Consider the following 115,343-nt stretch of genomic DNA (forward strand, 5'->3'; position numbering starts at 1 on the left):
TTCATTTTATGAGCGGTGATAGGGTTAAGAGACTTATTGAATAAGGCTTAATCGCTAATGGCCGCTCTTTTTTGGGACAAGGTAAAAGTAAGCGTGTTGTCCTAAACTAACCGTCAGATTGTTTCTCTGGCATATTGGAGTAATTTGTGAAATTTCAACTAAAGAAAACGGACGGCAAAGCTCGTCGTGGTCAATTGGAGTTTGAACGCGGTTCGGTTCAAACCCCAGCATTTATGCCTGTAGGTACTTACGGTACTGTTAAAGGCATGACTCCGGAAGAAGTAAAAGGAACAGGCGCAGAAATCCTGTTGGGTAATACCTTTCACTTGTGGCTAAGACCGGGTCAAGAAGTCATGAAACTGCATGGCGACCTACACGACTTTATGAACTGGCAAGGTCCTATTCTTACTGACTCAGGCGGTTTTCAGGTATTTAGCTTAGGCGACTTACGTAAAATCACTGAAAAAGGTGTGCATTTTCGCAACCCAGTGAATGGCGACAAAATCTTTATGGATGCTGAAAAGTCTATGGAGATCCAAAAAGATCTCGGCTCTGACATCGTAATGATTTTTGACGAATGTACGCCATATCCTGCGACTCATAACGAAGCGAAAAAATCGATGGAAATGTCACTACGCTGGGCACAACGCTCTCGTGACCATTTCAACAAACTAGAAAACCCAAATGCGCTATTTGGTATTGTGCAAGGTGGCGTGTACGAAGATTTACGTGATGTATCCGTTGAAGGTCTGACTAAAATTGACTTTGACGGTTACGCGGTTGGCGGCCTAGCAGTCGGTGAACCTAAAGAAGATATGCACCGCATTCTTGAGCATACTTGCCCACAATTGCCAACAGATAAGCCACGTTACCTAATGGGCGTGGGTAAACCAGAAGACCTAGTAGAAGGTGTTCGTCGTGGTATTGATATGTTCGATTGCGTAATGCCTACTCGAAATGCCCGTAATGGCCACCTATTTGTGACCGGCGGTGTGATCAAGATCCGAAACGCGAAACATAAAATAGATACAACACCTCTAGATCCTGAGTGTGACTGTTACACTTGTCGCAACTATTCTAAATCGTATTTGCATCATCTAGATCGTTGTAATGAAATCTTAGGCGCTCGCCTAAATACCATTCATAACCTTCGTTACTATCAACGTTTAATGGAAAGCATTCGCAAGGCCATTGATGAAGATAGATTCGACGCTTTCGTAGAAGAGTTTTACGCTCGTCGTGATAGAGACGTGCCGCCGATGCTAAAAGCTGACGCACAATAATAAATAATTACAAAAGTCATGTAATAATACAAATTACAACGACCAACATGCGGCTTTGTCGTTCAACCCTTGAAAAAGGGACGATGAGGCCACATTTAGTGTTATAACTTAAATTAACGAATATTTTTAAAGAGGATTTTTAATGAGTTTATTTATTTCTCAAGCTCACGCAGCGACTGAAGGTGCTGCTCAAGGCGGTGGTTTCGAAATGCTGATCATGCTTGGTATGTTTGCAGTTATTTTCTACTTCATGATTTACCGTCCACAGTCTAAGCGTGCAAAAGAGCATAAAAACCTCCTTGCTTCTATGAGTAAAGGCGACGAAGTTCTTACTAGTGGTGGTTTAGTAGGTAAGATCTCTTCTGTTTCAGAAGATAACGATTTTATCTCTATCGAACTAAATGCTAACAATGTAGTTGTTATCAAGAAAGACTTCGTTACTGCAGTGTTGCCTAAAGGTACGCTGAAATCTCTTTAAAAACAGCTAGAGGATCCTCGCTGTGTTAAACCGTTATCCGTTATGGAAGTACTTGATGGTCTTAATGGCCATTCTAGTAGCGGCACTGTATGCCCTTCCGAATCTTTACGGTGAAGATCCAGCCATACAAATCACAGGAGCACGTGGTGCTTCTGTTGATATGGCAACCATGGATACTATCACCAATGCTCTTGATAAAGAGAATCTATCTCACAAGTCTGTTTCGTTAGAAAATGGCTCAATTCTAGTTCGCTTTAATGACACTGACACCCAAATTGGTGCTCGTGATGTTATTTCTGAAGCACTAGGTTCAGATGCAATTGTTGCACTTAACCTTGCCGCTTCAACTCCTGGCTGGTTAGAAAGTATTGGCGCTGCGCCGATGAAGCTTGGTCTTGACTTGCGCGGTGGTGTGCACTTCTTAATGGAAGTGGACATGGACTCTGCAATGAACAAGCTTATCTCACAGCAGGAAGAAGCCTTCCGTAGTGAGCTACGTGAAGAGAAAATTCGTTACCGCGCTATTCATGCAGGTAAAGACTCTGTAGAAATTACACTGCGTAATGCTGAGCAACTGTCTCAAGCAGAAAGCCTTCTAAAATCAAAACACCCTGATATGTTGTTTGTTGATTCAGACAGCAATGGTCGTTTTGTAGTAAGTGCTACTTTCACTGATGCCCGTCTTACTGAAATTCGCAACTACGCCGTTGAGCAAAATATTACGATTTTGCGTAACCGTGTAAACGAACTGGGTGTTGCTGAACCTTTGGTTCAACGTCAAGGTGCAAGCCGCATCGTGGTTGAATTGCCAGGTGTTCAAGACACAGCTCGCGCTAAAGAAATTTTAGGTGCTACTGCAACTCTAGAATTCCGTGAAGTTGATATGCAGGCTGATTTGTCTGCTGCGGCAAACGGTCGTGTTCCTGCGGGCAGTGAAGTTAAGTTTGATCGTGATGGTCGCCCTGCGGTACTGAAAAAACGCGTTATTCTTGGCGGTTCAAGCATCACTGATGCAAGTTCTAGTGCCGATGAATATGGTCGTCCTCAGGTTAACATCTCGCTAGATAGCGAAGGTGGTAGCAAGATGGCTGCTTTCTCTCGCCAAAACATTGGCAAGCTGATGGCAACCGTATTTGCTGAGTACAAAGACAGCGGTAAGCGTACTCCAGAAGGCAAAGTGATTCTTGATAAACACGAAGAAGTGATCAACCAAGCGACCATTCAGTCTGCACTAGGTCGTAGCTTCCGTATTACCGGTATTGACTCTGCTGCTGAAGCTCATAACTTAGCCTTGCTACTTCGTGCTGGTGCCTTGATTGCGCCAATCTCGATTGTAGAAGAACGTACAATTGGTCCATCAATGGGTCAACAGAACATCGATAAAGGTGTTCAAGCTTGTATGTGGGGCATGTTAGCGGTAATGCTATTTACTTTGGTTTACTACCGTAAATTTGGTTTTATTGCCAACATGGCACTAATGGCAAACCTTGTGTTGATCATTGGTATTATGTCGATGATTCCAGGTGCGACAATGACGCTGCCGGGTATTGCCGGTATTGTATTGACCGTTGGTATGGCCGTTGATGCGAACGTACTGATCTTTGAGCGTATACGTGAAGAGCTAAGAGAAGGACGCAGTCCTCAACAAGCGATTCACCAAGGTTACGCCAATGCCTTTAGTACGATTGCGGATGCTAACATCACAACTCTATTAACAGCGATTATTTTGTTTGCTGTGGGTACAGGTGCGATTAAAGGCTTTGCTGTAACACTGTCTATCGGTATTTTAACTTCAATGTTTACTGCGATTATTGGTACACGTTGTGTAGTTAACCTGCTGTATGGCGGTAAACGTGTTACTAAACTGTCGATCTAATTGAAGGTATTTCCATGTTTCAAATATTGAAAAGTGAAGGAACGATCGACTTTATGCGCTGGTCAAAAGGCGCGGTTGTTTTTTCATTACTAATGATTGCAGCTTCAATCTACACCATTTCAACTAACTGGTTGAACTGGGGTCTAGATTTTACCGGCGGTACGCTGATTGAAGTGGGTTTTGAGAACCCTGCCAACCTAGAAGAAATTCGTACTTCATTGAGCGATAGAGGTTTTGGCGATGCAACGGTACAGAACTTTGGTTCTGCCCGTGATGTTATGGTTCGTCTACGTCCTCATGAAGGTCTACAAGGTGAAAAACTAGGCCTACAAATCATCCAAGCATTGGAAGAAGGGACTGGTGAATCTGTAGAGATGCGTCGTGTTGAGTTTGTTGGTCCTAACGTTGGGGATGAACTTGCAGAGGCAGGTGGTCTAGCGATCATCGTATCTCTGATTTGTATCTTGTTGTATGTTTCTATGCGTTTTGAATGGCGTCTAGCAGCGGGTGCGGTACTGGCACTTGCGCACGATGTTATCATTACCATCGGCATCTTCTCTATCATGCAAATCGAGGTAGACTTGACTATCGTAGCGGCATTGCTAACGGTTGTCGGTTACTCGCTCAACGATACCATCGTTGTATTTGACCGGATTCGTGAAAACTTCCGTCGAGTACGTAAAGGTGGCGCAGTTGAGATTATCAATGGCGCGATCACTCAAACTTTGAGCCGTACCTTGATTACTTCTGGTACAACTTTATTCGTAGTTATTGCCCTATTTACTAAGGGTGGTGCAAATATCCACGGCTTCGCAACTGCCTTGCTATTGGGTATCACAGTAGGTACATATTCATCTATCTACGTAGCATCAAACTTAGCATTGAAACTGGGTGTATCTCGTGAGCACTTGATGCCACCTAAAGTTGAGAAGGAAGGCGCAGAATTTGACGAAATGCCTTAAGCCTTTGTCTTATTTCTAGTAGTCTTTTTAAACGGCCAACGATGTGTTGGCCGTTTTTGTTTTTGACTTAAAGTTGTAAGGAAACACTATGTCAGTAATTACAAAAGACAGTGCAGTCACCATGCATTTCGCAATCAAACTTGAAGATGGTTCGGTAGCAGACAGTACCTATCAAATGGGCAAACCAGCAAAACTGGTGATTGGTGACGGTAGCTTGAGTGACAGCTTTGAAGCTTGTTTACTCGGGCTAAAAGCCGGAGACAAAAATAGCGTAGAGCTGAAAGCGATAGATGCCTTTGGTCTGCCCAATCCAGATAATATTCATCATATGGATCGCGCTAAATTTGTCGGTGAAGCTCAAGTTGAAGTGGGCACTATTATGGCATTTAACGGGCCTGATGGCGTCGAAATACCCGGTATTATTACCGAGATTGCAGGGGATTCAGTTACTGTTGACTTCAATCATCCCTTAGCTGGGCGTGATGTTACCTTTGATGTTGAAATAGTTTCAATTGACTGATCTTAAATCGTTTTCTCGAATTTACGGCTTATCTTATTAATAACCATGCATTATTTATGGTCATTACTGTCTTGAGCTTTCGTCAATAATGTCGGTACAATGAGCGCGATTTGAGGTTGCTCATTGACTGAGTAACAAGGCCTTCACTAATGAAAGATATGACAATGGAAATTCTATTAGCTAACCCGCGTGGTTTTTGTGCCGGTGTTGACCGAGCTATCAGCATCGTTGAACGAGCGCTTGAGATGTACCAGCCTCCTATCTATGTTCGACATGAAGTTGTGCATAACCGTTTTGTGGTTGAAGGGCTGAAAGCTCGTGGCGCAATTTTTGTTGAAGAACTGAATGAAGTGCCTGATGACAACATTGTTATCTTTTCCGCGCACGGCGTATCACAAGCGGTGCGTAAAGAAGCCAAGCAGCGTGATTTGACCGTATTTGATGCGACTTGTCCATTGGTGACCAAAGTGCATATGGAAGTGGCTCGTGCAAGCCGCAGACATATCGAAGTTGTATTGATAGGGCATACAGGTCATCCTGAAGTTGAAGGCACTATGGGGCAGTATGCAAGCAGCGAAGGCGGCATGTATTTGGTTGAGAAAGCTGAAGACGTTGACGCATTGCTACCTATCATCAAAGACCCATCAAATTTGCATTATGTGAGCCAAACTACTTTGTCGGTGGATGAAACCGCGGATGTAATCGACCGTCTGCGTCAGGTTTTCCCGAGCATCCAAGGCCCACGTAAAGACGATATTTGCTACGCCACTCAGAACCGCCAAGATGCGGTGCGAACTATGGCAAATGAAGTGGACGTAATGATAGTGGTTGGTTCTAAAAACTCATCTAACTCAACACGATTAAAAGAGTTGGCCGAGAAGTTAGGCACTCCTGCATACTTAACCGATTGTCCAGAAGATCTGAATGCTGATTGGTTTAAGAGCAAGAATAAGGTTGGCATGACCGCTGGCGCATCCGCTCCAGAAGAGTTGGTAAACACTATCTTAGAAAAAATAAAAACCTTGTCTGATTGTAATCAAGTTACTGAACTCTCTGGTCGTGAAGAGAATATGTTCTTTGAAGTGCCAAAAGAGCTGCAGGTTAAAAATCTATAATTTTTATGCTTTACAGTATAAAAAAACGGGCTGCCAATGTATTGGCAGCCCGTTTTTTAGTGGGGGATTCTAAGCAATATGTTATGCGTGTTTAGTTTCCACTTTAGGTTTTTCTTCATCTAGCAAATCGTTTTCACCTTTGCCTTTTGAAATTTTAATGACAGTTGCTGTGATACCTAGCATCGCGATAACACCGATGATGGTAGAGATTTGCATATCTAAACCAAAGCCCAGTTTTGAGTTATTTAGGATGAAAGTAATACAAACCGTAGTCATAAACATCGCTGGAATAGTAGTGATCCAGTGGAATTTGTTGTAACGAAGTAGGTAAGCAGAAGCTGTCCAAAGCATCATTACTGCAGTGGTTTGGTTAGCAAAACCGAAGTAGCGCCAAATCACACCGAAGTCTACTTGAGTTAAGATACCGCCGACAATAAATAGTGGTACAGCCATCAATAAACGGTTACGCATAGTACGTTGTTCTAGATTAAAGTACTCAGCTAAGATCAAACGGCTTGAACGGAATGCGGTATCACCAGAGGTAATTGGCAGAATAACCACACCAAGGAATGCAAGCACACCACCAAAGACACCAAGTAGACCAAATGATGCGTCATAAACCACTTTACCCGGACCGCCGTTAGCCACTACGTCAGATAAAGAGTCAACAGAACCAAAGAATGACAAGGCTAAAGCACACCAGATAAGCGCGATAATACCTTCACCAATCATTGCTCCATAAAATACGAAGCGACCGTTTTTCTCATTTTCAATACAACGAGCCATCAAAGGTGATTGTGTAGCATGGAAACCAGAGATAGCACCACAAGCGATGGTAATAAATAGAGCCGGCCATAGAGGTAAGTCATGTGGGTTCATGTTAGAGAACATATCGCTGACTTGGAAGTTACCCAAAACAGAATAGTCACTTGAAACTGCCACTGCGCCAATTAAGCCCACAGACATGAAGATTAGCAGTGCGCCAAATAGAGGGTAGAAACGACCAATGATTTTATCGACAGGTACGATAGTCGCAATGATGTAGTAAATGAAGATGATAACAACCATAGTTGTCATGCTGACATCTAAACTTGTTTTGTCATTGATTAGGTTAGTGATCATGCCAGCTGGAGCTGAAACAAATACCACACCAACTAGAAGCAATAGGACAATGGCAAAAATGTTCATAAAGTGCTTGGCGCCAGTGCCTAGGTAACGTCCCGTCAATGTTGGTACAGATGCGCCGCCGTTACGTACCGATAGCATTCCTGAGAAGTAATCGTGAACAGCACCTGCAAATACACAACCCAATACAATCCACAGCATAGCCGCAGGACCGTATAGAGCACCCATGATAGGACCAAAGATTGGACCCACACCAGCGATATTTAAAAGCTGTACTAAGTACACTTTTTTCGTTGGCATCGGAACAAAGTCCACGCCATCCGGTTTAGTTATTGCTGGGGTTTGACGATTTTCATTAATACCAAAAATTTTTTCAACTATGGAACCATAGATGAAGTAGCCAGCAACCAGTGCCACTACGCAGGTAAGAAACCACATCATATCTGTATTCTCTTCTATTAAAGGATAATTTATTAAATTTTCTATTTACATAATATTAAATCCTTTTAGCAACAACATTAGGTACGCCGGTCAGTGGTCGAATAGCAAGTTAAGTGGTGAAATACCCAGTTGAATGGTTTGCTGTTTTTTAGGGTTTTCGAAAATGTGATCTAGGTGTGCTAAGCTCATAAAAAACAATATGTTAAGTAGGTCACAATGCAAAGATTTAAGTGGGCTCTGCCTTTGATTATTCCGTTGTTATTTGCCTGTGCTAGTGGTGATGAGGCATTAGTGGCGAAAGGGGATTGGAAAGGTGTGGGATATTCCGATGGTATCAAAGGGAAAACCCAGCGCTCGTACACAGCACTGAGTGAATTGGGTGCTGCTAATATGGGCGCCTATGAAGAGGGATATAGCTTAGGTGTTAAAGAATATTGTAACCCTAACTTTGCCTATCAGATTGGTTTGTCAGGTCAGTATTATGAAGGTGTTTGTGAAGGCACCGAAGATGCGCAGATGTTTCGCATGGAATGGCAACGCGGTTGGGATGAGCAAAAGTAATGTTTTGCTATATAATACCAATCGCACTAAATAACTGGTCATTCTAGCTTGTTAAAATACTCGATAACGGTGTTAGAATTTTTGATTGTAGAATAACTACTTATCAAAAAATCCTACCTTGTTCTCGAGCATTTTTCCTGCGCTATTTCTGATCACTTACTTAGTGTGATTGGTATAACAAATATAAAGTGACTAATAAAAACGGGCAGTTCAAAGAACTGCCCGTTTGCTATCACTTAAAATACAGCTTCTGATTTAGAAGGTGTTAAAGCCAAAGTATTCTACTTGGATACTATTTGCATTACCCCAAGTTAACTTAGGATTACCTAAGTCACTCTTACTGTTTGCATGACATTCGCTATCACCACATAGTGCAGTTAGGTCTTTGTTGTAACCCATGATGAACTGAATGTAGTAAGGGATGTTATTGGGTTTAAGCATAGTTTCATTCACTGGGTCATGAGCATAACCCCAAGTGTGGCTAAATTCATGCGCAACCAATGGTACTTGACCAAAACCAGCATGCAGTAATGTATCTTCTTCAACGGTCATAACTACTTTTTGTTGCGAGCCTTTCGCCGCTGCCATACCGTAGTCAAAACCAGATTTGCTGCCTGATAGCACTACTTTCAGTTTGTGATTTTCAGTGGTTGCTAGAGAATCTGCTTTTAATTGCGCGTAGTTGCCCGGCATTGAAGTGTTAAATGGACCTGGCTGACCTTGCGTCGCTTTATCAAGCATTGCCATGTTATTCCCATTATCAAACTCAGTAGCAAACTCAGGTGTGTTGTATAAGAACATCACTTCACCAAAGATGCGTGTAAAGCGTGCTTTTAGCTCTGGTGTCCAGTTAGCTTGAACATACCCTGGAGTATTGTTTGTCGCAGGAGAAACAAATTCAAATTCAGCAGGGTTCGTGCCGTGGAAGATAAGATCTGTGTCTGCTTTAGCTAGCATGGTTTGAATGTTAGCGGCAATTTTAGGATCTTTGCTGGCTTTCTCAACCACCAGTTTTGCATCTTGTTCATCTAGGTAGAATTTAGCTTCTAGCTGAGATTTTAGATCCGTTGCGGTAACGGTTTTCGTTGTAGCTGCGCCATTGGTCGCGGTTTGCGGAATTGGCGGAATAGCCGATACAGAAGCGTTGATATCGCCAGTGTAATAGTCTTGTAGGTTCTCACGAATGGTTTTCTTAGTACCATTGTCAGAGGTAATCTTAGTATCAAGGTGAGCATTCAGATAGTGAATTTGAACGGCCAATTCATTCCAGTCGTAAGTACCGCCATTTAAGTTTTTGGTGTACGGGAAGTCTGCACCTAATGTAAATACAGAAGTGCCTTTAGCGCTGCTTAGCTCTTGCATGAAATCTTTAACAGAGTTCAGTGTTTCATTGTATTCAGGCCAACCCATAGCGTGTTGAATTGAAGACAGTTCAGCTTGCAATGCAAACGGAATAAGACCTGCAGTAGAACCAGGGAATGCTTTTGCAATATCAGCATGTTGCTCTTGTTCTGCTTTTTCTAAGATATCTTGAGTAGCTTGTGGATCTTTTGCGTAGGCGGATGCCATAGCCGCGTCTAGGCCTGCAATTAACATTAAATCTTGCTTACGAGCAGTCTCTTCTTTATTTAGAGATAGGCTGGCTAGCTCACCATCTTCAGGAGCTTTGACTGATGTTGCTTCGTGATGTTTAGAATCATGACAGCCACTAAGTGCAATAGCACTTGCCACTAATGTTGCCAAAGCCAGTTTTGATGTATTGAATTGCATAGAACCTCTTCAATTTGCTAATTAAATGGCGTCTATTTCAATAATTAAAGTGAGTGCAGCAATGTGCGCTTTTTAATATGAAAAGTCATTCGCCATTGGTATTTGCTTGTTGTGTTGAAGTCTATTTTTGTGAACTAGATCAAGCAATAATTAAAATTGAGAAGTTATTTTTCTTCGCGAATTTACATAATATTAATCTATCCTGACATTAGCGGAACATAGCAGGATAGTTAATCATGTATTCTTTATGGTTCTTTTAGCCGTTATTTAGCGAATAAAGCCTTTTTGTTTGTTCAGTAGTGCTTCAGCTTGCGCTTTCTCTTGCCCTGTCAGTTGCATCATAATAGCTAGCTTTACATTCATTTGCGCTTCTTTTAATACTTCTTCAGCACGACTCTCACTGCATTCCGTTGCCTGCATGACTATGCGAATAGCTCTAGCAACCAACTTTTTATTGGTGGGTTTTACATCCACCATTAGGTTTTGATAAGCCTTGCCGATTTTGACCATGCTGGCAGTGGAGAGCATATTGAGCACCAACTTCTGCGCCGTTCCAGCTTTTAAGCGGGTAGAACCGGTTAATATTTCAGGGCCAACAATCGGTGAGATGGCAATTTGTGCATTTGCTGCGATTTCCGAGTCAGGATTACATGAAACCGATACGCTGGTGGCGTGTATCGCATTGGCATACTGTAAACAGCCGATGACATACGGCGTACGGCCACTTGCCGCAATTCCGACCACCACATCTTGCGCGGTTAGGTTTAGCTCAGTTAAATCTTGCTCTCCTAAAGTGAAGCTATCTTCGGCGCCTTCTTGAGCTTCAAACATCGCTTCTTTGCCACCGGCAATGACCCCGACAACCATTTCTTTATCTACGCTAAAGGTAGGAGGGCATTCAGAAGCATCCAATACGCCAAGTCGCCCACTGGTGCCGGCACCCACATAAATTAAGCGCCCACCTTGGGCAAAGGCTTGGCAAATGGCGTCTACCGCTTTGGCTATTTGAGGCAGTTCTTTTTGTATTGCTACCGGCACTTCAGCATCGGCTTGATTCATTTTTTCGATGATTTCAAGGGTTGTGAGAGTATCCAAATCCATGGTATTCGGATTTCGATTTTCTGAAACCAATTTAGCAAGAGTATCGATTAATGTGCTTTGTGACATGCTGATGCCTATTCTGCGTGGTAGATGATGCCCAGTGACGTTGCTTTGCTTGCCCCTGTGACTTTAGGTAAATTGCTTGGCAGGTTGTGGATACGTCGATAGGCGAGCCATGCAAAAGCCAAAGCTTCCATGTAGTCGCCACTAATACCTTGTGAGTCAGTCGTATTCACTTGCCAGTTAGGTAGCAGGGCTTGTAATCGCTCAAGCAGTGCCTGATTGTGCGCCCCTCCACCACAGACTAATAATTGATCTTGGTGTGAGCTTTGATATAAGTGACACTGTTGGGCAATAGATCGCGCGGTAAATTCCAATAAGCTTGCTTGTATATCTGCTGCGGGTATTGAGTTATCGATTTGCTCGAGTATCTGCTCAAGCCAAGCCAAATTATAATGTTCTCTACCTGTGCTTTTAGGTGGCGCCGCCATTAGATATGGATCTTGCATAAATAGCGCCAGTAGAGCGCTATTTATGTGCCCGCTTTTTGCAAATTGACCATTATGATCAAAAGGCAAATCACAGTTCTTTTTCACCCAAGTATCCATCAACATATTGCCCGGACCGGTATCATAGCCAAGCACTTCACCATTTGCTTGAAGCACGGAAATATTGGCTATTCCTCCAATATTGAGCACTATTTTGCAACAGTTAGAAGCCGGGAACAGTGTTTGATGATAAGCGGGAACCAGTGGCGCACCTTGACCACCAAGTGCCATATCTTTGCGTCTAAAATCGGCAACAGTCGTGATTCCCGTTTTTACTGCGATAAGATTGGCATCGCCGATTTGAGTGGTGAACGGAGTATCACCGGTTGGCTGATGGTAGACCGTTTGCCCATGACAACCTATGGCTTTGATATCCTTGGCTTGAAGATTTAAATGGGCTAAGAAAGCGTTACTGGCTTCGGCATACAGAGTGGCAAATTGATGATCGAGTTCACCGAGCGTTTGCAAAGTAGTGAGTTGTCCCTGACACACTTGCAGGGTTTGTTGTTTAAGTTCATCAGGTAAGGGATATTCAAACGTTTCGAGACAGTGAGTCACCCCTTGCTCAAAGTGGGCTAGGGCAAGATCGACACCATCTAAGCTCGTCCCCGACATAATGCCAATATAGAGTTCTTTTTTGTCCATATTTGAGATGTTTGATCCGTTCTTTGATTGTCAAAATACAATAAACTGAATACTCTGTGAAAGCCACATTAGATATGAGAATAAGGATGAAAAATGGGTCCGTTATGGCTAGATGTTAAAAGCTATGAAATTGATGCCGAAGAAAGAGAAATCCTACAACACCCTACGGTAGGGGGGGTCATTCTATTTACTAGAAACTACCACGATAATCAACAATTGCAGGCACTTACCGATTCAATTCGTGCGGCTGCAAAGCGTCCTATTTTGATTGGTGTTGACCAAGAAGGTGGGAGAGTTCAGCGATTCAAAGAAGGGTTTACGCGTATCCCTGCAGCGCAATCGTTTGCTTCTAAAGCGAACGGTGATGAGTTAGCAAAACAAGCGGGATGGTTGATGGCAGCCGAGGTCATGGCTCACGGAATTGATCTTAGTTTTGCCCCTGTACTCGATCAGGGTCATCAATGCTTGGCAATAGGCTCTAGAGCATTTGGTGAAGATAAAGCCACGATACTTAAGCACAGCTCAGCTTTTATGTTGGGTATGAAGCAAGCGGGTATGGCAACTACAGGGAAGCACTTCCCTGGACATGGCGGTGTGATTGCAGATTCTCACAAAGAGACGCCAATTGATGGAAGAAGCACTATCTTTGATACCGACATGGCTATATTCCGTGCTCAGATTGAAGCGGGTCTTTTAGACGCCATGATGCCTGCGCATGTGGTGTATCCAGAATACGATGATAAGCCTGCCAGTGGATCTCAATATTGGCTGAAAAAGGTATTGCGTGAACAGTTGGCTTTCAAAGGCTTGGTATTTTCCGATGATTTAAACATGGAAGGTGCTGGGATTATGGGCGGGCCAGTAGAGAAAGCGATGCAAAGCTTAAGAGCGGGGTGTGACATGGTATTAATGTGTAATAACCGCAATAGTGCCGTTGAAATTATCGATACATTGCCGATTACACAAGTACTAAATGCGACTCAACTGGTTAAGAAAAATTCATTTAGTTTAGATGAGTTGCATTCGAGTAGAGAGTGGAAAGAGGCAACGGAAGCATTAGCCAAAGCCGAGCTTCTCCTTTAATACTTTTAAATATCGGCGGCTAACAGGAGCGTGATAGCCGCTAATGGTAATAATCTCAGCTAAGCCTTGTTCTAAGAGTTTAATTTCCCTGATGGCTCTTGGGCTAACGAGATATTGACGATGACAGCGCATAAGAGGGGTTTTCTCTTCTAGCACTTTTAGCGTCAATTGGCTGTTAGTGGTGTGTTCAGTTGTTTGAATGTTCACACCGCTAAAGTCACTATAGGCTACTTCAATATTGTCTGTGGGTACCAACATAATACGGTTGTGCCCACAACAAGGTACCTGATCAAGAGAGCAAGGAGTGATATTGGAGTAATCCATTGGCGCTTGCTTGTTTTTGAATCGCTTGTTAAGACGACAAATCGTTTTATTGAGCCTTGCGGGATCGATGGGTTTTAATAGGTAGTCAAAGGCATTCTCTTCAAATGCTTTTAGTGCGTATTGATCATAAGCCGTCACAAACACCACCGCCGGCATCGTCTCGGGATCCAGCATGCTAAGCAATTCTATCCCTGATATTTGTGGCATGTGGATGTCTAAAAAGACGATATCAGGTTTAAGCGTATTGATTTTTTGTAGCCCTTGAATCGCATTTCCCGCCTGACCAATCACTTCGATCTGCTGAGTTTGCTCGATAAGTTCGATGAGATCTTCTCTAGCAAATAGTTCATCATCAATTACAAGGGCTTTAAGCATGGTCGTTCTCATTATAGTTCGGAATTATAAAGCTCATCCGCGTGTAATTTTGCGGATCGCATTCAATTTCCAGTTGATACTGCTCGCCAAAATAATTGGTGAGTCGTTTACCAGCAATATGCATTCCTAGACCAGTTTGATCTTTGCTATCAGGCTTGTAACGACCCGCATTATCTTCCACTGTAATTTTATAACCTTTGCTATCTTCACTGCTATAGATGCGGACAACGCCACCATCTAAAAGATTCGATACGCCATGCTTGATGGCATTTTCAACTAAGGGTTGTAGGGTAAAGCTGGGGACCATTTGTTCTAGTAGGTGCTCTGCAATATCGATATCAACTTCTAAGCGATCAACAAAACGCGATTTTTCAATCGTAAGGTAAGAATTTACGTGTGCGAGTTCTTCTCGGAGAGTAACAAATTCAGTATTTCGCTTCAGATTGCCACGGAAAAACTGTGACAGATGTTGGATTAACTCACGTGCTTTGTCAGGATTGCGACGAGTAATTGCACTGATGGTATTCAATGCATTGAATAGAAAGTGAGGGTTCACTTGTGCATGCAGTAATTTTATCTCAGCTTGAGATAACAGCATTTTTTTCTGTTGATATTCACTATAAAGGATCTGACTAGACAGTAATTCAGCGATACCTTTCGCCATCGTGGTATTGATGGAAGAAAACAGTTTTACGCGCGGTTCATACAGTTTGATGGTGCCAATCACCTTATCGGCGGCAATCAAAGGAATAACTAACGCTGAGCCCAATTTGCAATCTGTAGACAGCGAGCATTGATAAGGCGTTTTTCTGCCATCAAGATAGATGATGCGTTGTTCTTTGATTGAAGTAAGGGTGTATTCAGAGGAAATAGGCGTATTTGGCTTATGATGATCCGATCCCATACCTTCAAAAGCGAGTATCTTTTCTTTGTCTGTTATCGCCACCGCACCAACTTTGGTTTCATCTTGAATGATGTACGCAATTTTTTGCGCACTCACGGCATTGAGTCCTTCAGATAACACACCGACACAGCGCTCGGCAATATTTAAAGCTCGTCGCGAATAGCTAGAGGAGTATTTTTCTAAAATGGCTCGTCTATCTTGCAAAATACTAATAAAGAAAGCCGCGCCTAAGGAGTTCGCCAGAATCATAGGTATCGCGATGGACTCCACTAAAGCCACTGCTTGCGAAGTGGGGGTCGCAACCAAAATAATAATGACCATCTGCGTAATTTCAGCGACTAGGGTGACATTAAAGATGATGGTGGCGTTAAATAGACGGTCACTCTTGCCTCGGCGCAACATATACATACGCACGATTCCGCCAATTAACCCTTCGGTAGTGGTAGAGATGGCGCAAGCAAGGTCGGTAAATCCGCCCATCGAATAACGATGTAACCCCCCGGTTAAACCAACCGCCAAGCCGACAATAGGGCCGCCAAATATTCCACCAAGCACCGCACCAATGGCTCGTGTATTGGCTATCGCATCGCCAATTTGTAATCCAAAGTAGGTGCCAAGAATACAAAATAGGGAAAACATGACATAACAAATGAGTTTATGGCTAAACCTTTCCGAAATATTGAGCAGAGGGATAACCAGAGGTGTTTTACTCAAGGTATAGGCAACCATAAGGTAAACGCACATCTGTTGTAATAAAGAGAGGATAAGTTCCATAGCGGGAGTTATGTCAAAGTATTAATGGGCTAAGTTTATACTGAATTTTATTTAATAATTTGATTACGGTTGTGAAAACTAGCTTTAGGGTCGTTGCTAAGCAGCATACTTAGTTTTTAAAATAGAGACACTCGCATAGTGGTGTAAAATTAAGTTTACATTAAGTGTAATAAATAACGTACAAAAATCTTGCTTTAATCTTATCTTCGGGTATTGTTGAAACATATCTTAAAAATTACGTACAAAATTATTTACGGTGACACTATGCAACGCAGCGAACTTAGCAACGTCAATATCAGCCAAGAGCAGATTCTAATTACTCCGGACGAGTTAAAAGCAAAGATCCCTTTGAGTGAGACTGCTCGTCAGTTTATTCAACAATCTCGTGAAACTATCGCCAATATCGTTGATAAAAAAGATCACCGTCTATTAGTGGTGTGTGGTCCTTGTTCTATCCATGATGTAGAAGCGGCTAAAGAATACGCTAAGCGTTTAAAAGCATTGTCTGAAGTTGTTGGTGACCAAATCCAATTGGTTATGCGTGTTTACTTTGAAAAACCTCGCACAACCGTTGGTTGGAAAGGGCTTATCAATGACCCACATTTGGATGGCTCTTTTGATATCGAACATGGTCTGCACATTGCACGTAAACTATTAGTTGAATTAGCCGATATGGGTATTCCATTGGCTACTGAAGCGCTTGATCCAATCAGCCCTCAGTACCTAGCCGATACCTTTAGCTGGTCTGCAATTGGTGCTCGTACTACTGAATCTCAAACTCACCGTGAAATGGCCAGTGGTCTTTCAATGCCAGTTGGTTTTAAAAACGGTACTGACGGTAGCCTTTCAACTGCAATTAATGCAATGCAAGCGGCGTCTTCTAGCCACCGTTTCATCGGTATTAACCGCGCAGGACAAGTTGCGCTACTGACAACGAAAGGTAACCCTGATGGACACGTAATCTTACGTGGTGGTAAGCAAACTAACTACGATTCAGTGTCTGTTCGTGAGTGTGAAGAAGAACTAGCAAAAGCCGGTCTTGATGCTGCACTAATGATTGATTGTAGCCACGCAAACTCACGCAAAGACTACCGCCGCCAACCTCTTGTTGCTGCTGACGCTATTCAACAAATTCGTGAAGGCAACAAATCGATTATTGGTTTGATGATTGAAAGTAACATCAATGAAGGCAACCAAGGCACTGATATTCCGTTAGATCAACTGCAGTACGGTGTGTCTATTACTGATGCATGTATCAATTGGGACTCAACTGAGGCACTATTGCTGAAAGCTCGCGAAGAGCTAATCCCAATTTTAAAAGATAGAATCAAGTAAGTAGTAGAGAAAAACATGGCAAAGGCACTACAGGGTTTAAGAGATAAGATTGATTTAGTAGACAAGCAAATGCTTGATCTACTTGAGCAACGACTAAAATTGGTCGAAGAAGTTGGCGAGGTCAAGAGTGAACATGGCCTGCCTATCTACGTGCCAGACAGAGAAGCCGCAATGCTGGCATCTCGTCGAGAAGAAGCTCAAAAACGCGGTATACCGCCTCAACTTATTGAAGATATCCTACGCAGAGTGATGCGTGAGTCCTACGCTAGCGAAAAAGACTCAGGGTTTAAATGCTTAAACCCTGACTTAGGCGATGTGGTCATTATCGGTGGTAATGGCCAACTCGGTAGCTTGTTCAGAAAGATGTTTGATCTTTCTGGCTATAGCGTCAAAGTGTTAGGCAGTAAAAATTGGCATGAAGCGGATGAGCTGTTTAAAAACGCTGGCCTTGTGATTGTTACTGTACCAATCAATAAAACAGAAGCGGTGATTGGCAAGTTAAGTAACTTACCACCAGACTGTATTTTGTGTGATTTCACCTCCATCAAAGCAAAACCATTGCAGGCGATGCTAGATGTACATGCCGGGCCAGTGGTTGGTCTGCACCCAATGTTTGGCCCAGACGTACCAAGTTTGGCAAAACAGGTGATTGTACATTGTGATGGGCGAGGCGAAGAGCACTACCTATGGTTGCTGCAGCAGTTTGCTATTTGGGGCGCAAGTTTATGTCCTATGGAAGCTGAGCATCACGATCATGGTATGACGTTGATTCAAGCACTGCGTCACTTTACCTCGTTTGCTTACGGTCTGCATTTGAGCAAAGAAAATCCTAATATTGATACTTTGCTTAAACTGAGCTCGCCTATCTACCGCTTAGAATTGGCGATGGTCGGTCGATTGTTTGCCCAAGACCCAGATCTATACGGTGATATCATTTTGTCTTCCGAAGAAAACATCGAGATGATAAAGCGTTTCCACTCTCGATTTGGTGAAGCACTGACTCTACTCGATAAACACGATAAAACGGCATTTATTGATCAGTTTAATTCGGTATCGGATTGGTTTGGTGATTACTCTCAGCAATTTATGAGTGAGAGTCAAAAGTTGCTTAAACAAGCGAATGATTCCATCCAAAGAGATAGCTAAGCTATTGTTTAGATAAGAAAAAAGTTTAGATATTAAAAAAGGTCGCTTCACAATCAATGTGAAGCGACCTTTTTAGTTTTCTGCGATACGAATTACTTCGCTACGCGCTTGTACTTAATACGATGTGGTTCAGCAGCTTCAGGACCAAGAGTCTTCTTCAACCATTCCATGTATTCGTTGTAGTTACCTTCGTAGAAGTTAACTTGCCCTTCATCACGGTAATCAATGATGTGAGTGGCGATACGGTCAAGGAACCAACGGTCATGCGAGATAACCATGGCACAGCCAGGGAACTCAAGTAGCGCCTCTTCTAGTGCACGCAAGGTTTCAACGTCAAGGTCATTGGTCGGCTCATCGAGAAGCAATACGTTGCCGCCCGTTTTAAGAAGCTTAGCAAGGTGCACACGGTTACGTTCACCACCAGAAAGCTCACCAATAACTTTTTGCTGATCTGAGCCTTTGAAGTTAAAGCGTGAGCAGTAAGCACGTGCTGGAATTTCGAAGTTGTTGATCTTGATGATATCAGCGCCTTCAGAGATCTCTTGGAAGACGGTTTTCTTGTCATCCATGCTGTCACGGAACTGATCAACAGAGGCCAGTTTAACGGTATCACCCATTTCAACAGTACCTGAATCAGGCTGTTCTGTGCCGCTTAGCATCTTAAATAGGGTTGATTTACCCGCGCCGTTAGCACCGATAATACCGACGATTGCACCCTTAGGCATGCTAAATGACAAGTCATCGATAAGCACACGCCCATCAAATGATTTAGTTAGGTTCTTAACCTCGATAACTTTATCACCTAGGCGCTCACCTGGTGGGATGAACAATTCGTTAGTTTCGTTACGTTTTTGACGATCGCCACTTTGCAGTTCTTCAAAGCGAGCCATACGCGCTTTAGATTTAGATTGACGACCTTTAGGGTTTTGACGAACCCATTCCAGCTCTTTCTCGATGGTTTTTTGACGAGCACTTTCTTGAGATGCTTCTTGTTGTAGACGCGCATCTTTTTGCTCAAGCCAAGAAGTGTAGTTGCCTTCCCATGGAATACCTTCACCACGGTCAAGTTCTAGAATCCAGCCAGCAGCGTTATCTAGGAAATAACGGTCGTGGGTAATCGCCACAACAGTTCCCGTATAATCTACTAGGAAGCGCTCAAGCCATGCTACAGATTCTGCATCCAAGTGGTTGGTTGGTTCATCAAGAAGCAACATGTCCGGTTTTTCTAGAAGCAGACGACAAATGGCTACGCGGCGACGTTCACCACCAGAAAGGTGTTCAATTTTTTGGTCCCACTCTGGTAGACGCAATGCATCAGCAGCACGCTCTAGAGAGTTTTCAAGGTTGTGACCGTCTTTGGCTTGAATAAGTGCTTCCAAATCGCCTTGCTCTTTTGCAAGCGCGTCAAAATCAGCGTCAGGTTCAGCATAGGCTGCGTACACTTCATCCAAACGTTTCATAGCACCTGCAACGTCAGAAACGGCTTCTTCAACCACTTCACGTACGGTTTTAGACTCATCTAGTTTTGGTTCCTGTGGCAGGTAACCTACATTCAATCCCGGTTGTGGACGCGCTTCACCGTCGATATCAGTATCGATACCAGCCATGATGCGTAATAGAGTCGATTTACCTGCACCGTTTAAACCCAGTACGCCGATTTTTGCGCCAGGGAAAAAGCTTAGGGAAATATCTTTGAGGATTTGACGTTTTGGTGGCACGACTTTGCTCACCCGAGACATGGTATAGACGTATTCAGCCATTACCTAGAGATCCTTTATTGTATGGGTCTACAGACCGTAGAGACAAAGCGTTATTTTATACTATGCAAACCGTTTTTGTTACCGTGTGGAGCGCAAAATCTTCACTTGTTGAAACCCTAAATAGTTATTTACCTGATTCTTACAAATATCATGATTTGTTGCGTATTATGAATATAAGCAAATAAACCATAAGCATCGCCACAAAGAGAGACGTATGTCAGTATTTATTAAATGGTTAGGAGTTGGAGCTGGAATAGTATCAATCTCTGTTTCAGCAATGACATTAGAGCAACAACGAGAAGCCTACGAGCAGGCTCAAACTCTCATCACTAATAAGGATATTCCTGAATATCAGGTATTAAGAGAGCAACTGAACGATTACCCACTGACACCTTATCTCGATTATCGTATGTATATGCTCGACTTAGACAAACGCACCCCAGTCGAAGTAGAGCAATACATAAAAGAACATCATCAATACCCATTTTCTCAGTCAATCCGAGGCTCATATCTAGATGCCTTAGTTAAAGCTGAAGACTGGAAGGGCTTTTACCGCTTTCAACCACAAAAGCCACGTATGCAGAGCTACCAATGCAGCTATTATTTTGCTCAATATCAAATGGGCAAAACAGTGGATGCCTTTAAAGGGGCTTCTCAGATATGGATGACAGGCTCTAGCATTGCTAAAGAGTGTAATGAGCTATTTAAAGCTTGGGATGAAGCCGGTCTGCGTAAAGATACGGTGATTTTGCAACGTATGGGACTGGCTTTTGTCAGTCGCAATGCACGTTTACTTAATTATTTACAAGATTTACCTGAATCTGATTCCGCTAAGGAAAATGCGCAAGCCATTAACCAATTGTATAAAGACACTTCGCAAATAGAAGCATTTGCCACTTCTCAAGCACAATCTGAGCTGAACAAGAAAGTGACCTTAGCTACCTTAAAGCGCATCACCTATCAACAAGCCAACCCGCAACTGGCGATTAAAGTGATAGATAAGGTCGCCAAAGCACAGAAGTTTACCGATAAAGAGTATCAAGATAGTGCCGATTATATCGCTTATAGCCTGATCAATACCGATGATGCAGAGCTGGCAAAGTGGCGTGATGACACACTACTAAAAAGCACTAATCCAAAATGGTTGCAGCGCAGAGCGCGTTTAGCCATTCAACATCAAGACTGGCATGGACTCAATATTTGGATAGACAAAATGCCAACTAAAGAGAAAGAGTCTAAGCGTTGGCAGTATTGGAAGGCGCGTGCACTGCTTGCTCAAGGTGAGGTCAAAGAGGGCAAAACTCGCATGCAACAATTGCTTGGCTATCGAAGCTTTTATAGCATTGCGGCAGCAGATTACTTAAAACAACCCATTCAATACAACACTTTAATGCCGACTAAATCGGAGGCTTCTATTGAGCCGTTTTCGGAGTCGTTAGCTCGCGTGAAAGAGCTTATCGCGGTAGATAAAATTAGCACGGCTAAACGCGAGTGGCGCTGGCTATTAGCTCGTTCAACTTCCGCACAAAAGAAATTATTAGCGCAATATGCGGCTAAGCATCACTGGAATCATCTTTCGGTGATTGCGACCATTGAAGCAAAAATGTGGGACCATATCAGCCTACGTTTCCCTATTGCCCATCAATGGTGGTTTAACTTTTATGCGAAAAAGCACGATTTAGATCCCATTACTTTAATGGCGTTAGCTCGACAAGAAAGTGGTTTAGATATTGATGCTCAATCGCCAGTAGGCGCACGCGGCTTAATGCAAATTATGCCCAAAACGGCCGCCGCTACTGCCAAGCATTACAACATTGAATACAGCGGTGCTGATGAATTGTTTGATGTGAGTAAAAATATTGAGATTGGCAGTCAGTACTTAGCGGGCTTACTAGACGATTACAATGGCAACCGAGTGCTCGCATTTGGCGCTTATAACGCTGGCCCAAATAGAGTGGAGTTATGGCGAGAAAGAACCGGCGGCAAAGTTGATGTCTATTCCTATATAGAGTCAATTCCGTTTGCTGAAACTCGTGGATACATTAAAAATATTCTGATGTTTGAGGTCTACTATCGCGATATCTTAAATAAAAAGGGGCCATTTTTATCTGACTTAGAGTCTGAAATGAAGTATTAATAAGAGAGTGTTAGAAGACAAGCAGATACGTTATGAACCCAGTAGAGCAAGAGTGGCAAAAGCTACTCGTTACCATAGCTAAAGCGGCAGAGCAGGGTGAGCATCAGGTATTATTATCCATGATGCTTACTCCTGACGAGAAAGAAGCATTAGTCACTAGAGCGAAGATACTGCACAAATTGTTGAACGAAAGTTGTTCACAGCGACAGATCAGTCAAGATCTAGGGGTAGGGATTGCAACGGTAACGCGGGGTTCTAACGAATTAAAAGGGCGTTCAGAGGAGGAGCAACAACTTGTTTCTCGTCTTCTGAAACCCTTTGTCGAATAAAATGCAGACGTTAACTTAAAAAGCGTCTGCATTGTTAAACGGAATAAGAGCCAAGATAAGTGCTTGGTGATAAACACTACTGCGACTCAAACGGTTATTGGTCAGTATTCCAATAGCGCCGCCTTTTTGTTTGATATTGATGGTGCTATACACTTCATCCATCGCATCCCCAAGCTCTTTACCTTGCGTGATCAAATCCAATACCTTGCTAGGTAGCATTAGGCTCGATGAGCGTGATTCACCGTGCTTTTGCTCGGATTCAATAATCATCCACGCAAACGTGGCGTTATCTTCAATGCCCGCTTCTAAGCCTACATAAAATTGCGCATCGCTAATAGCTTGTTTGGCATTATCAACCCGAGTTTGTGCGCCGCGTTTTGTCTCTGCATTGGACATAGGTTGATCGCTAACACCGCTATCCACACTGACGCCGACAAAACTGAATGCTTGCTCAGGAAACACTTCGCTAAAGGCACTTTCTACTGCTTTAATCTTGGCCGGATTTAAAGAGGCCACTACAACCTTGCTGATACCGCTGTTCATCTAAGGCACTTTAACCTGAGTTGGCTTGATATTTTCGCTTGGGTAACAGCCTAGCACTTTCAAGTAACGGGTGATCGTAACCAATTCATTAATGGCCGATTGCGCCGCATGCGAATCTAAGTGCGTTTCAAGATCCATATAGAACATCTCTTCCCATGGATTGCCCATGATAGGACGAGACTCTAGCTTCTTAATATTGATGTTGTGGCGTTGCAGTACCAATAAGGTTTCTACCAAAGAGCCCGCCTCTTGCGAGGTAGACATAATCAAGGTGGTTTTGGCTGGAATTTGATCGGAAACGCTGAACGCCTTACGCGCAACCACAATAAAGCGAGTATGGTTTTCGGTTTGGTTAGCAATATTTCCCTGCACGTTTTGCAAGCCGTATAGCTTACCACTGAGTGCATTACCGATAGCCACGGCGTCAGGGCGATTAAGCTCTTTCACTTTTAACATTGCATCGGCGGTGCTCGCGCAAGTTTCTAATGTAGTGCCTTTTAGGCGGCCTAAGAAGTCACTGCATTGCTGATGAGGCTGAGGGTGAGAATAGATAGTCTTGATGTCTTCTAATCGCACTTCTTCTGGCGAGAGCAAACAATGCTCAATCGGCTGAGAGAGCTCACCGACGATATATAGGGTGGTGTGCTGCAATAGGTCATACACTTCGTTGATAGAGCCAGAGCTGGTGTTCTCGATGGGCAATACGCCATAGTCAGCATGCCCAGACTCAACAGTTTTGGTCACCTCTTTAAAAGACTCACAATTGAGTTCAATAAGGTCAGTGTTACGACGGCTAAAGTAGTCTTGGCTAGCCAAGTGCGAGTATGAACCTTTAGCCCCAAGAAAAGCGACACGCGCTAGAGGCTTACGTTGCAGAGCAGGGTTCACCAAGTTTTGTAGGTAGGCTTGCTGTAGTAATACCGAGTCTTCAATGATGGTGTAGAACACTTTAGTGATGTATTCCGCATCCAGTTGGTATTTCTCTTTGCCGTTATTGATTAGTTTGACCAACAATTGTTGTTCTCTATCCGCATCTCTGACGGGTTTAGAGGTCTCCACTTTGCTTTTCGCGACTTCTAAGCTCAAATTACGGCGTTCGGAGAGCAAACTTAGCAGTTTATCATCAAGAGCATTGAGGCGATTGCGAATATCGTCGAGAGAAAGTGGTGTTTCAGCCATTTCTAATTCCTTTAAATGGTGATTGCGAAAGAGAGTTATAGATCACAATAAGCTATGGCGGGAATTAGGGTCAAGCAAAAACAGCGCCGAAAGGGCGCTGTTTTTATAAGTTAGTTTATAGATTGATCTTAATTAAACTTCTTCAATCGCAGGTTCTTCTGGTTCAAGTGGCGCATCGGAATGGCTTGCGCGTCGTGCGTCAGGTTTGTGACGAAGTTTATTCAGTTGTCGTTCAAGTTTTTGTTCAACTTCATTCACTGCGATATATAAATCGGCATGAACGGCAGAAGCAACTAATTGTCCTTTTGGTACGCTGATGACTGCTTCAAATCGTTTGTTCTTATTTGGCTCTTCTTGGAAGCTCGCATTACAACCAATAATGTCGACTTGCCATTTTTCTAGTTTTTTAAATTTCTCTTCAATATGAGAGCGAATTGCAGAGGTGATTTCAATGTTTTTGCCAGTAATGTTCATTTTCATATAGGTCGTTTCCTCTGTGTCTAACATCTTCCGTTAGGTTCAGATTACGACTTTGATAAAAAATATATGTGATCTAGATCACATTGATAGCCAATCAAAAATGGAGACATAATGTTTGTGATTATTTGCATATGTTTGCAAGAAAACCCTTGCCGAGACTGATATTTAGTGTCAAATTTGAATGGATAAAGGCGCAGTGAGTTTAGGACTTACTGTGCCTTTTTTAGTGAGTAATCACTCTATTTTAATCACTAATGACTCGTTGGCTTAACTTAGTACAGTATTAGCACTGCATGATTTTGTTTAATCTGAGACATCAAAGATCAATTGCACCGGGCTAATCTGTTTATTCAAATCATTATTCAGTTCTTCACGCTCACTTTGGATCTCGCCAAGCTGCTTATAAATAGTGTAATAACGATTAATATTGGCAACATACTGCACAGGCTCACGACCTATGTTTCGTCTTGCCACGATTTCGACATTATTAAACCAGATGTTGTGATCGTATCCCTGCTTTAGCGCTAAGGCTCTCATTCTGCGGATCTTGGCAGGGCCTGCATTGTATGACGCTAAACTAAAGTAAACTTTATTACTTTCATCGATATCAGGGTCACTAAAATACCTGTCGTGGATAAACCTCAGATACTTGGTTCCGGCATGAATATTATTTTCGACCGGCTTAATGTTAGGAATATTGATATACGGGTCTTTAGCGGTAGCGGGCAGTACCTGCATAATGCCCACCGCACCTCGGTGCGAGACTTTACTATTGTCTAGCCCTGACTCTTGAAAGGCTTGCGCCGACAGCATCACCCAATCAATTTGATATTCTTGTCCATAATGCTCAAATAGATTGGATAAGCTCTCAAGTTTAGCCATTTTTTTCGGGTTTAAGGCGCGAGTTAACCAACGCGTATCTTGCAGATACTTCTTATAGATAACATTGCCCAGTAACGTCCCTTGTTTGGCTGTTTTTAAATAACTATTGATGACTTGTTTGAATTCAGGGTTGTTGTGACGCAAAGCCCAAGCAATTTGTGCATTACTGCGCACCGGGAACTCTTCGTGAATTTGAATGTTCTTCATTACGTTTAGCCACAAACTGGCTTTGTGACTATCTATAATGGTGGCAGGTATCAAGCCTTGATTAACCAATTCCACTAATTCCAGATCTTGCAGGCTTTCCTGAACAAAATTCACTCGTACTGGAATATGCCCGCTACTAGACAATTGCTTGTTGAGCGCTTGGATACTTTCAAAGTAGCTAGAACTTGCTCTGATCCACACTTCCATTCCACTGACTTGCTCAGCAGAAGTTATGGGTTCTTTGGAGTTATGGGTAAGGAACAGTTCATTGACCCCGGTAAGGATAGGGGTGCTGAAGTCGACTTCTTGTTTGCGGCGCTCAGTAATGGTGAGATTGGCAATCGCCACATCACCTTGACCATCATTTAGTGCATCAAACAGCGCATCTCGGGTAACAGGGATAATTTTAATCCGCATGTAGGGGTGTTTTTTCTTCAAGCTAAGCTCAAAGTGATGCAATTGTTCGGCGATAATGCCTTTTGGTCTGCCACCTTCTACATAGTAAAAACCAAGATCAGCGGCTACTAAGGCGCGAACCACGCCTTTTTCTTTAATGAGTTTATAGTCACCAATATAGGTATTCTTTTGTATCGGAGAGAGTTCAAGTGCCTGTGCCGGTAAGGACAGCAGGACAGAGGCAAGTAGCCCCAGTATAAGATTTTTCATACAACATTCCGTGTTGGTTTATGAAAAAGTGGCGTGTGTGCCACAGCGAGATGTTAAAAATTTAACATCTCGCCTCTTAAATTTAACACTTAAAGTGGATTTAGCTCAATGAGTTTTTCAGTTCGAGCAACGGCATCATCTAATTTAAGTTCTTGATAGGCGATAAGTTGTAAGCGTAAAGACTTACGAGCCGCTTCAGTATCAGGGTAGCTACGTTGCAATTCTTGACAGCGATTGATGGCTGCAATCCATGCTTTACGACGAATGTAAAAATCTGCAGAAGCATAGTCATAGTCAGCCAGACGCTTTTTCAACGCAATCATGCGTTGTTCTGCATCTTCTGCATATGCGCTGGTTGGGTAACGTTGCAATAAACGTTTGAAGTCAGAAAAAGCTTGTTTGACGGGTTCAGGATCTCGATCTGAACGATCGATGTTAAACACATCATGCAAAAAGTTTCTGTCTTGCGCCATATGCGTTAAACCGCGCATATATAAAATCCAATCAGATCTCTCATGCGTTGGGTTTAAGCGAGTAAAACGTTCGATAGTAGCAAGGGCTAATGGAAGCTCATCATTTTTGTAATACGCATACACAAGATCAAGTTGCACTTGTTCTGAATACGGACCAAATGGATAGCGAGAATCTAAAGCTTCTAGCTTTTCTACAGCAGACGACCAAGAGCCAGCTCGGAGTGAAGTCTGAGCATCTGCATACAATTGTGAAGGTGGTACGTCGGGTACAATTTCATCGCTACTGCTGCATCCGAAAAGCAACATAGCAGACAAAAGGCCGACTAGAGTTTGATGTTTCATATTAAAACGCGAAGCCATGCTCAATTAAATTATTTCCTAGGTTGCCGTTACAATCGGCGAGTAAGCAGATACAATAACGGAAACGCTTATTTTTTCATATAAACAAGCATTAGTCCCACTCTTTTTAAAAAAGTTAGATATGGCCCAGCAGATAGAATTAAAAAGTACCGTAAAAGAGAGTCAACTAGGTCAACGCCTAGATCAGGCCATCGCCGAATTGTTCGATGAGTTCTCCCGTTCCCGTTTAAAAGAATGGTTACTCGCTGGCAAAGTCAGCGTTGATGGTACCGTTGTCACTAAAGCTCGCGTTAGGGTAATGGGCGGTGAGGACATTGTTGTTGTAGCTGAAATCGAAGATGAAGAACGATGGGAAGCTCAAGACATACCTTTAGACATTGTTTATGAAGACGAAGATCTATTAGTGATCAATAAGCCAAGAGGTTTAGTAGTTCACCCAGGAGCAGGTACTCCAGATGGCACGGTATTGAATGCACTATTGCATCATTACCCTCAGATTGCCGAAGTCCCGCGAGCCGGTATTGTGCACCGTCTTGATAAAGACACCACAGGTTTGATGGTAGTGGCAAAAAATGTCCCTACGCAAACTCGCTTAGTGCGTACCTTGCAAAAACGCCGTATTACTCGTGAATACGAAGCGATTGCGATTGGTAAAATGACTGCTGGTGGCGTGATTGATAAAGCTATCGGACGTCACTCAACCAAACGCATCTTAATGGCAGTCAGTGAATTTGGTAAGCCAGCAATCACTCACTATCGTGTTGCTGAGCGTTTCCGTGAGCACACACGTATTCGACTACGCCTAGAAACAGGCCGTACTCACCAAATTCGTGTGCACATGTCTTACTTACAACATCCACTGCTAGGTGATATCGCCTATGGTGGTCGTGCACGTATTCCAAAAGGCGCAACTGAAGAATTGACCACAATGATCCGCAGTTTTGATCGTCAGGCTCTGCACGCAGTTATGTTGAAGTTTGTGCATCCAACAACAGGTGAAGAAATGCAATTTCACGCTCCTGTTCCTGATGACATGATTGAGATGGCTGAAGCGCTGCGCCAAGATATGCGCGACAACTACGAAGACGAATATTAATCATGAGTTACTTGCATCCCAATTGGAACGTAGCAGATTGCGTAAAGTCCATTAGCTCCACTCGCAAAGGTGGTTTTTCTGTGGGCGATTTTGCCAGTCTCAATTTAGGGATGCATGTTAATGATGATCCGGTTACGGTGCAGAAAAACCGCGATCATCTCGCTCAATTAAGCAATATGCCGTTAGCTCCTGTATGGATGAATCAAACTCACTCTACTACAGTAGTTGAGCTAACCGAGCCAACGACCGAAACTATCGAAGCTGACGCACTCGTGACTTCAGTGCCGGGCGTAGTGTGTAGCGTTATGACTGCGGATTGTCTGCCAGTATTGTTTGCCAGTGCTGATGGAACAAAAGTAGCCAGTGCACATGCTGGTTGGCGCGGCTTAGTGGGAGGGATTTTAGAAAATACCTTGAGTCACTTTACAGGTCCCGTAGTGGCTTGGATTGGCCCTGCCATTAGTTTGCATGCTTTTGAAGTGGGCGATGAAGTCCGAGAGCAGTTTATCCAAGTAAATAGCGATGATGCGCTCGCGTTTCATCAACACAAACCGGGTAAGTGGATGGCTGATCTGCCTTTACTGGCTAAACTACGATTACAAAGAGCAGGTTGTGAGCAAGTTTCACTATCTGGCTTATGTACTTATCAAGATCAAGAACGTTTCTTTTCCTATCGCAGACAAGCCTCAACAGGTCGTCAATCTAGCTTTATTTGGATTGAATAGTTTCCCGCATAATTCCTGTAGCACTTGAAATTAGCCTTACAAGCACCCATATAACTAGTATACCAATCACAAAGCGATACGGTTGGTACTCTAGTCATCAATTGCTCTCAGGAGGCCAATATGCGTTATGATCGACTAACCGGCAAATTTCAAGCCGCCCTCTCAGATGCCCAATCCTTGGCTGTAGGTCGAGATCATCAATATATAGAACCTAGCCACCTTTTATTCTCTTTGCTCGATCAAGAGGGTGGTAGTGTAAGACCGCTTCTGACTATGCTAAAAGTTGACCTTGTTCAACTGCGCGCTCAACTTTCCGATAAATTAAATAGTTTTCCCAAAGTCAGTGGTATGGCCGCTGATGTACAGGTTTCTGCCACATTAACTAAATTACTTAACCTGTGTGATAAATTTGCGCAAAAACGCAATGATAGTTACATCTCTTCAGAGCTATTTTTACAAGCCGCAATTAACGATGGCAGTCAACTTGGACCAATGCTGAAAGCGCAAGGGGTTACCGAGAAAAAAATCATCGATGCCATCGAAAAGATCACTGGTGGTCAAAAGGTCGATGATCCTAATGCAGAAGATCAAAGACAAGCACTCAGCAAATACACCATTGATCTGACTGAACGTGCCGAGCAAGGCAAACTCGACCCTGTTATTGGTCGTGATGATGAAATCCGTCGCACCATTCAAGTATTGCAGCGCAGAACCAAAAACAACCCAGTGCTTATTGGTGAACCCGGTGTGGGTAAAACCGCTATCGTTGAAGGTTTAGCACAACGAATTATCAATGACGAAGTCCCTGAAGGACTAAAAGGACGTCGAGTTCTTTCTTTAGATATGGGGGCACTAATTGCAGGTGCTAAATATCGCGGTGAATTTGAAGAACGTTTAAAAGCAGTGCTTAACGAACTAGCCCAAGAAAATGGCAATATCATTTTGTTCATTGATGAAATGCACACCGTAGTGGGCGCAGGTAAAGGCGACGGCGCAATGGATGCCGGTAATATGCTAAAACCAGCTCTAGCGCGTGGTGATTTACACTGCGTGGGCGCAACAACACTGGATGAACATAGACAATACATCGAAAAAGATCCGGCACTGGAACGTCGTTTCCAAAAAGTGCTGGTGGATGAGCCTAGCGTTGAAGATACCATTGCCATTTTACGTGGTTTAAAAGAGAAGTATGAACTTCACCACCATGTTGATATTACCGATCCGGCTATCGTAGCAGCGGCTACCTTGTCACATCGTTATGTGTCTGATCGTCAGCTTCCTGATAAAGCCATCGATTTGATTGATGAAGCGGCGTCTTCTATTCGTATGCAGATCGATTCAAAACCGGAAGCGATGGATAAACTTGATCGGAAAATCATCCAATTGAAAATGGAGCAACAAGCTCTCAATAAAGAAGATGATGATGCCAGTCGTAAACGGGTTGCCTTGATCAACGAAGAGTTGTCAGACAAAGAGCGCCAATATGCTGAGCTAGATGAAGTATGGACAGCAGAAAAAGCCTCACTATCGGGCACGCAAGATATCAAAGCTGAATTAGAGCAAGCTCGTTTAGATATTGAATTTGCGCGTCGAGCAGGCGATCTGAACCGCATGTCTGAATTGCAATACGGTCGTATTCCGGATTTGGAAAAACAGTTGCAGTTAGCTTCTGATGCAGAGCAAAAAGAACTGACCTTACTGAAAAACAAAGTAGGGGATGCTGAAATTGCCGAAGTGCTATCCAAACAAACGGGTATTCCGGTCGCTAAAATGTTGGAAGCAGAAAAATCCAAACTTTTGCGTATGGAAGAAGATCTACACCAAAAAGTGATTGGTCAAAACGAAGCAGTAAGTGCGGTGGCCGATGCCATTCGCCGTAGCCGAGCGGGATTATCCGATCCAAACAAACCGATTGGTTCTTTCTTATTCTTAGGTCCAACAGGGGTAGGTAAAACCGAACTGTGTAAAACATTGGCTCACTTCCTATTTGATAGTGAAGAGGCAATGGTGCGCATTGATATGTCAGAGTTCATGGAAAAACATTCTGTGGCTCGATTAGTGGGCGCACCTCCGGGTTATGTTGGTTATGAAGAAGGCGGTTACCTTACTGAGGCGGTCAGACGTCGTCCATATTCTGTTATCTTGCTTGATGAAGTAGAGAAAGCGCATCCAGATGTATTCAATATTTTATTACAAGTATTGGATGATGGACGCTTAACCGATGGGCAAGGTCGTACTGTTGATTTCAGAAACACCGTATTGATCATGACGTCTAACCTAGGCTCAACAGAAATCCATGCAGGATTTGGTGAAAGCTCATACGCTCAGATGAAAGAACAAGTGATGGACGTGGTGAAAAATCATTTCCGCCCTGAGTTTCTAAACCGAGTGGATGAAAGTGTGGTATTCCATCCATTAGCACAGAAACACATTCGCAATATTGCGTCTATTCAGTTGCAAGCATTGGTAGAACGTTTGGAAGCGAAAGATTACCAAATGTCTATTAGTGATGAAGCATTGGATAAAATTGCGCAAATTGGTTTTGATCCTGTTTATGGGGCAAGACCATTAAAACGTGCAATCCAACAGTATGTTGAAAATCCATTAGCTAAATCACTACTTTCTGGAAAATTTGTACCAGGACAAGTGATTGAGTTAAGTGTTGAAGACGATGCTATCGTAGCGAAACAAAGCTAATAGCGATGATTATTCGCTAATAAAACCTACGAAACCGGTTGCTTTGTCTGAAAAATAAGCAACCAAACGGTTTTATTAAAAAAACTGCATTTTAGGGGTTGTCAGGGGGCGTTTTATTCTTATAATGCGCCTCCGTTGTCACGATAAACTTCGCTGACAACAAGTGGTGCTAAAAAGATGAAATGATTAATAAAAAAGTGGTTGACACTGATAATTATCTCATTAGAATACACCACTCGCTCAAAGGGGTAACCCTTGAAAGCAACGCTCTTTAACAATTTAAACCTATCAATCTGTGTGGGCACTCGTTGATGATAATCGAAAAGATTTATCAATGAACTGAGTGACCAAAATCAAATTGGGATTCAGCCTTGAGCTGTTTTGTTTTACTTTTTTAAAAGTGAAAACCAATAAGAGCACAGTCAATTCATTATCATTCTGTTGGAATGATAATAGCTTTAAAATTACTTCTTTATTTATAAAGAAAGAGTTTTGAAGTCAGTATTCATTGAGCCGTTCTTAGGAACACAAAAACTTTAATTGAAGAGTTTGATCATGGCTCAGATTGAACGCTGGCGGCAGGCCTAACACATGCAAGTCGAGCGGAAACGAGTTGTCTGAACCTTCGGGGAACGATAACGGCGTCGAGCGGCGGACGGGTGAGTAATGCCTGGGAAATTGCCCTGATGTGGGGGATAACTATTGGAAACGATAGCTAATACCGCATAACGTCTACGGACCAAAGAGGGGGACCTTCGGGCCTCTCGCTTCAGGATATGCCCAGGTGGGATTAGCTAGTTGGTGAGGTAATGGCTCACCAAGGCGACGATCCCTAGCTGGTCTGAGAGGATGATCAGCCACACTGGAACTGAGACACGGTCCAGACTCCTACGGGAGGCAGCAGTGGGGAATATTGCACAATGGGCGCAAGCCTGATGCAGCCATGCCGCGTGTATGAAGAAGGCCTTCGGGTTGTAAAGTACTTTCAGTCGTGAGGAAGGCAATATAGTTAATAGCTATATTGTTTGACGTTAGCGACAGAAGAAGCACCGGCTAACTCCGTGCCAGCAGCCGCGGTAATACGGAGGGTGCGAGCGTTAATCGGAATTACTGGGCGTAAAGCGCATGCAGGTGGTTTGTTAAGTCAGATGTGAAAGCCCGGGGCTCAACCTCGGAACCGCATTTGAAACTGGCAGGCTAGAGTACTGTAGAGGGGGGTAGAATTTCAGGTGTAGCGGTGAAATGCGTAGAGATCTGAAGGAATACCAGTGGCGAAGGCGGCCCCCTGGACAGATACTGACACTCAGATGCGAAAGCGTGGGGAGCAAACAGGATTAGATACCCTGGTAGTCCACGCCGTAAACGATGTCTACTTGGAGGTTGTGGCCTTGAGCCGTGGCTTTCGGAGCTAACGCGTTAAGTAGACCGCCTGGGGAGTACGGTCGCAAGATTAAAACTCAAATGAATTGACGGGGGCCCGCACAAGCGGTGGAGCATGTGGTTTAATTCGATGCAACGCGAAGAACCTTACCTACTCTTGACATCCAGAGAACTTTTCAGAGATGAATTGGTGCCTTCGGGAACTCTGAGACAGGTGCTGCATGGCTGTCGTCAGCTCGTGTTGTGAAATGTTGGGTTAAGTCCCGCAACGAGCGCAACCCTTATCCTTGTTTGCCAGCACGTAATGGTGGGAACTCCAGGGAGACTGCCGGTGATAAACCGGAGGAAGGTGGGGACGACGTCAAGTCATCATGGCCCTTACGAGTAGGGCTACACACGTGCTACAATGGCGCATACAGAGGGCGGCCAACCAGCGATGGTGAGCGAATCCCAAAAAGTGCGTCGTAGTCCGGATTGGAGTCTGCAACTCGACTCCATGAAGTCGGAATCGCTAGTAATCGTAGATCAGAATGCTACGGTGAATACGTTCCCGGGCCTTGTACACACCGCCCGTCACACCATGGGAGTGGGCTGCAAAAGAAGTGGGTAGTTTAACCTTCGGGAGGACGCTCACCACTTTGTGGTTCATGACTGGGGTGAAGTCGTAACAAGGTAGCCCTAGGGGAACCTGGGGCTGGATCACCTCCTTATACGATGATTATTCACGATGAGTGTCCACACAGATTGATATGGTTTAGAAAGTAAAGAGATTCGAGATGTCCCCCAAGACATCTCAACAGTTTGTTTTCGCTTTTTAAAAGTGAAAGTAAACCTAGTGTCCCGTTCGTCTAGAGGCCTAGGACACCGCCCTTTCACGGCGGTAACAGGGGTTCGACTCCCCTACGGGATACCATTGGGTCGTTAGCTCAGCTGGTAGAGCAGTTGACTTTTAATCAATTGGTCGCAGGTTCGAATCCTGCACGACCCACCATTTTCTCCTTTTGGCAGAAAATGAATCTAAGATGGGGCTATAGCTCAGCTGGGAGAGCGCCTGCCTTGCACGCAGGAGGTCTGCGGTTCGATCCCGCATAGCTCCACCATTCTTAGAAATGTTCATACCACTGAACAATAAAATGTGGGCGATTAGCTCAGTTGGGAGAGCACCTCCCTTACAAGGAGGGGGTCACTGGTTCGAGCCCAGTATCGCCCACCATTCTCTAACTATTTTTGGAAAGTTATTCCAAACCAGAACAAGAAATTGATACTGGTTGGGATTTTTGTCGCCTTAGCGATTTACCGAAAGTGATTAGAAAATGGTTTTATAGCTGTATGGCTAAAAAATCTCGCTCTTTAACAATTTGGAAAGCTGACGATAAGTAATTGATTTATTACTTATCAAATTTAAAAGTTCTCAAATCCTATATCTTTAAGATGTAGGTACCAACACACATTCAAGTGTTCTTGGGAATAACATCATTGCCTGATGTTATTCAAATTTGAGTCCGGCAAAATCGATGTTTGCTTCTGCTTTTTAAAGCGGAAATGAACAATAGTTATCTCGCTCATAATAAAGAGATAACGCACCTTGGAAACGTCATACTACGTTGTAGCAAACGTATTGCGTTAAGCAAGACCCTTTGGGGTTGTATGGTTAAGTGACTAAGCGTACACGGTGGATGCCTTGGCAGTCAGAGGCGATGAAAGACGTAATAACTTGCGATAAGCCCAGATTAGGTAGTAATAACCATTTGAGTCTGGGATTTCTGAATGGGGAAACCCACGTGCATAAGCACGTATCATTAACTGAATACATAGGTTAATGAGGCAAACCCGGGGAACTGAAACATCTAAGTACCCGGAGGAAGAGAAATCAACCGAGATTCCGAAAGTAGCGGCGAGCGAAATTGGATTAGCCCTTAAGCTTTTAATGACACAGACGAAGGCTCTGGAAAGTGCCGCAATAAAGGGTGATAGCCCCGTAGTCGACATGTTGTTTTAAGTGAAATCGAGTAAGGCGGGACACGTGATATCCTGTTTGAACATGGGGGGACCATCCTCCAAGGCTAAATACTACTGACTGACCGATAGTGAACCAGTACCGTGAGGGAAAGGCGAAAAGAACCCCTGTGAGGGGAGTGAAATAGAACCTGAAACCGTGTACGTACAAGCAGTAGGAGCGCCTCGAAGCGTGACTGCGTACCTTTTGTATAATGGGTCAGCGACTTAATTTTAGTAGCAAGGTTAACCGAATAGGGGAGCCGTAGGGAAACCGAGTCTTAACTGGGCGTCGAGTTGCTAGAATTAGACCCGAAACCAGGTGATCTAGCCATGGGCAGGTTGAAGGTTGAGTAACATCAACTGGAGGACCGAACCGACTAATGTTGAAAAATTAGCGGATGACTTGTGGCTAGGGGTGAAAGGCCAATCAAACCTGGAGATAGCTGGTTCTCCCCGAAAGCTATTTAGGTAGCGCCTCGGACGAATACCAATGGGGGTAGAGCACTGTTAAGGCTAGGGGGTCATCCCGACTTACCAACCCTTTGCAAACTCCGAATACCATTGAGTACTATCCGGGAGACACACGGCGGGTGCTAACGTCCGTCGTGGAGAGGGAAACAACCCAGACCGCCAGCTAAGGTCCCAAAGTATAGCTAAGTGGGAAACGATGTGGGAAGGCTTAGACAGCCAGGATGTTGGCTTAGAAGCAGCCATCATTTAAAGAAAGCGTAATAGCTCACTGGTCGAGTCGGCCTGCGCGGAAGATGTAACGGGGCTAAGCTATACACCGAAGCTGCGGCTGCACACTTTGTGTGCGGGGTAGGGGAGCGTTCTGTAAGCCGTTGAAGGTGGTCTGTAAGGGCTGCTGGAGGTATCAGAAGTGCGAATGCTGACATGAGTAACGATAATGGGGGTGAAAAACCCCCACGCCGGAAGACCAAGGGTTCCTGTCCAACGTTAATCGGGGCAGGGTAAGTCGACCCCTAAGGCGAGGCCGAAAGGCGTAGTCGATGGGAAACGGGTTAATATTCCCGTACTTCTTATAATTGCGATGGGGGGACGGAGAAGGCTAGGTGGGCCTGGCGATGGTTGTCCAGGTTCAAGTATGTAGGCGGAAAGTTTAGGTAAATCCGGACTTTCATAACGCTGAGATACGATGTCGAGCTGCTACGTGCAGTGAAGTCATTGATGCCATGCTTCCAGGAAAAGCCTCTAAGCTTCAGATTATAAGGAATCGTACTCCAAACCGACACAGGTGGTCGGGTAGAGAATACCAAGGCGCTTGAGAGAACTCGGGTGAAGGAACTAGGCAAAATGGTACCGTAACTTCGGGAGAAGGTACGCTCTTGGCGGTGAAGTCCCTTGCGGATGGAGCTACTAGGAGTCGCAGATACCAGGTGGCTGCAACTGTTTATTAAAAACACAGCACTGTGCAAAATCGTAAGATGACGTATACGGTGTGACGCCTGCCCGGTGCCGGAAGGTTAATTGATGGGGTTAGACTTAGGTCGAAGCTCTTGATCGAAGCCCCGGTAAACGGCGGCCGTAACTATAACGGTCCTAAGGTAGCGAAATTCCTTGTCGGGTAAGTTCCGACCTGCACGAATGGCGTAATGATGGCCACGCTGTCTCCACCCGAGACTCAGTGAAATTGAAATCGCTGTGAAGATGCAGTGTACCCGCGGCTAGACGGAAAGACCCCGTGAACCTTTACTACAGCTTGGCACTGAACATTGACCCTACATGTGTAGGATAGGTGGGAGCCTTTGAAGCAAGCACGCCAGTGTTTGTGGAGGCAATCTTGAAATACCACCCTTGTATGCTTGATGTTCTAACGTTGGTCCCTAATCGGGATTGCGGACAGTGCCTGGTGGGTAGTTTGACTGGGGCGGTCTCCTCCCAAAGAGTAACGGAGGAGCACGAAGGTGGGCTAAACACGGTTGGACATCGTGTGGTTAGTGCAATGGCATAAGCCCGCTTGACTGCGAGAATGACAATTCGAGCAGGTGCGAAAGCAGGTCATAGTGATCCGGTGGTTCTGAATGGAAGGGCCATCGCTCAACGGATAAAAGGTACTCCGGGGATAACAGGCTGATACCGCCCAAGAGTTCATATCGACGGCGGTGTTTGGCACCTCGATGTCGGCTCATCACATCCTGGGGCTGAAGTCGGTCCCAAGGGTATGGCTGTTCGCCATTTAAAGTGGTACGCGAGCTGGGTTTAGAACGTCGTGAGACAGTTCGGTCCCTATCTGCCGTGGGCGTTGGAAGATTGAAGGGGGCTGCTCCTAGTACGAGAGGACCGGAGTGGACGAACCTCTGGTGTTCGGGTTGTCATGCCAATGGCATTGCCCGGTAGCTAAGTTCGGAATCGATAAGCGCTGAAAGCATCTAAGCGCGAAGCGAGCCCTGAGATGAGTCTTCCCTGGCACTTTAAGTGTCCTAAAGGGTTGTTCGAGACTAGAACGTTGATAGGCAGGGTGTGTAAGTGCTGTGAGGCATTGAGCTAACCTGTACTAATTGCCCGTGAGGCTTAACCATACAACACCCAAGGGGTTTTGTGGACTCAAAGTAAGAACTTTGAATGTGTAACAGAGACTTTTAAATACAGCTTTCTAGATTATTTTACCTTTAGCTTTTTTAAAAAGCTGAAAGTAAAGCAAAATTTTTCTCGATGACCATAGCATTGTGGACCCACCTGATTCCATGCCGAACTCAGAAGTGAAACATAATAGCGCCGATGGTAGTGTGGGGTTTCCCCATGTGAGAGTAGGACATTATCGGGATTTAATTACGTTTTTAGATTTTATATCTAGAGACAAAAACTGGATAAGGCATTTATAAGACCTTGTTTAGTAACAAATTGGTGCGGAGTGGTAGTTCAGTTGGTTAGAATACCGGCCTGTCACGCCGGGGGTCGCGGGTTCGAGTCCCGTCCACTCCGCCACTAATAAGAAGCCCTAGCAGAAATGCTAGGGCTTTTTTTCGTCTATAGCATTTCATTAATACCATTCTAGGTAATACCAATTCCGTTAATTAACTTATCAAGTTTAACCAGTCTCTAAAGCAGAGTGAGATGACTCTGCTTTTATCTTCACAAAACCGATTCCACGCTCTACATAGTGTCTCTACAATATCGTCATAATTTTCGAAGCACCTATTTGCTACTTCATTTTGATGCAGCCAACTCCATACCTGTTCTATAGGGTTAAGTTCGGGAGAATAGGGTGGGATATGAATGATGGTGAGGTTCTCAAACTCATCTGCAAGATAGCTCTGGTGCCAACTCGCTTGATCCATGATCACAACAGCATGCTTGCCTGCGGGTGTGGCTTGAGAAATTAATCTGAGTTGCTCTTTCATTGCTTCCATATTGCTCAGGGGAGCCACTATTGCTTCGGCTTCTCCTGTCGTGGCACATACTGCTCCGAAAAGGTATGCATACTCAAACTGCTGTTGTTGTACTACTCTAGGGCGCGTACCTTTCTCTGCCCATATTCGCGTTGTTGTATTGCGTTGACCAAATCTAGCTTCGTCTTGAAACCATATTTGAACATCTTTTAAGGCGACATGACCAGGGATCTTAAGGATCGTTTCGATTGGGAATTTTTTTAAAAGCTTCTTGAGCTTCAATTGACTGCTTAGGATGTTTGGAACGAGTAGTAATCCAACTCAAACCTATGTCATGTAATAACTGATAGAGCGCCGACTTTTTATATGATGTACTGAAATTGCTTTCTATATAGAGCCCAATGTCTTTTGCTTGAAGGCGACCGCCACTTTCATTTACGGCATGTTCTATAACATATTCTTTGAGTTGTGATTTTTGCTCGTCTGTTAGGCGGTGAGGTCTACCAGTGTGTGGTTTCTCTTGAAGTCCTTCAAGACCATTGTCGAGATATGCTTTGACCCATTTATTGACGCTTACTCTGCTAACTTTAAGGTACTTAGCTATTTGAGTGCGACTTTTACCGTCAACAAAATGAGAAACGGCTAAATAACGCATTCTAAGTCGAGCGTTGGATGTGGAATTAATCAGACTCGGAAAATCATGCTTCATAAGGACTCCTTTAAGAGCCCATTATTAGATCATAAAATTAAAGGAATTGGTATAAAGAGCAATTTCTTGATGTGACAAGTCGATGTCGGCTACGACTTGAGATGCGAGTTAATGGAGAGTGTGTTGTTGGTCCAAACAGCGAGCAGTGGCTTGAAGTTAAAGATACAGTTATAGGTTAATAGAGTTTAAATAGCCTAAACACTGCGTTGTATCAAAGCTGAGACTAAGCACTAAATCAGTACTTAGCCTCTATATTACTTACTCAGCCACACGCTTAATTCGAGAATGAATAAACAGCGCCAGCAGAATGATTGCGCCGCCTACCACTAAGCGGGTCATGTCTACATCACGGTTCCAGATGGTGACGTTAACGATGAGTCCGGCAGGGATTAGGGCGTTATTCATTATGGCTAGATAGCCGGGATCGACTTGGCTTGCGCCTCTGTTCCATAAGAAATAGCCTAAACCTGATGCGCCAATGCCTAGCCAAACTAATACGCCAATTTGTACTGGATCGGTCGGTAGCTCGGCTTTACCCCATAGTAGCCACGCGATACTAACAACCACCAATGCGCCAATATAGAACCAACCAAAAATGTCTTTTTGTGGCATGTCTTCGCGGCTTTCTTTGAAGTATTTGTAGGCGACCTGTCCAAAGGCAAAACAGAGGTTAGAGCACTGCACCACAAAGAAGCCGATCACGTAGTCTTCGGTTAGGTTATCAAAACGAATCACCAAGGCACCGAGTACCGCTACAAGGGCGCTTAAAAGGTATAGAGGGTTGAATTGCTTCTTTAATGCGTCATATATCAAGGTGACGTAAATCGGCGTAAATACGGTGAACACTAACACTTCGGGTACGGTGAGGAGCAAGAAAGATTGGTAGTAAAAAATGTACATTAAGCCAAGCTGTACACCGCCAATGCCCATTAGTTGTAGTGCTTCTTTTTTCTTAACCGCTTTAAGGCGAATAAAAGGTAAAAATACGATAGCGGCTAACGCAATACGTATCCATACCGATACATAAGCATCCACGTGTCCCGCTAAGTAAACGCCAATTAAGCTAAATGATAACGACCAGATGATCGTGGTAACGATTAGATATATCAAAACTACCTCGTATATCGATAATGTAAATTTTCTTGTTTGCGTGGGCCGGTGATGGTCCAACTAAATTCAACTGCGTCGTCTTGCCATTGCACTGTGCCACTATAAAGATCGTCAGCGCAGACGTGGGCGGCGTCACTGATCCATTGCTGGGTTTGTGCATGGTAGCTAAGGACAAACAGTTCAACCGCATTGTTACGACCAAAGCGGCTGTGGAGCAGTTTTATTTGATGTTCATTTAAGCGCTGCCAAATAAACTCATTTTGGGTATCGACGGTATAGCCATTTTGCTGAAGGGTAAATTGGCCTGCTTCTTTAAAATAGAGTGTTTGCTGATCTTCAAGCTCACAAGTTACATCACCATTACCTGCACCCGCCCAACCCATAACGGAATTAGCTCCCGGTTGTGATTGATAGTGATAGTGATTAATTTTTTGCAGCTCTTGCCAAAGATCAAACATCTTGATTACTCATAATTAAAATCAGTTGCTTACGTTCTATCTCAGTCTAAAAGAGATAACTCATAGATTGCGTTTGTTTTTGCTTCCCATAAATCGCTGTCCATAAAAAATCCGATAATCATGACTGAATATCGGATTTAAAGTAGGTCAACTATTAGGTCTAAGCGATACCTTGGATAATGACGAATTTCTCTAGTAATTCGTCTTCCGTTTCGACTCGTAGTGGGTCGGTAATTATACACTTAGTAATAGGGCAAACAGACTGACACGTGGGAGTATCATAATGACCTTTGCACTCAGTACATAGGTCAGGATCTATTTCATAGATTGAGTCGCCCATACTAATTGCGCTATTAGGGCACTCAGGCTCGCACATATCGCAATTAATGCATGTATCTTGTATCAGTAGTGCCATCGATTACTTACCTGATGGGTTACGAGTATCTTGACCTGGGTTTAGGTTACGCATCAATAGAGCGAACTCTAGATCCATATCTTCAGGAACAGGAATAAACACAAAGTGACCGTTACCTTTCGCATCATCGATAGTTTCTGATTTACGGTTTTCCATCACTTCTAGGTTAAATACGACGTTACCTTGTGGAGTCATTAGCTCTAGGCTGTCACCCACCATGAATTTGTTTTTCACTTCAACTTCAACAAGGTCGCCGCGGCGTTTTCCGGTGAATTCACCCACAAATTGCTGAGAATCAGAAACAGAGTAACCGTATTCGTAGTTTTGGTAAGCATCGTGAGTGTGACGACGTAGGAAACCTTCTGTGTAACCACGGTGAGCAAGACTCTCTAGAGTGCCTAGTAGGTTTGGATCAAATGGCTTGCCTTCTACTGCATCATCGATGGCTTTGCGGTAAACCTGAGCGGTACGTGCACAGTAATAGAAAGACTTAGTACGGCCTTCAATTTTCAGTGAATGTACACCCATTTTAGTGAGGCGTTCTACGTGTTGAACAGCACGTAAATCTTTAGAGTTCATGATGTAAGTACCATGCTCATCTTCAAACGCTGCCATTTTTTCTTCTGGGCGATGAGATTCGGATAGTAAGATCACTTCATCCGTTGGTTTACCAAGACCTAGCGTGTTGTCTGGACGCTCTTGGTTTTCGGTAGTTACCGCTTCTTGAATCTCTACGATTTGGCCAGCATCGTCTTCAGTGGCTTTTTCTGCTTTGTATTCCCAGCGACAAGCATTCGTACAAGTGCCTTGGTTAGGATCACGTTTATTCATGTAACCAGACAGTAAGCAGCGACCTGAGTACGCCATGCACAATGCGCCGTGAACAAAGATTTCGAGTTCAGTTTCTGGGCAGTGCTCGCGGATCTCTTCAATTTCTTCCAGTGAAAGCTCACGAGAAAGAATCACACGTTCAACGCCTTGAGTTGACCAGAATTTCACGGTCGCCCAGTTTACGGCGTTGGCTTGTACTGATAGGTGAATAGCAATATCAGGGAAAGCTTCGCGAACCATCATGATGAGACCAGGATCTGACATTATCAATGCGTCAGGGCCCATTTCTACAACCGGTTTAAGATCGCGAATAAAGGTTTTTAGTTTAGAGTTATGAGGTTGAATGTTACAAACCACATACAGTTTCTTGCCTTGGGCGTGAGCTTCGTTGATACCGATTTGCAGGTTTTCGTGGTTGAACTCGTTGTTACGAACACGAAGGCTGTAGCGTGGTTGGCCTGCGTAAACCGCATCTGCACCATAGGCAAAGGCGTAACGCATGTTTTTAAGGCTACCGGCAGGAGAAAGTAATTCTGGTTTGAACATGTTTTTATACTCTATTCTGATTTCAAGTCAGGATCTCGCCACCATGTGCCGAGATATAAGGAGGGCGAATTTTACGGGATTGCCGTAATAATCGCCACTAAAAAAGTATCTATGTCACAAATTGTAGTGCCAAAAGCACTTAATTTTTCTCTAAACCACCTAATTCGGTGTGCAGATTACCCACCAATGCTAATAATTCTCCGCTCATTAAAGAGAAATCCGCATCAAAACGAGCGGCTTTATCTTCGCGTGGAATATCTTCATTTTGGTCTTTTAGCTCTTCACCAAATTTTAAGCGTTTTAAGCTTGCATCATCAGCCAGTACAAATTCGATGCGCTCTTGCCAGTTTAGCGCCAGCTTAGTGACAAATTTATTAGCTTCGATGTGATTTAAAATCTCTTCGCTTTGCAAATCTTGTTGCTTACAACGGATGATGCCACCTTCTTCTAACGGCGATTTGAGTTCGGCTTCATCTAAGATTTCAAAGCCTGTCGGTTGGCTTTCACCTTTGATCCATTCCGTTAAGGTCTGCTCAACTGCTTTTTCTGGAAGTGCAGGAACAACAGGTAAACTACCGATAGTTTTTCTCAGTAGCGCTAATGCATCTTCGGCTTTTTTAGAGCTTGCGGAATCAACAATGATCACGCCATCTTCAATAGAAACAAGCAAATAGGTCAACTGACTACGAGTGAAAGCACGTGGCAGTAAGTCCATTAATACTTCATCTTTAATGGTATCGCGCTCGGTCTTTTTCAGGCGGCGATTTTCTTGTTGCTCAAGTAGATCCACTTTGTTGGCGACAGCGTCATTGATCACTGAGGCAGGCAGCAGCTTCTCTTCTTTTTTCGCACACAGCAAAATACGATTTTGCGCGACATGGCTCAGCAGTTGATCTTGGCCTGGCATTGCGAATGACCAACCAAACTTTTGCTTATCTTGACTACCACAAGGCTTGAATTGAAACTCTTGAAGTTGTTTTTCTAATGTTTCCGTTTCTATCTCTACTTCACGATTGAAGCGGTAGACTAGACAGTTCTTAAACCACATATTGTGTCCCTGAATTGCGATGGGGAAAATCTAATGATAAATGAAGCATTGCAATAGTGCATAGTACAAATTTCATGTTGTTCAATGAATTTATTATGATTTTTTGTTTTCAATCGCCACAAAACTGTCATAATTTAACTGGATAATATGCGGAGTTTACAAACAGTTGAGGTTATGAAACAAGATGTCTAGAAGAATCCTAGTAGTAGAGGATGAGGCTCCGATCCGTGAAATGCTTTGTTTTGTGCTGGAGCAAAAAGGTTATACGACAGTTGAAGCCGAAGACTATGACACCGCTGTCAGTATGCTTAAAGAACCTTTCCCAGATCTTATTCTTTTAGATTGGATGCTGCCTGGCGGTACTGGTATTAATTTCATCAAACATCTCAAACGTGATGAAATGACTCGCAATATACCAGTGGTTATGTTGACCGCTCGTGGTGAAGAAGAAGACAAAGTTAAAGGCCTTGAAGTAGGCGCTGATGATTACATTACTAAGCCGTTTTCACCGAAAGAGTTAATCGCTCGTCTTAAAGCTGTTATCCGTCGTGCATCTCCTACGTCAACGGAAGAAGCGATTGATGTACGTGGCTTACGCTTAGATCCTGTATCACACCGTGTTACCGCTAATGATCAACCCCTAGATATGGGGCCAACCGAATTTAAAATGTTGCACTTTTTCATGACTCACCAAGAGCGTGTGTACAGTCGTGAGCAGCTATTGAATCATGTTTGGGGTACAAACGTTTATGTAGAAGACAGAACAGTTGATGTTCATATTCGTCGCTTACGTAAAGCCCTAGAAGCAAGTGAGCATCATAAATTAGTCCAAACTGTACGTGGTGCAGGTTACCGATTCTCGACTAAAGCCTAACCAGCAGGCTTATCGAACTCTGGAGTTTGCCGTTAGATGGTAGAAAAACTGACATGGAGAAGGCTGGCTTTAGAGCTGGCTTTTTTTTATACCCCTTGGGTATTACTAGGATGGCTCGTAGGTTACATGCCATGGATGCTCTTGATTGCAACTTTGTTGCAGTTAGGATGGCACCTGCATAATCAGATCCGATTCTCACAATGGCTATGGAACGATAAACGTCTTTCGCCACCATCAAGCTCTGGTAATTGGGAGCCGTTGTTCAACGGTATGTACCGATTGCAACAGCGCCAACGTCGCAAGAGAAAAGAACTCACAGGTCTTATCCGCCGTTTTAGAAACGGTGCTGAATCACTGCCGGATGCGGTGGTGGTATTTCGTGATGAAGGCAATATTGTTTGGTGTAACCGATTAGCGCAGCAGTTGCTGGGTTTTCGCTGGCCTGAAGATAGTGAATTGCCAATCACTAACCTATTGCGCACTCCTGATTTTATAAAATATCTCAATAGAAATGACTTCTCCGAGCCGTTAGAAATCCGTTCACCGCTGAATGTGGAACGTATTTTAGAGCTGCGTATTGTGCCGTATACCGATGGTGAACACCTGATGGTAGTCCGTGATGTATCACAGCTTAAAACGCTAGAGGGCATGCGTCGTAACTTCTTTGCTAACGTTTCTCATGAGTTACGTACACCGATGACGGTGCTACAAGGCTACCTAGAAATGACGGCCGATCCCGATATGTTAATAGGACCAATGTGGCCTAAAGCGCATGGCGTGATGACAGAACAGCTTAACCGCATGAACAGCCTTGTTGATCAACTGCTGACTTTATCTAAGATTGAAGCGGCTCCTATGGGGGCAGGCGATGACATTGTTGATGTGCCGAAGATGCTGCAGATCTTAGAAAAAGAAGCGCAAGCATTAAGTGGTAAGAATGAGCATCAATTAACCTTTGATGTGGATACTTCACTGAAAATTACTGGCGATGAAGATCAAATGCGCAGTGCGATTTCTAACTTGGTTTATAACGCCGTGAAGTACACGCCAGCAGGTTCACATATAAATGTCACTTGGGCTGAGACGCCTCTGGGGGCGTCATTACAAGTTTCAGATACTGGTGATGGTATTGAGCCTCAACACCTACACAGACTGACTGAGCGCTTCTACCGCGTTGATAAAGCCCGCTCTAGAGAAACCGGTGGCAGTGGTTTAGGCCTAGCAATCGTTAAACACACTTTGAGTCACCATGATTCACAATTGGAGATCCAAAGTGAGGTCGGTAAAGGGAGTCGATTCTCCTTCGTGCTACCTAAGCGCCTTATCACTAGGGAGTTAATTGAGCAGTGAGAGCGTCACGACTAGTTGTACTTGCCATGCTTATGCTGTCATGGACAGCGCAAGCCGTTCAATTGCCAGACTATCGCCATGTACATGGCGATAGTCTGGCAACTTGTCTTCCGCGGGTTCAGATTCCCTTGCGGGCATAGTAACGGCGTGGGCGGAAGAGTTTTCGGCGTTATACCCAAGCGTAAATGTGCAAGTGCAAGCGTCGGGCAGTTCCACAGCAGTGCCAGCGTTGACCGAAGGCACGGCTCAGTTTGGGCCAATGAGTCGTGAAATGCAGCCAAGTGAAGTGGCTGCATTTGAACGTAACTATGGTTATTCACCGACTGAATTAGTGGTGGCTTTGGATGCGTTAGGCGTTTTTGTTCATCAAGATAACCCGATTCAAGGGCTTAACTTTGTTGAGCTGGATGCGATTTTCTCTGTGACCTATTTTTGCGGTACTAATCGACACATCGAAACGTGGAGTGACCTTGGTATTTTGCAGCCTTGGGGCAAGCTAAAGATTCAAAAATTTGGGCGTAATCCAGTTTCAGGAACGTATGGGGTATTTAAAAGCTCTGTATTGTGTGGTGGTGACTTTAATAGCTCAGTCAATGAATTATTAGGCGGCGCATCTGTAGTACAGGCGGTGGCATCGTCCGTGTCATCGATTGGCTATTCAGGTGTTGCTTCTAAAGCCATGGGCACTCGTTTAGTGCCTATCGCCAAGTATGATGAAAACTATGTACGACCAACATCAGAGAATATTATTTCAGGTAAATACCCTCTGAGTCGCAAGCTGTATGTGTATGTGAATAAGCAACCAAATAAACCGTTGCCGATTAGACAACGTGAATTTATACGATTTATTTATTCTAAGCAGGGACAAAATGCCGTTGCCCGTGAAGGCTACATTCCAATTTCAGCCAGATTTGCCAAGAAAGAGTTAGCTAAAGTCGGTTTAACTCTGGAATAGTGCTTGGATTGCTGTGTTTTTAATCACTTGTCGAGCGTCGATTAGGCTAAGTGCTTGGCTATTATTGCGGTAAGATTCAAAAGGTGTAGCATCTATCGTCGCTCAACTATCAAATGTGAATTTGATATTGGTATCATCAAGATAGCTGATACTTTAGCTACAGTCTCAAGATCAAAGAAGATCACATGAAATGAATAAGGCTACGTCATTGTTAAGAGAGACAAATAGAACTCGTCTACTCAAAGATAAATTGATTGCGGGATTAGTCAGAGCCAGTGGTTTAGGCATGTTGGTTGGTCTGCTCGGTATTCTTATCTATTTTTTCACCGAAACCATTCCAATCTTTAGTACCTCTAGTTACCAGCAAACAGAGTATCAACTGCCGATTGATGGCAGTTCTTTTATCGATACTAAAATCGATAACACGGGTAATAATGGCATTGCGATCAATGACAAAGGTGAGGTGATCTACTTCTCTTTAAAAGATCAGTTTGCGATTCTCAATCAAGCCTTAATCCAAAAAGATCCAGTGGCCATTGCCACTAATACGCCTCGTCCTTGGGTTGCCATGATTGATGCTGGTGGTGATATAGAGGTGGCGATGCCTGAATATATTATCTCGCACTCTAAGATGAGAACCATCTATACGCCTAATTTAAAAGTGAACCAAGAACTGTCGGCTTTAGAGTTTGCTGACTCGGGTTTCAAGACCAAGTATTTAGGCTTTACGGTAATACAAGAAGGGGCGGTAATTGCTAGAGCTAGCGACAGCAAAGTTGAAGTTCTGGATTATGTTATTGGGCCTGAAGAGTCAACGCATCAAATCAAGGAGTTGCCCGCAACCTTTGACCATATCTCAGGTGTGTTCGTAGCAAAAAATGGCTTATATATCGTGGTACTCGATGATGATGCCGTCTCTATCTTCTCCCGCAACATGCGCAGTGAACCTTTCACCTTATTCTCGCAAAATAAAGATAGGCTGAGAAATGGCTTTCATCGTGCATTTAGCTTCTTAAATGGTGACAAAGGGGCAATTGTCTCTAACTCACGTAATGAGCTTGAGTTTTGGTTTGTCACTTTCCAAAATGAGCGCCGCTTAAGATCGGCTCGAAAATACATTAGCAGTGGCGAGGTTGTGTCTGTTATCCCAGAGCATACTACTAAGGGTTTCTGGACGGTTGACAAACAAGGTATGTATAGCCTGTTCTACGCGACTAGACCAACAGCAATTTTAAAGATTGAAGGCCAATCACCGCCGTTATTAAGCTCCTTGTCGCGCGATGATAAACACTTAATCAACATCTATAAAGACAAGATCACTAAATTTGAAATTGAAGCAAGACACCCTGAAATATCACTCAAAGAACTGACCCAAAAGGTGCAGTATGAGGGCTATTCGACACCTGATTATGTTTGGCAAACCTCATCGACCGAAGAGGATGTAGAGCCTAAATTTAGCTTAATTCCATTAGTCTTTGGTACTTTAAAAGCCGCGCTGTATGCGATGTTCTTCTCTATCCCTATTGCGGTGTTAGGCGCGGTTTATACCGCCTACTTTATGTCTACTAGGATGCGCAACACCATCAAGCCTGCGATTGAGTTAATGGAAGCTTTACCGACATTGGTCATCGGTTTTCTTGCCGCTGTTTGGCTGGCGCCCATTATGGAAAGGAACTTACTCGCCTTTATGCTGAGTATTCTAGTCATTCCATTGACGGCATTGGGTTGTGGAGGCGCTTGGGCATTGTTGCCTAATCGAGTGAAGTCGCAAGTTCCTAAAGGGTTACACCTTATGACCTTGTTGCCTGTTATTATTTTGGTGTGGGCAGGCTTATTTTACTTTGCGCCTTACCTAGAAAAAATATTGTTTGAACATGGGCTTATTTACTTCCTTGCAGACAAAGGCTGGGATTATCAGCAGCGCAACACGTTAGTGGTGGGCATTGCGATGGGGTTTGCAGTTATCCCGACTATTTTCACCATCTCAGAAGATGCGATTTATTCGGTGCCGAAACACCTTTCCAACGGTGCCTTGGCATTAGGGGCGACTGAATGGCAAACCCTAACGCGAGTGGTGCTACTCACTGCCAGTCCGGGGATTATCTCTGCCATTATGTTGGGTTTAGGGCGAGCAATGGGCGAAACCATGATAGTGCTAACAGTAACAGGCAACACGCCGATTACTGACTGGAATGTCTTTGAAGGGTTACGCTCATTAACGGCCACCATTGCCACCGAATTGCCGGAATCTAAGGTTGGAAGTTCTCACTATCGCTTACTGTTTTTGTCAGCGTTAATTTTATTTTTGTTTACCTTTATTGTGAACAGTGTTGGCGAAAGTGTTCGCCAGCGACTTCGCGATAAGTATCGATCTTTATAGGCAGGAATAATCGAGTGATTAATTGGTTTAGATCGGGAAAGCCGTGGATTTGGCTAACATCAATGGCCGTAACGATCAGTATTTTATCTATGCTGGCGGTACTGCTGTTTATTGGTTGGAAAGGGATGGGGCATTTTTGGCCACACACTGTGTATGAGTGGAAGAATGAAACGGGCCAATCTTTAATTGGACAGGTGTATCAAAGGCAAGATGTGCCTTGGGAACAACTGTCGATTACTCAACGTCAAGCGATTCCAAGCAAATTACGCCAGCAGTTAGCGGAAGAAACCTTGCCTGAGCTTGAACGCTTAGTCATTAAAGTAGGCAATCGTGATGTGTATGGCCATGGGTTTGTTTCTCAGTTTACTCACGCATGGTCTAAACCTGTTGCTGAGCCAGATTTGTTGGTGATAGAAAGAAAACGCGGTGGGCAGTTTTTTGGGCGAGTTGTTGCCTCTGAAAGTGACGGGAAAACCGAAACGATTCAGTCATCACAAGATCTTAAGCAATTAATGAAACTCACCGAGTCCGAGCATGAAAAGATAGAGGCTCTGTTTGAGAATGCGGTTGAGCCTTTAACAAAAGGCATAAAAAGAAAAGAAATGGTGCTAGGTAGATTGTTGGAAGACGGGTCTAACGATCACCAGCGCATTGCCGAATTAGAAGCTATAGAAGAACAATTACGTGCCAATAGAACACAAGCAGAACTGCATATAGAGCAGATCCGTGAGCATATCGAACAGCGAACGCTACTAGTGAAAGATATGAATAACGATCTGCACCGCATTAGTTTTGGCACCATATTAGATGCTTGGTATCCCAACCAAATGTCGGTAACGGATAAGCTAGGGCATTGGTTTAAACAAGGGATTGATTTTCTGATTTCAGAGCCGAGAGAATCGAACTCTGAAGGTGGGGTTTTCCCTGCCATATTTGGCACTATCTTATTAGTGATTTTAATGTCGGTAGCGGTCATGCCTTTGGGTGTTCTGGCAGGCTTGTATTTACATGAGTATGCACATAAGCATTGGATAACACGTTTAATGCGTATTACGGTGCAAAACTTAGCTGGCGTGCCGTCTATTGTGTATGGGGTATTTGGTTTAGGTTTCTTTGTTTATACCTTAGGTGGCAGCATCGATGATATTTTTTATTCCGATAGCCTACCTGCACCTACCTTTGGTACGCCCGGTTTATTGTGGGCCTCTTTGACCTTAGCTATGTTGACGCTACCTGTAGTGGTAGTGACCATCGAAGATGGCTTATCTCGCATACCAAGATCGGTCAGAGATGGTGCCTTTGCACTTGGCGCGACTAAATCGGAAACCATTTTTAAAGTGGTGTTGCCTATGGCAATGCCAGCGGTATTAACTGCTTTGATTTTAGCGGTAGCGCGAGCGGCCGGTGAAGTTGCGCCATTGATGCTGGTGGGGGTAGTGAAACTGGCTCCAAACTTACCCATTGATGGACAATTTCCGTATATGCACCTAGAGCGTAAGTTCATGCATTTAGGTTTTCATATTTATGATGCGGGTTTCCAGACAACCAATTTAGAAGGGGCAAAGTCGTTGGTGTACGCAACCTCTATGCTACTTGTGACCGTCATTGTCGGATTGAATTTAATCGCAATTCGCATCAGGAACTCTTTACGTAATAGCTACCGAAACTTAGGATTTGATGATCATGTATTCTAGCTCTGCAAACATAAATGTCTTGCGACCTCTTGATGTTGCTAACTTATCTGAAAAAAATACGGCAATAGAGATAGAAAATCTCAACCTCTATTATCGTAAAAAACAGGTATTGCATGATATTTCAATGCGCATACCAAAAGGCAAAGTGACCGCCTTTATAGGGCCGTCGGGTTGTGGTAAATCCACCATTATGCGCTCAATCAATCGTATGAATGATTTGGTTGAGGGGTGTAAGGTTGAAGGTGCTATTCGATTATTGGGGCATGATATTTACGGCGAAGATGTGGATGTTTCTGCGCTGAGACGACGCATTGGTATGGTGTTTCAAAAGCCAAATCCTTTCCCTAAAACAGTATATGAAAACGTTATTTTTGGGCTTAGATTACAAGGCATTCGCAATAGTCGAGTGCTGGATGATTGTTGTGAGCGAGCATTACGTGGCGCAGGATTGTGGGACGAAGTAAAAAATCGTCTGCATGAAAGTGCGGTAAATCTTGCCGCAGGTCAACAGCAGCGTCTGGTGATTGCTAGAGCTATTGCCATTGAACCTGAAGTGCTACTGTTAGATGAACCGACTTCGTCGTTAGACCCGATTTCAACGCTAACCATTGAAGAGTTGATCAACGATTTAAAAACGAAATATACCGTGGTTATCGTGACACATAACATGCAACAGGCGGCAAGGGTCAGTGATTTTACCGCTTTTGTACATATGGGGCGCATTGTCGAATATGCAGATACAGACACTGTATTTACTTCGCCAAAAGAGAAGAAAACTGAAGATTACATCACAGGTCGCATTGGTTAAGGAGTATTGAACTAAATGCACACAGGTCGCCATATATCAGGGCAATATAACGTAGAGCTTGAGGCTATTCGTAGCCATGTTTTAACCATGGGTGGTTTGGTTGAACAGCAATTAGCGTATGCGTTACGTTCTTTGGTTAAACAAGATTATCAATTGGCAAAGAAAGTGGTTGCCGAGGACCATAACGTAAACTCAATGGAAGTGATCATTGATGAAGCCTGTACTCGAATCATTGCCAGACGTCAGCCGACGGCGGGTGATTTAAGGCTGGTTATGAGCATCATCAAAACCATTACCGAGCTTGAACGTATTGGTGATGTAGCTTCTCACCTTGCTCGTACCTCGTTAGAGAACAAAAGCTCTGATCCTCGTTATCAAAACTCTCTAGAGCCTCTGTGTCGCTTAGCGATAGGTATGTTGCATCAGGTGTTAGATGCCTTTGCTCGCCTCGATATTGACGCTGCCGCACACATCTATGATATGGATGATAGGGTCAATGAAGAGTATCAAAATATTATCCGTCAGCTTACGCAAAGCATGATGGATGAGCCGAAAATGATTCCAACCATCTTGCAAGTCATGTGGTCAGCGCGAGCAATTGAACGAGTGGGAGACCGCTGTCAGAATATTTGTGAATACATTATTTACTGCGTTAAAGGCAAAGACGTTCGACACTCAGACAACGAAGAAATTGATAAATACAAAGGCAGTGAATCCGTTTAGCGGATATTGTCTAACGCCTGCTTCATAGCCTGAATGGCATTAAAATCCGTTACTGGGATCTGAAAATCATCGATAGTATTCGCGCCCATTTGCGCTTCATCTTGGATATGGAGCATGTGACTTGGGCGCATACTTTTACCTGATAGGTGTAATTCATTGACGCCGCTTTGCTCAATAATGTACTGGGCATTGCTGGCATTAACGCCTGCTCCCGCCATGATGTTAATGCGCCCTGCCGCTTGTTGATGCATGTTTGCTAGAGTAGCAACGCCTTGTTCTGCTGTGCTTTTTTGCCCTGAAGTTAGCACTCGCTCACATCCTAGCTTGATAATATCTTCCAGTGCCTGTGTGATGTTCTTACACTGGTCGATCGCTCGATGAAAAGTCACACCCATACCGGTCGCCGCATCCATAAGTTTCTGACACGCTTCGTAATTCACCTCAGCTTGCGCCGTTAGAATGCCAATAACTACACCATCTAGCTTGGCACGTTTAGCGGCTTTGATGTCTTCTAGCATGATTGCCACTTCTGCCTCAGAGAATAAAAAGTCTCCCTGACGCGGTCTAATCATGGCATAAATAGGGATGCTAGCGTGTTGCTTGGCTTGTAGCATGAAGCCGTAGCTTGGGGTGAGTCCTCCTAAAGTTAAAGACGAACATAGTTCGAGACGAGTGGCTCCTGCTTTTATTGCAGTGCAGAGTGACTCAATATTGTCGATACAAACTTCAATTTGATACGGCATAAAAACCCCAAATGGTAGAAAAAACAAAGGGCTCTTAGAGCCCTTTATTGTTTTACTTATTCATGCGAAAAAGGAAGGGTTAATGTCCACCCTGCGTTTTTCCAATACAGCTGCTCTTGCTCTAAACCTAATAGAAGTAGGCTGTTTTCAGCAAAGTATTCTGGCGCGGTGTGCGTCAAAATCCATTCGCCATCTTTAATGGTCAATTGCCATAAGTTCGCTTTGGCATCATTTCTAGACACATTGATGACAATGGCTAATCGTAAAATCTTAATCAGGTCGAGAATGTTATTTTTAGCATACAGGCTAAACTCTTGCATCTCGTTCAGCTTTAACGCTTTACGTTGATAACGAGCTAAAGTGGCGATCAGTCGTTGTTGCTCACTATTAAAGCCCGGCATATTAGTGTGCTGTAATAAATAATGAGAGTGACGATGATAACCGCGATAACTTAAGCTAAGACCCACTTCATGCAGCAGTGCCGCCCAGTTGAGCAGTTTTACTAACTCACTGTTTTTCTCTAAATCGGTGTCGCTGATCACTTGTTTAAGGAAGTGCTTAGCATGCGCTCTTACTCGGTTGGCTTGTTCAACATCGATTCGATGTTTTAGTGCCAGATTTTCTGCGGTGCGCATACGAATATCAGAGTGAGTAAACTTTTTCTCCATTTCGTACATTACGCCTTCTCGCAAAGCGCCGGGAGAATAATGCAACTCGTCAATATCTAACGATTCTAATATCGCTTGCAAGATAGCAACGCCGGGAGCAAGAACAGACAATCGCTCTTCTAAAATCCCTTTGATGACAATCTTATCGACTCGTTTAAATTCGCACAGATGAGCTATGAGCTTTTTCAGTCGTTTACAAGTGACGATGCCATCTTCAAAACCAAGTGAAATCAAACATTCGCGGATAGCTTTCACTGTGCCTGATGAGCCGAGTGCGAGCTCCCAGCCACGCTGTTTGTACTGCTTAGCTAAAAACTGCAGCTCACGTTGCGCGGCAAGATTGGCTTTAGTGAAGTTTTTGCTGGTGAGTTTGCCATCGCTAAAATAGCGATGAGCATAGCTAACACACCCCATTTGTTGGCTATTGACTAGTTCAGAGTCAAAACCTTCACCAATAATAAGCTCGGTACTGCCACCGCCGATATCAATCACTAATTTATTCTTTGATACCGGCTGAGTGTGTGCAACGCCAAGATAGATCAAACGCGCTTCTTCTTCCCCTGGAATCAATTCGATAGGGAAGGGCAGCACCTTCTGCGCTCGCTGAATAAACTGGTTGGCGTTTTTGGCAATACGTAAAGTGTGGGTAGCCACAATTCTAACGTTATTGACTTTAAAGCCTTCCAGTCGTTCAGCGAACATGGCTAGGCAATCTAACCCACGTTGCATCGATTCTTCAGATAAGAGGTTGTGCTCATCCAATCCACTGGCAAGTTTAACTCGCTGCTTGTGGCGACTGACAATTTGCAAGTCTTGTCCAACAACCTTGGCAACTACCATATGGAAGCTGTTAGAGCCAAGGTCGATGGCGGCGATATCCTTTTCTTCTAGAGCAGCTTCACTGTTTTGTATTGAGTTAGGCTGTTTCAATTGCTGGCTCACTCAGTTTTCTTACCTGTTTTTCTGTTTGCTTAATGTAATTGTAGGTCGCCACTTGAGATCTAACTTTACGGCGATTACCTCGTGCCACATAAGCATTCGACATTTCTTTATCGATCCATCGAGCTTTAACTGTGTCCGTGAATTGTAGCTCGATAATATCAATAATTCTCTGCTTTAATACTGGATCATTGATTGGGGCAGCAACCTCAATACGGTTCTCGATATTTCGAGTCATCCAGTCAGCAGAAGAGATGTAGACTTTCTGGTCTCCACCATTTTCGGTAATAAGCACTCGTGGGTGTTCAAGGAATCGGTCAATAACACTGATCACCTGAATATTATCACTCACGCCTTCTACGCCAGGGACTAATGAACACATGCCGCGGATAATCATACGCACAGGTACGCCAGCGGTACTTGCTTGGTAGAGTTTGTTGATCAAGCCTTTATCAACCAAGTTGTTCACTTTTAAAGTAATGCCTGATTTGCGACCTTCGTTGGCGTGCTCAATTTCGCCATCGATCAATTCGTATAAACGCTCACGAGAGTTTCTAGGTGAAACAATCAGTTGTTTAAATTTCACTGGGCGATAAGGGTTTTCAATGTAGCCAAACACTTGGCGTACTTCGTCAGTGATTTCTTGCTTAGCCGTGAGTAGTGAGAAATCGGTATAAATACGCGCAGTTTTTTCATGGAAGTTACCTGTACCAATATGCGCGTAGCGTTTGATGATTTCGCCTTCTCTACGGTTAATAAGCAATAACTTAGAGTGAATTTTAAGGCCCGGAGCACCAAAGATAACGTGTACACCTGCGTCAGTTAAACGTTTTGACCATAAGATATTGGCTTTTTCATCAAAGCGAGCTTGCAACTCTACCACTACCGTTACGCTCTTACCGTTGTTGACGGCATCGATAAGCGAGTTCATTAGTCTCGAACCTTTCGCAACACGATAGATATTGATCTTAATGCTAATGACCTTGGGATCAAAAGAGGCTTCACGAACAAGCTCAGAGATATGATCAAAGGTGTGGTACGGATAATGAAGAAGAATATCCTCGGCACGAATCGCATCAAAGCTGTTGCGATAATTCTCAAATACTGCCGCTTTTAGTGGAGGAAGCGGTTTATTTTCTAAGTAATCACGCCCCACATTAGGGAAGCCAATAAAGTCTTTAAAGTTATGGTAACGACCACCGGGAATTAAACTATCGTAGTTAGAGATTTCCAGTTTACGGCATAAAAACTCAAGCATTTCTGCGGGCATGGTTTTTTCATACACAAAACGAACTGGCATAGCCGAAAGACGTTGGCTAAGTCCTTCAGACATTTGTTCTAAGAGACTGTGTTCGACTTCGTAGCTTAAGTCATATTCAGCATCACGAGTCATCTTCATTGAATAACAGTTGATTTCATCGTATTCGAAGAAGTTGCTAAAAATATCATCAAGGCAGTAACGTATAACGTTATCGAGAAAAATAATGGTTTTTCTACGCTTACCTTTTTGCTCAGGAACCATCACAAATCGAGGCAAATGGTCGGTTGGGATTTCTAAAAGTGCATATTGAGAAACATTGTTTTTCACTAGGGAAACACAAAGGTAGGCACACTCATCTTTAAGGAAATCTAATACGTTGATTTCTTCGTGCATCACGATAGGAGTGATATGAGGAAGCACCTCTTTGCGAAAGAACTTCTTGATCCATTGTTGCTGAGTTTGATCAATTTGAGATTCATTTACCAAGAAGATTCGACGGCGTGCCATTTCTAGTAGCAATTCGCCGTAAAGCTCATCAAACTTTTGATTGAGTTTCATAGCTTTACTTTGCATTTTGCTGAGTAGACGTTTGGATTTGTCTTGGCGTTTGTGTTCTTGGTTGATCAAAATCCGGCGTTTTACATCAGAGAAGCGCACTTTGTAGAACTCATCTAGGTTATTAGAGAATATACCTAGGAAGCGGATTCTTTCGATCAATGGTACTGATTTGTCCGCGGCTTCTTGCAGCACGCGCTCATTGAAAGAAAGCCAGCTAAGTTCTTTTTCTACATATATTTTTTCTGTGCTCATCGCTATTCCGTTTTTCTAAATTACAATGCGGGGAAATGTCAAACATTGGATAGCGAAAATATTATTACCGTTGGATTTCATTTGTGTGACAATTACCACATAAGCTGTAAATAAATATGTCTTGCGGTGAAAAAGGAAGCAGGTTGAGTGGAAAGTAAACAAAAAAAGCCAGTCAATGCAAAGCATTGACTGGCTTAGAATTTTTTATTGCTGTGGTAAGACTTAAATTATTTACCTAGGTCTTCAGCGTGTTCAGATAGGAATGCTGCAACGCCTGTTGGAGATGCGTCCATACCTGCTTTACCTTCTTCCCACTGTGCTGGACAAACTTCACCGTTCTTTTGGTGGAAGTTTAGAGCGTCAACCATACGTAGCATTTCATCGATGTTACGGCCTAGTGGAAGGTCGTTAACTACTTGGTGGCGAACTAGGCCATCTTCGTCGATTAGGAAAGAACCACGGAAAGCAACACCAGCTTCTGGATGCTCAACGTCGTATGCTTTGCAGATTTCATGTTTGATATCAGCAACAAGAGGGTATTTAACTTGACCAATACCGCCATCATCGATAGCAGTGTTACGCCATGCGTTGTGAGAGAACTGAGAATCGATAGATACGCCGATTACTTCAACGCCTTTATCTTGGAAGTCTTGGAAACGGTTGTCGAACGCGATCAACTCTGAAGGACATACGAAAGTGAAGTCTAGTGGGTAGAAGAAAACTACCGCTTTCTTACCTTTAGTGAATTCTGCGAAGTTAAAGTTATCGACGATTTCACCGTTGCCTAGTACAGCTGATGCTGTGAAATCTGGTGCTTGACGGCCTACTAATACCATTTTGAGCTCCTAAATATGTAATTGTGCCTGAGTTTCAGGTCGGTTCCATGTTTTACAAGACAAACTATAATACAGAATATACTATTGAAAAAAGCGAATTAAATAGATTGAGTTAATCGAAAAAAGCGATGTATAAAAATTGTTAACTCGCGCACAAACTCATGCATCTATATAGGTAATTTAAAATTTTTCATGAATAAATGGCCCAGCTTAAAACAGCTTCATTATTTGATCACTTTACATGAAACACGCCACTTTGGCGAAGCAGCCCAGCAATGTTTTGTCAGCCAATCCACGTTAAGTAAAGGTATTCAAAATCTTGAAAAACACTTTGGCTGTACCTTATATGAGAAGCAAGATAAAAAAAGCGCGCTAGTGTTTACCCATGTGGGGGACATGGTGGTCAAGCAAGGTCGTGAACTGCTGACCAAAAGCCAAGATCTTACCGCTCTTGGGCAACTGGCTTGTGGCGGCGCAATGAAAGGGCAGTTACGGCTAGGTGCGATCCCTACTATTGCTCCTTTCTTATTGGGAGGCTTAGTACGGGAAGTAAATGAGAGCTTTCCTGATCTCACCTTGCTACTGCGCGAAGATACCACAGCTAATTTATTAACAGCCTTACAAAATGGTCAGCTAGATGTGCTGGTGTTAGCGCTTCCTGTGGATATTGGTAACTTAGCCAGCAAAGTGGTTGGCAGAGATCAATTTAAAATGGTGATCAGTGAGTCGCAAGTAAACAGTATTAAGATACCGCTACATTATGACGATCTTCCTGACGAGTCCGTGTTTCTATTAGAGAGAGAGCATTGCTTAACCGATCATGCGGTATCGGCGTGTAACTTGACTGAGAAAAGTAAGATTAATCCTTTTACCGCCACCAGTTTACACACTTTAGTGCAGATGGTGGCAAATGGACTCGGTACTACCTTTATTCCACAAATGGCGATAGATCACGGCTTACTTGCCAAACACTCTTTAATAGTGATTGATCCTCCTGGACGACAAGCTTATCGCGATATTGGCTTAGTTTGGCGACCAAGCAATACCCGCACTGAAACCTTTATGCAATTGGCTCAAGTGATAAAAAAACTCTTAGACAAGTAATTATTCGCGCCATATCTAATGCTGATATCTCGGCTATTTTTCAGAAAGATCCACTATTTATTTGATCCTATAAAGTGTGTGGTCTTTACTGAAAAAGAGCAGTGGGGGTTTATCATGCAAAAACATCAGTTCGACCAATGGATTCATGCTGATATCGAGCGGCATATGGAAGTGCCAAAAGTGTTCGTTATTGGCTGTGCTGATCTGTCAACTTATCAACTGGCGGTTGAATTTAAACATAAACTTGAACTGATTCGTGAAGACGATAAGCCAATGTCTTTCGCCTCGTTAGAAGTGGTTAAAGAAGAGTTGATCAAGTTGGGATTAGACAGTGCTTATTTACGTTTACACAACGCGTATGACGAGTGCGGTACTTTAGAGGGACAGCCTTACTATGATATTGAATTATCGCTAAAGAGTTACTGAACCTTGTTCTTTATTCACCGACGTTATTGAGTTCTAGCAATATAGAGTGGGTAAAGTTACTGCGAAGATAAAACCCTCTTGGCAATGTTTTTATATGTTTACCACTTGCTCCATAGGCATCCGTTAACGCGTGGCTATTCGCTGCCTTAGGGCGGATTTGCATCACTTGCCCATGTTTAGCACTTATCTCATTGATGCGGCCCGTTGCGATCATTTCCATTAGCTCTTCCCAATCTTCACGCAATAGATCTTCTTGAACTGGCGTTGGTGTCCACAGTTTTGGAAAACCTACGTGGCGCTCACCGAGCGGCAGTTCTCTTTCTCCTTCCACTGGCACCCACAATACCTTGCTCAGCTTTTGTCGAATATGGCTTTGTTGCCAAGTGAGGCCATGGATCCCGGTTAATGGCGCCACGCAGACAAAGGTACTTTCTAAAGGTTTACCTGTATAGCTAAGAGGGATGGTTTTTAGCTCAATGCCAAGATGGGCAAAATCTTGTTCAGGACGACTGCCGGCTTCAGCGCCAAGATGCCTTTCAATTAACTGTCCGACCCAACCTTTATCACGACGAAGATCCTTTGGTACTGCAATACCTGCTTCTTCTGCTAGTTCTGAAAATGAGTATCCAGCCAGTGATTGTGCTCGATTGAGTAACTCTTGCTCGCTTTTAGGAGGTGCTATCTGCACGGGGATCTCCAACTGATGAAAGATCTTAAATGACGAAAGATCATTTGAGGATATTGGAATGCGCAATTATAAACCAAATAGGGGCTTATTTAAAGGTTATCCACAGGCTGTGAAATAATATCTGTAATAAGGTATTATCATGTATAAATAAACAGGCTTTTAGGTCACGTTTTTTGCTTGTTTTAGCCTGCCAATTATGCCTGAATGCGTTGGGTGTGTGGATAAATGCATTTGTGGTTAATATTCACTCGATCTTCAAGGATCAAATAATGAACAATTTTTATAAACGTATTTATCGGTGAAAAAGCATTCTTAATTGTTGTTTTTAAAGGGAATAATTAAAGTGTGACCTATGTCGTTATCTTATCTTTAAGATCGAAAAATAATCCAAATAGCGATTGTTTCAGTTTTTCTCACAAAGTTACTCACAGATATAGTGAATAAACTCACTTAATTTCAATGGGGCTGTTGATAAACCCAGTTTTGATTGTATTTTATCCAAAGTGACGCCTCTGGCTTCATAGTTTCGCAACTTTTACTCAGGTTGCATTTGCTCAACTGGGGGATCTGTGGAAAAATCGACTCATATAAAATTTATCAGTAGAGGTTAGCCAGTGATCGATGGCGATGGTTACCGCTTAAATGTGGGAATCGTAATATGTAACAACCACGGTCAAGTGCTCTGGGCTAAACGATACGGACAACATTCATGGCAATTTCCACAAGGTGGAATAGACGACGGTGAAACCCCTGAACAGGCGATGTACCGAGAATTGTATGAAGAGGTCGGGTTAACCAAAGAAGATGTAAAAATTGTCACTACGAGTCGTCACTGGTTGCGTTATCGCTTGCCAAAACGATTAGTGCGTTGGGATTCCAAACCTGTCTGTATCGGACAAAAACAAAAATGGTTTTTATTGCAGTTAACATGCGATGAGTCGCAAATTAATATGCAAAGAGGACCTACTCCAGAATTTGATGGATGGCGCTGGGTAAGCTTTTGGTATCCAGTGAGACAAGTAGTCTCCTTTAAAAGAGATGTCTACCGTAGAGCAATGAAGGAATTTGCTTCATTTGCGATGCCGTTCAAAGATCGAAAGCAGAACCGAAAACGCAAAAACCGAAAAGGGTAGTAGGGCACTATAATGCTGAATCAACTAAGGGATATAGTTGAGCACGTATCTCGGGTCGAAGACATACATCAAGCACTTGAGGTGTTTGTTAAACGCACCTGTGATGCGATAAATAGCGAATGTTGCACTATCTATCTTTCTAATCATCAAAAGCAGCGCCTTGAGTTAATGGCAACCAAGGGGCTGACTTTTTCTGGTGAGCGCTTACATATTGGTTTTCAAGAAGGCTTAGTGGGTTTAGTTCATAGAACCGCTGAACCTTTAAATATAGCTAAAGCCTCACTGCATCCCGATTTTAAATATTTCCCGCAACTTGGCGAAGAGCTTTATCAAGCCTTTCTCGCCACGCCAATTGTTCACCGCAAACGCATTTTAGGTGTTGTGGTGATTCAACAAAAAAAACCTCGCCTATTTAGTGATATCGAAGAATCTTTCTTAGTGACTCTGGCCGCGCAATTGGCGGTGTTGATTGTCAGTGAGCAGCAACAGGGGAACTGGTTACTGCAAGAGCGCAGAGGTGCCGGCAATATCGTGACTGGCTTATCGGCGTGTAATGGGATTGCGATTGGTCCTATTTGGCGCGGTAACGATGAGCCTTTGCTGAGTGATGTATCACCTGCCTCTGCGGTGGATGTTGAAAAAGACAAAGAATGGCTATTAGTTGCGGTTGAAAGTGCGTTAAAAGAATTTCGCCGCCTCAGAAAACAGCTCGATAGCGATCTCAATAAAGATGCGCTGGCTATTTTTGATTTATTTACCCACTTGCTCAATGATCCCAAATTAAGAGGGGATTTACTCTCGCAAATAGAAAAAGGGGATACCGCAGACTGGGCTTTGCGACAAGTGATTGAGCGTTATTCTAATCACTTTGCTCGCATGAGTGATATCTACTTGCAGCAACGCTCGCAAGATGTGCGTGAGTTAGGTCAGCGTTTGTTGTACTTCCTTAATCATTCTCAGGTTCAGGAAGTAAAACTTGATAAACCGGTGATCTTTGTGGTGAATGAACTCACTACAACTTTGCTCGCTTCTGTGCCACGGGAAATGCTATTAGGCGTGGTTTCAGTACAAGGTGGCGTGAACTCACACGCGGCCATTTTATCGCGCGCTTTAGGTATTCCCTCGGTCATCGGTCCAAATCTGAAAGGGATTGACGATGATAAAGTGATTATCTTAGATGGGTATAACGGTGAGGTGCTGATTCACCCGACCTATCAGGAGATGTCCGAGTACCAACAACTATTGAGTGAAGAGCAAGAAGTTCGTTCTATGGTTGAATCTGAAGTTTGCCTGCCGGCGATTACGTTAGATAAAGCACCGATCACCATCTTGCTCAATACAGGATTAGGCATTGACGTCAGTTATTTCTTAAATGATGTCATTGATGGTATTGGTTTATACCGCACCGAAATCTCCTTCATTGTGAAACAAGCTTTCCCTTCCGAAGATGAGCAAGTGGAAACCTATCAAAAGGTGCTGGCTTACTCACAAGATAAGCCTGTGGTCATGCGCACCTTAGATGTTGGTGGTGATAAATCATTGCCGTATTTTCCGATGGAAGAAGAAAACCCATTTTTAGGCTGGCGGGGCATTCGTTTTACTTTAGATCATCCAGATATCTTTTTAATCCAAGTACGGGCGATGATGAGGGCCAGTATTGGGCAGAAAAATGAGCTCAATATTTTACTGCCTATGGTTTCGGGTACGCCAGAATTAGATTCTTCCCTTTCCTTGATAGCGCAAGCTTACCATGAGGTTGCTTTGACTTATCCGCAGGTGAAAAAGCCTAAAGTGGGAATAATGCTCGAAGTACCGTCCATGATTTACTTATTACCGGCGATTGCGAAGCGAATTGACTTTGTTTCTGTCGGTACCAATGATCTCACTCAATACTTACTTGCTGTTGATCGTAATAATAGTCAGGTATCGGAACTGTACGAAGTAGTTCACCCTGCGGTGTTGTTGGCATTAAAGCAAATACAAGTCGCGTGTGAAGATGCCAATCTACCGGTTTCAGTGTGTGGCGAATTAGCAGGGGACCCGATTGGGGTGCTGATGCTACTAGGATTAGGATTTACACAATTGAGTATGAGCTCTGCAAACGTCGCCAACATAAAGTATGTTATTCGACAATCTAATTTAGAGGATCTAAAGGCCTTGGCTAATGTCGCGACCAGTCAATCTTACGCGTCAGAGGTACACAAGTTGGCCTTTGAATACCTTGAACATCGAGGCTTAGCCGGTTTTGTGCGCCCTGGAAAACATTAATGATTACCATTGAATTAATTGCAGTATTGGTGCTGATTGGTGCATTTGTTGGAGTGTTAGCGGGATTACTTGGCATAGGCGGCGGTTTGATTATCGTGCCTGCTTTGCTGTTTTTGCTGCCGATGTTTGGCATTAAAGCGGCGATTGCGATGCAAATGGCGTTGGCGACCTCTTTGGCTTGTATCATCCTCACCTCTGGCTCATCGGCTCTCAATCATTATCGGGCCAACAACGTTGATATGTTTGTCGCAAAGTTTCTTATTCCCGGCGTCATTGCTGGTGGTTTTGGTGGCAGCTTTATTGCTGAGCGAGTGCCAAGTGATTACTTGCCGCCAATATTTGGCTGTATTGTTTTGTGTTTGTCGATTCGTATGTTTACATCAATCAAAGCCACGGCCGCTAAAGGCCACATTGGCGTAACAAATACCTTTATCTCTGGAGCTACGATCGGTACTATCTCAAGCCTTGCTGGTATTGGTGGTGGCTCATTATTAGTGCCGTTTCTAAACCGACGAGGGATAGAAATGCGCAAGGCGGTAGGCACATCATCGTTTTGCAGTATGATATTGGCGGCCTCTGGAATGCTAGGTTTTATCTTGCATGGCTCAGGCTCTGATGTACTGCCAGCGCACAGTGTCGGTTACGTGTATTTGCCTGCATTATTTGCTATTGCCTCTAGCTCTGTGCTAACTAGTAGGATTGGTGTTCGGTTAACCAATGTCTTACCGACACCAACGCTCAAAAAAATATTTTCCGTATTGCTATTAGTGATAGCGATACGAATGCTTTTCTTTTAATGATTAACGCTAAGAAGATTTTATGAATCAAGGATTTCTCACTTACCCTCATATTGATCCTGTGCTACTAGCCATTGGTCCAATTTCGATTCGCTGGTATGGGTTGATGTACCTGATTGGTTTTGCTTTCGCTATGTGGCTTGCCAATCGTCGCGCAGATAAGCCAAACAGTGGCTGGAACCGTGAACAGGTATCCGATTTATTATTCTTAGGTTTTCTAGGGGTAGTGGTTGGTGGACGCATCGGTTACGTTGTGTTCTATAACTTCGGTTTGTTCCTTGATAACCCATTGTATCTATTTGAAGTGTGGACCGGAGGCATGTCCTTCCATGGTGGTCTGCTGGGCGTTATTTCTGCGATGGCTTATTACGCCTATCGCAACAAACGCACTTTCTTTGGTGTGGCTGATTTCATTGCACCGCTGATCCCATTTGGTCTTGGGGTAGGTCGCATTGGTAACTTCATGAATGATGAGCTTTGGGGACGAGTAACAGACGTGCCATGGGCAGTAATGTTCCCATCAGGTGGCTACTTACCAAGACACCCTTCACAGCTTTATGAAGCTTTCCTAGAAGGCTTTGTGCTACTGCTTATCTTGAACTTCTTTATCCGCAAGCCGAGACCGGCAGGCGCAGTGTCGGGATTATTCTTGATGGGGTACGGTACGTTCCGCTTCATTGTTGAATACTTCAGAGAACCTGATGCGCAACTTGGACTGTTTGGTGACTGGATTTCAATGGGGCAGATCTTATCGTCGCCAATGATTCTTATTGGCGCGGCTATGATCTTCTGGGCATACAAGTACAACTCTAAATCTTTGGAGAGCACTTCTGCCAACGAAGCTAAGGATAATAAGTAATGAAACAGTATCTAAACTTATGTCGTCGCATTGTTGATGAAGGTCATTGGATTGAAAATGAACGTACAGGCAAACGCTGCCTTACGGTGATTAATGCTGATTTAACTTATGATGTTGCTAACAATGCGTTTCCTTTGGTGACCACTCGTAAGAGCTTCTGGAAAGCGGCTGTTGCTGAGTTAATCGGTTATATTCGTGGCTACGATAATGCTGAGCAGTTCCGCGCTATTGGCACTAAAACATGGGATGCCAATGCCAATCTTAACCAAGCTTGGTTAGACAATAAATTCCGTAAAGGTGAAGACGACATGGGGCGCGTGTATGGCGTTCAAGGTCGTCAGTGGGCTAAACCAGATGGTGGGCACATTGACCAATTACGTAAAATTGTTGATGACTTAACTAAAGGCGTGGACGACCGAGGAGAGATCCTTAACTTTTACAACCCAGGTGAATTCCACATGGGCTGTTTGCGTCCGTGCATGTACAGCCATCACTTTTCATTGCTTGGTGATACTCTGTATTTAAACAGCACTCAGCGCTCTTGTGATGTCCCTCTAGGGCTGAACTTTAATATGGTTCAGGTATATGCGTTTTTGGCTATCATGGCTCAAATCACGGGCAAGAAAGCCGGTGTGGCGTACCACAAAATAGTGAATGCGCATATTTATGAGGATCAACTGGAGTTGATGCGTGATGTACAATTGCATCGTGAACCTCTTAATGCACCTAAGTTCATCATTAACCCAGAGATCAAAACGTTAGAAGATTTAGAAACTTGGGTGACAATGGATGACTTCTCTGTGGAAGGGTATGAATCACATCCTGCCATCAAGTATCCATTCTCGGTGTAAAAAGAGCATAGATTTGATTTTATCTCTCTGAATTTAAAAAATTATTTCATATAGGGCTAATATTTAGGTATTAGCCCTTTTTTACGTCAATCACTCAGTGGATAGAGTTATTTGAATATGAAATATGGACGTTACATTCCTCTTGCTGTTAGTACATTAGCTTGTTCTGAAACGGCACTCGCTAGCCTCATTGATCCAGATAAATACTTATCTGATATTTACTCAACTACCTTAGTCCTTACCGACAGTGAATTAATTACCATAGGTTTTGGCAATTTCGATCCCAATAAGATATTTGGCACCGATAATCCCGACTTTGGTGGCCAAGAAGCGATAGATACTCGTCGTAGAATCGCCGCGACCTCTCTACCCATTTCATTTTTATTTAAGGGTGACAATAGCCTTTGGTTACATCGTTTAAAGCTACGTGCGGCCTATTTGGAGCTAAGTCGAGATATCTCCTATGAGCGATTCAGCGGGCTGGAGGATTGGGAGACGGATAAAAACAAGGATAAGGTGCTAGCAGGTTATGCTGAGTATTCGTTAGGTTATCAGCTGTCTGAACAATGGCAGCTCTTTGTGGGTTCTGGCTTGCACTTGATGCACTACAACAATGAGTTTACCGCGAATAGCCCAGCCAGTGACTTCATTAGGGAAGAAGGTATTGCCTCAGTGATTAATGGCTCTTCCAATGCGTGGGTAGCCGAGCCACAGCTTGATGTTATTTATACCAAAGCGCTTGGAGGGGGCGAGCTTCGTTTTAATAGTGAATATCACTACTTTTGGGGACGCAGTTTTGGCGGGAGCATAGGCACTGCCAATGCAACACCTGAAGGCTGGCGCATTATGAACGGTTTGCAATATAAGTATCACCTCAGCCCATGGGGAAATCGAAAGCAAGATCTGCTCTTTCGAGCTCGGCGCATCGATGTTGGCGGAGATTTAAGAGATCCTCTAGATACAACACATTATGGGGAATACAGCGTGGGGTGGGTGATTGATACCAGTGACTACTCTTCATTGGTTTATAACGTAGGAATCGGGCTTAGCCTTAACTATGGCAGTTCTTTGAAAGGCGGCGCTTTAGTATTTTTCTACAATGAGTAGTCGTTGATACAAACCAAATAAAAAAACGGCCTACTTCAACTTGATATCAAGAGGAAGTAGGCCGTTTTTAATAGCTGAGTAATCTGTTGTTATGAGGTTAGCGCAATCACTGTACCTGGCATAAGAACAAACACGGCAATTAAGTATCCAGCCACAACGGCTTTGTTTTTAATCGCCATTGTTGAAATCCAATCGGCACCTTTCAAAGGTAGCTCGCGCAAGAATGGAATTCCGAAAATAAATACAGTCGCTGCAATGTTGAATAGCAGGTGTACCAACGCAATTTGCAGAGCAAATATCGCAAACTCACCCGTCACAGCTGTAGCGGCTAGCAGTGCGGTAATACAAGTACCAATGTTAGCCCCTAGAGTAAATGGATAAACATCACGTACTTTCAATACACCAGAGCCCACTAGAGGAACCATCAAACTGGTTGTTGTTGAAGAAGACTGAACAAGGACAGTAACTACAGAGCCAGAGAAAATACCGTGTAGTGGACCACGTCCAATGGCATTTTTAAGAATTTCACGAGCACGACCTACCATTAGGCTCTTCATCAGTTTACCCATGATGGTAATAGAGATGATGATGGTTGCGATACCTAAGATAATCATGCTTACACCAGCCACGATAGGACCGAAAGCTGTCAGAGGCTCTTGAACCATGCCTATAAGAGGTTTGGTTAATGGCTTGATAAAGTTGAATGCACCCATGTTTAGGTCGCCAGTGCCCATTAGAGGCGCTACTAGCCAAGCTGATAGCTTACCAAAGATACCAAACATCATTTCAAGTGGTAGGAAGATAAAGACGGCCAGTAAGTTAAAGAAGTCGTGTACGGTTGCACTAGCAAACGCGCGTTTGAACTCTTCTTTACAACGCAGGTGACCAAGGCTAACTAAAGTATTGGTGACAGTGGTACCGATGTTTGCACCCATAACCATAGGTATTGCGATGCCAACTGGAAGTCCGCCAGCCACTAAGCCAACAATGATGGAGGTTACTGTACTTGATGATTGAATAAGTGCTGTTGCAACTAGACCAATCATTAGACCCGCTACTGGGTGTGAAGCAAAATCAAATAGTGTTTTTGCATGTTCACCAGAAGCCATTTTAAAGCCGCTGCCTACCATGGAAACCGATACAAGAAGTAGGTACAGCATGAAAGCCAAGTTAGCCCAACGTAGCCAACTAGTCTTGCTAGCGGATAGTGCTGAAACTGAAGGTGCTTGGTTGTTCATTTGTTTTCTCCGGGCCTTTATCTAGGCTTTTAATCAACTGTTGGCGAGTTTAGATAACTTATATTTCAGTTATATTACAGCTCAGTAAAAAAATGCTTTTTTGCATTTATGCCTACGCAAGCGTTTGCGTAGCTGTGTTGTTTCATTAAGTTATTGTTTTGTATAGAATTTATTTTAGGGCTAAATAGGGTTATGACACTTTCTTGAACAACTTTAGTGTTAAATATTGATCTGTTCCAAATATTAATGTGACAAGATTGTCATCTTGCTTTAATTTTACTTCGGTATTATCGAAATTTAACGCTTTTTACCCTTAATTATTAATGTAGCTAAAGGATCGGATATGTCGCATCTCAATTACAATCATCTCTATTATTTTTGGATGGTCTGCAAACAAGGCTCGTTAACAAAAGCCGCTGATGCGCTATTTTTGACTCCGCAAACCGTTACTGGGCAAATAAAAGCATTAGAGCAACGTCTTAATGGTAAATTAACCAAACGTAATGGTAGAAGCATTGAGCCCACTGAGTTGGGCCAGTTAGTGTTTAAGTATGCAGATAGAATGTATGACTTGAGTTATGAAATGCTGGATATCGTTAATTATAGTCAAAGAGCGAACTTATTGTTTGAAGTAGGGGTTGCAGATGCGCTTTCTAAAAGCTTAGTCAGCCAAATCCTTTCTACTACCGTCCCTGATGATGGCAATATCCACCTTCGATGTTATGAATCAACTCATGAATTACTGTTGGAGCAGTTATCACAACACAAGTTGGATATGATTCTGTCAGATTGTCCTATCGATTCTTCGCAAAATGCCGGCTTATACAGTAAAAAATTAGGTGAGTGTGGAATGAGCTTTTGTTCAGCAACACCGCTAGATGAAGCTGAGTTTTGGCCAAACTTGGAAAACTATCGGTTACTTATCCCAGGTTCAAGAACTTCAATGGGCAGAAAAGTAACCGAATGGTGCGACAGACAAGGTTTTCAGCCAACCATATTGGGCGAGTTTGATGACTTTGCCTTAATGAAGGCATTTGCTGAAACGCATCCAGAAACGGTATTCATTGCACCAACTCGTTATCCTTACAAAGGTAATCCATCGGGAGTGCCTTTATTTCACCGCATTGCCGAAATAGAAGCCTTAAAAGAAGAGTACTACGTCATATTTGCAGAGAGAATGATTCAACACCCTGCAGTAAAAAGTGTTTGTGATGCTGATTTCTCCAAAATTTTTCATTAATTTCAAGAGTAGAGGTTTAACTTTGCTTGTGTCAGGCGTAGGCTTTATCTATTCGCTAAAATGTATGACTACAAATATCTTATGAATTTGAAAGCAATGGAAAAAAACTCTCCTAAAGCCGTGTTGCTATTAAAAGCGATGGCGAATGAGAGACGTCTTTTTATTTTGTGTATGTTGCACGATAGAGAGTTGTCTGTAGGAGAACTATGCCAACAATTGGATCTTAGCCAGTCTGCATTATCTCAACATTTAGCATGGCTAAGACGCGATGGTTTGGTGGCCACTCGTAAAGAAGCACAAACTGTGTATTACTCGTTAAGCAGTACTGAAGTGAAGCGTATGATTCATCTGCTGCATGAGATGTATTGTTCTGAATAATCAGAATCACCAGAGAGGGTGAGGAAAGGTTGTTTTTGACATGCTCAAAAAAAAGAGACAAAAAAACCGGCAGAAGCCGGTTTTTTATTTCTGAATCGAAGTTCTAATTAAAGAGCTTTGATTGCAGCAGAGAAGCGTGCTTTATGACGTGCAGCTTTATTCTTATGAATAAGGCCTTTAGTCGCTGCGCGATCTAGGATCGGTGCAACAGCTGCTAGTTCAGCAGTTGCAGCTTCTTTATCACCAGCTTCGATAGCTGCGATAGTTTTTTTCATGTAAGTGCGCATCATAGAACGACGGCTAGCATTGTGCTGACGACGTTTCTCAGCCTGGATAGCGCGCTTCTTAGCAGATTTACTGTTTGCCAAGGGTCTAACTCCCAAAACTTGTTCGGTAACAATATAAGGTCGTGGAGAATGCCTTTTTGATAACCGAAAGTCAATTGATTTGTGCGAAAACTCATCTAAAACAATGTAATTTTGTTTAGATAGGTTAACACGGTTAAGATGGCGGGGATTCTAACAGCATTTTGATAGTAGATCTACACTCAACCTAAGTTACTTCAAGTAAACTGCTTTTATCAATGTGTTAGAGTCGATGTGTTAGAGTCTGATTCTGATAGGCTGTGCCTTTGCTAAGCGCACGCTAAAAACATAGTTTTATATAATTAAGGAATAAAAGTGAGTAAAGGCCTTCTCAAGTCAGGTGCTATTGTAAGCGCCATGACATTAGTTTCTCGTGTGTTGGGGTTGGTTCGGGACGTTGTTGTTGCCAACCTTATGGGGGCGGGAGCAAGTGCTGATGTGTTTTTCTTTGCCAACAAGATCCCTAATTTTTTAAGACGTTTATTTGCCGAAGGGGCATTTTCACAAGCCTTCGTTCCTGTACTTACCGAATATCACTCCAAAGGTGATATGGATGAAACTCGACAACTCATCGCCAAAGTATCCGGTACTTTAGGGGTTATCGTCAGCATAGTGACTGTGTGCGGTATCTTGGGCTCTGGTGTAGTGACGGCCATTTTTGGTACAGGTTGGTTTTTAGATTGGTTAAGGGGTGGTCCGTCGGCTGAAAAGTTTGAAATGGCCAGCCTGATGCTAAAAATCACTTTTCCTTATCTTTGGTTCATTACCTTTGTGGCACTGTCAGGTTCCATATTAAATACCTTAGGCAAGTTTGCGGTTTCGTCTTTTACGCCTGTATTTTTGAATGTGATGATCATTTTTGCCGCTACTATGATCGCGCCACGTTTAGCCAATCCAGAAATTGGTTTAGCCATCGGTGTTTTTCTGGGTGGTTTAGTGCAGTTCTTCTTCCAGTTACCTTTCTTAATTAAAGAAGGAGTATTGGTTAAGCCTAAATGGGGATGGCGAGATCCTGGCGTAGTCAGAATCCGCACTTTAATGATCCCTGCATTATTTGGGGTATCGGTCAGTCAAATAAACCTGCTACTGGATACCTTTATTGCCAGTTTCTTGCAAACCGGTTCTATCAGTTGGCTTTATTATTCGGATAGATTACTGGAATTCCCTCTAGGCTTGTTTGGCATTGCTATTGCTACAGTTATCTTGCCGGCTCTGTCACGCAAGCACGTTGATGCTCACAGCCAAGGTTTTGCCGCCACTATGGATTGGGGCATTCGTATGGTGTTATTGCTTGGGCTACCGGCCATGCTTGGCTTAATCGTGCTGGCAAAACCTATGTTGATGGTGCTCTTTATGCGCGGTGAGTTTGGCATTCATGAAGTATTACAATCGTCATACTCTTTGATTGCTTACGCTTCTGGCTTATTGAACTTCATGTTGATTAAGGTACTGGCTCCGGGTTATTACTCTCGCCAAGATACCAAAACTCCTGTGCGCTACGGCATTATCGCAATGACCACCAATATGGTGTTTAACGTTATTTTTGCATGGCATTACGGTTATGTCGGTTTAGCAATGGCGACGGCGCTGTCTGCTCTTATTAATATGGGGCTGTTATATCGCGGTCTGCATAAAGCACAAGTGTATCGACTCACTCGTCAAACTGTGGTCTATATAGTGAAAGTGGCCTTGGCGGGTATCGCTATGGTGTTGGCGATCAGCTATCTACTCAAACCGATAGATGCTTGGCTGGCAATGTCTTTAACGCAAAGAGTGATTGAGTTGGTTAGTATGATTGGTGTCGGTGCATTAGCGTATTTAATCACCGCATTGGTGCTTGGAATACGTCTTAAACACTTGAAAGCCAACATGTAAAAGAATGCAAAATAAATCTACTCTTCGCGTTGCTAGCATATGTAAGAGTTTTCGGTATATAATTTGCCAGTTTAGGGATTTTAGACCCTGTAGACTAAGAAGGTTAGGTTTTAACGCGTTACATGCATCTTATCCGAGGTAGCCATAACATACGTCCCGAACATCAGGGATGTGTCTTGACCATAGGTAACTTTGATGGTGTCCATCTAGGGCATCAGACGGTCTTGAAGCAAGTACAACAAAAAGCTGAAGCGCTTGGTCTTCCGGCTGTGGTGATGACTTTTGAACCACAGCCTTTAGAGCTATTCTTGCAAAGCAAGGCGCCGGCTAGGCTGACTCGTTTGCGCGATAAATATGTGCAGTTGAGTAAGCTCAATCTTGAACGTCTTCTTTGTGTGAATTTTAGTCAACGCTTTGCGGGGCTTCCACCGGAGCAGTTTATTAAAGATCTGCTGGTGGATAAGCTTGGTGTTAAGTTTCTCGTGGTAGGTGATGACTTTCGCTTTGGACGTAAGCGACAAGGTGACTTTTCTATGCTGCAACAAGCAGGAAAAGAGTATGGATTTGAGGTTGTGAGTACTGAAAGTTTCTGTTTGAACACAGAAAGGGTCAGTAGCACAGCAATTCGTGAGGCTTTAGGGCAAGACGAACTAACACAAGCCAAATCCATGCTAGGCCGACATTACAGTATTAGTGGACGTGTTTCGCACGGTCGTAAGCTAGGAAGAACCATAGGTTTTCCTACTGCTAACATCCCATTAAAACGTACCGTGTCACCTGTCTCTGGCGTTTATGTCGTTGAAGCTAACATTGATGGAAAAATGGTTGGTGGCGTTGCCAATGTCGGTCAAAGACCTACGGTAAACGGCGTACGACAACAACTTGAAGTTCATTTTTTTGAACTAGCAAAAGATTTATACGGCAAACAATTAGAAGTTTGCTTATTACACAAGTTGCGAGAAGAAGTGAAATTTCCTTCCTTTGAAGCACTTAAAACTCAAATAGAATTAGATGCTGAGGCAGCTCGGGTGTGGTTGCAGCAGCACAGGGAAGCATTGACTTAACGACGGATGTTACGTTTAACCGCGTAATAGAAAGTACAATAAGTGTATGTTTACCAAAATATCTAACTTCGCCCAATATTACGGAAATAAGAATCGATGACTGACTATAAAGATACCCTGAACCTCCCAGAAACAGGGTTTCCAATGCGCGGTAATCTGGCGAACCGTGAACCAGAAATGCTTAAGCGTTGGTATAAAGAAGATCTTTACGGTGCTATCCGTGAAGCTAAAAAAGGCAACAAGCCTTTTGTTTTGCACGATGGCCCTCCATACGCAAATGGTGACATCCACATTGGTCACGCGCTAAATAAGATTCTTAAAGACATTATTATTAAATCTAAGACCCTTTCTGGCTATGACGCGCCGTATATCCCTGGTTGGGATTGTCACGGTCTTCCAATCGAATTGATGGTTGAGAAGAAAAAAGGCAAGCCGGGTCATAAGATCTCTGCGGCTGAATTCCGTGAAGAGTGTCGTAAGTACGCTGCCGGTCAAGTTGAAGGTCAGAAAGAGAGCTTCAAGCGTCTTGGTATTATGGGCGAGTGGGACAAACCTTATCGCACAATGGATTTTGGCACAGAAGCCAACATCATTCGTGCGCTAGGCAAAATTGCTGACAAAGGCCACTTACTAAAAGGCTTTAAACCTGTTCACTGGTGTACTGACTGTGGAAGTGCATTGGCGGAAGCGGAAGTTGAATACAAAAACAAAGTTTCACCATCAATTGATGTGAAATTTAAAGCGGCTGATGAAGCGGCGGTATTGAGCAAGTTCTCACTGACTGGCGACAACGCTGGTGAAGGTGATATCTCAGTCGTTATCTGGACAACAACTCCTTGGACACTGCCAGCAAACCGCGCGGTTTGTTTGCGTGATGATCTTGAGTATGTTCTTGTTCAAATTGAAGGTGAGCAACCACAACGTTTGATCCTTGCCTCTGATCTTGCAAAAGAAGTGATGGATCGTGTTGGCGTTGAAAACTATCGCAACCTTGGCTTCGCGACAGGTGCCGATTTAGAACTGCTTAACTTCCAACATCCGTTCTACGACTTTACTGTACCGGCTGTATTGGGCGACCACGTAACCACTGAGTCTGGTACTGGTATCGTTCACACCGCACCGGGTCACGGTCAAGAAGATTTCGTGGTAGGCCAAAAATACGACCTAGAAATTGCTAACCCAGTAGGTTCTAATGGCGTGTATCTACCTGATACTGAACTGTTTGCAGGTCAACACGTATTTAAAGCTAATGATGTAGTAGTAGAAACGCTAAAAGAAAAAGGCGCTCTATTACACCATCACGCTTATGAGCACAGCTACCCACATTGCTGGCGTCACAAAACACCGATTATTTTCCGCGCGACTCCACAGTGGTTTATCTCTATGGATCAAGCGGGTCTGCGTGCCAATGCATTGCAAGCAATTAAAGGTGTTGAGTGGATGCCTGAGTGGGGTCAAAGCCGCATCGAAGGTATGGTTGAAGGTCGCCCTGAGTGGTGTATCTCTCGTCAACGTACTTGGGGCGTGCCAATCACTTTGTTTGTACACAAAGAGACAGCTGAGCTGCACCCTAATACTCAAGAGATCATTGAAAAAGTTGCTAAGCTAGTTGAAGAAAAAGGCATTCAAGCATGGTGGGATGTTGATGCAGCTGAGCTACTAGGCGAAGAAGACGCAGCCAACTACGAGAAAACACTCGATACACTTGATGTATGGTTTGACTCTGGTGTAACACACTACTCGGTGGTTGATGCTCGTGAAGAGTTCCACGGCGCAAGTGCTGATCTGTACCTAGAAGGTTCTGACCAACACCGTGGCTGGTTCCAATCATCGCTTATCTCATCCATTGCAATGAAAGATAAAGCCCCGTACAAGCAAGTGCTTACACACGGCTTCGTAGTGGATGGACAAGGCCGTAAAATGTCTAAGTCTATCGGTAACGTAGTGGCGCCTAAAGACGTGACTAATAAGCTGGGTGCTGACATCTTGCGTCTATGGGTATCTTCTACCGATTACACTGGCGAAGTTGCCGTATCGGATGAAATTCTAAAACGCAGTGCTGACGCATACCGTCGTATCCGTAACACCGCTCGTTTCTTCCTAGCTAACCTAAACGGCTTCAACCCTGAAACTGATTTAGTGCCTGCTGACGAAATGGTGGCATTGGATCGTTGGGCTGTAGGTCGTGCACAAGAAGCGCAACAAGAAATTGTGAAAGCATACGAAGAGTACAACACGCATGCGGTTACTCAGCGCTTAATGCAATTCTGTTCAATCGAAATGGGTTCTTTCTACCTAGACGTGATTAAAGACCGTCAGTACACAGCGAAGCAGGGCAGCCATGCTCAACGTAGCTGTCAAACTGCGCTTTACTACATCGTAGAAGGTCTGGTTCGTTGGATGGCTCCTATCATGTCTTTCACAGCCGATGAAATCTGGAACCAAATGCCAGGTAAACGCGATACGTTCGTCTTTACTGGTGAATGGTTCGATGGTCTATTTGGTCTTGCAGAAGGCGAAGAACTGAATAACGAATTCTGGAGTGAAATTCAGCATGTTCGTGCTTCAGTGAACAAACTGCTTGAAGAAGCTCGTAAAGAGAAGTTAATCGGTGGCGCACTACAAGCTGAAGTGACGCTTTATGCTGATGATGCTCTAGCAGCTAAGCTAAATAAACTGGGTGATGAACTGCGTTTCATTATGCTGACGTCTCGCGCGGACGTGGTTGCTCTATCAGAGAAACCAGCCACTGCACACGAGACAGAAATCGACGGTTTGTTTGTTCAAGTTAATGCAACTGAGCTAGAAAAATGTGACCGTTGTTGGCACCACACTGCAGATGTAGGCACTATTGAAGGTCATGAAACTATCTGTGGCCGTTGTGTGTCTAACGTAGAAGGCGAAGGCGAGGTTCGTAAGTTTGCCTAATATGAATCTGTTCAAGCAGACTGGGTTACGCTGGCTATGGCTAGCGGCCCTAATTTTTATTGTTGATATAGCAATAAAATTAGTGGTCATGAACAGCATGGGGTATGGCTGGGCAAACCGTATTGAGGTTTTGCCTTTCTTTAACTTGCTCTATGTACATAACTACGGTGCAGCGTTTAGCTTCCTTGGTGATCAAAGCGGTTGGCAACGATGGCTCTTTACTGGTATTGCAATTGCAGTATGCGGTATGTTGACTCTTTGGATGCGCAAACTGCCGAAAACTGAAAAGTGGAACAACATTGCTTATGCCCTCATTATTGGTGGCGCACTAGGTAATGTATTCGACCGTGTTATTCATGGCTTTGTCGTGGACTATCTTGATTTCTTTGTTGGCAACTACCATTGGCCAGCATTTAACCTAGCGGACAGTGCAATTTGTATTGGTGCTGCAATGGTTATTTTAGATAGCTTTATTAATAATAAATCCAATTCTGTTGAATCTACACAGAAGTAATTGTGGTAAAACCAGTGTTCGATAAGTGAACACTTAGCGGTGGTTGGTGTAATTTTTGCTTGTCACCGCTACAAGGTTTCGCTACTATTGCGTCCGCCCTATAAAGGGCGCGCTAGCTTTGTTGTAATCTAATGAAAATCACGATTATGACGCGCTGGCTCAACAATTTGGAACATAGGTGGAAAGATGTTTGAAACAACTCTACTTGTGATTTACCTGTTGGCTGCGCTTGGTGTGATTGGCCTAGTTCTGATTCAACAAGGTAAAGGCGCAGATATGGGAGCCTCATTCGGTGCAGGTGCATCAAATACAGTATTTGGTGCTGGCGGCTCTGGTAACTTTTTAACCCGAATGACTGCATTTTTTGCATTTATTTTTATCGTTGTTTGTCTGATTCTTGGTCGTATGTCTACACATAAAGCCGATTCACAATGGGTTGCACCTGCAGAAGGTCAAACCATTCAGAAAACTGACGACGTAGTGAAGGAAGTTCCAACCCAAAAGGGTGAAGAAATTCCTGAATAAGTTGTAATGCTTATTTGCCGAGATGGTGAAATTGGTAGACACGCCAGCATGAGGTGCTGGTGCCTTTGGTGTGAGGGTTCGAGTCCCTCTCTCGGCACCATATATTGTTTGAAAATCAATCTATTGAACGTATAATGTTCGATAGTCGGACGCGGGGTGGAGCAGCTTGGTAGCTCGTCGGGCTCATAACCCGAAGGTCGTTGGTTCAAATCCAGCCCCCGCAACCAATTTGCCACTGGTATTGCTTATCGATTTAATTCGATGTTAAACGTCAGTGAGTGAGTCTGAATTTCAAACATCATAACTGAATTTTTTCGGTTATGAGCTAAGCTTTCCTTAGCTTAGTGATATCAGGGTCCAGCAGCATAAAACCCCGACACTATCGGGGTTTTTTGTTATCTGCGGTTTATCACTGCGGATGTGTGCTTGGTAAATGAAATGGGCTTTATGCCCTTTTTTTGTTTCTGGAGTGGTTGAATAATGACTGGTTTAGAAAGACAACTAACTGAGATGCTTGAAGCGCCGGTAGAGGCTTTAGGTTATGAGTTAGTTGGACTTGAGTTTATTCGCGCGGGCGAATATTCGACATTACGCATTTTTATCGACAGTGAGAACGGTATTAATGTTGACGATTGTGCTGAAGTAAGCCACCAAGTGAGTGCAGTAATGGATGTAGAAGATCCAATTTCTGTTGCTTATAACCTTGAAGTGTCTTCACCAGGACTTGAGCGACCGCTTTTCAAAGCCGCACACTATGAGCAGTTTGTGGGCCAAGAGGTCAGTATTGTATTGAAGATGGGTATTGAGAATCGCCGCAAATGGAAAGGCGTTATCAAAGGTGTCGATGGTGAGTTAGTCACTGTTGAGACTGACAACCAAGACAACGAGTTTGCTATTAGCAACATCTCAAAAGCCAATCTGATCCCTAAGTTTTAAGTCTATTTAAAGAGGCTATAAGAATGAATAAAGAAATTTTAGCTGTAGTTGAAGCGGTTTCAAACGAAAAAGCTGTTCCTCGTGAGCGTATTTTTGAAGCGCTAGAAATTGCCCTTGCAACTGCAACAAAGAAAAAGTACGAGATGGAAATCGAAGTACGTGTTGAGATCGATCGCAAGAGCGGTGACTTCGAAACTTTCCGTCGTTGGGAAGTTGTTGCTGAAGTTGAAAATCCAACATTGGAAATGTCAATTGAAGCGGCACAGTTTGACGATGAAACTCTAGATATAGGCGGTTTCGTTGAAGACGAAATCGATTCAGTTAAATTTGACCGTATTACTGTACAAACTGCCAAACAAGTTATCGTACAGAAAGTTCGCGAAGCAGAGCGTGAGCAAATCGTTGAGCAGTTTATTGACAACGAAGGTGAGCTAATCACTGGTGTTGTTAAGAAAGTAAATCGTGAAACAGTGGTTTTAGATCTGGGTAATAACGCTGAAGGTGTTATTCTTCGTGATGACCAGCTTCCTCGTGAGAACTTCCGTCCGGGTGACCGTGTACGTGGTCTTCTTTATTCTGTTCGCCCTGAAGCGCGTGGTTTCCAGCTATTCATTACTCGCTCTAAGCCTGAAATGCTAACTGAACTATTCCGCATCGAAGTGCCAGAAATTGCTGAAGATATCATTGAGCTTAAAGCAGCAGCTCGCGATCCTGGTTCTCGTGCGAAAATCGCAGTAAAAACAAACGATCGCCGCATCGACCCTGTAGGTGCATGTGTAGGTATGCGTGGCGCACGTGTACAAGCTGTTTCTGGCGAGTTAGGTAACGAACGTATTGATATCATCCTGTACGATGATAACCCTGCACAATTTGTTATCAACGCAATGGCTCCTGCTGATGTAGCATCTATCATCGTTGATGAAGATACGCACTCTATGGATATCGCTGTTGAAGCTGATAACCTAGCGCAAGCTATTGGCCGTAGTGGTCAAAACGTACGTTTAGCATCACAACTGACAGGTTGGGAGCTGAACGTAATGACTGTAGAAGATCTACAGAAAAAGCACGAAGCAGAATCAACTGAAGCAATTGAAAGCTTCAAAAAGCATCTAGATCTAGAGCAAGATTTTGCAGAAATGCTAGTAGAAGAAGGCTTCTCTACTCTTGAAGAAGTGGCATACGTGCCAATGAACGAGTTGTTAGAAATTGATGGCCTTGATGAAGACCTAGTTGAAGAATTACGTAGTCGAGCTAAAAATGCACTTACTACTCTTGCCCTAGCGCAAGAAGAGACATTTGAAGGCTTACAGCCAGCTGATGATTTATTAGCATTAGAAGGCTTAGAGCGCGAAATGGCGTTCAAACTAGCGGCTAAAGGTGTTGTGACGCTAGAAGATCTTGCTGACCAAGGCACAGATGATATTGAAGGAATCGACGATTTAACAGAAGAACGTGCTGGTGAACTTATCATGGCTGCACGTAACATTTGTTGGTTCGGTGACGAAGAATAATCCGGCACGGAGGTAGCGGCATGACAAAACTTACAGTTAAAGCCCTGAGTGAAGAAATTGGTACGCCGGTTGAGCGCTTAATTGAACAATTAACAGATGCGGGTTTTAAAAAGAACCCTAACGACAATGTATCTGACGAAGAAAAGCAGACATTGTTGTCACACCTGAAAAAAGAACATGGTGATACGTCTGGCGAGTCTGAACCAACCCGCCTAACTTTACAACGTAAGAAACGTAGCACACTAAGTGTTGCAGCAGGCGGCGGTAAGAGCAAGGATGTAACCGTAGAAGTACGTAAAAAGCGTACCTACGTGAAACGTAGCTCTGTTGAAGAGCAAGCTCGTCTTGAAGCTGAGGAAAAGGCACGCCTAGAAGCAGAAGCTGCAGCGAAACAGGAAGCGGAAGAAAAAGCGAAACGTGATGCTGAAGAAAAAGCACAACGTGAAGCGGAAGCAAAAGCAAAACGCGAAGCTGAAGAAGCTGCCAAGCGTGAAGCTGCTGCTAAAGCAAAAGCTGAATCAAAAGAAGCTCCACAACCAGACTCTGAAGAGCGTAAAGTGAAAGATCAAGCAGCGAAAGATGCGGCTGACTTAAAACGTCGCCAAGAAGAAGAAGCCAAACGTAAAGCAGAACAAGAAGCGGAAAAACTTCTTGAAGAAGCTCGTAAGCTTGCAGAAGAAAATGCAGAACGTTGGGCAAAAGAAGAACAAAGCAAGAAAACTGAAACCACAGATTATCACGTAACAACTTCAACTTACGCTCGTGAAGCTGAAGATGCTGCTGACCGTCGTGCAGATGGTGGCGGTGCTCGTAAGAAGAAAAAGAAAAAGCCAGCTGATGCTAACGCTAATGCAAACGCTCGCGGTGGTCGTAACCAACGAGGTCGTGGTCGTAAAGGCAAGCTAGCTAAACCAACTTCTATGCAGCAAGGCTTTGATAAAACAGCTACTGTCGCTAAAGCAGACGTTGTTATCGGCGAAACGGTTGTTGTTTCTGAACTGGCTAGCAAAATGTCAGTGAAAGCAACAGAAGTTATCAAGGTAATGATGAAGATGGGCGCTATGGCGACTATCAACCAAGTTATCGACCAAGAAACTGCAGCTCTAGTTGCAGAAGAAATGGGTCACAAAGTCGTTCTTCGTAAAGAGAACGAACTTGAAGAAGCAGTACTATCTGATCGTGATAGCTCACTTGAAGCTGTGCCTCGTGCTCCTGTTGTGACTATCATGGGTCACGTCGACCACGGTAAAACATCAACACTGGATTACATTCGTAAAGCGCACGTTGCTGACGCTGAAGCGGGTGGTATTACTCAGCATATCGGTGCTTACCACGTTGAAACTGACAACGGTATGATCACTTTCCTTGATACTCCTGGACACGCCGCGTTTACCGCAATGCGTGCTCGTGGTGCTCAAGCGACAGATATCGTAGTACTAGTCGTAGCAGCAGACGATGGTGTAATGCCACAAACAATCGAAGCTATCCAGCACGCGAAAGCGGCTGAAGTACCATTGATTGTTGCTGTGAACAAGATCGATAAAGAGGGTGCAAACCCAGACAACGTTAAGAATGAGCTAGCTCAATACGATGTTATTCCTGAAGAGTGGGGCGGTGAGAACATGTTTGTTCACATCTCTGCAAAACAAGGTACTAACATTGACGCTCTACTAGAAACTATCCTTCTACAATCTGAAGTTCTTGAACTTACAGCAGTAGCAGAAGGCATGGCATCTGGTGTAGTTGTAGAATCTCGCCTAGATAAAGGTCGTGGTCCTGTTGCAACTGTTCTGGTTCGTTCTGGTACTCTTCACAAAGGTGATATCCTTCTTTGTGGTCAAGAATACGGTCGTGTTCGTGCAATGCGCGATGAAAACGGTAAAGAAATCACAGAAGCGGGTCCTTCTATCCCTGTAGAAATCATCGGTCTATCTGGTGTTCCTGCGTCAGGTGATGAAGCAACAGTAGTACGTGATGAGCGTAAAGCGCGTGAAGTTGCGAACTACCGTCAAGGTAAATTCCGTGAAGTTAAACTGGCTCGTCAGCAGAAATCTAAACTAGAGAACATGTTCTCTAACATGACTGCTGGTGAAGTTGCTGAGCTTAACGTTGTGCTTAAAGCTGACGTACAGGGTTCTGTTGAAGCTATCGCTGATTCACTACGTAAACTGTCTACTGACGAAGTTAAAGTTAACATCGTAGGTTCAGGCGTAGGTGGTATCACTGAAACTGACGCAGTACTTGCAGCAGCATCTAACGCTATCATTCTTGGCTTTAACGTTCGTGCTGATGCCTCTGCACGTCGCGCTATCGAGAATGAAAACCTAGACCTTCGTTACTACTCAATCATTTACCAATTGATTGACGAAGTGAAACAAGCGATGGGCGGTATGCTTGCTCCTGAATTCAAGCAAGAGATCATTGGTCTTGCTGAAGTTCGTGACGTATTTAAGTCTCCTAAACTTGGCGCTATCGCAGGTTGTATGGTTACTGAAGGCGTGATTAAGCGTAGCAACCCAATCCGCGTACTTCGTGAAAACGTTGTAATCTACGAAGGTGAGCTAGAATCTCTACGCCGCTTCAAAGATGACGTACAAGAAGTTAAGAATGGCTACGAATGTGGTATCGGCGTTAAGAACTACAATGATGTTCGCGTTGGTGACCAAATCGAAGTATTCGAAATTGTTGAAATCCAGCGTACGCTAGACTAATCAACATGTTGACTAAAATCACCTTCGAATCTAGCTTTGAAGGTGATGGTTGTTGAATACACCATGAGGGGCTTATGCCCCTCATTATTTTTTCTAAAGTGAGAAAAGAAATGTCAAAAGAATTTAGCCGCACACAACGTGTGTCGCAACAACTACAAAAAGAACTGGCTGTTCTACTACAGCGTGAAGTTCGTGATTCTCGTATCGGAATGGTGACCATTTCTGATGTGGAAGTGTCGCGTGATTTAGCCGTTGCAAAAGTATTTGTAACCTTTTTCTGTGTGGGCGATCAAACTCCTGAATCTAGCCTAGAAGCGCTTAAAGAGCACGAAGTTGAAATCCGCATGATGCTAGGTAAGCGCATTCGCCTTCGCCTAACTCCAGAAGTTCGCTTTGTGTATGACAACACGCTTGTTGAAGGTATGCGCATGTCTAACCTTGTCAGTGAAGTTGTGTCTAAAGATGAGCAGAAAAAAGCACAGTCAGGTCGCGAGGACGAAGAGTAATGGCAAGACGTCGTAAAGGTCGTCCAGTCAACGGCGTCGTTCTGCTGGATAAGCCTACGGGCATCTCTTCTAATAGCGCATTACAACGAGTAAAGCGTATCTTTTTTGCTGAAAAAGCAGGTCATACTGGTGCGCTTGATCCTCTAGCAACCGGTATGCTGCCTATTTGTTTAGGTGAAGCGACCAAGTTTTCGCAGTTTTTATTAGATTCTGATAAACGCTATCGCACCATCGCAAAACTGGGTCTGCGTACCAACACCTCTGATTCAGACGGTGAAGTGGTTGAGACTCGCCCTGTTGCGGTGACCAAAGAGCAAATCCTTGACGCTATCGCCTCTTTCCGTGGCACAACCGATCAAGTGCCATCCATGTTCTCTGCCTTAAAATATCAAGGCAAACCTTTATACGAATACGCTCGCGCAGGTGTGGAAGTACCGCGTGAATCTCGTCGCATTACTGTGTTTGAGATTGAGCTTATCCGTTTTGAGGGTGACGAAGTAGAATTAGAAGTACACTGTTCTAAAGGTACTTATATTCGTACAATCGTTGATGATCTTGGCGAAATGCTCGGTTGTGGAGCGCATGTGAGCTATCTTCGTCGTACTGGCGTCGCAAAATACCCGTACGAAAAAATGGTGACATTAGAACAACTGCAAGAGTTGCTCGATAAAGCCAATGCCGAAGAGATCGCACCTAAAGAATTGCTCGATGAGTTGTTACTCCCAATGGATACCGCGGTAGAAGACTTACCGGAAGTGAACTTGCTTCCTGAGTTGACCGATATGGTTCAGCATGGTCAGCCTGTGCAGGTGTTTGGCGCGCCAACCGAAGGTATTGTACGCATGACTTCGGGTGAAGAAAGAACCTTTATCGGCATTGCCGACATCGATGATGATGGCCGCATTGCTCCTAAGCGTTTAGTGGTCTTTAGAGACGAAGAGCTGAATTGATACCAAGGATAAAGTAGACGTTGAGCTTTCATTAACTTGGCTCTTGCTTTACGGATATCTTATCCGTATAATTCGCGCTTCGCGTAGCGGCTGAATCAGAGATTGGCGCTACAACTTTTAAACTTACTCTTATCAGGAGAGAATTATGTCTCTGAATGCAGAAACTAAAGCAGCAATCGTTGCAGAATACGCACAAGCTGAAGGCGATACAGGTTCACCAGAAGTTCAAGTAGCTCTACTTACAGCTTCTATCAACCACCTTCAAGGTCACTTTGCTAACCACAAACACGATCACCACAGCCGTCGTGGTCTTCTACGTATGGTTTCTCGTCGTCGTAAGCTTCTAGATTACCTTAAAGGTAAAAACCTAGCTCGCTACCAAGACCTAATCAAACGTCTAGGCCTACGTCGCTAATTAAGCGACTGCGCTAAGCAGTTTGAATGAAAAGGAGCCTATGGCTCCTTTTTTTGTATTTTAAATGGCTGAAAAAAGCCAAAAATCTATCCCAATCTATGGGATTACATAGCTTTTTCTTCTCTAGATTACAAAATCTAACCCAAGTAGTTTATACTACGCCTCGTTATTTGTTTTTTCACAAATAATACCAATCACACTAAGCAAGTGATCAGATCTAGCGCAGGAAAAGTGCTCGAGAACAAGGCAGAATTTTTTGATAAGTCGTTATTCTACAATCAAAAATTCTAACGCCGTTATCGAGTATTTTAACAAGCTAGAATGACCAGCTATTTAGTACGATTGGTATAACTATCGATCCAAATCATTACAGTCACAGATGTCGGCCACTAGGTCGCGACTATTACAAGTAGATTAAGGTGAAACCTCAGTCTATTTTTACTAGTCGCGATTGGTAATGTTTTGGATTTTCACTAGATAATTCTATGGCGTAACGTCATGGAACAAGGAAACAAGAATGTTCGAAAAACCAGTTGTTAAGACTTTCCAGTACGGTAACCACACCGTTACTTTAGAAACAGGCGTAATCGCACGTCAAGCTACTGCAGCAGTAATGGCAACAATGAACGATACTTCTGTATTCGTATCAGTTGTCGCTAAGAAAGAAGCAGTAGAAGGCCAAGATTTCTTCCCGCTAACAGTAAACTACCAAGAGCGTACTTACGCTGCAGGTAAAATCCCTGGTGGTTTCTTCAAGCGTGAAGGTCGTCCTTCAGAAGGCGAAACACTAACGGCTCGTCTAATCGACCGTCCAATCCGTCCTCTATTCCCAGACGCGTTTAAAAACGAAGTTCAGGTTATCGCGACAGTAATGTCTGTAAACCCTGACGTTCAACCAGACATGGTGACTATGCTTGCAACTTCTGCAGCACTGTCTATCTCTGGTGTTCCTTTTAACGGTCCTATCGGTGCGGCACGTGTTGGTCATATTGATGGTGAGCTAGTGCTTAACCCTTCAATGACTGAACTTGAATCTTCTAAGCTAGATCTTGTTGTATCTGGTACTGAAGGCGCTGTTCTTATGGTTGAATCTCAAGCAGACAACCTAACAGAAGAAGAAATGCTAGCGGCTGTTGTTTACGGTCACGACCAACAACAAGTTGCTATCCAAGCAATCAACGAATTTGCAGCTGAAGTGGCTACTCCGTCTTGGAACTGGGAAGCACCTGCTGAAAACACTGAACTTAAAGCAAAAATTGCTGAGCTAGCGGAAGCTAAATTGACTGAAGCTTACCAAATCACTGAGAAAATGGCGCGCTATGACCGCATCCATGTTATCGCTGATGAAGTAAACGCTGCGCTACTTGCTGAAGACGCTGAACTGAATCCAAAAGAGATTCACACTATTTTCCACGACCTAGAAAAAACAGTAGTACGTGGCCGCATCATTGCTGGCAACCCACGTATCGATGGCCGTGAAAAAGACATGGTTCGTGCGCTAGACGTACGCACTGGCGTTCTTCCACGTACACACGGTTCTGCATTGTTCACTCGTGGTGAAACTCAGGCGATCGTTACTGCAACTCTTGGTACTCAACGTGATGCACAAATCATCGATGAGCTAACAGGCGAGCGTAAAGACAACTTCCTACTGCACTACAACTTCCCTCCATACTGTGTAGGTGAAACTGGTTTTGTTGGTTCACCTAAGCGTCGTGAAATCGGCCACGGTAAACTGGCTAAGCGTGGTATTGCAGCGGTAATGCCTTCTGTTGAAGAATTCCCATACACAGTTCGCGTAGTATCAGAAATCACAGAATCTAACGGTTCTTCTTCTATGGCTTCTGTATGTGGTACTTCTCTTGCTCTTATGGATGCAGGTGTGCCAATCAAAGCGTCTGTTGCGGGTATCGCAATGGGTCTAGTTAAAGAAGGCGACGACTTCGTTGTTCTTTCTGACATCCTAGGCGACGAAGATCACCTTGGCGACATGGACTTTAAAGTAGCCGGTACTAACGACGGTATCACTGCACTGCAGATGGATATCAAAATCGAAGGTATCACTAAAGAGATCATGCAAATTGCTCTTAACCAAGCGCAAGGTGCACGTAAGCACATCCTATCTGTAATGGATAACGCTATCTCTGGTGCTCGTGAAGAGATTTCTCAATTCGCTCCACGTATCCACCAAATGAAGATCAACCCTGAGAAGATCCGTGACGTTATCGGTAAAGGCGGCGCAGTAATTCGTTCACTTTGTGAAGAAACTGGCACAACTATCGAAATCGAAGACGACGGTACAGTGAAAATTGCTGCAACTTCTGGTGAGCAAGCGCAAGATGCAATCGACCGCATCAAAGCACTGACTGCTGAAGTTGAAGTAGGTACTATCTACATGGGTAAAGTTGCTCGTCTAGCTGACTTCGGTGCATTCGTTACTATCCTTCCTGGTAAAGATGGTCTAGTACACATCTCTCAAATCGCTGACAAGCGTGTTGAGAAAGTATCTGACTACCTAACTGAAGGCCAAGAAGTTAAAGTTAAGGTTCTAGAAATCGACCGTCAAGGTCGTGTACGTCTAAGCATGAAGGAAGCGGTTGAAGCTCCTGCAGCAGATGACGCAGCACCAGCAGCTGAATAATATTGATTTTTAAGAAAAAATCGATAAATGCATAAATAAAGAGGAGCTTTTTAGCTCCTCTTTTTCTATGCTAAAGGAATCCCCATCGAATTCGATGGCTCACAGGGAGGTAGTATTTAGTGAAATGGTTTAGTGTGCTAATAGCAGGGCTAGTGCTGGTTATGTCTGGCTGTTCAAGCATGGGCGGTAAAGATAAAGAATGGGCACCGCCACCAATGGCCGTTCCCTTACAGCCATCAATTCAACAAGAAGTGCAAATTGCTCGCGCTTCACAATTACTGCTGCGCAGTGATATTACCGACGAGCAAAGGGCGGAACTGCACTTACAACGCGGTGTGTATTACGACAGCTTAGGCTTACGTGAACTGGCTCGTTATGACTTTAATCAGAGCTTATCCATTAACCCCGCACAAGCTGAAATATTCAATCTGCTTGGTGTGTACTTTACCCAAATAGGGCAGTACGACGCCGCTTACGAAGCATTTGATTCTACATTGGAGTTAGATCCTGGAAACCAATACGCAGAGCGCAACAGAGCGATTGCACTCTACTATGGCGACAGAATTGATTTAGCACTGGATGATATGACCAAGCACTATGAGGACGATCCTAGCGATCCTTTCCGCGCTATGTGGTTGTACATCATTGAGATGAAGTCTAACCAACCGGATGCAGTAGCAAAACTAGAACAACGTTATGCTAAAAGAGACCAACAATGGGGTTGGGCTTTAGTGGCAATGATGCTAAATAAAATCTCTAACGATGAAGCTATTTTAGAAATTGCCTCTGGTGCAAAAGACAACTTGATGTTGGCACAGCGCCTAACGGAAACTTATTTCTATATGGCGAAGCGCTATCAATTAGCGGGCGAATACAACGAAGCCGTTAGTTTGTATAAATTGTCTTTGAGCTTTAACGTGTATGAATACGTTGAACACAGATACGCCTTCTTAGAACTGGGCCGCATCTTTTCAGAGGTACGTGCTGAAAGGCAAGAGCAATTAAAAGAAGAAAGCGAGAAAGAATAGTTTTAGCTTAAAGAATTAAGCTTAAAAACTAGCTTAAAAAACTGAGCTCAATATGAAAATACCGCCCTCAATTAATGAGGGCGGTATTTTTCATTTAAGCATTTTATTCGCTATTGAAGCTTAATATTAGCGCAGTTCAAGCCCTGCAATTTGATGCCAGTAGCCGTTACATTGACGGTCTTGAATTTGCAAAGGTTTAGTTCCTTGCTCATTGGCTCTAAAGGCTTCGACATTATCGAAGGTGTCTATGCCTAGAGGGCTCAAACGCACCACATCGACCAAACCGTGCATTGATGGAATGTCATTGCCTAAATTGTAGCAATAGCCTGACTGAGTCTGGATGCCGTTTAAATTAAACACGGTTTGACCCTCTTGGCTATCCACCTTAAGACCGGTTGGGTATTTTATACAGCAAGTCAGACAATCATCTTTCGCTTTGTTTTCGGCGCGAGCGGTAAAGCAGCGAGCGGAATACGCTAGTGGTAGATAGCCGTGACTGAAGACTTCCACTTCAAACTTATTACGAATACCAAGTTCATCGCATTGCAACAAGGTGTTGTTTAGCCAATCACGAGATAACTCTACCGGCATACACCAACGAATCATGCCTTGTTTTAGGAATAGATTAAGGGTGCGCGCATTGTAAGTGTTAACCGCTGGGCCAACGACAAAAGGTACGCCTTTTTCCTGCGCTAGCTGGATGCCTGATACATCGTTGGCTTCAATGGCAAAGTCGCCATTGTCGATGTACTTTTTCATGATATTGACTTCGCTCGGCGCTTCTAGCAATGCCATGGTTGATAGCACTACCTGCTTACCTGAGTTAGAAAGATCTTTAGCAATATCAAACCAATGCTGTGGTTTGAGTTCGCGGCGTTTTGAACACACCGATTCACCTAAATAAATGATATCCGCGCTAGATTGCTTTGCTTGCTCATAAAAGCTTTCAACGTCTTGTTTTGGCCAAAAATAGAGTAGTGGCCCTAATGAATATTTCATATTAATTCTCCAACTACTGCCATTTACGATGGTAGGCACCAAGGGTGGTTTGTGTTCCTTCAGATACATTGGCTAATGCTCTGTCCCACTCAGGTTGCACTTGATAGTTTTCTGGGTTTCTTTGGTAAGCATCAATTGCCGCGCGCCAAGTGCGAGTAACTTGCTCAACATAAGCGGGGCTACGTTGACGACCTTCAATTTTCACCGAGGCCACTTTTGCAGCAAACAGCTCTGGCAATAGCGATAACGTGTTCAGGCTAGTAGGCTCTTCTAAGGCGTGATACAGCTTATTTTCACCGTCGATTTCAGTATTAAAACGGCCTTTACATAAGGTCGGATAACCTGCGTTTTCGCCCGCTGCATAACGATCAATTAAGATCTCATTAAGGCGAGATTCTAGACCTGAGTCAGTTTCTTGCCAGCGTACGTATTTGGCTGGGGAGCAAGCGCCCACTGTGTTAGGAGATTCACCGGTTAAATAAGAAGAGAGATAACAGCGACCTTCGGACATGATGCAAAGGCTACCAAAGGCAAACACCTCTAGCTCTACATCTGAGGTTAGGTTTCGAGAAAGTTGTTTAACTTGATGAATTGACAATACGCGAGGCAATACCACGCGTTTCACGTTGAAGTTGCTGTGATAGTAATCAACAGCTGCTACATTGGTGGCAGAGGCTTGTACAGAGAGGTGCAGCTCCAATTCCGGATAGTGAGTCGCGGCATATTCCAATACGGCGATATCCGCAACAATTAAAGCATCAATGCCGTTTTGCGCTGCCATATCAACGGCATTAGTCCAACGCTCAAAACCAGCAGGTTGAGCAAAGGTATTTAAAGCAACATGAATTTTTTTGTTGGCGTTATGCACATATTGAACAGCTTTTTCAAACTTTTTTCCGTTGAAATTGAGTCCGGCAAAGTGGCGAGCGTTAGTGTCATCTTTAAAGCCGACATAAACCGCATCAGCACCGCAATCAATAGCAGTTTTCAGTGCAGGTAAGTTACCGGCAGGGCAGAGTAGTTCCATAATTCTGAGTAGTTCACTGAGCAAATAGTAAGGAAGTTTAACGATTGATGGCGTAATGAGAATTGATATGGGGCAGTTTTAATAGCCAGTTGACTATTTTTTGAACGGCATATCTTGGAGTTTGACTAAACTCAGTTCATTTCTGTCATTTATTCAGTATCATGAGCGACATTATACGGATGAGAGACATAACTGTGCTTGAGAAAGTAAGACAACAATTAGTAGTGAATGCCGCGAATATTTTTCGTATTCCTGCCAAGTTAATGCCCGCTAAACTGCAGAGCTTTACCTTACTAGAAGGTTTGAAGCTAGTATTCAAGGAAGCATTAGAAGACGGCGACTTTGAGTTTCTTGAAGGTAAATGGCTTAAAGTTTCTGTCAATGATATGGATCTAAGTTGGTTTATTAGCTGTGAAGAGGGTCAGTTATTGGTCAGCACTGAGCCAAAAGAACATCAAGTGAGCTTTAGTGGTTCATTAAATGATCTTGTTCTCATTGCGGGCAGAAAAGAGGATCCGGACACGCTATTTTTCCAACGTCGTTTAAGCATTGAAGGTGATACTGAACTAGGGTTAGAGGTTAAGAACTTAATGGACAGTGTTGATCTTGATGCACTACCAAAAGCGGTGAAAACAGCCTTAGAGCAATTAGCTACTTTTGTGGCAAAAGGAGTTCAGACTTCTTCTAACGTTACCACTTCGGTAAGAGAGACTGAAAATGCTTATTAGAACAGAAGCACCGGCAGACAATTTAGGGATCTTAGCATTGCTAAAGCATGCATTTCCTACTGATGCGGAAGCCAATTTAGTCAACACATTACGTGAGAACGGCAATATTACTTTAAGTATTGTGGCTAGTGATGACGAAGGCCGTGTGATTGGTTGTGCGCAATTTTCGCCTGTTACTTTGTCAGGTAATGATTATGGCTGGCAAGGGCTTGCCCCAGTCGCTGTGCATGAAGATTATCGCAATCAAGGCATTGCTGAGCGCATGATTAAAGAAGGCTTAGACTCGTTACTAGAGTTTGGTTATAGCGCTTGCGTCGTGTTAGGCGATCCGGCTTATTACTCTCGTTTTGGTTTTGCTCATTCGGAAGGAAAGCGTTTTCGCTGTCAGTGGGATTTACCCGAAGATGTTTTCCAAGTGCTCGATTTAACTGGAGAAAGCTTTGCAGGCTTATCTGGCCTTATCGAATACTGCCAAGAGTTTGATCAGTTCTAAGACCATGCCAAATTTGAACTCAAGAGAAAAACTACTGGCTGAAATGGATATTGAGCAGTGGCAATTGCAGCATGCTGAGCGCCTTGAAGGTTATCAGCAACCTGCCATCTCTTTGCCCGATTCGGTGAAACTGCTGTTTGTCTCACCATTGATTCCAGCAGGCCAAGACGCCGAATTCTTACAAAAGGTGTTAAAGGCAATGCAGTTGCAATTGAGTGATTGTCGCCATCTTTATCCTAATCAAGTGTCCCAACTTAGCCAGCACCAATTACAGTGGGTGTGGTTTAGTGCCTGTGCCCCTATCGCTGTTGAAGGTGTAAAGGAGATCCATTCTCCGGCCTTATCAGAGATTGATGGTCACAACCAAAACCGTCGCCAACTATGGAATCAAATACAAAATAATGCCTAATCTTATTCCGTTAGCTTCAAAGCACTTAGACAGTGTATGGCAGATAGAATCCACAGCGCACACTCATCCGTGGAAGCGCTCAATGATCGATGATCTTGCCAGTCGTGGCGCAATGCATTTTGCTTTTGAAGACGATGAGCAGTTGGTTGGCTACTTTTATGCACAGAATATTGTCGGTGAAGTGACATTGCTCAATATTGCGGTCGCCCCAGAAAAACAAGGGCAGGGCATTGGTACCCAGTTGATAGAGTCTTTTATTGAATTATGCGAAAGCCAAGATGTAGAAAGTATTTGGCTAGAAGTGCGAGATTCTAATAAAACAGCGCAAACACTGTACCTCAATGCGGGCTTTAACGAAGTTGATAGACGCACCAATTACTACCCAACAGCCAGTGGTCGAGAAGATGCCATTATTATGAGCTACCTCTGCTTGTAGTTGAGCTTTTATATTTCTCGAAACGACATAAAACAGGTGAATATATTCACCTGTTTTTTCTTATATTGAACCACAAATTCCTTTTCTAAAATTCATCAATAAATAACGGCTTTAACGTTGCTCTCATCGCTGAAAAATCCGCCACTGTTTTATCGCACATTTCTATTTTTTGTAAGTAAATGCAAACACTTATCATCTACTGCTGAATTTATTTGATCCAGATCAAGCGATCTTTAAGTTGCAATTTAAATGCTTCTTTTGAGTGGCGCTTACGACTAACATTTTGCGCCTGTAAACATATATTTTAAATATTACTTAAGGAAGGTTAAATGTTCTGTATTCAGTGCGAGCAAACAATGCAAACTCCTGTTGCTAGTGGTTGTCAGTATGCAATGGGCATGTGTGGTAAAACATCAGAGATTTCTGACTTGCAAGACGTGTTGATTTATATTCTTCAAGGTGTCAGCGCATACGCAAATGCAGCTCGTAGCTTAGGTGTGGTTGATGTAGAAGCCGATGCTTACGTACCTCAAGCATTCTTTGCAACACTCACAAACGTGAACTTTGATGATGCACGTTTAATCGAATACACAGAACAAGCGCTTTCTTACAAAGCACGCCTAAAAGCGGCTTATGAAGCAGCATGTCTAACGCAAAACGTAGAACCTAAAGTTCTAGAAGGTGCGGCTCAATTTACTATTGAAGCAGAAAAAGTAACGCTACTAAACAAAGCCGCTGACGCCGCGCTAAACCACGACGTAACTGAAGTGGGTGAAGACATTCTTGGTCTACGTCTACTTGCACTATACGGCCTTAAAGGTGTAGCTGCGTACATGGAACACGCACGTATTCTTGGTCAACAAAAAGAAGACGTTTCGGCTGAATTCCACCGCATCATGGCTCGTCTGGGTGAGAACCCAACTGAAATGAACGAGCTACTTGAACTTGCTATGGCATGTGGTCACTTGAACTACAGTGTTATGCAAATGCTAGATCAAGGTGAGACAGAAGCATTTGGTCACCCTGTACCGACTAAAGTCAACATGAAGCCAATCGCAGGTAAAGCGATTCTAGTTTCAGGTCACGACCTAATCGACCTTAAATACATCCTTGAGCAAACTGCGGGTAAAGGCATCAATGTTTATACTCACGGTGAAATGCTTCCTGCACACGCATACCCAGAACTTGGTGGTAAACACCCTCACCTAGTAGGTAACTACGGTAGCGCATGGCAGAACCAACAAAAAGAATTTGCTAACTTCCCTGGCGCAATCGTAATGACATCTAACTGTCTGATTAACCCAGAAACAAATGGTTATGCGGATCGCATGTTCACTCGTAACATCGTAGGCTGGCCTGGTGTTGAGCACCACACTGGTCATGACTTCTCTGCAGTTATCGAGAAAGCACTTGAGTGTGAAGGCTTCAAGTTTGATGAGATCCCTCTTTACACAACCACTGGTTTCGCACGTAACGCTCTAATGGAAGCAGCACCTGCAGTAATCGAGCAAGTGAAAGCAGGCAACATTCGTCACTTCTTCCTTGTTGGCGGTTGTGATGGTGACAAAAAAGAGCGCAACTACTTTACTGAATTCACTAAAGCAGCACCTCAAGACACACTAATCCTGACTTTAGCATGTGGTAAATTTAAGTTTAACGACCTAGATTTCGGCGATGTGAACGGCATTCCTCGTCTATTAGATGTGGGTCAATGTAACGATGCATACTCTGCAATTCAGCTAGCTCTTGCACTGGCTGATACATTTGAGTGTGGTGTAAACGAACTACCTCTATCTCTGATCCTATCTTGGTTTGAGCAAAAAGCGATTGCTGTACTGCTTACTCTGCTTGCTCTAGGCATTAAAGATATCCGCGTAGGTCCTACGGCTCCAGCGTTCTTAACTGAGAACCTTCTGAACCACCTACACGAGCAAACAGGTCTACGTTTGATCACAACTGTTGAACAAGATCTTGCTGACATCCTAGGTTAATTCCTAAATAAACCAATCACACAGAGGAGCCATTGGCTCCTCTTCTTTGACTGCAAATAATGAGTTTTAAAGATGCAACTGACCTGCACTGATATTCGACACGACACTTCTGATGTAACCACCTACTGGTTTGAAACTGACAATGCGTTTGATTTTATCCCCGGACAATTTCTGCCTTTGGAAGTGGATATTGAAGGTACCACACACCAGCGATGCTACTCTCTAGCGTCTTTGCCGGGTGAAAAAAAGTGCAGTTTGACCATTAAGCGTGTGGCGGGTGGACTGGTATCTAACTACCTTGCAGACAGCTTTGCGGTAGGTGATTCACTGAGTTGTAGCAATGCGGCAGGTGACTTCCACCTTAACCTTGTCGATCAGCAACCTTTGCTGATGTTAAGTGCAGGTTCTGGTGTGACTCCAGTTTACTCTATGCTGCAAGCTCGTTTAGCTGCTGATGCAGACGCTGATATCGTGTTCATTCACAGTGCAAGCACTCCAAGTGATCGCATTTACGTGCAAGAACTTGAAGCACTGGCGGAAAAGCACAGCAATTTAAAACTGGTTTGGGCGGTAAGCCGTGAGCATGACCAAACTCTTTATCATGGACGTTTGAGCCAAGCGCTTTTGCAGTCTGTCGTGCCTGATGTGGCTTCTAGAACGGTACTTATGTGCGGTCCTGAAGCATATATGGAATCAGCAAAGACATGGTTTTCAGCGCTAGGTATTGCACCTACTCAGGTTCATAACGAGCAGTTTCAAGCTGCAATTGATTTAGCGACGAATGCTTCGGATGCACAATCGCACACTTTGACAGTGAATGGCTCAGAGGTGTCTATTACCGGTGATGAATCAGTGCTTGATGCGCTAGAAAAAGAAGGGTTACCTATTTTTGCCGCTTGTCGCGCAGGTGTGTGTGGCAGCTGTCGCTGTAAAGGTGATAAAGATAAGTTGGTGAGCGCGACAACTGGCCCGCTTAGCGAAGAAGACATAGAGCAAGGTTACTTCCTTGCCTGTGCCAGCCAAGTTAAAGATGATATGTTTGTCGAAATCGGCTAGTTTTTAGACTGATTTAACGAAGGCTCAACCTAAGGTTGGGCCTTTATTTTATAGATAGATTGTGAAATGGCGCAGAATCAGCGAAAATAGCGCCAATTTTCGCCAGTGCACCAACCTAAAGAATTCGAATATGACCAATAGTCCATTTCAGCAAGAAGTGAGCAAGCGCCGTACGTTTGCGATTATCTCTCACCCGGATGCGGGTAAGACAACCATTACCGAAAAAGTATTGCTTTTCGGCAACGCGATCCAAAAAGCAGGTACGGTAAAAGGTCGTGGCTCGAACCAGCATGCAAAATCTGACTGGATGGAGATGGAAAAAGAACGTGGTATCTCGGTGACTACCTCCGTAATGCAGTTCCCATACAATGAGTGTTTGGTAAACCTACTCGATACTCCGGGACACGAAGATTTCTCGGAAGATACCTACCGTACGCTAACCGCAGTTGACTCTTGTTTGATGGTGATCGATGCCGCGAAAGGTGTCGAAGATCGTACTCGTAAATTGATGGAAGTGACTCGTCTGCGCGATACGCCTATCGTAACCTTTATGAACAAATTGGACCGTGATGTTCGCGACCCAATGGAAGTGCTTGATGAGGTGGAAAGTGAATTGAGCATGGCATGTGCGCCAATCACTTGGCCTATCGGTTGTGGTAAAGAGTTTAAAGGTGTTTACCACATTCATCGTGATGAAACTATCTTGTACGAATCAGGCCACGGCCATGAAATCCAAGAAGTACGCATTATCAAAGGTCTGGATAACCCAGAGCTAGATGCTGCGGTAGGTGAAGACCTAGCGGAAAGCGTTCGTGAAGAGCTTGAGCTTGTGATTGGTGCTTGCCCTGAGTTTGATCAAGAGTTGTTCCTAGCGGGCGAACTGACGCCAGTGTACTTTGGTACCGCATTGGGCAACTTTGGTGTTGACCATATGCTTGATGGTTTGACTAAGTGGGCACCAGGCCCGCAAGATCGCGAAGCCAACGAGCGTAAAGTGGTGGCAACAGAAGAAAAATTCTCGGGTTTTGTGTTTAAAATCCAAGCCAATATGGACCCTAAACACCGTGACCGTATCGCATTTATGCGCATCGTGTCAGGGACGTACACGCAAGGCATGAAAATGAACCATGTGCGTACGGGTAAAAACGTCAGCATTTCTGACGCAGTTACCTTTATGGCTGGCGATCGTGCTCGCGCTGAAAAAGCGTATGCGGGTGACATTATCGGTCTACACAACCACGGCACCATCCAAATTGGTGACACCTTCACCCAAGGTGAAGGGCTGAAATTTGCCGGTATTCCTAACTTTGCGCCAGAATTGTTCCGTCGTATTCGCTTAAAAGATCCATTGAAGCAAAAACAACTGCTTAAAGGTCTAGTACAGCTTTCTGAAGAGGGTGCCGTGCAGGTATTCCGTCCACTGCAAAACAACGATTTAATCGTTGGCGCGGTAGGTGTACTACAGTTTGATGTGGTAGTAGCGCGTCTGAAAGCTGAATACAACGTAGAAGCTATCTATGAAGGCGTTAACGTTGCAACTGCTCGCTGGGTTGAGTGTGACGACGCTAAGAAGCTAGAAGAGTTTAAACGTAAGAACCAAACTAACCTAGCCTTGGATGGTGGTGACAACCTTTCTTATGTTGCGCCAACTATGGTTAACCTAAACCTAGCCAAAGAGCGTTTCCCTGAAGTTGAATTCCGCGCCACTCGCGAGCACTAATTCACTTTACAGCACAATGAATACCCGTAATTAAGAGAAGCCAGTTGCATACAACTGGCTTTTTTGTTGTCTATTCTATGGCATAGAGTAGAGCTATCGTTAGATATAGTATTTCTTATTTTCTAACGATAAGTAGTGAGGAATACAATTAATGTGGTTTGATACGCACTGTCATTTAGATTTTGCAGAATTTACTTCTCATCGTCAGGCATACAACGCACTGTTTTCTGAGCATGAGGTTGCACGTTTTTTTATACCTAGTGTTGGGCCTGATAATTGGCAGGATGTGCTGCAACTTAAAAAACAGCGCAATCACCAAGTAGGGCTTGGTATACACCCTTGTTTTTTACAGCCTCTTATTGATGAGAATATTTTACAGCGAAGTATGGATGAGTTGCATGCGTTAGCTTTGCAAAATCAAAACTCTCTTTCTGCTATCGGCGAGTGTGGATTAGATAAGCGTATTGATGTCCCAATAGCCACCCAACTATCAGCCTTTCATTTTCAGATAGAGTTAGCTGAGCAATTACAACTTCCCTTAGTTATCCATTCTGTTCAGCAACATCATAATATTCATGCATCGTTACAAATGAGGACTCGAGACAATCTTGGGGTAGTGCATGCATTTAGTGGTAACTATCAACAAGCAAAATCATTGCTCGATCTAGGGTTAAAAATTGGTGTTGGAGGGGTGATTACTTGGCCAACAGCACAAAAAACGCGTGAAGCAATAGCAAAGTTACCTTTAGATTGTATTGTGCTAGAAACTGATGCTCCTGATATGAGAATCACAGGCTTTTCTCAACTACCTAATTCCCCTCATTTTTTACCTAAAATATTTAATCAGTTAGTTTTACTAAGAGAAGAAAGTGCTTCTATACTGGCTGATAGGATATGGGAAAATAGTGTTAACTTGTTTAGTAGATAATTTCATTTATCTATGATAAATGAAGGTTTTTACGTATAAATGTGACGGTTATCACTAATAAAATGAATGTTTGCATTGAAAATTACTTCAAACGTGATCATTAACTAGTTTTACAAAGGGATGGACTGTATAATCCATTTCGTTATGAACATTTTCTACAACATTTTTACACTTTTTTTTAAACATTTTAAAATAAGGAAGCCATAAACTATGAGCCTGTTTATGAGCATAGTAGGTATGCTGGTACTGATTCTTATCGCAGTACTATTATCAGATAACCGTAAAGCAATTAACATCCGTACAGTGGCGGGTGCTTTTGCTATTCAGTTTATATTGGGTGCATTTGTACTTTACGTACCTTGGGGTAAAGATCTTCTGAAAAGTATTTCAGATGGTGTTTCGAGTGTAATTAGCTACGGTGCCGACGGTACTGGCTTTTTATTCGGTAGCCTAGTTAACTTTTCAGTAGATGGCATTGGATTTATCTTTGCTTTCCAAGTGCTACCAACATTGATCTTCTTCTCTGCGTTAATCTCTGTACTTTACTACTTGGGTGTAATGCAGTGGGTTATCCGCATTCTTGGTGGTGGCCTACAAAAGGCACTAGGTACTTCTCGCGCAGAATCAATGTCTGCAGCAGCTAACATCTTTGTTGGTCAAACAGAAGCACCTTTAGTGGTTCGTCCTTTTGTACCGCGCATGACTCAATCTGAACTATTCGCAATCATGTGTGGTGGTTTGGCTTCTATCGCTGGTGGTGTACTAGCGGGTTACGCATCAATGGGTGTGCCTATTGAGTACCTAGTTGCGGCATCATTCATGGCAGCTCCTGGTGGTCTATTGTTCGCTAAGATCATGAAACCTGAAACAGATGAGCCTATTGAACAACTTCCTGATATACATGGCGAAGGTGAAGATAAGCCTGCTAACGTTATTGATGCAGCAGCAACAGGTGCATCTGCGGGTCTAAGCCTAGCACTAAACGTTGGTGCGATGCTTATCGCTTTCATCGGTCTTATTGCACTTATCAACGGTCTTCTAGCTGGCGTTGGTGGCTGGTTTGGTTTTGAACACCTAACTCTAGAAATGATCTTAGGTTGGTTGTTTGCACCACTAGCATTCCTAATCGGTGTGCCATGGAACGAAGCACAAGTTGCTGGTGAGTTCATTGGTATGAAGACGGTAGCGAACGAATTTGTCGCTTACGCTAACTTTGCACCTTACCTAGGCGATGCTGCTCCGGTTATTCTAAGTGAGAAGACGAAAGCAATTATCTCATTCGCATTGTGTGGATTTGCTAACCTTTCTTCTATCGCAATCCTATTAGGCGGCTTAGGTGGTATTGCTCCTAAACGTCGTGGTGATATTGCTCGCATGGGTATTAAAGCGGTTATTGCTGGTACGCTTTCAAACCTAATGGCGGCGACAATCGCTGGCTTCTTCCTTTCTTTCTAAGCAATTAGAAACAAAGTAATTAAACGCTCTAGTGATATTCACTAGAGCGTTTTTTTCTTTCTACTCTCGGGTTTGCTGAATATCACTTTTTTTGAGATGCAAACCGTTTGCGTTCATTGTTAATGCTACGTAGATCTAACTTCCGACTATACTATTCAACGAAGTTAATAGGATGGACAATGATTATGAGTGAGGTTTTGTTAGCCGTATTTGCCGGTTTTATCGTCGGAGTATTATTTTCAGCAATAAAACTGCCAATTCCAGCGCCTCCGGTGTTGTCTGGAGTGATGGGGATTGTTGGTGTGTACTTAGGTGGGCATTGCTATCACTGGTTAGTAGAGAGATTTTTTTAATAATATCTGTGTGGGTAAGTATGAGGTGCTGGGGAATACCTAGAGTTCAATACTTATCGATATGAATATAAAGATGTACTTCCGTTGCAAAAAACAACGGTCTGCGGTTTAGGATTTATAACCGCGCGGTGACAAGGAAAGCAATTGGTTATTTCACCAAGTCTTCATGGAACCAAGTCCGTTCATTGAGTCTGGATGAGCAATAACAAAAGCCCTATCTATAACGAAAGTGCTTTGTAAATTGCCTCCAAAACTATTCAAACTTTTCGGAGAAAAAAATGAGCGATTTGAAAGCTGCCGCTTTGCGTGCACTTAAATTAATGGATCTTACCACTCTTAACGATGACGACACCGATCAAAAGGTAATTGATCTTTGTCATGCAGCTAAGTCAGCTGTGGGCAATACGGCTGCTGTTTGTATTTACCCTCGCTTTGTTCCTATTGCTAAGAAAACATTGCGTGAGCAAGGCACACCAGACGTTAGAGTTGCGACTGTAACTAACTTCCCTCACGGTAATGATGATATTGATATCGCTGTTGCAGAAACTAAAGCTGCGGTTGCTTATGGCACCGACGAAGTGGATGTTGTATTCCCTTATCGAGCACTGATGGCGGGCAATGCCGAAGTGGGTTTTGAGTTGGTGAAACAGTGTAAAGCGGCGTGTGGTGATACCTTACTTAAAGTGATCATCGAAACTGGTGAGCTAAAAGAAGAAGCACTAATTAAACAAGCCTCTGAAATCTGCATCAAAGCGGGTGCGGACTTTATCAAAACCTCTACCGGTAAAGTGCCAGAAAACGCAACACCAGAGTACGCGCGTATGATGCTAGAAGTGATTCGCGATATGGGTGTTGCAGATAGCGTTGGTTTTAAACCTGCTGGTGGCGTACGTACTGCGGAAGATGCTGCGTTGTACCTTGCTATGGCCGATGAGATCTTAGGTGATTCTTGGGTGGATAACCGTCACTACCGTTTTGGCGCGTCAAGCTTACTAACAAACCTACTAAATACGTTAGAAGTGACTGACGAAAAAGCAGACCCTGCTGCATATTAATAGTCTGAAAGAAGGCTTACTTAACGGTAAGCCTTTATTTTTAAATATTAAATTTTAGGGTAGGGCTTATGTATTTACCTCAAGAAATCATTCGTAAAAAACGTGATGGTGAAATTCTCACGACGGATGAAATCAACTTCTTTATTCAAGGTGTGGCGAACGATACTGTCTCTGAAGGGCAGATAGCCGCATTTGCGATGACTATCTTTTTCAATGAAATGACCATGCCGGAACGTATCGCGCTCACTTGTGCAATGCGTGATTCTGGGATGGTGATTGATTGGAGCCATATGAATTTTGATGGTCCGATTGTAGATAAACATTCGACGGGCGGAGTCGGCGACGTTACCTCTTTAATGCTGGGGCCTATGGTGGCGGCATGTGGCGGGTATGTTCCTATGATTTCAGGCCGTGGCTTAGGTCATACTGGCGGAACATTAGACAAACTTGAATCTATTCCTGGTTACAACATTACTCCAGATAATGATGTTTTTGGTCGAGTGACTAAAGACGCTGGTGTGGCCATTATTGGTCAAACTGGAGACTTAGCACCTGCCGATAAACGCGTGTATGCCACGCGAGATATTACCGCAACAGTAGACAATATCTCTTTGATTACCGCATCAATCCTCTCTAAGAAATTGGCCGCCGGCCTAGATTCGTTAGTCATGGACGTAAAGGTGGGTTCTGGCGCCTTTATGCCAACATACGAAGCATCAGAAGAGTTAGCACGTTCTATCGTGGCTGTTGCTAATGGCGCTGGCACAAAAACCACCGCAATACTGACGGATATGAACCAAGTGTTAGCTTCTTCGGCAGGTAATGCGCTTGAAGTGCGAGAAGCGGTGCGCTTTTTAACGGGCGAATATCGAAACCCTCGTTTACTTGAAGTTACCATGGCTTCTTGCTGTGAAATGTTAGTGCTTGGCAAGTTGGCAGATTCCACTGAGCAAGCTCGCGAAAAACTAATGACAGTGCTTGATAATGGCAAAGCGGCTGAGTGCTTTAATAAAATGGTGGCAGGCCTTGGCGGGCCATCAGATTTTGTGAGCAACTATACTCAATATTTACCCGAGGCTGAGATTATTAAGCCTGTGTTTGCTAAACAAATCGGCGTTATTACTCACATGGATACCCGAGCCATTGGTATGGCGGTTGTGGGCATGGGCGGTGGTCGTCGCGTGGCGACAGATACTATCGACTACGCCGTTGGCTTTGATAAGTTTGCACAACTTGGTGACGCCGTGGATGCTGAAAAGCCGCTGGCTTTCATTCATGCGCGTAACGAGCAGCAGTGGCAAGAGGCTGCAAATGCTTTGCAAGCCGCTATCCATATTGGTGACCCATCTCAGTATCAAGCAACACCTGTGGTGTATGCCCAGATAAGAGCCGAAGATTTATAGGCTAAGGATACAATAATGAAACGAGCCATAATTTTAGTTTTAGATTCATTTGGTATTGGCGCAACACAAGACGCCGATAAATTTGGTGATGTGGGTTCTGATACTTTGGGTCACATTGCTGAGCAATGTGCAAAAGGGTTAGCGGACAATGACACTCGCAGTGGTCCTTTAACACTACCTAACTTGTCTCGCTTAGGTTTAGGGTTAGCCGCTCAAGAATCAACGGGAACATTTCCTATTGGTTTAGATAGCAATGCCGACATCATTGGTGCTTACGGGCATGCTGCGGAAATTTCATCAGGCAAAGATACTCCTTCAGGTCACTGGGAAATCGCTGGTGTTCCTGTGTTATTTGATTGGGGATATTTCACTGATCTGGAAAATAGCTTCCCGCAACCATTGCTTGATCGAATCGTTGAACGAGCCGGTCTTAAAGGTTACTTAGGTAATTGCCATGCATCAGGAACTCAAGTGCTTGATGAGCTTGGTGAAGAACATATGCAGACAGGAAAGCCTATTTTTTATACCTCTGCTGATTCGGTTTTCCAGATCGCCTGTCATGAAGAAACCTACGGCTTAGATAACCTGCTACAACTTTGTCAGATTGTTCGCGAAGAGCTTGAGGACTACAACATTGGTCGAGTAATTGCGCGTCCATTTATTGGTGAAAAAGCCGGTGAATTTAAGCGTACCGGTAATCGTCGCGATCTATCGGTTGAGCCGCCAGCGGCAACTGTGCTGCAAAAGCTGGTTGATGAGAAGCAAGGCGAAGTGATCTCGATTGGTAAAATCGCGGATATCTATGCCAACTGCGGTATTACCAAAAAAGAGAAAGCTACCGGTCTTGAAGATCTGTTCAATTTAACTCTTGAGCAAGTTAAACAAGCACCAGACAACAGTATTGTGTTCACTAACTTTGTGGATTTTGACTCTTCATTCGGTCATCGCCGTGACGTGGCAGGTTATGCGGGAGCACTAGAATATTTTGATCAACGCTTACCTGAAATTTTGGCGATATTAGAGCCAAATGATGTGCTGATTTTAACCGCCGATCATGGCTGTGATCCAACGTGGCAAGGTACTGATCATACCCGTGAACATATTCCTGTATTGGTGTATGGGGATAAAATAGAAGCGGGTTCATTAGGTCGCCGCTCAACATTTGCCGATATAGGTCAGAGCTTGGCTCACTATTTTGGTACTTCAAAAATGGATTATGGAACTAGCTTCTTGAAATAAAAGAAGTCAATAGATTAATGCGCTAATAGGGCTTAGACCCTCATTAAAACAGAAAAGGAAAGATAAAATGGCTACTCCTCATATTAATGCAGAAATGGGTGATTTTGCTGACGTGGTATTAATGCCAGGTGACCCAATCCGAGCTAAGTACATTGCGGATACCTTTCTAGAAAACGTAGTTCAAGTGTGTGATGTACGTAACATGTATGGTTTCACTGGGACTTATAAAGGCCGTAAAATCTCAGTAATGGGACACGGCATGGGTATTCCGTCTTGCTCTATTTATGTCACTGAGCTAATCAAAGACTTTGGCGTTAAAAAAGTGATTCGTGTCGGCAGTTGTGGCGCGGTTCGCAGCGACGTTAAACTGCGTGACGTTGTGATTGGTATGGGCGCATGTACAGATTCAAAAGTGAACCGCATCCGTTTTAAAGATCATGATTTTGCAGCGATTGCTGATTACGGCATGGTGCGCAATGCAGAGCGTGCGGCAGAGAAACTGGGTATTGCAGCTAAAGTGGGCAACTTATTCTCTGCTGAGCTTTTCTATACTCCAGATCCAGAGATGTTTGACGTGATGGATAAATACGGCATTTTGGGCGTAGAGATGGAAGCGGCGGGCATTTATGGTGTGGCAGCGGAATACGGCGTAAAAGCATTAGCGATTTGTACTGTATCGGATCACATTAAAACGGGTGACCAAACAACATCTGATGAGCGTGCGACCACATTTAATGAAATGATGGAAATTGCATTAGAATCTGTTTTGTTGGGTGATGCAGAATAAGAACATATTTCCTTACAGAATAGTTTGTTACGTTCGGATCTCTATTTAATAAAGAAGCTTGGCTCTTAATGTAAGAACCAAGCTTTTTTTATGGGAGTTATACCAATCGTACTAAATAACTGATCACTTACTTAGTGTGATTGGTATTATTTTCTTCTCAGAACCAATGTAAGCAATACACCAGAGAGAAAACTCATCAATATCATCAGGTACATAGTGCGATCGCTATTGCGATAATGATGATCAGAAAAGGCAACGACACGCCCTTTTTCAAAGGTGATTCTGACATAACCAATAATGGCATCTTGGGAGAAAATAGGCTCAATAAGTTGTTGTTTACCTATTCCTGCTGAGGCCAGTGGTGTATCCATACCAAGGGATTCACGTACTGTCTTAGCGTTGGTACTAGAGGCTATTTTTATCCCACTATTATCATAGACAGTCGCATCTGCAACTAAGGTGTCGCGGGCTAATTGGTTTGCAAGATGACGTAGCTTTTCTTGATCTTCTGTCACAAGAAAGTCACTGGCACTCAACGCAGCTTGTGATATGAGAAGCTTGGTTAGAGTTTGCAGTTGCTTAGTTTGAATCTGTTGATTGCCTTGGCTTATGTTGACGCTATTGCGCACTATGGTCAGAAGCATAAGTACCAGTAACCCAATAAAGGTTACTTTAATAAACAGACGTAGAGAAAATAAAGATTCTTTCATTTCACCAAACGTAATTAATGTATGCCATTGCATAGTGATACTTGCGCAATCAAATTGCAATAGGGTAAGTTTAGGGGAATGTTTTCTTCGAAACGGATTTGAATTTTCATGGAAGTTAAAGAATTACAACGCATCAGTGCTTTAGGCAATGCATCTCAGCAGCAGTTAGCGGTTGTTTTTGCTGAGCAAAGCAATGAGCAATTAAGCCAAGTATTTAATAATGAAGAGTTATTTGCTAGCTGGACTGTGGGGCGTTATCAGGTATTGCTCACCAGTAGTGTAAGTATAGAAAAGCACATTACAGCATTGGCGAATGCTAATATCGATTTTGCGCACCTTAAAGATTTGCCAAATATGGCGGAACCGGGTTTGGCTCTTTTTGATATGGATTCAACCTTAATTGAGATTGAATGTATTGATGAAATAGCAAAACTGGCGGGTGTGGGTGAAGAAGTTTCCGAGGTGACTGAGCGCGCGATGCAAGGTGAACTCGACTTTGAACAAAGCCTAAGACAAAGAGTGTCAAAGCTCGCTGATGCTGATGAATCTATTTTGATGGAAGTGCGTAGTGAACTGCCTTTGATGGCAGAAGCAAAGCTGTTAATCGATGGCTTAAAACAAGCTGGCTGGAAAGTTGCAGTGGCATCGGGCGGTTTTACTTATTTTTCTAATCATCTGAAAGAGCTGTTAGATTTAGATTTTGCTCGCTCAAATCGACTTGAAATAGAGTCGGGTAAATTAACCGGTGCCGTGTTGGGCGAAGTTGTCTCAGCGCAAACTAAGGCGGATATTTTAGAGCAGCTTCGAGTGGAGTATCAGCTAGAGCGCAGTAATTGTATTGCCGTGGGTGATGGTGCCAATGATTTAGTTATGATGGCGGTGGCGGGATTGGGCATTGCCTATCATGCTAAGCCTAAGGTAGTCGAGCAAGCCCAAGCTGCGGTAAACTATGCCGATCTTGGTGGCGTGCTATGTATCTTATCGGCAAGCCACGTATTACACACTTTAAATAAAGAATAATTAATGGCAAAAGTAAAAACGGCTTACGTATGTAACGATTGCGGTGCGGATTTTCCTCGTTGGCAAGGGCAATGTAGCGCATGTGGTGCATGGAACACAGTGACAGAAGTTCGTTTAGCCGCTTCTCCGCAAGTGGCTCGTAACGAGCGTTTGACGGGATATGCAGGCAACGCCGAACAGTCAAAAGTACAAGTGCTGGCCGATATCGACTTACAAGATGTCCCAAGATTTAGCAGTACGTTTAAAGAGTTTGACCGTGTGCTTGGTGGCGGTATTGTGCCGGGAGCGGCTATTTTAATTGGTGGCAGTCCTGGCGCGGGTAAATCAACGGTATTGCTACAAACCATGTGCCGACTTGCCGCAGATATGCCAACGCTTTATGTCACGGGCGAAGAGTCGTTACAACAAGTGGCAATGAGGGCATCTCGTTTAGGTTTGCCGAAAGATAACCTGAAAATGCTATCTGAGACGAATGTCGATAAAATTTGTCAGGTTGCCGAAAAAGAGCAGCCTAAAATCATGGTTATCGACTCCATTCAGGTAATGCATGTGTCTGATGTGCAATCCTCACCGGGCACAGTGGCGCAAGTAAGAGAATCAGCCACTACGCTAACCCGTTATGCCAAACAAAATAATGTCGCCATCTTTATTGTCGGCCACGTAACTAAAGACGGTTCTTTAGCGGGACCAAAAGTGCTAGAGCATATTATCGATTGTTCAGTATTGCTCGATGGTGGCGCGGACAGCCGTTTTAGAACGTTACGTAGTCATAAAAACCGCTTTGGCGCAGTCAATGAGCTTGGCGTTTTTGCCATGACAGGACAGGGACTAAAAGAAGTCTCTAACCCTTCTGCTATTTTCCTCTCTCGCGGTGAAGAGCAAACTTCAGGCAGCTCTGTAATGGTGATTTGGGAGGGGACAAGACCATTGCTTGTCGAAATTCAGGCCTTGGTGGATTACTCACAATTGGCTAATCCTCGACGCGTGGCTGTTGGGCTAGAGCAAAACCGTTTATCTATGTTATTGGCCGTATTGCACAAGCACGGCGGCATGCAAATGGCTGATCAAGATGTCTTTGTCAATGTGGTCGGCGGCGTAAAAGTCACCGAGACCAGTGCTGACCTTGCATTGTTGATGGCACTGCTCTCTAGTTTTAGAGACCGACCACTGCCAAAAGATGTTGTAGTGTTTGGTGAAGTAGGGCTTGCAGGGGAGATTCGCCCTGTTCCTAGTGGTCAAGAGCGTCTTAACGAAGCTTTTAAGCATGGTTTCACAAAAGCTATCGTACCAAGTGCAAATATGCCTAAGGGCGGTATCGCTGGCATGCAGATACATGCCGTGAAAAATTTATCCGAAGCAATTCAGGCATTTGATGAGATGTAATCATTAGTTGTAAAAATATATTCGCAACAGGTGATTAAAGGCTCTTTTCACGGGCTTGATTCTCATCTATAGTTCTTGGATTGAAAATAAAAGGCGAAATTTTCGCTCAACAAGCACACAGAGCTATCAGTCTATGCAGATTGTGATATACTCTGCGCGCATTTTATATCCTATTGATAGAGTAAAACGATGACTGATTTATCAAAATACAGAAATATTGGTATTTTCGCGCACGTTGATGCGGGTAAAACCACGACAACTGAGCGTATCCTAAAGCTTACCGGCCAGATCCATAAAACTGGTGAAGTTCATGATGGTGAATCAACTACTGACTTCATGGAACAGGAAGCTGAGCGCGGTATTACAATTCAATCAGCAGCAGTAAGCTGTTTTTGGAAAGGCCACCGCCTAAACGTTATCGATACTCCTGGACACGTTGACTTCACAGTTGAAGTTTATCGTTCTCTTAAAGTTCTTGATGGCGGCGTCGGCGTATTCTGTGGTTCTGGTGGTGTTGAGCCACAATCAGAAACTAACTGGCGTTACGCTAACGAATCAGAAGTATCTCGTCTGATCTTCGTTAACAAACTAGACCGTATGGGTGCAGACTTCTACAACGTTGTTGACCAAGTTAAAAACGTTCTAGGTGCGACTCCTCTAGTTATGGTTCTACCAATCGGCCGCGAAGATGACTTCGTGGGTGTTGTAGACCTTCTAAGCCGTAAAGCATACGTTTGGGATGACACTGGTCTTCCTGAAAACTACGAAATCAAAGATGTTCCAGCGGACATGGTTGATGACGTAGAACAATACCGTGAAGAACTAATCGAGACTGCTGTAGAGCAAGACGATGAACTAATGATGGCATACATGGATGGCGAAGAGCCTTCTATCGAAGACATCAAACGTTGTATCCGTAAAGGTACTCGTGACCTAGCGTTCTTCCCTACTTTCTGTGGTTCTGCATTTAAGAACAAGGGCGTACAAATCGTTCTTGACGCAGTAGTTGATTACCTACCTTCTCCAACAGAAGTTGATCCTCAACCTCTAATGGACGAAGAAGGCAACGAAACTGGCGAACACGCTATCGTTTCTGCAGATGAAACATTTAAAGCGCTTGCATTCAAAATTATGGATGACCGCTTCGGTGCACTAACTTTCGTTCGTATTTACTCTGGTAAATTGAACAAAGGTGACACCATCATGAACTCATTCACTGGTAAAACAGAGCGTGTTGGCCGTATGGTTGAGATGCAAGCTGATGACCGTAACGAACTAACTAGCGCACAAGCTGGTGACATCATTGCGATCGTTGGTATGAAGAATGTTCAAACTGGTCACACTCTATGTGATCCTAAGCATCCTGTTACTTTGGAGCCAATGGTATTCCCAACTCCAGTAATCTCAATTGCTGTATCTCCTAAAGATAAAGGCGGTTCTGAGAAAATGGGTATCGCAATCGGTAAAATGGTTGCAGAAGATCCATCTTTCCAAGTTGAGACTGACGAAGAGACTGGCGAAACTATCCTGAAAGGTATGGGTGAGCTTCACCTAGACATTAAAGTTGACATCCTTAAGCGTACTTACGGTGTTGACCTAACAGTTGGTGCTCCTCAGGTTGCTTACCGTGAAACTATCACTCAAGCAATTGAAGATAGCTACACGCATAAGAAACAGTCTGGTGGTTCTGGTCAGTTTGGTAAAATCGACTACCGTATCAAACCAGGTGAACCAGGTTCTGGCTTCAGCTTCAAATCAACAGTTGTTGGTGGTAACGTTCCTAAGGAATTCTGGCCTGCAGTTGAGAAAGGTTTTGCATCTATGATGGAAAACGGTGTTCTTGCTGGCTTCCCAACTCTAGACGTTGAAGTTGAACTATTCGACGGTGGCTTCCACGCAGTGGATTCATCTGCAATCGCATTTGAAATCGCAGCGAAAGGCGCATTCCGTCAATCAATGCCTAAAGCTGGTGCGCAACTGCTTGAACCTATCATGCACGTTGACGTATTTACTCCAGACGATCACGTTGGTGATGTTATCGGTGACCTTAACCGTCGTCGTGGCATGATCAAAGATCAACAAGCTGGCGTAACTGGTGTTCGTATTAAAGCTGACGTACCTCTTTCTGAGATGTTCGGCTACATCGGTCACCTACGTACAATCACTTCTGGTCGTGGTCAGTTCTCTATGGAGTTCTCACACTACGCAGCATGTCCAATGAACGTTGCTGAAGAAGTTATTGCTAAAGCTAAAGCTGAGAAAGACAACAAGTAATTGTTTGTTCTTAAATAGCTAAAAAAGCCCCGATAGTGCAAACTATCGGGGCTTTTTGTTATGTAGTGTAGCCTGTTATTTAGCGTTGCTTGCCATGTACTGCAAACTAGGTACTGCAAACTAGCTTGTTACTCCTCCCACACCACGAATTGATCTTTTGGCCAATTAGCGCCAGTGTCATGATATTTCTTTTCTAGAATATGACGTTTGATCTTTAGGGTTGGGGTCAGTATCTGGTTCTCTATGCTCCAAGGCTCTTTTATGAGTAGCACACCTTTGATTTTCTCATGTCCTTCAAGAGTTTCATTAATACCTTGGATGGATCTATGAATACTTTTTTCATAGCGTTTTTTGTCAAAGTTAGGGAAGTTATGTGGAACTATTAGTAGTATAGGTCCCGGCATGCCCAATCCTACTAAACAAAGCATTTCGACACGTGCAACTTCTATAATCGATTTTTCGATAGGAACAGGCGCAACGAATTTTCCTTTGGCTGTTTTAAAGGTATCTTTTTTACGCCCTTGAATGGTGAGATAACCTTCAGAATCTATCGAACCTATGTCGCCAGTGTGTAGCCAACCCTGCTCATTAAAGGTACGAGCGGTCGCTTCATCATTTTTGTAGTACCCTGAAAACATCCCCTTACTGCGAACCAGTATTTCTTCATCGTCGGCAATTTTTAACTCGATTCCTGGCCCTACTTTACCGACAGAACCAATTTTAGATGGGTTAAATGGGTAGTTTAGGGTGCTATAGGCGAATGTTTCAGTCATTCCCCATGCTTCGGTTATATCAATGCCAACCTTGTGATACCACTCAAGTATTGCAGGGCTAATAGGCGCAGAACCACAGCCAAGAACTCGTCCTTGATCTAAGCCTAAGCCATCGATGATTTTCTTTTTAATGATGGAGTTTAGAATTGGGATTTTTAACAGTAAGTTAAGTTTCTTCGGTGGTAGCTTATCTTGAATTCGTTGCTGGAATAAGGTCCATAAACGCGGCACTGAAATAAATAAGGTTGGTCGATGCATTTTGACATCGTCAATGAAGGTATCCAGAGACTCCGGAAAGGCAGTCTCAAGTCCAGCCTGAATTGAGGAACCAAAAATGTATACTCGTTCAGTAATGTGTGCCAGTGGTAAATAAGAAAACATCCTATCGCCAGGCTGTATGCCTATATGATCAACAAGGTTCTTCACTGACCAACTAAAAGCCCCGTAGGTGAGCATAGCGCCTTTTGGCACGCCTGATGTCCCAGAAGTATAGACGATCGACATTAGCTTATCATCGTGGTGCTGTGGACGCTCCTCCGTATTAGGTGCATCATGAATCAGCTGTGCAAACTTGTATTGACACTCCGGTGCTGAATCATAAGGAAAAGAGATGGTAATCAGAGTGGGAAGGCGTTGCATGACCTCTGCAGTAGCTGCCGCATCATCAAGTTTACCTGCTATCAGCACAGTGCTTTCGCTGTGAGTTAAACAGTATTCGATGGTATCTGCACCAGCCGTTGGGAAAATAGGTACACTAATAAAGTCACCAAGCATGAGCGCAAGATCTGTGATAAACCATTCCACACAGTTTTTAGAAATGAAGGCGACTTTATCACGAGGTTTCAAGCCTAACTCTTTCAATGCCCCTGCAAATTTTAACGCCATATCAGCAACTTCAGCGTAGGTATAGCTGACAAACTCTCGGTCAATGATCTGTTTGAGGTAGATCTCGTCTGGTCGTTCCTGAGCCCATTTTAAAATCAACTCATTGGGTGGTGGGAGGGTACAAGGTGGGTTAGTGTAAACGTATTCTTGCGCTCCGTTCCCTGAAGCTATTTCCATAAACTGCCTTCCATTGGTTGCTTGACATTTATCAGAAGCTTAGCAGGTTTTTTATTTTGTATAGAAAAATTCCATTTATTATTGAATTAATAACAGCATATAACTTTAGGTTATTAAATAATGCTAAAAATAATATTAAATTGTGCAAATATTTTATTCTATAAAATAAGTGCGCAGATTATATATTTAACTTTCTATATTGAGTGGGTGTCATTGCAGTGTGTTTTTTGAAAACTCGATTAAAGTAAGAAACGTCAGAATAACCCGCTTGATAAGCGACAGAAGAAACTTTTTCCGCCGGAGAGTCGATTAGAATCTGCTGAGCTATATTGACCCTTTTCAAAGTAATATAATCTTGAAAGCTGACTTTGCGGTGTTTTCTGAAAAATCTTGAAAAATAGTTAATGGATAAGTTGGAAAGCTCTGCGACCTCTTCTTCTCTAATATCTCGGTTAATATTTACTGAGATATATTCTTCAATTTTTTTCATCCTAGTATCTAAGACAGGAGAAGTGAACGTATCGTCTTCGTCATAAAATAGGCTTGGTAGCAATGCGTCTTTTTCAAATTCAGAATCACTGCAAACGAAGGTCACATGGGATGTGTCGTAATAATTAGCCAATGACTTTTCTTTGTCGTAGATAGCGATGATCTTTTTGCCAAGGTTTTGACAGATCTTAAGCGACAACTCAAATAAAAATTTAAATTCTTCAGAGTAATAAAAATGGGCAACCTTGACCTCTCTTCGACTAAGAATAGAGATGTCAGAACCAAATTCGGAGAAGTTTGAGTCTATTCCAACCTGCTCAGCGGTGAATGCTGGCAATTGTTGCATAGATTTCCCGAGCCAATATCCTTTTGACTGCATGTTAAATCCTTACACTACTATATTAACTTTAGCTAATAAATGATTAGCTACTAAAGTTTATAGTCATATGACATAAAAGTGCAACATTTAATTAACTTTCTTGGGGCGTCTATTGAGCTCATAGACTAGAATGTATAGGTTAATTCTAAGGAGGTACGCAGATGAGCACTCAATGGATACCGACTACGATTGAATTCCTTTCTGATGAAGAAGCATTGACTGTTGTAGAGTATGTCATTGCTGCCGCGCTATTAGTTGCTGTTATCTCAACTGTTTTCTTTGGCTTACAAGTTGGTTTGAGCAACAAATTCAATAGTGCCATAGAGGGTGTTGGATAGAATAAGCCCACCTAATGTAAGGTAAAGATAATGCAATGTCTGGGTAAAATAATCCTAACACTACTCTTAACATTAAGTTACCTTTACTTGTGCAACCTAATTTATAGGTATAGGCGCTTACATTTTTGGAGAGTTAATTTATGGACAAATTTATTTCAAGTATCAAAAGTTTCGCACAAGACGAAGAAGGATTGACCGTTGTTGAGTATGTAATTGGTGCCGCGCTTTTAGTTGCAGCTATTTCTGTTGTCTTTAGTAATCTAGGTAACGACCTTAACAACAAACTAACTAACACAATCAGTAGTGTCGGTTCTTAATTAAAATTAATAATTAACTAAACCGCATTAGGTTTTCTTGGTGCGGTTTTATGGTTTTTATGAATAGTTATATAGTGTTTTGGTCATTACTTTTTTTAATCTCAATTAATGATTTAAAGTTTCATCGAATTCCAAATAAGTTGTTACTTATATTGTTATCTTTTCAAGCCCTCAATATACATATTTATGAATTACCTTTAGGTAATTTCCTCTTAGGTGGAACTCTTTTATTTTTTATTTCATTGATCATGTTTCTTTTGAAAGTGATGTCTCCTGGTGATGTGAAACTATTAGGAGTAGTTGGTTTTTGTGTAGGGTTAAATGATGTTGGAGGTTGTATCACATGGATTGTCTTAGCATCAGGCATCATTGGAACATTATTTACAGTATATAACTTTAGCTTCTTAGGAATAAAAAACCCGTTGCTGTTAATCAATGAACCAAAGCTATACACCAGAATCAATACTAACGCACAAAACTCAAATCCATGGAGATATGGAGATAAGTTAACCATGCCATTTGCACCATCGGTCATGGTTGGACTCGCACTGTTCTATTATTTTAATTAGAGGGATTTAAAATGAGCGCGACAGAACTAAAGGATGAAATTTGTAAGCTAACCCCTCAGGTCAGTGCTCCTCCTATTATTTCATCATTTGATGAGTTAGAAATACCTCAGGTAATTGTTGAAAACCTCATATTGAAGCATCTTGCTGCCTACCCTAAATCCGATGTTTTAGAGCTCGCTAAGTATCTGGGGATCGTGACCCATTTAATCGAAGATATTTTGGCAGATTTAAGAAAGAAAGCGTTTGTAGAGGTGTTCCAACCCTCTTCAACGTCATTGTTTTCTGAATCAGCAAAAAGTCATGTTCGATATGCATTATCGGAGCAAGGGCAAAATAAAGCAGATTTAGCATTTAAAAAAGATGCTTATATTGGTCCTGTGCCGGTGTCTTTAAAGACATACAACAGCATGGTTGAAGCTCAGGACTTACGTGCGCAATTGGTGACTAGGCCTGATGTCGAGCGTGCATTAAATGATGTCTATGGTGCTGAAAGATTAGTGCCGGTATTAGGTCCTGCGATAAACTCTGGAAGAGCTTTATTGCTTTATGGACATGCTGGTACAGGGAAAAGCTTTGTTGCGGCTAGAATACTCAATTCACTCAATACCTCTGTATATGTCCCTCATTCTGTTTATGCTGCTGGTAATATCATAAAAGTCTTTTCAGAACAGCATCATACTCCCGTTAATAATAGCCATAACCGAGATGTGATCAGTTTAAAGAGCCACTATGACAAACGTTGGGTATTGTGTGAGAGACCTAATGTTCAAGTTGGTGGTGAACTGACAATGGATATGTTGGAGGTTAACCATACAGAGCATAACCGAATTTGGATTGCACCCTTACAAATGATTGCAAATAACGGCATTCTCGTTATTGATGATTTGGGGCGCCAACCTATGCCAGTGGCGACCTTGCTCAATAGATGGATTGTGCCTATGGAATATAACTATGACCATTTATCTCTACCGAATGGTCAGCAAATTACCATTCCATTTGTGTTAACAATGGCATTTTCAACTAACTTAGACCCACAAACCATTGCCGATCCTGCTTTTTTAAGACGCTTAGGCTATAAAATTCAGTTCCAACCACTTATTGAAAGCGACTATTTAAATTTATGGTCCGATCTGTCAAAGAGTAAGAAATTAGAAATATTACCGAGTGCGGTAGAGACCTTATTAAATCTGCATAGTTTACATAAAGTTGGTTATTTTCCTTGTCTTCCAAAAGATATATTAGGAATCAGCCTCGATATTATTCAGTTTGAAGAAATTGCACCTCAGGTAGACTCGACTATATTACAAAGGGCATGGGATCTTTATTTCACTGCTGACGAACAGGGAGAATCAGTATTATGAGTAAAGGAACGGTAATATTTTTATTAATTCTGTCAGTAGTCTTTGGCCTTGGTGCCGTCATGGTCGCTAAGCAGTGGATGGAAGGCCAAACTAAGCCTCAGGTTAAAGTTGAGACGGTAGAACGACGTCCGACCGTTATCGCCGCAGTAGATATACCAGAAGGTACTGTCATTGAAGAAAAACACCTGACTAAAAAGCAACTTGAATCAGCATGGCAAAATGCGAATCAAGTACAAAACTATTCTGAATTAGTGGGAATGGTCGCTAAATCGCCTGTCTTTGAAGGTGAATTGATACATAAATCGCACTTTGGTGGCCCTAACGAAGGTGCCAGTTTGGCGGTATTGATTCCTGAGAATAAACGCGCAGTAACGATACGTGTAAATGACGTTGTGGGTGTTGCTGGTTTTCTACTTCCTGGAAATAAAGTCGATATTTTAAATACCGTTAATAATCGCACTAAAACGGTTCTTAAAAATATTAAGGTGCTTGCGGTCGATCAGACAGCTAAAACCAGTGAAAACAAACCTATTATTGTGCGCGCAGTGACTTTAGAAGTGACTCCTCGTGAAGCAGAAAAACTGTTATCGGAAAACAGTAGAGGAGCGATACAACTTGCGCTTCGTAACCCTCAAGCTATAGATCCACCAGTTAGACGGTACGTTGCTCCTCCAAGCGTCACTATTATCAAAGGCACAACCCAATCTAACGTTCGCGTAAATAATTGAGGCTTATCATGAAACGG

Annotated in this window: 97 protein-coding genes, 7 tRNA genes, 3 rRNA genes and 1 pseudogene (1 of these 108 cut by a window edge); 78 read left to right on the forward strand and 30 right to left on the reverse strand. The window is 43.4% G+C overall.

Annotated elements, in window-relative coordinates:
• Window positions 1-146 precede the first annotated feature (146 nt).
• The 6 genes from tgt (at window position 147) to ispH (ending at window position 6,234) form a co-directional block, all read left to right on the forward strand.
• Window positions 147-1,283 (forward strand): tRNA guanosine(34) transglycosylase Tgt, encoded by a 1,137-nt coding sequence (tgt, locus tag QV280_RS02200; protein WP_367869596.1) that lies wholly within the window; start codon window positions 147-149, stop codon window positions 1,281-1,283.
• Between the two features lie 142 nt (window positions 1,284-1,425).
• Entirely contained in the window at window positions 1,426-1,761 is a 336-nt protein-coding gene (gene yajC / locus QV280_RS02205; RefSeq protein ID WP_023404521.1) for a preprotein translocase subunit YajC, read from the forward strand.
• 22 nt (window positions 1,762-1,783) lie between these two features.
• Window positions 1,784-3,637 (forward strand): protein translocase subunit SecD, encoded by a 1,854-nt coding sequence (gene secD, locus QV280_RS02210; RefSeq protein ID WP_367869595.1) that lies wholly within the window; start codon window positions 1,784-1,786, stop codon window positions 3,635-3,637.
• 14 nt (window positions 3,638-3,651) lie between these two features.
• Entirely contained in the window at window positions 3,652-4,599 is a 948-nt protein-coding gene (gene secF / locus QV280_RS02215; protein WP_152821266.1) for a protein translocase subunit SecF, read from the forward strand.
• A gap of 88 nt (window positions 4,600-4,687) precedes the next feature.
• On the forward strand, window positions 4,688-5,119 hold the full coding sequence (gene fkpB / locus QV280_RS02220; RefSeq protein ID WP_023404524.1) for an FKBP-type peptidyl-prolyl cis-trans isomerase: 432 nt from the start codon (window positions 4,688-4,690) through the stop codon (window positions 5,117-5,119).
• Between the two features lie 164 nt (window positions 5,120-5,283).
• A complete protein-coding gene (gene ispH / locus QV280_RS02225) occupies window positions 5,284-6,234 on the forward strand; it encodes a 4-hydroxy-3-methylbut-2-enyl diphosphate reductase (RefSeq protein ID WP_039970769.1) in 951 nt (316 codons plus the stop codon).
• 81 nt (window positions 6,235-6,315) lie between these two features.
• Here the strand turns inward: ispH and QV280_RS02230 are convergent, their stop codons facing one another.
• Window positions 6,316-7,800 (reverse strand): carbon starvation CstA family protein, encoded by a 1,485-nt coding sequence (locus QV280_RS02230; RefSeq protein ID WP_023404526.1) that lies wholly within the window; start codon window positions 7,798-7,800, stop codon window positions 6,316-6,318.
• A 216-nt stretch (window positions 7,801-8,016) separates the two neighbouring features.
• On the opposite strand from QV280_RS02230, the gene QV280_RS02235 reads away from it, so the two are divergent.
• Window positions 8,017-8,361: a DUF2799 domain-containing protein gene (locus tag QV280_RS02235; RefSeq protein WP_023404527.1), complete on the forward strand. Its 345-nt coding sequence runs from the start codon at window positions 8,017-8,019 to the stop codon at window positions 8,359-8,361.
• 255 nt (window positions 8,362-8,616) lie between these two features.
• On the opposite strand, the gene QV280_RS02240 is transcribed toward QV280_RS02235, so the two are convergent.
• The 3 genes from QV280_RS02240 to QV280_RS02250 all read right to left on the reverse strand — a co-directional run bounded on the left by QV280_RS02240 (window position 8,617) and on the right by QV280_RS02250 (window position 12,425).
• On the reverse strand, window positions 8,617-10,131 hold the full coding sequence (locus QV280_RS02240; protein WP_152821264.1) for a hypothetical protein: 1,515 nt from the start codon (window positions 10,129-10,131) through the stop codon (window positions 8,617-8,619).
• Between the two features lie 267 nt (window positions 10,132-10,398).
• Window positions 10,399-11,298 (reverse strand): N-acetylmuramic acid 6-phosphate etherase, encoded by a 900-nt coding sequence (gene murQ / locus QV280_RS02245; protein ID WP_152821263.1) that lies wholly within the window; start codon window positions 11,296-11,298, stop codon window positions 10,399-10,401.
• Window positions 11,299-11,306: 8 nt separating this feature from the next.
• Complete coding sequence (locus tag QV280_RS02250) at window positions 11,307-12,425, reverse strand: anhydro-N-acetylmuramic acid kinase (protein WP_152821261.1); 1,119 nt, start codon at window positions 12,423-12,425, stop codon at window positions 11,307-11,309.
• A gap of 93 nt (window positions 12,426-12,518) precedes the next feature.
• On the opposite strand from QV280_RS02250, the gene nagZ reads away from it, so the two are divergent.
• The gene (nagZ, locus tag QV280_RS02255; RefSeq protein WP_152821259.1) at window positions 12,519-13,508 is read left to right on the forward strand and encodes a beta-N-acetylhexosaminidase; all 990 of its coding nucleotides are present in this window, start codon (window positions 12,519-12,521) and stop codon (window positions 13,506-13,508) included.
• Here nagZ and btsR read toward each other — a convergent pair.
• Window positions 13,482-14,207: a two-component system response regulator BtsR gene (btsR, locus tag QV280_RS02260; protein WP_152821257.1), complete on the reverse strand. Its 726-nt coding sequence runs from the start codon at window positions 14,205-14,207 to the stop codon at window positions 13,482-13,484. The two genes, nagZ and btsR, sit on opposite strands and share 27 nt — an antisense overlap.
• Window positions 14,200-15,885 (reverse strand): sensor histidine kinase, encoded by a 1,686-nt coding sequence (locus QV280_RS02265; RefSeq protein ID WP_172972821.1) that lies wholly within the window; start codon window positions 15,883-15,885, stop codon window positions 14,200-14,202. The genes btsR and QV280_RS02265 overlap by 8 nt, the downstream gene beginning before the upstream one ends.
• Before the next feature lie 264 nt (window positions 15,886-16,149).
• On the opposite strand from QV280_RS02265, the gene QV280_RS02270 reads away from it, so the two are divergent.
• Together QV280_RS02270 and tyrA are read left to right on the forward strand one after the other, a co-directional pair.
• Window positions 16,150-17,220 carry a 3-deoxy-7-phosphoheptulonate synthase gene (locus QV280_RS02270; protein WP_023404534.1) on the forward strand — a complete coding sequence of 357 codons (1,071 nt, stop codon included), beginning with the start codon at window positions 16,150-16,152 and terminating at the stop codon, window positions 17,218-17,220.
• A gap of 15 nt (window positions 17,221-17,235) precedes the next feature.
• Complete coding sequence (tyrA, locus tag QV280_RS02275) at window positions 17,236-18,366, forward strand: bifunctional chorismate mutase/prephenate dehydrogenase (RefSeq protein WP_023404535.1); 1,131 nt, start codon at window positions 17,236-17,238, stop codon at window positions 18,364-18,366.
• 92 nt (window positions 18,367-18,458) lie between these two features.
• On the opposite strand, the gene ettA is transcribed toward tyrA, so the two are convergent.
• Entirely contained in the window at window positions 18,459-20,126 is a 1,668-nt protein-coding gene (gene ettA, locus QV280_RS02280) for an energy-dependent translational throttle protein EttA (protein ID WP_023404536.1), read from the reverse strand.
• Window positions 20,127-20,340: 214 nt separating this feature from the next.
• Between ettA and sltY the strand changes: the two genes are divergently transcribed.
• Together sltY and trpR are read left to right on the forward strand one after the other, a co-directional pair.
• A complete protein-coding gene (sltY, locus tag QV280_RS02285; RefSeq protein WP_152821255.1) occupies window positions 20,341-22,263 on the forward strand; it encodes a murein transglycosylase in 1,923 nt (640 codons plus the stop codon).
• A gap of 32 nt (window positions 22,264-22,295) precedes the next feature.
• A complete protein-coding gene (gene trpR / locus QV280_RS02290) occupies window positions 22,296-22,592 on the forward strand; it encodes a trp operon repressor (protein WP_023404538.1) in 297 nt (98 codons plus the stop codon).
• A gap of 15 nt (window positions 22,593-22,607) precedes the next feature.
• Here trpR and yjjX read toward each other — a convergent pair whose 3' ends face one another.
• The 5 genes from yjjX to bamD form a co-directional block, all read right to left on the reverse strand.
• Window positions 22,608-23,135 carry an inosine/xanthosine triphosphatase gene (gene yjjX / locus QV280_RS02295; protein WP_152821253.1) on the reverse strand — a complete coding sequence of 176 codons (528 nt, stop codon included), beginning with the start codon at window positions 23,133-23,135 and terminating at the stop codon, window positions 22,608-22,610.
• Entirely contained in the window at window positions 23,136-24,314 is a 1,179-nt protein-coding gene (locus QV280_RS02300; protein WP_023404540.1) for a chorismate mutase, read from the reverse strand.
• 132 nt (window positions 24,315-24,446) lie between these two features.
• Window positions 24,447-24,794, reverse strand: a complete 348-nt coding sequence (gene hpf, locus QV280_RS02305) for a ribosome hibernation-promoting factor, HPF/YfiA family (protein WP_023404541.1) — start codon at window positions 24,792-24,794, stop codon at window positions 24,447-24,449.
• A 303-nt stretch (window positions 24,795-25,097) separates the two neighbouring features.
• A complete protein-coding gene (locus tag QV280_RS02310; protein WP_152821251.1) occupies window positions 25,098-26,549 on the reverse strand; it encodes an MltF family protein in 1,452 nt (483 codons plus the stop codon).
• A gap of 89 nt (window positions 26,550-26,638) precedes the next feature.
• Window positions 26,639-27,364, reverse strand: a complete 726-nt coding sequence (gene bamD / locus QV280_RS02315; RefSeq protein WP_023404543.1) for an outer membrane protein assembly factor BamD — start codon at window positions 27,362-27,364, stop codon at window positions 26,639-26,641.
• A 139-nt stretch (window positions 27,365-27,503) separates the two neighbouring features.
• Between bamD and rluD the strand changes: the two genes are divergently transcribed.
• From rluD to QV280_RS02370, 11 genes are all read left to right on the forward strand, one after another.
• A complete protein-coding gene (gene rluD, locus QV280_RS02320; RefSeq protein ID WP_152821249.1) occupies window positions 27,504-28,478 on the forward strand; it encodes a 23S rRNA pseudouridine(1911/1915/1917) synthase RluD in 975 nt (324 codons plus the stop codon).
• Between the two features lie 2 nt (window positions 28,479-28,480).
• A complete protein-coding gene (gene pgeF, locus QV280_RS02325) occupies window positions 28,481-29,203 on the forward strand; it encodes a peptidoglycan editing factor PgeF (protein WP_152821247.1) in 723 nt (240 codons plus the stop codon).
• Between the two features lie 120 nt (window positions 29,204-29,323).
• Window positions 29,324-31,900 carry an ATP-dependent chaperone ClpB gene (gene clpB, locus QV280_RS02330; RefSeq protein WP_023404546.1) on the forward strand — a complete coding sequence of 859 codons (2,577 nt, stop codon included), beginning with the start codon at window positions 29,324-29,326 and terminating at the stop codon, window positions 31,898-31,900.
• Between the two features lie 537 nt (window positions 31,901-32,437).
• Window positions 32,438-33,990: ribosomal RNA gene (locus QV280_RS02335) — 16S ribosomal RNA — on the forward strand.
• A gap of 127 nt (window positions 33,991-34,117) precedes the next feature.
• Window positions 34,118-34,193, forward strand: a tRNA-Glu gene (locus tag QV280_RS02340).
• Window positions 34,194-34,195: 2 nt separating this feature from the next.
• Window positions 34,196-34,271, forward strand: a tRNA-Lys gene (locus tag QV280_RS02345).
• A 33-nt stretch (window positions 34,272-34,304) separates the two neighbouring features.
• Window positions 34,305-34,380 (forward strand) — tRNA-Ala (locus QV280_RS02350).
• A 37-nt stretch (window positions 34,381-34,417) separates the two neighbouring features.
• Window positions 34,418-34,493, forward strand: a tRNA-Val gene (locus tag QV280_RS02355).
• A 436-nt stretch (window positions 34,494-34,929) separates the two neighbouring features.
• Window positions 34,930-37,818 (forward strand): 23S ribosomal RNA (locus QV280_RS02360).
• A 129-nt stretch (window positions 37,819-37,947) separates the two neighbouring features.
• Window positions 37,948-38,063, forward strand: a 5S ribosomal RNA gene (gene rrf, locus QV280_RS02365).
• The 16S, 23S and 5S rRNA genes sit together here with 5 tRNA genes alongside, the layout of an rRNA operon.
• 84 nt (window positions 38,064-38,147) lie before the next feature.
• Window positions 38,148-38,224, forward strand: a tRNA-Asp gene (locus QV280_RS02370).
• A gap of 89 nt (window positions 38,225-38,313) precedes the next feature.
• Here QV280_RS02370 and QV280_RS02375 read toward each other — a convergent pair.
• The 6 genes from QV280_RS02375 to rdgC form a co-directional block, all read right to left on the reverse strand.
• A protein-coding gene (locus QV280_RS02375) for an IS630 family transposase (protein WP_447026259.1) occupies window positions 38,314-39,337 on the reverse strand; the annotation gives its coding sequence in 2 pieces (ribosomal slippage) (window positions 38,314-38,884 and window positions 38,883-39,337; 1,026 coding nt in all).
• Between the two features lie 258 nt (window positions 39,338-39,595).
• Complete coding sequence (locus tag QV280_RS02380; protein WP_152822458.1) at window positions 39,596-40,447, reverse strand: DMT family transporter; 852 nt, start codon at window positions 40,445-40,447, stop codon at window positions 39,596-39,598.
• A 2-nt stretch (window positions 40,448-40,449) separates the two neighbouring features.
• Complete coding sequence (locus QV280_RS02385) at window positions 40,450-40,905, reverse strand: DUF6314 family protein (protein WP_152822461.1); 456 nt, start codon at window positions 40,903-40,905, stop codon at window positions 40,450-40,452.
• 160 nt (window positions 40,906-41,065) lie between these two features.
• Window positions 41,066-41,320: a YfhL family 4Fe-4S dicluster ferredoxin gene (locus QV280_RS02390; RefSeq protein ID WP_023404775.1), complete on the reverse strand. Its 255-nt coding sequence runs from the start codon at window positions 41,318-41,320 to the stop codon at window positions 41,066-41,068.
• 3 nt (window positions 41,321-41,323) lie between these two features.
• The gene (gene trhP / locus QV280_RS02395) at window positions 41,324-42,697 is read right to left on the reverse strand and encodes a prephenate-dependent tRNA uridine(34) hydroxylase TrhP (protein WP_152822464.1); all 1,374 of its coding nucleotides are present in this window, start codon (window positions 42,695-42,697) and stop codon (window positions 41,324-41,326) included.
• 139 nt (window positions 42,698-42,836) lie between these two features.
• The gene (gene rdgC / locus QV280_RS02400; RefSeq protein ID WP_152822467.1) at window positions 42,837-43,745 is read right to left on the reverse strand and encodes a recombination-associated protein RdgC; all 909 of its coding nucleotides are present in this window, start codon (window positions 43,743-43,745) and stop codon (window positions 42,837-42,839) included.
• Between the two features lie 184 nt (window positions 43,746-43,929).
• Here rdgC and phoB point away from each other — a divergent pair, with 184 nt between their 5' ends.
• The 7 genes and pseudogenes from phoB to phoU all read left to right on the forward strand — a co-directional run bounded on the left by phoB (window position 43,930) and on the right by phoU (window position 52,529).
• Window positions 43,930-44,619, forward strand: coding sequence for a phosphate regulon transcriptional regulator PhoB (gene phoB / locus QV280_RS02405; protein WP_152822470.1), 690 nt, complete (start codon window positions 43,930-43,932; stop codon window positions 44,617-44,619).
• A gap of 36 nt (window positions 44,620-44,655) precedes the next feature.
• Window positions 44,656-45,969: a phosphate regulon sensor histidine kinase PhoR gene (gene phoR / locus QV280_RS02410; RefSeq protein WP_152822473.1), complete on the forward strand. Its 1,314-nt coding sequence runs from the start codon at window positions 44,656-44,658 to the stop codon at window positions 45,967-45,969.
• A gap of 26 nt (window positions 45,970-45,995) precedes the next feature.
• Window positions 45,996-46,924 (forward strand): annotated as a pseudogene (locus QV280_RS02415) (PstS family phosphate ABC transporter substrate-binding protein).
• A 190-nt stretch (window positions 46,925-47,114) separates the two neighbouring features.
• Window positions 47,115-49,304 carry an ABC transporter permease subunit gene (locus QV280_RS02420; protein ID WP_152822476.1) on the forward strand — a complete coding sequence of 730 codons (2,190 nt, stop codon included), beginning with the start codon at window positions 47,115-47,117 and terminating at the stop codon, window positions 49,302-49,304.
• Window positions 49,301-50,998, forward strand: coding sequence for a phosphate ABC transporter permease PstA (pstA, locus tag QV280_RS02425; protein ID WP_447026271.1), 1,698 nt, complete (start codon window positions 49,301-49,303; stop codon window positions 50,996-50,998). Before QV280_RS02420 ends, pstA begins: the two co-directional genes overlap by 4 nt.
• Window positions 50,988-51,806, forward strand: coding sequence for a phosphate ABC transporter ATP-binding protein PstB (pstB, locus tag QV280_RS02430; RefSeq protein ID WP_152822479.1), 819 nt, complete (start codon window positions 50,988-50,990; stop codon window positions 51,804-51,806). Before pstA ends, pstB begins: the two co-directional genes overlap by 11 nt.
• A gap of 15 nt (window positions 51,807-51,821) precedes the next feature.
• On the forward strand, window positions 51,822-52,529 hold the full coding sequence (phoU, locus tag QV280_RS02435; protein ID WP_152822481.1) for a phosphate signaling complex protein PhoU: 708 nt from the start codon (window positions 51,822-51,824) through the stop codon (window positions 52,527-52,529).
• Here phoU and QV280_RS02440 read toward each other — a convergent pair.
• The 4 genes from QV280_RS02440 to QV280_RS02455 all read right to left on the reverse strand — a co-directional run bounded on the left by QV280_RS02440 (window position 52,526) and on the right by QV280_RS02455 (window position 57,786).
• A complete protein-coding gene (locus tag QV280_RS02440) occupies window positions 52,526-53,272 on the reverse strand; it encodes a copper homeostasis protein CutC (protein WP_152822485.1) in 747 nt (248 codons plus the stop codon). The genes phoU and QV280_RS02440 overlap by 4 nt on opposite strands.
• Window positions 53,273-53,328: 56 nt before the next feature.
• A complete protein-coding gene (ppx, locus tag QV280_RS02445; protein WP_261823634.1) occupies window positions 53,329-54,882 on the reverse strand; it encodes an exopolyphosphatase in 1,554 nt (517 codons plus the stop codon).
• Window positions 54,857-56,950: a polyphosphate kinase 1 gene (ppk1, locus tag QV280_RS02450; RefSeq protein ID WP_152822488.1), complete on the reverse strand. Its 2,094-nt coding sequence runs from the start codon at window positions 56,948-56,950 to the stop codon at window positions 54,857-54,859. The genes ppx and ppk1 overlap by 26 nt, the downstream gene beginning before the upstream one ends.
• 227 nt (window positions 56,951-57,177) lie before the next feature.
• The gene (locus QV280_RS02455) at window positions 57,178-57,786 is read right to left on the reverse strand and encodes a peroxiredoxin C (RefSeq protein ID WP_023404762.1); all 609 of its coding nucleotides are present in this window, start codon (window positions 57,784-57,786) and stop codon (window positions 57,178-57,180) included.
• Window positions 57,787-57,978: 192 nt separating this feature from the next.
• Between QV280_RS02455 and QV280_RS02460 the strand changes: the two genes are divergently transcribed.
• Complete coding sequence (locus QV280_RS02460; protein ID WP_152822492.1) at window positions 57,979-58,890, forward strand: hydrogen peroxide-inducible genes activator; 912 nt, start codon at window positions 57,979-57,981, stop codon at window positions 58,888-58,890.
• Window positions 58,891-59,004: 114 nt separating this feature from the next.
• A complete protein-coding gene (locus QV280_RS02465) occupies window positions 59,005-59,316 on the forward strand; it encodes a DUF6482 family protein (RefSeq protein ID WP_152822494.1) in 312 nt (103 codons plus the stop codon).
• A 10-nt stretch (window positions 59,317-59,326) separates the two neighbouring features.
• On the opposite strand, the gene mutH is transcribed toward QV280_RS02465, so the two are convergent.
• Entirely contained in the window at window positions 59,327-60,004 is a 678-nt protein-coding gene (gene mutH / locus QV280_RS02470; protein ID WP_447026260.1) for a DNA mismatch repair endonuclease MutH, read from the reverse strand.
• Between the two features lie 614 nt (window positions 60,005-60,618).
• Here mutH and rppH point away from each other — a divergent pair.
• From rppH to QV280_RS02500, 6 genes are all read left to right on the forward strand, one after another.
• Window positions 60,619-61,137 (forward strand): RNA pyrophosphohydrolase, encoded by a 519-nt coding sequence (gene rppH, locus QV280_RS02475; RefSeq protein WP_023404758.1) that lies wholly within the window; start codon window positions 60,619-60,621, stop codon window positions 61,135-61,137.
• A 12-nt stretch (window positions 61,138-61,149) separates the two neighbouring features.
• Window positions 61,150-63,405: a phosphoenolpyruvate--protein phosphotransferase gene (ptsP, locus tag QV280_RS02480; protein WP_152822496.1), complete on the forward strand. Its 2,256-nt coding sequence runs from the start codon at window positions 61,150-61,152 to the stop codon at window positions 63,403-63,405.
• A 2-nt stretch (window positions 63,406-63,407) separates the two neighbouring features.
• Window positions 63,408-64,202, forward strand: a complete 795-nt coding sequence (locus QV280_RS02485) for a sulfite exporter TauE/SafE family protein (protein WP_261824222.1) — start codon at window positions 63,408-63,410, stop codon at window positions 64,200-64,202.
• Between the two features lie 22 nt (window positions 64,203-64,224).
• Complete coding sequence (gene lgt / locus QV280_RS02490) at window positions 64,225-65,061, forward strand: prolipoprotein diacylglyceryl transferase (protein ID WP_152822501.1); 837 nt, start codon at window positions 64,225-64,227, stop codon at window positions 65,059-65,061.
• Window positions 65,061-65,912 carry a thymidylate synthase gene (locus tag QV280_RS02495; protein WP_152822504.1) on the forward strand — a complete coding sequence of 284 codons (852 nt, stop codon included), beginning with the start codon at window positions 65,061-65,063 and terminating at the stop codon, window positions 65,910-65,912. Before lgt ends, QV280_RS02495 begins: the two co-directional genes overlap by 1 nt.
• A 117-nt stretch (window positions 65,913-66,029) precedes the next feature.
• Window positions 66,030-67,019 carry a Solitary outer membrane autotransporter beta-barrel domain gene (locus QV280_RS02500; RefSeq protein ID WP_152822507.1) on the forward strand — a complete coding sequence of 330 codons (990 nt, stop codon included), beginning with the start codon at window positions 66,030-66,032 and terminating at the stop codon, window positions 67,017-67,019.
• An 89-nt stretch (window positions 67,020-67,108) separates the two neighbouring features.
• Here the strand turns inward: QV280_RS02500 and QV280_RS02505 are convergent, their stop codons facing one another.
• A complete protein-coding gene (locus QV280_RS02505) occupies window positions 67,109-68,257 on the reverse strand; it encodes a Na/Pi symporter (protein WP_152822511.1) in 1,149 nt (382 codons plus the stop codon).
• Between the two features lie 343 nt (window positions 68,258-68,600).
• On the opposite strand from QV280_RS02505, the gene nhaR reads away from it, so the two are divergent.
• Both nhaR and QV280_RS02515 read left to right on the forward strand, forming a co-directional pair.
• Entirely contained in the window at window positions 68,601-69,497 is an 897-nt protein-coding gene (gene nhaR, locus QV280_RS02510) for a transcriptional activator NhaR (protein WP_152822514.1), read from the forward strand.
• 81 nt (window positions 69,498-69,578) lie between these two features.
• Window positions 69,579-69,875 carry an ArsR/SmtB family transcription factor gene (locus tag QV280_RS02515; protein ID WP_023404751.1) on the forward strand — a complete coding sequence of 99 codons (297 nt, stop codon included), beginning with the start codon at window positions 69,579-69,581 and terminating at the stop codon, window positions 69,873-69,875.
• Window positions 69,876-69,982: 107 nt separating this feature from the next.
• On the opposite strand, the gene rpsT is transcribed toward QV280_RS02515, so the two are convergent.
• Window positions 69,983-70,243: a 30S ribosomal protein S20 gene (gene rpsT, locus QV280_RS02520; protein WP_021714872.1), complete on the reverse strand. Its 261-nt coding sequence runs from the start codon at window positions 70,241-70,243 to the stop codon at window positions 69,983-69,985.
• Window positions 70,244-70,555: 312 nt separating this feature from the next.
• Between rpsT and murJ the strand changes: the two genes are divergently transcribed.
• The 15 genes from murJ to nlpI all read left to right on the forward strand — a co-directional run bounded on the left by murJ (window position 70,556) and on the right by nlpI (window position 87,844).
• On the forward strand, window positions 70,556-72,115 hold the full coding sequence (gene murJ / locus QV280_RS02525) for a murein biosynthesis integral membrane protein MurJ (protein ID WP_023404750.1): 1,560 nt from the start codon (window positions 70,556-70,558) through the stop codon (window positions 72,113-72,115).
• Window positions 72,116-72,237: 122 nt separating this feature from the next.
• Complete coding sequence (ribF, locus tag QV280_RS02530; protein WP_152822517.1) at window positions 72,238-73,179, forward strand: bifunctional riboflavin kinase/FAD synthetase; 942 nt, start codon at window positions 72,238-72,240, stop codon at window positions 73,177-73,179.
• 96 nt (window positions 73,180-73,275) lie between these two features.
• Window positions 73,276-76,107, forward strand: a complete 2,832-nt coding sequence (ileS, locus tag QV280_RS02535) for an isoleucine--tRNA ligase (protein ID WP_152822520.1) — start codon at window positions 73,276-73,278, stop codon at window positions 76,105-76,107.
• Window position 76,108: 1 nt separating this feature from the next.
• Window positions 76,109-76,621, forward strand: coding sequence for a signal peptidase II (gene lspA, locus QV280_RS02540; protein WP_390625234.1), 513 nt, complete (start codon window positions 76,109-76,111; stop codon window positions 76,619-76,621).
• 186 nt (window positions 76,622-76,807) lie between these two features.
• Entirely contained in the window at window positions 76,808-77,146 is a 339-nt protein-coding gene (secG, locus tag QV280_RS02545) for a preprotein translocase subunit SecG (RefSeq protein WP_023404746.1), read from the forward strand.
• 16 nt (window positions 77,147-77,162) lie between these two features.
• A tRNA-Leu gene (locus tag QV280_RS02550) sits at window positions 77,163-77,246 on the forward strand.
• 50 nt (window positions 77,247-77,296) lie between these two features.
• Window positions 77,297-77,373, forward strand: a tRNA-Met gene (locus QV280_RS02555).
• 253 nt (window positions 77,374-77,626) lie between these two features.
• Window positions 77,627-78,082, forward strand: a complete 456-nt coding sequence (gene rimP, locus QV280_RS02560; RefSeq protein WP_021714878.1) for a ribosome maturation factor RimP — start codon at window positions 77,627-77,629, stop codon at window positions 78,080-78,082.
• A 23-nt stretch (window positions 78,083-78,105) separates the two neighbouring features.
• On the forward strand, window positions 78,106-79,593 hold the full coding sequence (gene nusA, locus QV280_RS02565; RefSeq protein WP_023404745.1) for a transcription termination factor NusA: 1,488 nt from the start codon (window positions 78,106-78,108) through the stop codon (window positions 79,591-79,593).
• Window positions 79,594-79,613: 20 nt separating this feature from the next.
• Window positions 79,614-82,304: a translation initiation factor IF-2 gene (gene infB / locus QV280_RS02570; protein ID WP_152822525.1), complete on the forward strand. Its 2,691-nt coding sequence runs from the start codon at window positions 79,614-79,616 to the stop codon at window positions 82,302-82,304.
• A gap of 110 nt (window positions 82,305-82,414) precedes the next feature.
• Window positions 82,415-82,810, forward strand: coding sequence for a 30S ribosome-binding factor RbfA (gene rbfA, locus QV280_RS02575; protein WP_039970871.1), 396 nt, complete (start codon window positions 82,415-82,417; stop codon window positions 82,808-82,810).
• Entirely contained in the window at window positions 82,810-83,760 is a 951-nt protein-coding gene (truB, locus tag QV280_RS02580; RefSeq protein WP_023404743.1) for a tRNA pseudouridine(55) synthase TruB, read from the forward strand. Before rbfA ends, truB begins: the two co-directional genes overlap by 1 nt.
• Before the next feature lie 145 nt (window positions 83,761-83,905).
• On the forward strand, window positions 83,906-84,175 hold the full coding sequence (gene rpsO / locus QV280_RS02585) for a 30S ribosomal protein S15 (RefSeq protein ID WP_021714883.1): 270 nt from the start codon (window positions 83,906-83,908) through the stop codon (window positions 84,173-84,175).
• Window positions 84,176-84,692: 517 nt separating this feature from the next.
• A complete protein-coding gene (gene pnp, locus QV280_RS02590) occupies window positions 84,693-86,816 on the forward strand; it encodes a polyribonucleotide nucleotidyltransferase (protein WP_023404703.1) in 2,124 nt (707 codons plus the stop codon).
• Window positions 86,817-86,935: 119 nt separating this feature from the next.
• Window positions 86,936-87,844: a lipoprotein NlpI gene (nlpI, locus tag QV280_RS02595; RefSeq protein ID WP_023404704.1), complete on the forward strand. Its 909-nt coding sequence runs from the start codon at window positions 86,936-86,938 to the stop codon at window positions 87,842-87,844.
• Between the two features lie 126 nt (window positions 87,845-87,970).
• Here nlpI and QV280_RS02600 read toward each other — a convergent pair whose 3' ends face one another.
• Window positions 87,971-88,843 (reverse strand): U32 family peptidase, encoded by an 873-nt coding sequence (locus tag QV280_RS02600; RefSeq protein WP_152822528.1) that lies wholly within the window; start codon window positions 88,841-88,843, stop codon window positions 87,971-87,973.
• A gap of 13 nt (window positions 88,844-88,856) precedes the next feature.
• Complete coding sequence (ubiU, locus tag QV280_RS02605; RefSeq protein WP_023404706.1) at window positions 88,857-89,870, reverse strand: ubiquinone anaerobic biosynthesis protein UbiU; 1,014 nt, start codon at window positions 89,868-89,870, stop codon at window positions 88,857-88,859.
• A 194-nt stretch (window positions 89,871-90,064) separates the two neighbouring features.
• On the opposite strand from ubiU, the gene ubiT reads away from it, so the two are divergent.
• The 14 genes from ubiT (at window position 90,065) to deoD (ending at window position 103,923) form a co-directional block, all read left to right on the forward strand.
• The gene (gene ubiT / locus QV280_RS02610; RefSeq protein WP_023404707.1) at window positions 90,065-90,598 is read left to right on the forward strand and encodes a ubiquinone anaerobic biosynthesis accessory factor UbiT; all 534 of its coding nucleotides are present in this window, start codon (window positions 90,065-90,067) and stop codon (window positions 90,596-90,598) included.
• Window positions 90,588-91,091, forward strand: coding sequence for a GNAT family N-acetyltransferase (locus QV280_RS02615; RefSeq protein ID WP_023404708.1), 504 nt, complete (start codon window positions 90,588-90,590; stop codon window positions 91,089-91,091). The genes ubiT and QV280_RS02615 overlap by 11 nt, the downstream gene beginning before the upstream one ends.
• Before the next feature lie 4 nt (window positions 91,092-91,095).
• Window positions 91,096-91,500, forward strand: a complete 405-nt coding sequence (locus QV280_RS02620) for a DNA polymerase III subunit psi (protein ID WP_023404709.1) — start codon at window positions 91,096-91,098, stop codon at window positions 91,498-91,500.
• Window positions 91,493-91,936, forward strand: a complete 444-nt coding sequence (rimI, locus tag QV280_RS02625) for a ribosomal protein S18-alanine N-acetyltransferase (RefSeq protein ID WP_023404710.1) — start codon at window positions 91,493-91,495, stop codon at window positions 91,934-91,936. Before QV280_RS02620 ends, rimI begins: the two co-directional genes overlap by 8 nt.
• A gap of 329 nt (window positions 91,937-92,265) precedes the next feature.
• Window positions 92,266-93,927 carry a hydroxylamine reductase gene (gene hcp, locus QV280_RS02630; RefSeq protein ID WP_023404711.1) on the forward strand — a complete coding sequence of 554 codons (1,662 nt, stop codon included), beginning with the start codon at window positions 92,266-92,268 and terminating at the stop codon, window positions 93,925-93,927.
• A 72-nt stretch (window positions 93,928-93,999) separates the two neighbouring features.
• Window positions 94,000-94,983, forward strand: coding sequence for a hybrid-cluster NAD(P)-dependent oxidoreductase (locus tag QV280_RS02635; protein WP_152822533.1), 984 nt, complete (start codon window positions 94,000-94,002; stop codon window positions 94,981-94,983).
• A gap of 130 nt (window positions 94,984-95,113) precedes the next feature.
• Window positions 95,114-96,703, forward strand: coding sequence for a peptide chain release factor 3 (prfC, locus tag QV280_RS02640; RefSeq protein ID WP_021714895.1), 1,590 nt, complete (start codon window positions 95,114-95,116; stop codon window positions 96,701-96,703).
• 151 nt (window positions 96,704-96,854) lie between these two features.
• Window positions 96,855-97,631 carry a TatD family hydrolase gene (locus QV280_RS02645; RefSeq protein WP_152822536.1) on the forward strand — a complete coding sequence of 259 codons (777 nt, stop codon included), beginning with the start codon at window positions 96,855-96,857 and terminating at the stop codon, window positions 97,629-97,631.
• 210 nt (window positions 97,632-97,841) lie between these two features.
• The gene (locus tag QV280_RS02650; protein ID WP_152822539.1) at window positions 97,842-99,086 is read left to right on the forward strand and encodes a NupC/NupG family nucleoside CNT transporter; all 1,245 of its coding nucleotides are present in this window, start codon (window positions 97,842-97,844) and stop codon (window positions 99,084-99,086) included.
• Window positions 99,087-99,271: 185 nt separating this feature from the next.
• Complete coding sequence (locus tag QV280_RS02655; RefSeq protein ID WP_152822542.1) at window positions 99,272-99,439, forward strand: XapX domain-containing protein; 168 nt, start codon at window positions 99,272-99,274, stop codon at window positions 99,437-99,439.
• Between the two features lie 278 nt (window positions 99,440-99,717).
• Window positions 99,718-100,494, forward strand: a complete 777-nt coding sequence (gene deoC, locus QV280_RS02660; protein WP_152822547.1) for a deoxyribose-phosphate aldolase — start codon at window positions 99,718-99,720, stop codon at window positions 100,492-100,494.
• A 68-nt stretch (window positions 100,495-100,562) separates the two neighbouring features.
• Window positions 100,563-101,897 carry a thymidine phosphorylase gene (deoA, locus tag QV280_RS02665; protein ID WP_152822551.1) on the forward strand — a complete coding sequence of 445 codons (1,335 nt, stop codon included), beginning with the start codon at window positions 100,563-100,565 and terminating at the stop codon, window positions 101,895-101,897.
• 15 nt (window positions 101,898-101,912) lie between these two features.
• Window positions 101,913-103,136, forward strand: coding sequence for a phosphopentomutase (locus QV280_RS02670; RefSeq protein ID WP_152822555.1), 1,224 nt, complete (start codon window positions 101,913-101,915; stop codon window positions 103,134-103,136).
• 67 nt (window positions 103,137-103,203) lie between these two features.
• Window positions 103,204-103,923, forward strand: coding sequence for a purine-nucleoside phosphorylase (gene deoD / locus QV280_RS02675; protein ID WP_021714686.1), 720 nt, complete (start codon window positions 103,204-103,206; stop codon window positions 103,921-103,923).
• A 146-nt stretch (window positions 103,924-104,069) separates the two neighbouring features.
• On the opposite strand, the gene QV280_RS02680 is transcribed toward deoD, so the two are convergent.
• A complete protein-coding gene (locus QV280_RS02680) occupies window positions 104,070-104,633 on the reverse strand; it encodes a YtjB family periplasmic protein (protein ID WP_152822621.1) in 564 nt (187 codons plus the stop codon).
• Window positions 104,634-104,741: 108 nt separating this feature from the next.
• Here QV280_RS02680 and serB point away from each other — a divergent pair, with 108 nt between their 5' ends.
• The 3 genes from serB to fusA all read left to right on the forward strand — a co-directional run bounded on the left by serB (window position 104,742) and on the right by fusA (window position 109,310).
• Window positions 104,742-105,653, forward strand: coding sequence for a phosphoserine phosphatase SerB (gene serB / locus QV280_RS02685; protein WP_021714688.1), 912 nt, complete (start codon window positions 104,742-104,744; stop codon window positions 105,651-105,653).
• A 3-nt stretch (window positions 105,654-105,656) separates the two neighbouring features.
• On the forward strand, window positions 105,657-107,036 hold the full coding sequence (gene radA / locus QV280_RS02690; protein ID WP_021714689.1) for a DNA repair protein RadA: 1,380 nt from the start codon (window positions 105,657-105,659) through the stop codon (window positions 107,034-107,036).
• Window positions 107,037-107,225: 189 nt separating this feature from the next.
• Window positions 107,226-109,310, forward strand: coding sequence for an elongation factor G (gene fusA / locus QV280_RS02695; protein WP_152822559.1), 2,085 nt, complete (start codon window positions 107,226-107,228; stop codon window positions 109,308-109,310).
• Between the two features lie 128 nt (window positions 109,311-109,438).
• Here fusA and QV280_RS02700 read toward each other — a convergent pair whose 3' ends face one another.
• Window positions 109,439-111,145 carry an AMP-binding protein gene (locus QV280_RS02700; protein WP_152822563.1) on the reverse strand — a complete coding sequence of 569 codons (1,707 nt, stop codon included), beginning with the start codon at window positions 111,143-111,145 and terminating at the stop codon, window positions 109,439-109,441.
• Window positions 111,146-111,323: 178 nt separating this feature from the next.
• Window positions 111,324-112,013 (reverse strand): helix-turn-helix domain-containing protein, encoded by a 690-nt coding sequence (locus QV280_RS02705; protein WP_152822567.1) that lies wholly within the window; start codon window positions 112,011-112,013, stop codon window positions 111,324-111,326.
• 161 nt (window positions 112,014-112,174) lie between these two features.
• On the opposite strand from QV280_RS02705, the gene QV280_RS02710 reads away from it, so the two are divergent.
• The 6 genes from QV280_RS02710 to QV280_RS02735 all read left to right on the forward strand — a co-directional run.
• Complete coding sequence (locus tag QV280_RS02710) at window positions 112,175-112,351, forward strand: Flp family type IVb pilin (RefSeq protein WP_152822570.1); 177 nt, start codon at window positions 112,175-112,177, stop codon at window positions 112,349-112,351.
• A gap of 140 nt (window positions 112,352-112,491) precedes the next feature.
• The gene (locus tag QV280_RS02715) at window positions 112,492-112,668 is read left to right on the forward strand and encodes a Flp family type IVb pilin (protein ID WP_152822573.1); all 177 of its coding nucleotides are present in this window, start codon (window positions 112,492-112,494) and stop codon (window positions 112,666-112,668) included.
• Between the two features lie 59 nt (window positions 112,669-112,727).
• Entirely contained in the window at window positions 112,728-113,237 is a 510-nt protein-coding gene (locus QV280_RS02720) for a prepilin peptidase (RefSeq protein ID WP_172972841.1), read from the forward strand.
• Window positions 113,238-113,248: 11 nt separating this feature from the next.
• Complete coding sequence (locus tag QV280_RS02725; RefSeq protein ID WP_152822579.1) at window positions 113,249-114,598, forward strand: AAA family ATPase; 1,350 nt, start codon at window positions 113,249-113,251, stop codon at window positions 114,596-114,598.
• Window positions 114,595-115,326: a Flp pilus assembly protein CpaB gene (gene cpaB / locus QV280_RS02730; RefSeq protein ID WP_021714697.1), complete on the forward strand. Its 732-nt coding sequence runs from the start codon at window positions 114,595-114,597 to the stop codon at window positions 115,324-115,326. Before QV280_RS02725 ends, cpaB begins: the two co-directional genes overlap by 4 nt.
• 8 nt (window positions 115,327-115,334) lie before the next feature.
• Window positions 115,335-115,343 carry the start of a type II and III secretion system protein family protein gene (locus tag QV280_RS02735; RefSeq protein WP_119006039.1) on the forward strand. 1,455 nt of this gene lie beyond the right edge of the window, so the window shows 9 of its 1,464 coding nt (coding positions 1-9); it begins with the start codon at window positions 115,335-115,337; its stop codon lies beyond the right edge, outside the window.

This window comes from Vibrio sp. B1Z05 (assembly GCF_052955985.1).

Excerpts from the sequence above, each read along its gene's own strand:
- QV280_RS02310 (WP_152821251.1), bottom strand. The coding sequence starts at position 26,549 with ATGAAAAATCTTATACTGGGGCTACTTGCCTCTGTCCTGCTGTCCTTA.
- nusA (WP_023404745.1), top strand. The coding sequence starts at position 78,106 with ATGAATAAAGAAATTTTAGCTGTAGTTGAAGCGGTTTCAAACGAAAAA.
- QV280_RS02515 (WP_023404751.1), top strand. The coding sequence starts at position 69,579 with ATGAATTTGAAAGCAATGGAAAAAAACTCTCCTAAAGCCGTGTTGCTA.
- trpR (WP_023404538.1), top strand. The coding sequence starts at position 22,296 with ATGAACCCAGTAGAGCAAGAGTGGCAAAAGCTACTCGTTACCATAGCT.
- QV280_RS02705 (WP_152822567.1), bottom strand. The coding sequence starts at position 112,013 with ATGCAGTCAAAAGGATATTGGCTCGGGAAATCTATGCAACAATTGCCA.
- QV280_RS02270 (WP_023404534.1), top strand. The coding sequence starts at position 16,150 with ATGCAACGCAGCGAACTTAGCAACGTCAATATCAGCCAAGAGCAGATT.
- sltY (WP_152821255.1), top strand. The coding sequence starts at position 20,341 with ATGTCAGTATTTATTAAATGGTTAGGAGTTGGAGCTGGAATAGTATCA.
- rimI (WP_023404710.1), top strand. The coding sequence starts at position 91,493 with ATGCCTAATCTTATTCCGTTAGCTTCAAAGCACTTAGACAGTGTATGG.
- ptsP (WP_152822496.1), top strand. The coding sequence starts at position 61,150 with ATGCTGAATCAACTAAGGGATATAGTTGAGCACGTATCTCGGGTCGAA.
- QV280_RS02715 (WP_152822573.1), top strand. The coding sequence starts at position 112,492 with ATGGACAAATTTATTTCAAGTATCAAAAGTTTCGCACAAGACGAAGAA.
- QV280_RS02725 (WP_152822579.1), top strand. The coding sequence starts at position 113,249 with ATGAGCGCGACAGAACTAAAGGATGAAATTTGTAAGCTAACCCCTCAG.
- bamD (WP_023404543.1), bottom strand. The coding sequence starts at position 27,364 with ATGAAACATCAAACTCTAGTCGGCCTTTTGTCTGCTATGTTGCTTTTC.
- QV280_RS02240 (WP_152821264.1), bottom strand. The coding sequence starts at position 10,131 with ATGCAATTCAATACATCAAAACTGGCTTTGGCAACATTAGTGGCAAGT.
- QV280_RS02635 (WP_152822533.1), top strand. The coding sequence starts at position 94,000 with ATGCAACTGACCTGCACTGATATTCGACACGACACTTCTGATGTAACC.
- QV280_RS02465 (WP_152822494.1), top strand. The coding sequence starts at position 59,005 with ATGCAAAAACATCAGTTCGACCAATGGATTCATGCTGATATCGAGCGG.
- rpsO (WP_021714883.1), top strand. The coding sequence starts at position 83,906 with ATGTCTCTGAATGCAGAAACTAAAGCAGCAATCGTTGCAGAATACGCA.
- QV280_RS02680 (WP_152822621.1), bottom strand. The coding sequence starts at position 104,633 with ATGAAAGAATCTTTATTTTCTCTACGTCTGTTTATTAAAGTAACCTTT.
- clpB (WP_023404546.1), top strand. The coding sequence starts at position 29,324 with ATGCGTTATGATCGACTAACCGGCAAATTTCAAGCCGCCCTCTCAGAT.
- deoD (WP_021714686.1), top strand. The coding sequence starts at position 103,204 with ATGGCTACTCCTCATATTAATGCAGAAATGGGTGATTTTGCTGACGTG.
- prfC (WP_021714895.1), top strand. The coding sequence starts at position 95,114 with ATGACCAATAGTCCATTTCAGCAAGAAGTGAGCAAGCGCCGTACGTTT.
- pstB (WP_152822479.1), top strand. The coding sequence starts at position 50,988 with ATGTATTCTAGCTCTGCAAACATAAATGTCTTGCGACCTCTTGATGTT.
- QV280_RS02455 (WP_023404762.1), bottom strand. The coding sequence starts at position 57,786 with ATGGTATTAGTAGGCCGTCAAGCACCAGATTTCACAGCATCAGCTGTA.
- ettA (WP_023404536.1), bottom strand. The coding sequence starts at position 20,126 with ATGGCTGAATACGTCTATACCATGTCTCGGGTGAGCAAAGTCGTGCCA.
- tyrA (WP_023404535.1), top strand. The coding sequence starts at position 17,236 with ATGGCAAAGGCACTACAGGGTTTAAGAGATAAGATTGATTTAGTAGAC.
- QV280_RS02500 (WP_152822507.1), top strand. The coding sequence starts at position 66,030 with ATGAAATATGGACGTTACATTCCTCTTGCTGTTAGTACATTAGCTTGT.
- QV280_RS02385 (WP_152822461.1), bottom strand. The coding sequence starts at position 40,905 with ATGTTTGATCTTTGGCAAGAGCTGCAAAAAATTAATCACTATCACTAT.
- deoA (WP_152822551.1), top strand. The coding sequence starts at position 100,563 with ATGTATTTACCTCAAGAAATCATTCGTAAAAAACGTGATGGTGAAATT.
- nagZ (WP_152821259.1), top strand. The coding sequence starts at position 12,519 with ATGGGTCCGTTATGGCTAGATGTTAAAAGCTATGAAATTGATGCCGAA.
- QV280_RS02460 (WP_152822492.1), top strand. The coding sequence starts at position 57,979 with ATGAATAAATGGCCCAGCTTAAAACAGCTTCATTATTTGATCACTTTA.
- phoB (WP_152822470.1), top strand. The coding sequence starts at position 43,930 with ATGTCTAGAAGAATCCTAGTAGTAGAGGATGAGGCTCCGATCCGTGAA.
- fkpB (WP_023404524.1), top strand. The coding sequence starts at position 4,688 with ATGTCAGTAATTACAAAAGACAGTGCAGTCACCATGCATTTCGCAATC.
- hpf (WP_023404541.1), bottom strand. The coding sequence starts at position 24,794 with ATGAAAATGAACATTACTGGCAAAAACATTGAAATCACCTCTGCAATT.
- QV280_RS02700 (WP_152822563.1), bottom strand. The coding sequence starts at position 111,145 with ATGGAAATAGCTTCAGGGAACGGAGCGCAAGAATACGTTTACACTAAC.
- QV280_RS02250 (WP_152821261.1), bottom strand. The coding sequence starts at position 12,425 with ATGGACAAAAAAGAACTCTATATTGGCATTATGTCGGGGACGAGCTTA.
- QV280_RS02720 (WP_172972841.1), top strand. The coding sequence starts at position 112,728 with ATGAATAGTTATATAGTGTTTTGGTCATTACTTTTTTTAATCTCAATT.
- pgeF (WP_152821247.1), top strand. The coding sequence starts at position 28,481 with ATGAGTTACTTGCATCCCAATTGGAACGTAGCAGATTGCGTAAAGTCC.
- radA (WP_021714689.1), top strand. The coding sequence starts at position 105,657 with ATGGCAAAAGTAAAAACGGCTTACGTATGTAACGATTGCGGTGCGGAT.
- QV280_RS02390 (WP_023404775.1), bottom strand. The coding sequence starts at position 41,320 with ATGGCACTACTGATACAAGATACATGCATTAATTGCGATATGTGCGAG.
- truB (WP_023404743.1), top strand. The coding sequence starts at position 82,810 with ATGGCAAGACGTCGTAAAGGTCGTCCAGTCAACGGCGTCGTTCTGCTG.
- QV280_RS02645 (WP_152822536.1), top strand. The coding sequence starts at position 96,855 with ATGTGGTTTGATACGCACTGTCATTTAGATTTTGCAGAATTTACTTCT.
- phoU (WP_152822481.1), top strand. The coding sequence starts at position 51,822 with ATGCACACAGGTCGCCATATATCAGGGCAATATAACGTAGAGCTTGAG.
- QV280_RS02235 (WP_023404527.1), top strand. The coding sequence starts at position 8,017 with ATGCAAAGATTTAAGTGGGCTCTGCCTTTGATTATTCCGTTGTTATTT.
- yajC (WP_023404521.1), top strand. The coding sequence starts at position 1,426 with ATGAGTTTATTTATTTCTCAAGCTCACGCAGCGACTGAAGGTGCTGCT.
- btsR (WP_152821257.1), bottom strand. The coding sequence starts at position 14,207 with ATGCTTAAAGCCCTTGTAATTGATGATGAACTATTTGCTAGAGAAGAT.
- ribF (WP_152822517.1), top strand. The coding sequence starts at position 72,238 with ATGCATCTTATCCGAGGTAGCCATAACATACGTCCCGAACATCAGGGA.
- pnp (WP_023404703.1), top strand. The coding sequence starts at position 84,693 with ATGTTCGAAAAACCAGTTGTTAAGACTTTCCAGTACGGTAACCACACC.
- QV280_RS02710 (WP_152822570.1), top strand. The coding sequence starts at position 112,175 with ATGAGCACTCAATGGATACCGACTACGATTGAATTCCTTTCTGATGAA.
- ispH (WP_039970769.1), top strand. The coding sequence starts at position 5,284 with ATGGAAATTCTATTAGCTAACCCGCGTGGTTTTTGTGCCGGTGTTGAC.
- QV280_RS02265 (WP_172972821.1), bottom strand. The coding sequence starts at position 15,885 with ATGGAACTTATCCTCTCTTTATTACAACAGATGTGCGTTTACCTTATG.
- QV280_RS02505 (WP_152822511.1), bottom strand. The coding sequence starts at position 68,257 with ATGAACAACCAAGCACCTTCAGTTTCAGCACTATCCGCTAGCAAGACT.
- phoR (WP_152822473.1), top strand. The coding sequence starts at position 44,656 with ATGGTAGAAAAACTGACATGGAGAAGGCTGGCTTTAGAGCTGGCTTTT.
- QV280_RS02420 (WP_152822476.1), top strand. The coding sequence starts at position 47,115 with ATGAATAAGGCTACGTCATTGTTAAGAGAGACAAATAGAACTCGTCTA.
- QV280_RS02615 (WP_023404708.1), top strand. The coding sequence starts at position 90,588 with ATGCTTATTAGAACAGAAGCACCGGCAGACAATTTAGGGATCTTAGCA.
- QV280_RS02620 (WP_023404709.1), top strand. The coding sequence starts at position 91,096 with ATGCCAAATTTGAACTCAAGAGAAAAACTACTGGCTGAAATGGATATT.
- deoC (WP_152822547.1), top strand. The coding sequence starts at position 99,718 with ATGAGCGATTTGAAAGCTGCCGCTTTGCGTGCACTTAAATTAATGGAT.
- lspA (WP_390625234.1), top strand. The coding sequence starts at position 76,109 with ATGAATCTGTTCAAGCAGACTGGGTTACGCTGGCTATGGCTAGCGGCC.
- QV280_RS02655 (WP_152822542.1), top strand. The coding sequence starts at position 99,272 with ATGAGTGAGGTTTTGTTAGCCGTATTTGCCGGTTTTATCGTCGGAGTA.
- rimP (WP_021714878.1), top strand. The coding sequence starts at position 77,627 with ATGACTGGTTTAGAAAGACAACTAACTGAGATGCTTGAAGCGCCGGTA.
- trhP (WP_152822464.1), bottom strand. The coding sequence starts at position 42,697 with ATGTTCAAACCAGAATTACTTTCTCCTGCCGGTAGCCTTAAAAACATG.
- QV280_RS02230 (WP_023404526.1), bottom strand. The coding sequence starts at position 7,800 with ATGATGTGGTTTCTTACCTGCGTAGTGGCACTGGTTGCTGGCTACTTC.
- serB (WP_021714688.1), top strand. The coding sequence starts at position 104,742 with ATGGAAGTTAAAGAATTACAACGCATCAGTGCTTTAGGCAATGCATCT.
- yjjX (WP_152821253.1), bottom strand. The coding sequence starts at position 23,135 with ATGAACAGCGGTATCAGCAAGGTTGTAGTGGCCTCTTTAAATCCGGCC.
- secG (WP_023404746.1), top strand. The coding sequence starts at position 76,808 with ATGTTTGAAACAACTCTACTTGTGATTTACCTGTTGGCTGCGCTTGGT.
- ileS (WP_152822520.1), top strand. The coding sequence starts at position 73,276 with ATGACTGACTATAAAGATACCCTGAACCTCCCAGAAACAGGGTTTCCA.
- hcp (WP_023404711.1), top strand. The coding sequence starts at position 92,266 with ATGTTCTGTATTCAGTGCGAGCAAACAATGCAAACTCCTGTTGCTAGT.
- nhaR (WP_152822514.1), top strand. The coding sequence starts at position 68,601 with ATGTCGCATCTCAATTACAATCATCTCTATTATTTTTGGATGGTCTGC.
- rdgC (WP_152822467.1), bottom strand. The coding sequence starts at position 43,745 with ATGTGGTTTAAGAACTGTCTAGTCTACCGCTTCAATCGTGAAGTAGAG.
- fusA (WP_152822559.1), top strand. The coding sequence starts at position 107,226 with ATGACTGATTTATCAAAATACAGAAATATTGGTATTTTCGCGCACGTT.
- murQ (WP_152821263.1), bottom strand. The coding sequence starts at position 11,298 with ATGTCACAAAGCACATTAATCGATACTCTTGCTAAATTGGTTTCAGAA.
- QV280_RS02495 (WP_152822504.1), top strand. The coding sequence starts at position 65,061 with ATGAAACAGTATCTAAACTTATGTCGTCGCATTGTTGATGAAGGTCAT.
- QV280_RS02600 (WP_152822528.1), bottom strand. The coding sequence starts at position 88,843 with ATGAAATATTCATTAGGGCCACTACTCTATTTTTGGCCAAAACAAGAC.
- QV280_RS02670 (WP_152822555.1), top strand. The coding sequence starts at position 101,913 with ATGAAACGAGCCATAATTTTAGTTTTAGATTCATTTGGTATTGGCGCA.
- QV280_RS02300 (WP_023404540.1), bottom strand. The coding sequence starts at position 24,314 with ATGGCTGAAACACCACTTTCTCTCGACGATATTCGCAATCGCCTCAAT.
- ppk1 (WP_152822488.1), bottom strand. The coding sequence starts at position 56,950 with ATGAGCACAGAAAAAATATATGTAGAAAAAGAACTTAGCTGGCTTTCT.
- QV280_RS02440 (WP_152822485.1), bottom strand. The coding sequence starts at position 53,272 with ATGCCGTATCAAATTGAAGTTTGTATCGACAATATTGAGTCACTCTGC.
- secF (WP_152821266.1), top strand. The coding sequence starts at position 3,652 with ATGTTTCAAATATTGAAAAGTGAAGGAACGATCGACTTTATGCGCTGG.
- cpaB (WP_021714697.1), top strand. The coding sequence starts at position 114,595 with ATGAGTAAAGGAACGGTAATATTTTTATTAATTCTGTCAGTAGTCTTT.
- ubiU (WP_023404706.1), bottom strand. The coding sequence starts at position 89,870 with ATGGAACTACTCTGCCCTGCCGGTAACTTACCTGCACTGAAAACTGCT.
- rbfA (WP_039970871.1), top strand. The coding sequence starts at position 82,415 with ATGTCAAAAGAATTTAGCCGCACACAACGTGTGTCGCAACAACTACAA.
- QV280_RS02650 (WP_152822539.1), top strand. The coding sequence starts at position 97,842 with ATGAGCCTGTTTATGAGCATAGTAGGTATGCTGGTACTGATTCTTATC.
- rluD (WP_152821249.1), top strand. The coding sequence starts at position 27,504 with ATGGCCCAGCAGATAGAATTAAAAAGTACCGTAAAAGAGAGTCAACTA.
- lgt (WP_152822501.1), top strand. The coding sequence starts at position 64,225 with ATGAATCAAGGATTTCTCACTTACCCTCATATTGATCCTGTGCTACTA.
- infB (WP_152822525.1), top strand. The coding sequence starts at position 79,614 with ATGACAAAACTTACAGTTAAAGCCCTGAGTGAAGAAATTGGTACGCCG.